Below are 110,276 nucleotides of genomic sequence, written 5' to 3'. Positions count from 1 at the left end.
AGCATCTCGAGCCCGATGAAGGGCACGAAGCCGGCCTCGACCGCCTGGCGTTCCTGGTCGTCGGTCAGCATCACCTCGGTCGGCGGGCGCAGCGTCCCGGCGCGCGGGTCGCCGGGCAGGCGCTCGGCGGGCAGGTTCTCGATCACGCCGCCCGAGGCCTCGTGCGAGATGGTGGCCCCGCGCACATCGGCGGGCCAGGCGGCGCGGGCGAAGGCGCGCACGGCTGCGGCGGCGAGCGCATAGGCGGGGCTCATCCAGACGCGGTCCTCGGGTCCCGGCGCGTATTCGCGGTAGCGAAAGCCGTCGGCGCGCGTCGCATCGTCGGGCCAGGGCACGCGGCCGAGCGTGCGCGGCAGCACCACGGCGAGGAAGCGGCTGTCCTCCCGCCCCTGCAGCGAGCGCCAGCGCGTGCGGTCGGCCGAGCGCAGCACGTCGGTCAGGTCGGAGGAGGCGTTCACCGCGCCCCAGGTGTCGAAGCCGAAGAGCGCGGGATGGGCCGCGATCACCGCCGGGGCGAAGGCCGCGGCCGCGACGCCGGCGAGGCCGTCGAGCCCGGCCACGTCATCCGTCGGGCTGCCCGGGCCGGGGGCGTGGCGCACCTCGTAGTCGGCGACCAGCATGCCGAAGGGCTCGCCGCCCGGCGTGCCGAACTCGCCCTCATAGACCTGCTTGAAGAGGGCGGACTGGTCGAACTCGATGGCGCGCTCGAAGTCGCGGCAGAGCTCGGCCCAGCGGGCGGTGAAGACCCGCGCCTTGATGCGCGCGCCGAAGGGGATGCGCTCGATCAGCCAGTGCAGGGCGCGCCAGCTTCCCTCGAGGCGGCGCAGCCTCTCATGGTGCAGGACGGCGTCGAGCTGCGCGCCGATCAACCGGTCGAGGGCGGCGATGTCGCGGTCCACCGCCTCCTCGAGCCGCGCCATCGCCTCCTTGCGGCCCGCGGGGGTGCCGTCATGGGCGATGATCCGGCCGAGCCCTTCGCCGAACCACTCGGCGAGAGCCGCGGCGGCCGAGGAGCCGGCGATGAAGGCGGCCAGCCGCTCCGCGCCCGCGGCATCGGCGCCGCGGCCGAGGAAGCGGCCGGAGAGCACCACGGCGCGCAACGCCGCGGGCGGGTCGGTGTCGTGCGGCCGTGGCGCCACGCCGCTCTCCCCTGCCCGCCCGCCGTCGCGTCAGGCCTTCTGCGGGATGCGCGCGACCATGCGCATCGAGGTCGAGAGTTCCTCCATCTGCAGCCACGGGCGCAGATAGGCGACCGCGTTGTAGACCCCGGGCTTGCCCGGGACTTCCTTGACCTCGACCTTGGCCTCGCGCAGCGGGTAGCGCGCCTTGGTCTCCTGGTCGGCCTGCTGGTTGGAGTTCACGTAGTTGCGGATCCAGCGGTTCAGCCAGGATTCGACGTCGGACGCCTCCATGAAGGAGCCGATCTTGTCGCGCGCCATCACCTTGAGGAAGTGCGCGAAGCGCGACGTCGCCATCAGGTAGGGCAGGCGCGCCGAGATGGCCGCGTTCGCGGTGGCTTCCGGCCGGTCGTACTTCTTCGGCTTCTGCACGGATTGCGCGCCGAAGAACACGGAGTAGTCGGTGTTCTTGTAATGGCAGAGCGGCAGGAAGCCGAGGCCCGAGAGTTCCGCCTCGCGCCGGTCGGTGATGCCGATCTCGGTCGGGCACTTGGTGTCGGTGTCGCCGTCGTCGGAGGTGAAGACATGCGTCGGCAGGTTGGAGACCTTGCCGCCGCCCTCCGCGCCGCGGATCGCGACGCAGAAGCCGTACTGCGCGAAGGCGTCGGTCAGGCGCGCGCCCATGACATAGGCGGCGTTCATCCAGCAGTAGTGCTCGTGCTCCATCGCCATCGGCTTGCCGTTGGCGTCATAGGGCGCTTCCTCGTAGGCGAACTCCTCGACCGGCACGGTGGCCGAGCCGTAAGGCAGGCGCGCGATGGTGCGCGGCATGACCAGGGCGAGGAAGCGGCTGTCCTCGGTCTCGCGCAGCGAGCGCCACTTCGTGTATTCCGCCGTCTCGAAGATCTTGGCGAGGTCGCGCGGCTTCGAGAGCTCGCGGAAGTCGTTCATGCCGAACATCTGGGCGGAGGCCGCCGAGATGAAGGGCGCGAAGGAGGCCGCGGCGACCGAGGACATCAGGCGCAGCGTCTCGACATCGTCCGGGTGGTTCGTCCACTCGTAGTCGCCGATCAGCGCGGCATAGGGCTCGCCGCCCGGGGTGCCGAACTCGTTCTCGTAGATCTTCTTGAAGAGCTGCGACTGGTCGAACTCGACCGCGCGCTGCAGGTCGCGCGAGAGCTCGCGCTTGCTGATCTGCAGGAGGCGCAGCTTCAGCGAGGCGCCGGTCTCGCTGTTCATCACCAGGTAGTGCAGGCCGCGCCAGGAGCCCTCGAGCTTGCTGAACCGCTCGTGGTGCATGATCTGGTTGAGCTGCTCGCTGACCTTGGCGTCGATCGCGGCGATGGCGCGGTCGAAGGTCTGCTGGAGGTTGCGGCTGAAGGTCACGGTGCCCTTCAGCGCCTCCTCGGTCAGCGCCTTGATCAGGTCCTGCGCCCGGTCCTTCTCGGTCTGCTTGGTGGCGCCGATGACCTGGTCGAGCAGGCCGAGCCCGCCTTCCGCCTCGGTCGTCGTCGTCGCGCCCGCGGGCTGCGACTGGGTCTGGCTCATGCCTCAGCCCTCCTTCTTGTCGAGGCCGAGCTCGGCCGACAGCTTGTCCAGCTTTTCCTTGTCCTGCAGGACCTGCTCGAGCAGCCCCTCGAGCTCGTCGGAACGGTCCACCTTGGACATCAGGTCGCGCAGCTTGGCGCGCGTCTCGAGCATCGCCTTCAGCGCCGGCACCTGCTCGGCCACCCGGGCGGGCTCGAAATCCTCGATGGAGCGGAACTTGAGGCTGACCGCCATCTCGCTGTCGTCGCCGGCGAGCGTGTTCTTCACCCGGATGTTCAGCCCGGGCTGGATGCGCGCCATGACGTCGTTGAAGTTGTCGCGGTCGATCTGGACGAACTTCCGCTCGGCGAGCGGCCGCAGCGGCTCGCTCGGGTCGCCGGCGAAGTCGCCCATGATGCCCATCACGAAGGGCAGTTCGCGCTCGATCTGCGCGCCTTCGGTCTCGACCTCGTAGGTGATGTGGACGCGCGGCTTGCGGACCCGCGCGAGCTTGTCGTGCACGCTGCTCATGAAGCTTCCTCCTGCGGGCGAGGTCCGTGCCCCAAGGGTTTCGGTTCGCACGAAGATTACGCACCCAGCCTGATCCGGGTCAACGCATCCGGATCACACCGGCGCCCGTGCTCGCGCCCGATCAGATTAGCGCGAACGGACCGATTCCGCTCCGAGAATCCGCGCCGGGCCGGGCGGGTCCGCCCAGCCCCCCTCGCCCGCGCGCCGCGCCGGCCGCCTATTCGCCTTCCGGGACGTGGATGCCGAGGGTCGTCAGCAACTGACGCCGCGTCGAGGGGTCGGGCAGCACCTCGGCGAGCAGATCGGTCAGCGGCATGCGCGCCCGCCGCGCCGCGTCCTGCAGGGTGAAGGCGAGCGGGGAGTGCGGCTCGGTCTTGCGGAAATACTCGGCGATCTCCTCGAGCTGGCGGATCACGTCCTCCCGCGTGCGGGCCGCGCGCGGCGCGGGCGCGGCGGCCCCGCCGCCACCCGCGGCCGCGGTGGCGGGCGCGTCGGTGCCGGCCTGCGCCTCCTCGGCGCCTGCGGACTCGGCCGGGGCCCCGGCGATGCGCGTGCTGATGTCGATGATGGCCTGCAAGGCCTCCGAGACGCGCCGGGTGGAGGGCGCATCGCCGCCGAAGCGCGCGGTGATGGCGGCATCCATCGCGGTCCAGGTCGCCAGCGCCTTGCTCGCCGCCGCCCCCGCGGCGCGCAGCGAGGGCACCGCGGCCCGGGCCTCGTTCTGCAGCGCGTCGAAATCCGGGATGCCCGATTGCAGGCGGGCGTTGCGGCGCTCGGCGTCGGCGATCGCGGCCGTCTCCTCGGCGCGCTGCCAGGTGAACAGGTCGCACTCCGTCCCGTCGGGGCGCAGGAACAGCGGATAGCGGCGGATCGGGCCCATGACCGTCCCGTCCGCCCCCTCCCCCGACAGGCCGCCGAGGGGCGCGCCGCGGCCATCGAGCCCGTCCTCGTCGTCAAGGCGCGGGAAGCCGGTCTCCCAGAAGCCGTTGCACAGGCCGGCGATCAGCTCGGCAGCATCGGCAAGGCCGGCGAGCCCGTCCACGCGGACCAGCGCCTCGGCCATCCAGGCGGCGATCTCGAAATCCTTGGATTTGCCCGAGAGCGCCTCGATGCCGAGCTTCTTCACCTCCCGCCAGGCGGTCGCGATCGCGGCGGGATTCGCCTCGGGGTCGCCGCCATCCATCGCGCGCTCGCCGGCGCGGGCGTCGTTCCGCTGGGTGCGGATGCGCTGGTAGAGCGAGGTCGGCGAATAGTCGGGCCGCAGGTCCTCGCCGCCGCCATCCCCGGTGGCCAGCGGCGCCAGCAAGGCCTCGAGATCGATCACGCCTTCACCCATGCTGAATCCCCCGTGTGACGCCGCTTACACCCCGCGGCGCGTGTCGCGGAGCGCCACGCTAGCATGCTGGACTTGGTTCGCGCGCCCCCTTACCGTTTGGCCCGCGGATCGGGTGGACCGCCCGCGCAAGGCGCATTTCATCATAAAGCACGAGGCACGTCCGGCATGGTGGCGATCGACCTGAAATCCCTCGTCGGGCGGATGAACGCGCTCACCCGCCGCCAGCTCGAGGCGGCGGCGGGGCTGACCCTCTCGCGCACGCACTACAATGTCGAGGTTGAGCACGTGCTGCTCAAGCTGGTCGAGACCAGCGGCTCGGACGTGGCGGCGGTGCTGCGCAAGGGCGGAGTGGATGCCGGGCGCGTGGCGAACGAGCTCACCCGCGCCCTCGACCGCTTCAAGACCGGCAATGCGCGCGCGCCATCCCTCTCGCCCGACATCGTCTCCTGGCTGCGCGAGGCCTGGCTGCTGACGAGCCTCGAGAGCGGCAGCAACCGGATCCGCTCCGGCCACCTGCTCGCGGTGCTGCTGAACGACGAGACGCTCGGCCGCACGGTGAAGGAGAGCGCGCCCTCCCTGCTCGCGCTGCCGGCCGATGCGGTGCGGCGCAACCTCGGCGAGCTGGCCGAGGGCAGCGAGGAGGCCGCGGAGGCCGCCGCCGAGCCCGCCGCAGGCACCCCCGGCGCCGCCCCGGCCGGCGAGGCGCCGCGCTCGGGCGGGCCGCTCGAGCAGTACTGCACCGAGCTCGTGGCGCAGGCGAAGGCCGGCAAGATCGACCCGATCCTCGGCCGCGACGGCGAGATCCGCCAGATGGTGGATATCCTGACCCGGCGCCGGCAGAACAACCCGATCCTCACCGGCGAGGCGGGCGTGGGCAAGACCGCGGTGGTCGAGGGCCTCGCGCTGCGCATCGCCGCGGGCGACGTGCCGGATGCGCTGAAGGGCGTGAAGCTCTATTCGCTCGACATGGGCCTGCTGCAGGCGGGCGCCGGCGTGAAGGGCGAGTTCGAAAACCGCCTCAAGGGCGTGATCGACGCGGTGAAGGCCTCGCCCACGCCCATCATCATGTTCATCGACGAGGCGCACACGCTGATCGGCGCGGGCGGCGCGGCCGGGCAGAACGATGCGGCCAACCTGTTGAAGCCGGCGCTGGCGCGCGGCGAGCTGCGTTGCATCGCGGCGACCACCTGGGCCGAATACAAGAAGTATTTCGAGAAGGACGCCGCGCTGACCCGCCGCTTCCAGGTGGTGAAGGTCGAGGAGCCGTCCGAGGCGCTGGCCGCGGCGATGCTGCGCGGCCTGGTCGGCACGCTCGAGAAGCATCACGGCGTGCGCATCCTCGACGAGGCGATCACCCAGGCCGTCAAGCTCTCGGCGCGCTACATCCCCGCCCGCCAGCTGCCCGACAAGGGCGTGAGCCTGCTCGACACGGCCTGCGCGCGCGTCGGCATGTCCCAGGCCGCGATCCCCGCCCCGGTCGAGGACCGCCAGCGGCGGCTCTCGCTGATCGACACCGAGCTCGCCGCCATCCGGCGCGAGGAGGCCACGGGCGCCGACCACACCGCGCGGCGCGTCGCGCTCGAGCAGGAGCACGCCAAGGTCTCCGCCGAGCTCGAGGAGGTGATGAACCGCTGGGAGGAGGAGAAGGCACTCGTCGCGAAGATGCGCGACCTCCGCCACCAGATCGAGGCCGCCGCGGTGCCGATGCCTGGCCCCGAAGGACAGCCCGCCGAGACGGTGGACACCGAGGCGCTGAAGAAGGAACTCGCCGAGGCGTCGGAGGCGCTGCACAAGCTGCAGGGCGAGGAGCCGCTGGTCTTCCCGGTGGTGGACGGCCAGGCGGTGGCCGATGTGGTCGGCACCTGGACCGGCATCCCGGTCGGGCGGATGGTCTCGGACGAGATCCATACCGTCCTCAAGCTCAAGGAGCATCTGATGGAGCGCGTGGTCGGCCAGGACCATGCGCTGGACGCGATCGCGCAGGCGATCCGCACCTCGCGCGCCGGGCTGACCGACCCGCGCAAGCCGATCGGCGTCTTCCTGATGGCCGGCACCTCCGGCGTGGGCAAGACCGAGACGGCGCTGGCGGTGGCCGACCTGCTCTATGGCGGCGAGCAGAACATGACCACCATCAACATGAGCGAGTTCAAGGAGGAGCATAAGGTCTCCCTGCTCATGGGCAGCCCGCCCGGCTATGTCGGCTATGGCGAGGGTGGCGTGCTGACCGAGGCGGTGCGCCGGCGCCCCTACAGCGTCATCCTGCTGGACGAGATGGAGAAGGCCCATCCCGGCGTGCAGGACGTGTTCTTCCAGGTCTTCGACAAGGGCCAGATGAAGGACGGCGAGGGGCGCGACATCGACTTCCGCAACACCGTCATCATCATGACCTCGAACGCCGGGACGGAGACGATCGACAAGCTCTGCGCCGACCCCGAGCTCGCGCCCGAGCCGAACGAGCTGCGCGAGGCGCTGATGCCGGACCTGCTGAAGGTCTTCAAGCCCGCCTTCCTCGGGCGCTGCAATGTCGTCATCTACTATCCGCTGCCGCCCGAGATCCTGAAGAAGATCACCGGGCTCAAGCTGCGCAGCATCGGGCGGCGGCTCAAGGAAGCCTACAACGTGCCGCTGCAGGTGGACGACGCGGTGGTGGATGCGATCGTCGAGCGCTGCAAGGAGGTTTCCTCCGGTGCGCGCAACATCGACAACATCCTCAGCCGCACCGTGCTGCCCGAGCTCTCGGCGCGCATCCTCGCGCGCCTCGCGGACGGGCATGAAATCCTTCAGGTGAAGGTGGGCATGAACGACGACGGGTCGTTCCGGTACGACGTCGCCTGAGGTATAGAAAAGGCACTGGGCCGCGGCATAGGGCCGGCGGCAGTGGGGCAGGACGAGAGAGGGACAACGCAGATGCCGATCATGTTCAAGTACCAGTCGATCGACGGCGAGAGCAAGGTCACCGGGTACGAGAAGTACATGGAGGTCAACTCCTTCGACTTCGGCCTCGGCCGCCGCATCACCGCCGGCACCCAGTCCACCCGCGAGGGCGGCACGGTCAGCCTCAGCGAGGTCGTGCTGCGCAAGAAGACCGACAACACGACGGTCAAGTTCTTCCAGGAAGCCTGCAGCGGCATGATGAACAAGAAGGCCGAGATCGCCTTCGTCCGCACCGGCGGCACCAAGAACGAGTACTACCTGAAGTTCGAGCTCGAGGACACCACCATCGCCGGGCTGAACTTCAAGGCGACCGGCGGCCAGGACTCCCGCCCCGAGGAGACGCTGCACCTGAACTTCAACAAGTGCACGATCCACTACAATCCGGTGGGCAACGACTTCACCGGCTCGCCCTCGAACGCCTACTGGAACATCGGCGAGTCGAAGGGCACCGGGCCGGTCACCTGATCGGCCGCGCCCCGGCTTTCGTGCACCACCAAGGCCCGGCCATGCCGTCCGGAACGCTCCGGGCGGCATGCGCTTAGCGGCCGAGCCATCCGAGGGCCGCACCCATGGCGCAAGGCAGCGACGCCGGCTCGGTGTTCATGTGCTTCGGCAGCCTGCCCGGCGACGCGCAGGCGCCCGGCCAGATCAGCAAATCCCCGGCGAGCGGTGGCTGGATCAGGCTCCTGTCCTGCCAATGGTCCGGCAGCATCAACTACGGGGCGCGCTCCGCCGACGGCGTGTCGGACGCGGCCGATGCCTCGCCCGTCGTCATCACCAAGGTCACCGACTCCTCCTCCACCGGCCTGTTGCGTCAGGCGATCCTCGGGGATTTCAGGAACAGCGCGGTGATCGTCTTCATCCGGACGGGCAGCGGCGGCAAGCCGGACGAGTATCTGCGCCTCGAGCTCGAGAATTGCGGCATCGTCGATTTCGGCATCGCCAACCACGACGGCGAGCGGAGCACCGAGACCTACACCATCCAGTACGGCGCGATGGATGTGCGCTCCTTCAGCTTCGAGGGGGCAAGCCAGCGCAACCAGGTCTCCTACACCATCGTGAACCAGGGCTGACGCGGGGGCACTCGGAGGAACCACCATGGCGCTCGTGATGTTCCTGCCGGGCATTCCCGGCGAATGCGACATCGACGGCTACAAGAAGTGGCACGTCACCGCCGGCTTCACCTGGGGCGGGTCGCGCACGCTGCGCTCGCAGGCCGCGCGCGGCACACGCGGGGAGACGAAGGTTTCCGCGCCGCAGTTGCGCAACATCGCGGTGCGGCGGCTGGCTGACGGGCACAGCGCCTCCCTCTGGCAGCAGATGTTCACAAGACGCGAATTCGACGAGGTGAAGTTCGAGTGGCTGCGCACCGGCGCGGGCAAGCCGGTGTCCTATTTCTCGGCCGCGTTCCGTCTCGCGCGCATCATCTCGATTAGCGCCGTCTCCGAGGGCGCCAAGCCGGTCGAGGAGATCGCCTTCCTCTACAAGGAGGTCACGATCGGCGTGACGAATGTGGGCAACAGGCTCACCGGCGCGCAGGACATCGTGACCTACAGCGTGCCGACGAACGTCCTGGCGTGAATGGCGCGCATCCCGCCCGGTCGGGGCGGGGCCGCGCAAGACGCCTGCGCTCCTGATGCCTGCGGGCGAAAGACCCGTGATCCTGCCCTCACGCCCTGCGCGGACGGCCGACCTGCCGCGCGAGACGTGGGCGGCGGATTCCTCACCTTGCATGCACGCGGCGCTCGCGGCCGCGTCACCCGCACACCGCATCGCCAACACGCCCGGCGCATGAAGGCCGGATGCGGCCGGGGCGCGTCAGGCGCGGCAATCCACGCCGATCGCGCTCACATTGTCCCGCGCGCCGCGCGCGACCGCGGCCATCACGATCGCCTCGGCATCGGCGCCGGCGCCGAGCATGGCGGCGATCTCCTCCTCGCTCATGGTCTTGAACAGGCCGTCGGTGCAGAGGAGGAAGCGGTCGCCCTCGACGATGCGGCCCGAGACCTTGTCGAGTTCGAGCTCGCCCTGGGCGCCGACCGCGCGGGTGATGACATTGGCCTGGGGGTGGCTCTCGGCCTCCTCCTCGCGCAACGCGCCCTGGTCCACGAGTTCCTGCACCAGGCTGTGGTCGCGCGTCACGCGCGTCAGCGTGCCGGCGCGCAGCAGATAGGCGCGCGAATCGCCCGCCCAGAGCATGGCGAAATGGTCCCCGCGCGCGAGCATGATCACGACGGTGGAGGCGAGGATGCGCCCCGGCCCGCGCTGCGCCGCCTCCTCCTGCAGTTCGCGGTGGACGGCGGCCAGGCGCAGCCGCACCTGCGCCAGCAGTTCCGCCGCAGAGAGGCCGGCCGGCACGGCGCGCATCGCATCCACGATGGCCGCCGAGGCCACATCCCCCGCGCCATGCCCCCCCGCCCCGTCGGCGACGACCCAGAGGCCGATATCCGCCCTGTCGAGCAGCGCATCCTCGTTGCGGGGCCGCACGGCGCCGGCATGGGTGGCGGCATGGGAGAGGAGGCGCCAGGTCATGCGTCGGCTTCCAGCAGGCTGACGAAGTCGGAGGCGGGCGGAAGGCGGGGGATGGCGCGCACGCAGGCCGGCACGCGCGCCGCGCCCCGCGTCCACCACCCGCCGCCCGGCGGCGCGGAAGGCGCCGGATCACCGCGCGGCATCAGCGGGGCGGAGGGCGCCGGCGCCGGCCCGGATGCGGCGGCGGATCCCTCGCCGGCCAGGAAGGGGAGCGTGCCGCCGGCCGCCGAAAGCGGATCCTGCATGGCCGCGACGGACGCCGATGAATCGGCGCCGTCGCCGGACAGCGCGAGCACGCCGCCGGGCGTGTTTGGCGGCGGATCGCCACCGGCCGCGAGGCGCGAGCCCGCATCCCGCGTCAGCAGCACGAGGACATCCGCGCCCCCGCCGTCCGCATCGCCTGGCACGGGCTGATCCCCGGCCATGGCACCGGGCAGCGCGGCCGGCGCCCAGGGATCGGGGGCGCCCCCCGATGCACGACCTGCGGCGTTGCCCGCGCTGTTGGGGGAATCCGCGTTCCCGCGCTCAGGCCCGGCGCGATCCCCGCCCCCCGCGAACAGCGCCAGCACATCCGCGCTGTCATGGCCGCCCGGCGCAGGAAAGGCGGCCGCCGATCCGCCGGGCAGACCTGCCGGATTCGCGGCATCGCCCGCCGGCGGGTCCGCCGCGCCGAGCAACGCCAGCACATCCGCGCTGTCCCCGCCGCCCGGCGCCGAGACCGACGGCTCCGATCCGCCAGGGAGGGGCGCAGGGTGGGCGGCATCACCCAAGGCGCGAGGGCCGCCACCGAGCAGCGCCAGCACGTCGCCCGGCTCATCCTGCGGCGTGGCTTCGGGGGCGTCTCCCACGGGCGCCGGCGCGACGGTCTCCCAGGCGGCGGCCCAGGCTGCCGGGTCCGGTGCGGCGGTCTCCGCCGCCCCTGCCGCGCCGTCATCCAGCGGCAGGGCCGCGACCACGGCATCGCCGGGGCGCGGAATGGCCGCGAGCAGCGCGTCGGCATCGGCACGGCCGCGCCGGCCGGCAATGGCAGCGGCCTCCAACGCCGCGAACCACGCCTCCTCCGGCGTCGGCGCGCCGGGCGGCAGCAGGGCGGCGAGGGTGATCGGGAAGCGGCGGCCGACCATGTCCTCGCTCGCGAGCATCACGCCCGCCACCGCATCCGGCCCGCAAGCGCCGGCCGGCAGGGCGAAGCGCCAGGCGGGCGCGCCGTCCCAGGCCTCGGCCCAGCGCGGCCCGAGCCGCTCCCGCGCCGCCGCCATGCCGTGCTGCAGCCACTCGTCCCAGGGGCCGACGAAGCTCGTGGGCAGGCCGCGGCGCACGAAATCGCCATGCGCCGGGACCTTGCCGTAGAGGCCCGTCAGGGGGCGAGGGTCGGGCATCGGAAGGCCCCAAGCTCCGCAAGGCCGAAGGGATGCTGCGTGCTGCCCGCGCGCAGTTCGAAGTCGATCACGCGGTCGCCCTGCTGCACGCGCAGGCGCAGCCGCTCCGGCGAGGGGCCGCGCGCGAGCGTGCTGCCGCGCCGCATCACGAGGCGCAGCGCCGACCACGCACCGTCATAGGCGAGCGGCCCGACCGTGGAGGGCGGGTCGAAGGTCAGCGTGGTGTTGCCGCGCGCAGGCCAGGCCAGGGCGATGGGCCGGAACGGCCCGCCGCGGGTGATCTCGGTGCGCGTGCCCTCGGCCTCGAGCGTGGCGGACATCGCACCCGGGTCCATGCCCTGCGGCACCAGCTCGAATCGCAGGCCGATCGAGGCGACGCCGGGGAAGAAGGCGTCGCGGATGGCGCGCGCACGCTGGAACTGCATCAGGTCCGCCGCGCTGATCGGCGGCGGCAGCCCGTCGGTCGCCACCGGCCGCCAGGGCAGGCTCGTCGTGTCCACATAGGGGCGCACATTCTGGGTGAAGAACTGGTCGAACACGCCGCCCGGCCCGAACAGGCGGATGAAGTCGTCCACCGGCATGTCCTGCGTGGCGTTCGGGTTGAAGGGGAAGCGCTGCTCGACGCCGCGGCAGAAAGGCGTGAGCTGCTGCGCCCCCGCCGCGGCGAGCGCGGCCTTCGCCCCGCCGCCCCGCGCCGCCGCGGTGGCGGTGACCATGCCGTTCAGCCAGCGCTGGAGCGGCTGGGGCTGGCGCGCGGCCTCGGCCTGAAGGCGCTGGCCGGGATCGAGCCCCGCGGCCGGCGGCGGCAGCGTGCCCGGCGGCGCGGTGGCGAGGCGCTGCACCTGCACGAAGAGGTCGTTGACGATTCGCAGCACGTCGTCGAGCGGCTGGCCAGCGGCGGTGCGCAGCGCCTCGAACATGGGCTCGACGATCTCGGCCACCGGCTCGGCGCCGGTCGGCTCGGGCGGCTGGGCCGGCTGGCCGGCCTGGGCGGCGGGCCGCGGCTGCGCCCCCGGCCGCGTCCAGCCCTGCGGCGGCGTGCCCACCGACACCTGCCGCGCAATGGCGCGCAGCAGGTCCTTGATGGGCGAGTTGGGCGCGCCGAGCAGGTTCAGCGCCTCGGCCTGCTGCGCGAGTTGCGGTGGCAGCGGGGTGAGGTTGAGGTCGTCGAGCAGCGCCTGCCACTGCCGCGCGTACTCCCGCGCGTAGAGGCGCAGCACCTGCTGTTCCAGCTGCACGGGGTCGTCCGTGCCCAGATTGGCGCCCTCCTGGCCCAGCACCCAGTACTCCGCCACGCCCTCGCGCACCGCCTGGCCGAGCACCGGCAGCAGCCCGCGATAGAGCCCGTCCAGCGTGTAGAAGCCGGGCACGCCCTCGGTCAGCGGCTGGCCGGAGGCGCGCACGAAGTAGCGCTGCCCCGCCTGGCCGAGCGCATCGGCCGGCCGCCAGGGCTGGATCCCCTGCCCCGCCGAGGCCGCCACGGTCTGCAGGCGGGAATAGACGCGCTCGGCGAGCGGCAGGCGCGAGAAGATGCGCCGCGCCGCGTCCACCAGCGCGCCATCCACCGGGTAGCGGTGGAAGTTGCGCGCGAGCGTCGCGTCGAGATGGGCCATCAGCGCATCGCGCGTCGGCTGGTTCACCGCGCCGGGGAAGGTCCGCAGCCAGTCCCGCGCGAACCAGGCCTTGATGACCTCGACATCCACCGGCCCTTCCTGGCCGAGCATCAGGTAGGCGCGCGTCGCGTCGTAGAGCTCGTCGGGCCGCTGGAAGGAGCCGCGGATGACGAACTCCAGCCGCGCGAGCAGCCGCGGCAGGAAGGAGCGGTCGAGCGCGCGGCGATAGGCCGCGTTCGCGCCGGCGACGAGCTTTTCCTCCTGGCTGAGGCCGAGCCCCGCGCCCTCCCCGCGCGCCGCGGGCGGCAGGTCGCGCGCGGCGGCGAGATAGGGCAGGACACGCTGGAACTCGGCCTCGGTGATGCGGTCGAAGGGAATGCCCTGGGCGGCCTGCTCGGCGCGGGCGATCTGCTCGGCGAGGCGCGCGGCGCGGGCCTGCTCGCGCGCATGGGCGAGGTAGCCGTAGGCGCCGCCGGCCGCGATGACGAGGCCGGCGAGCGACCAGGCCGCGATGGCGACGACGCGCCGGCGCTTGTCGGCCTTGCGGTCGTTGGAGGCGAGCCGCGCCTCGTTGAACACCACGTCCTTGAGCAGCCGGTGGATGAAGTAGGCGCGGCCCTTCTGCTGCATCACCGCCGCGGGGCGGCGCGGATCGAGTCCGAAGGAACGCGACAGCGCCCCGGCCAGCCGGTCGAGCGGGCTGCCCTCCTGCGTGCCCGAGGTGAAATAGACCCCGCGCAGCATCGGCGCGGGGTCGAGCCGTGTGCCGCCGAAGGCCGCGGCGATGAAGGCCGAGAGCGGCGCCTCGAGCGAGACGAACTGCGCCGGGAAGCCCTGCAGCGCCGCGCGCTGCTGCGGGCCGCGCTCGTTCTGCAGCCGCTCGATCACGCGGTCGTTCACCCGGCCGAGCAGGGCCTGGAACTCCTCGGGGAACCGCGCCGCGTGGCCGGCCTCGCCCGCGCCCTCGAGCGGGAAGGTGACGCCCCAGACCTGCTCGCGCCCCGTCTTGTCGAGGTCGTCGAAGAACTCCATGAAGCCCGAGATCAGGTCGGCCTTGCTGACCATGAAATAGACCGGCAGGCGCTGGCCGAGCTTCTCCTCCAGTTCCTTGATGCGGCGGCGCACGGCCCGCGCATGGCCCTCGCGCTCGGCCGGACCAAGGCGGGAGATCATGTCCACGCCGAAGGTCACCAGCACGCCGTTGAGCGGCAGGCGCGGGCGGTTCTTCTTGAGCAGGCCGAGGAAGCGCTCCCAGCCCGCCTTGTCGGCGGCCGCGTCGGAATCCTGGGTGGTGTAGCGCCCGGCCGTGTCGATCAGCACGGCGGTATCCGTCAGCCACCATTCGCACAGCCGCGTGCCGCCCACGCCCTGCAGCTTGCCGCCGTCGGAGAGCGGGAAGTCGAGGCCGGAATTGGCGAGCGCCGTCGTCTTGCCCGAGCCCGGCGGGCCGATGATGACATACCAGGGCTGCTCGTAGAGGAAGCCGCCCTTCCGGCCGGAGGCGGCCTTGAGGCGGTCGAGCGCGGCGGTCAGCCGCTCGCGCATCTCGGCCTCCTCCTCCGCGGCGCGGTCGGCGCCGGGGTCGGGGGCGGCGATGCCGGCCACCAGCAGCGCATCGCGCCTGGCGCGCCGCCGCCCCGTGATCCACAGCACGGCCAGCACCACCAGGAAGAGGATGACGCACACCGCCATGCGGTGCATCTCGGTCTCGAGCGGGCGGAAGCCGCCGATATCGATCATCGGCCCGAACAGCCAGACGATCGGCAGCAGCAGCATCACCGCCATGAGCGCGGCGAGCGCCCGCCCGGTCATGAAGGGACGGAAGACCTCCAGCACCTGCATGGTCAGCGCGTCCCCCTCAGCAGCACGACCTCGATGCGCCGGTTCTCCTCGCGGCCCTCGGCGGTGCGGTTGTCGGCGATGGGCTCGGCATCGGCGCGGCCCTCGACGGTGAAGCGGCCCAAATCCCCGGTGGCGGCGGCGATGATCGCGGCCGCCGCCTCGGCGCGGGCCGAGGAGAGATGGAAGTTCGACGGGAAGCGCACCGTGCGGATCGGCTGGTTGTCGGAATGGCCGATCACCATCACGCGGCCGGGCTCGGTGCGCAGCCCCTCCCCGATGCGCTGGAGCATCGGCACGAAGCGCGGCTCCACCGTGGCCGAGCCGGAGGCGAACATGCCGCGCCCCTTGATGCGCACGGTCACCGAGCGCCCGTCGCCGAACACGGTGAGCAGGCCCTGGTCGATCTCGGGCTTGAGGAACTCCCGCAGCGTGACGAGGAAGTCGGGCGGGGGCGGCGGCACGTAGGCGGGCGGCGGGGGCGGCGGCGCGGGCGGGCGGGGTGGCGCCTGGCGCTCGATCTCGGGGATGCGCCCCGGCGGCAGGGCCGCGAGGCGTTCATAGAGCCCGTCCGAGCCCTCGTTCATCGCATTCGCGAGCCAGGCATAGCCCATGCCGAGGGCGAAGACCGCGACGCAGGCCGCAACCCAGGCGGGGATGCCCCGCCGCGGCCCGCGATGCGGCGCGTCCACGCCGCGCCAGCGCGGCGAGAGTTCGCGCTCCCAGGGCGGGCGCACCTGCGTCAGGAGCTGGTAGAGCCCGGTGCGGATCTGGTCGAGCTCCGAGGCGCCGCGCGGCGAGAGCCGGTAGCGCCCCTGGAAGCCGAGGGCGAGGCAGAGATAGGTCACCTCCAGCGCGTCGCGCCAGCGCCCGGGGTCCTTCTGCATCCCGGCCAGCACGTCGAAGAAGCGGTCGCCCGACTTCACCTCCTGATGGAAGGTCGCGACCATGGACTGCACGGACCACACGCTGCCCTGCCCCCAGGCATAGGACAGCACCACGTCGTCGAGGCTCGCGCACAGGATGTAGTGCGCGGCGCGGATCTGCTCGGCGCTGATGCCGGCATCGCGCGCGTCGATCTCGAACTGGCGCAGCGCGCGCACCGCGCGTTCGCGCAACTCCCCGCCCTGCGGCGGGGCGGTCATGCCGGCATTGGCGAGCCGGCCGAGCAGGTCGAGCAGCGGCTGCGCGGCCGCGGCGAGCGGGCCGATGCCGACCTTGGGTATCGCCTCCGCCTCGCCGGCGAGGCGCGGGGCGGCCTCGGCGCCGCCCATCGCGGGGCCGGCGCCGGAGGGCAGCCCGCCCATGCCGCCGACCGGGCCGCCGGACGCGCCTGGCGGCGGGAAGCCCGGCGAGGGCTGCGGCCGGGGCGGCGGCGCCCCGCCCGGCCCACGCACGACCGTGCGGTCGCTGTCATTGGGTTCGGCGAAGGGGTTGTCGCTCATGGCGCGGCGTCCTTCGGGTCAGGGCGGGGCTCAGCCCCGGATCGCCCAGAGTTCCATCTTGAGGTTCGGGAACTCGCCGGAGACATGGATGGCGAAGGCCCCGGAATTCTGCATCTGCGCCCAGTGCGGGCTGCCGCGGTCGAGCTCGAAATAGACGGCCGAGGCGTGGAAGGGGATCTGCCGCGGCGCCACCGGCAGCGGGCGGACCTGGATGCCGGGCAGCGCGACATTGACCAGCTCGCGGATGTGCTCGACCGCGCCGATCTTGACCTGGTTGGGGAAGATCCGGCGGAGCTGCTCGGTCGGCATGTCCGCCTGCACCGAAAGCACGAACTGGCTCGCGCGCAGCAGGTTGCGGTCCACGATGGGCCCGACGCGCACGCCGAACTGGCGTTCCTGCAGCGGGATCGCGACCGCGTTCGTCTCGAGCACCATGGACAGGCTGCGCCGCAGGTCGGCGACCACGGGGGCGAAGGAGCGCTGCAGGTCCTCGTGCCGGTAGGCCGGGTAGGTCGCGGCCATCCGCCTGGGGTCGGTGAAGGTGGCGAGTTCCCCCGCGAGCTGCACCAGCGCGGCATAGAGCGATTCCGGGTGGACATTCCCGGCATCGGCCCAGTGGGCGAGCAGCGGCTGCCAGCGGTTGACGGCCTGCAGCAGCAGGAAATCCGCCACCTCGGCGACGCCGCGCGCGCCGGGCTGCGAAAGCCGCGCGCCCAGCGCCTCGGCCCGCTGGCCGAGCATGCCGACCAGCTCCCCCACCAGGTTGGCCAGCGGCGGCGTGGCCGAGACGCGCAGGCAGGGCGGGATGAAGCGCTCATCCACCACCACGCGGCGGTCCGCCTGCACCTCGACCACGCGCGTCAGGCCGATGGTGGTGAAGCCCGCGCGTTCCTCCGTCTCGAGCATGAAGCGCAGGCGCGGGCGGCCGACCTGCAGCTCGGCCGGCACGGTGGCGTCCGAATGGGTGTCGAAGGCCTCGAAGCCGCGCATGCCGTAGCGGGCGGCGGCGGTGTCAGGGCCTTCGGTGAAGGCGACCTCGGGGCTGCCCGGCTGGCGCACCGGCAGGGCGAGGAAGACCACGCAGTTGCGCGTGCCCTCGGGCAGGTCGAGCGGCGGCGGCTGGTCGGCATGGCCGGGCACCGAGAAAGGCGTCCCATCCTCAAAGATGCCGGTCGCCGAGGCGATGGCGAACTTGCCGGCGGCGAGCAGGTCGCGGTCGAGGGAGAGTTCGGTGATGCCCCAGGGGTGCGGGCGCAGCGGCGCGGCGCGCGCCTGCAGCATCCATTCGAAGTGCCGGTCCTGCTGCTGGAAGTGCTGGGCGCGGAGGAACATGCCCTCCTGCCAGACCACCTTGTCGTGCCACAGCATCCCTGCCCTGCCCCCCTGCCCCTCGGCCTTATCGGTCGCGCCGCGATGCCTGTTCGTAGGCGCGGGCGAACTCCTTGCCGAAGGCGCTGTCGAAATCGTCGTCGAACTGCTCGGTCACCTGCTGGTGGAGACGTTTGTAGGCCTCCCAGAGCCGCTTGTCCTTGCTGGCGAAGAGGCCGCCTCCGCCGCCGCCCTCCTGCGCCTCGATCCCCTCGGGGGCGAGGCGCGCGAGCAGGGCGCGCGCGGCGGCCTGGGTGGCGGCGAGTGTGGCGACCTGGTGCGCGGTCAGGTCCTCGACCGTCTCGCGCACGGCGCGCGGGCCGGTCTGCGGGCCGGCGGAGAGCAGGGCGGCGAGCGCCTGCTCGTCCGAGGCCGCGAACTTCACCGGGTTGTTGCCGGCCGAGCGGAGCATGGTCTGCTCGATGCGGAACTCGCGCTTCACGTCGGCGCGGGCGATCAGGAGCTGGCGCAGCCCGGAGATCGCCGCGTGGAAGGCCGCGCCGAGCGCGCGCAGGGCGGCGTCGGGGTCGGTGTTGGCGGCGAGGTGCGCCGGCAGCCCCGCGCCGGCGAGGAAGGCGGCGAGGCCGGACTCGCCCCCGCCATGGGCGGCGGCCGCGCGGGGAGCGGGCGGCGCCTCGGGCGCGGCCACGGGGGGTGGCGTGGCCACCGTGGGCGATGGCCGGTGCGGCTCGGCGAAGGGATCGGCGTCGCGGCCGTGCGGCACGCCGGCGGGCGGGTGGGGTGCGAAGGCCTCGGGCGCCGGGGCGCGGGGCGGAGCGGCCGGGGGCGGCCCGTGCGGCGGCGGGCCGGCCGGGCTTGCGAAGGGGTCCGGCCCCGGCGGCGGGGCGGCGGGGCCGGGCGGGAAGCGCGGCGGCTGCGCGAAGGGGTCGGCGGCCGGCGCAGGGGCCACGGGCGGCGGCGCGAAACCGGGCGGGCTGGCGTAGGGGCTGCCGCCTGGAGGCGCGGCCGGGGGCGGCGGGGCAAAGCCCGGTGGGCTGGAGAAGGGATCGGCAGCGGGCGGGGCGCCGTGCGGCGGGCCGTGGAGCGGTGGCGCGGCTGGCGGGTGCGGCGCGGCGAAAGGGTCGGCGCCGGGGCGCGGCGGCGGCGCGGCGAAGGGGTCGGCGCCGGGGCGCGTGGGCGGGGCGGGCGCCGGCGAGAGGTCGATGTTCCAGTCGTCCGGGATGCGCGTGGCCCCGCCGGATGGCGGGGGTGGCGCGGCCATGGGCGTGCTCGGCGTCGGGCCGACATCCCACTGGTCGGGGATGACCGGCACCTGCTGCATCGGCCTGGGCGGCAGGAAGGCGTCGGAGGTCGAGGGACGGTGGTCCGGCATCGCCGGCCCCTCGTTCAGCGGGTCGAAATCCGCCGGCAGGCCCGAGCCGCTGGGCAGGCCGGGCATGCCGGGCGCCGGCGGCTTCGCGCCGAGGAAGGGGTCGCCCGGCAGGCGCGGCTGCAGGGGCTCGTCGCGCGGCGGGGGCGCGCCCCAGGCCTGCTCGGGCGGCGGCCCCCAGCCGGCGGCGGGCGGCTGCGCCGGTGCTGCGGCCCAGCCCGGGGAGGCGGGCGGCGCGGCGTCCCAGCCGCCGCCGATGGCCCCGCCGCCCGCCACGCCGGGCAGCGCCCCGCCGGGCATCCCGCCCGCCCAGGCGGAACCGGCGGACTGGCCCCCGGCCATGGCGAGGCGGACCTCGATCTCGTAGGGGCCGAGGCGCAGGCGGTCGCCATCCTCGAGCATCTTCACCTGGTCGCGCCCGACCGGGGCGGTGGCGTGGTTGACGAAGGTGCCGTTGGTCGAGAGGTCGCGCACCTGCCAGCCGCCGCCGCGGAACTCCACGACGCAATGGTGCTTCGAGAGGAGCCGGTCGGGGTCCGGCAGCACCCAGTTCGCATCCGCCCCGCGGCCGATGACGTAGTCGCCCCCGGGCACGCGGCGCTGTTCGGGCACCACGCTGTCGGGGCAGCGGATCATCGTCAGGGTCAGTTCCATCGGCGCATTCCTGTGGCCGGGCGCGGCGCGGCGAGCCTCACCCCGGCCTCGGGACGGGCGCGGGGCGGGGGGCGGTGAGCGGCGGGGCGGCGGCCTGCGGGGCGGGCGGCGGCGGGGGCGGATCCTCGGGCTGCAGGCGCCCGGCGCCGCCGCCGGCGATGTCGCGCGCGCTGGCGAGGAACTTCTCGAGCCTTTCCTTCTGCCGGACGGGGGTATGGCGGACCGAGGCCAGCATCACCGCGCCCGCCACCGCCGTGCCGGTGAGGTGCTCGGGCGGCGGGACGATCGGTTGGCCCTCCCCGGCCATGGAGCCGCCGCTCCAGAAGGCGGCCTTCGCCACCCAGGCTTCGGGCGTGGAGAAGCCGGTCTTGTCGGCGGCGGCGGCGGCGGCGCGGCGGGATGCCTCGTCGGGGCGGCGGACCCAGGCCTCGGCGGCCTCGAGCGCGGCAGCATCGGCCGCCGGCAGGGCGGCGTCGGGCACCGCGCGGGCGCACATGCAGCCCCACCACACGGCCTCGCGCCGCGGCAGGGCATGGGCGCAGACCTTCATCGCATCCGGCAGGCGGCCGGCGGCGACGAGGCGCTCGACGGCCAGGGCCGCAGAATCGGCGCCGGCGATGGCGGCCAGGCCATCGCCGTCGAGTTCGAGCCGCGGGAGCAGGGGCTCCAGCGGCACCGCGAGCTTGGGCGGGATCTGGGTCATCAGTTGATGAGCACGAAGCCCCCCTTGATCGTCGTGATCGCGTTGCCCTCGACATTGGTGAAGGTGCCGCCGACCTTGGCGGACAGGCCGGCCTTCGCCTCGAACGACAGCGACGCGTCGATCTTGACCGACATGCCTTTGATCGTCACCCCGCTGTGGTCGATCTTCACGCTCGAGGCGCCGACCTTCAGCTCGATGCTCTGCCCGGCCGACATCTCGATCTTGCCCGCGCCGGCATTGATCGTGATGTTGCCCAGCGAGACGGTCTGAGTCGAATCGCCCTGGTCGACCTGCACGATGTGGTCGCCCTGCTCGACGATGACCTCGTTGTCGCCCTGGTTCACGACCAGGACATGGTCGCCCTTGCTGACGAAGGTCGAGTGATCGCCTTCCCCGATGGTGATCTGGCGATCGCCCTTCGCGATGTCCACGAAGTCGTCACCTTCCTGGACCATGCGGACATAGTCGCCCTTGGTGACGTTCGTGAAGAAATCGCCGCCGTCCTCGGCCGTGCCGACGGAGACGATCTTGTCGCCCTTGCGGAGCAGGTAGGTGTCGTCGCCGTCGAAATTGCCGACATTGATCGTCTCGGTCCTGGCGTTCTTGACCAGGACGTTCATGTTCTTCTCGGCCTGGAGATAGACCTCCTCCGAGCCCTTCTTGTCGTCGAAATAGAGGATGTTGGCGTTGTTCGCCCCGCCGCCCTTGGATGAACGGGTGTGGAAGCCGCTGCGCTCCTTCTTCGAGGGCATCGGGAAGGAGCCCGGCGGGGGCGCGTCGTCGCTGTAGAGCGAACCGACGATGATCGGCTTGTCGGGGTCGCCGTCCACGAAGCCGACCAGCACCTCGTCCCCGATGCGCGGCAGGAAGAAGGCGCCGCCCCACTTGCCCGCATAGGGCTGGGCGACCCGGACCCAGATCTCGCAGGCCGTCTCGTCCTTCGGCCAGTGGCGGTCCCACAGGAAGCGGATCTTCACCCGGCCGTACTTGTCGGTGAGGATCTCCTCGCCGCGCGGGCCCACCACCACAGCGGATTGCAGGCCGGGCACCACCGGCCGCGGCCGCGGCGCGGGCGGGCGGAAGGGGCGGTCGTCCGGCATCATGGTGATGGCGCAGGAATAGCCGGCCCCCGCGCCGTCGGTGATGTGCGTCTCGTCGAAGCCGCTGTGGACCACTCGCGTCAGGATGAAGGTCTTGGTCGCCGGATCGTTCGGGTCGAGCTGCACGTCGATCTTGCAGCCTGCGACCAGCGCCGGGTCGTGCCCGGTCGCGCGCGCGATGTCCGCCTCCGCCTCGAAGGTCTGCATGATGTAGAGGGAGGGATCGGCATCGGGCTTGGTGTGCTGCCCGCCGGGCCAGACGAACATCTCGTAGGAGGCGTCGTTCTGCACCTCGGTGAGGATGGTCGTGGTGGTCGAATCGGGCAGGTTGGACGGCTTGATCTGGTCGTAGTCCACCGTGCGCACCGCGCCCGGCTGCTGCCCGGTCCGCAGGCTGAATCCGGTCAGCGCGTCCCAGTGGCTGGTGCCCGACATCACCTTGTAGGGACCGGCCGAGATCGGCTGGAAATCGGCCGCGGAGGAGGCGACCAGCATGGTGTGGTCGTTCTCCCCGTGCAGGAAGTAGTAGCCGCAGCCGGTCTCGTCCATCAGCCGCTGGCAGAAGTCGAAATCCGTCTCGTTGTACTGCATGCAGTACTTGCGCGGCGTATCGGGCGCCGACATGAAGGAGGGCACGCCGGCCCCGCCTTCCGAGGCGAGCTTCTTCACGATCGCCGGCACCGACTGGTTCTGGAACACGCGGCAGTTGGACTTGCGCGTGAGGTGCCAGAAGGAGGGGACGATCTCGATCCCGTAGGCGCTCCAGCGCGTCCCGAACCGCCCGATCCGGCGGAAGGCGGAGATCACGCCGTTGAAGTAGCGCGGCTGCTCGCCGAGGCCGCGGGCGACGCTGACCGTCGCGGTATGGCCGATGACGTCGGCCGCCTTCACCCCATGGTCGAGGGAAAGGACTTCCGCCTGCACGAGGAAGAGGCGCGATATCGCCTCCACGGCCTCGAACCGGCGCAGCACGAAGGTCTTGTCGGTCGACGTGCTGATCGCCAGCAGGCGCGGCTCCTGACTGAGCTCGACGGACATGAACTGCTCCTCTGCCCCGGCGGCAGCATAGCCGCGCAACTTCGCCGGGTGGAACAGCCGCCCCCGGGGTCCGGTGCGGCCGGGTGAAGCGTTTCAGCCTTTGCCCGGCGCGGGAAGGGGGGCCAGACTTGCGCGAGCGCAAGGCGTGAGCCGGATCACAGGCCCAACCTGTTGCCATGCAGGATGCCGCCCCGCCCTCGCGCGACGCCCTCGCGCGGCTCGCCGCGATGCCGCTGCCGCGCTACACGAGCTACCCGACCGCGCCGCATTTCGGCCCGCTGGACGCGGAGACCCTCGCCGGCTGGCTGGCCGAGGCGGGGGAGCGGGACACGCTCTCGCTCTACGTCCATGTCCCCTTCTGCCATGCGCTCTGCTGGTATTGCGGCTGCCATACGGCGGTGACGCGCTCCGCCGCCCGCATCGGGCGCTACCGCGCGGCGCTGGAGCGGGAGGCGGCGCTGGCCGCCGGGCTGCTGCCCGGCCATGGCGGCGTGGCGGCGCTGCATCTGGGCGGCGGCACGCCGACGGCGCTCGGCGCGGAGGGGCTGCGCTCCCTGGTCCGCACCCTGCGCGGCCTCTTCGCCTTCCGCGAGGGGGCGGAGATCGCCGCCGAACTCGACCCGCGGACCCTGCCGCCGGGGATGATCGAGGCGCTCGCCGAGCTCGGCCTGACCCGGGCGAGCCTCGGCGTGCAGGATGTCACGCCCGCCGTGCAGGAGCGGATCGGCCGCGTGCAGCCCGCCGCGCAGGTCGAGGCGGCGGTGGCGGGCCTCCGCCGGGCCGGCATCGCGCACATCAACATGGACCTGATCTACGGCCTGCCGGGGCAGGAGGTGGCCGAGGTCGAGGCTTCGGCGCGCTTCGCCGCCGATTGCGGGGCCGACCGGGTCGCGGTGTTCGGCTATGCCCATGTGCCCTGGATGAAGCCGCACCAGAAGGCGATCCGCGCGGAGGACCTGCCCGGCGCCGCGCTCAGGATGCGCCAGGCCGAGGCGGCGGCGCGGGTGCTGACGGAGGCGGGCTATGTGGCGATCGGCCTCGACCATTTCGCGCGGCCGGGGGATGCGATGGCGCGCGCGGCGCGGGAAGGCCGCCTGCGGCGCAACTTCCAGGGCTATACGACGGACCAGGCGCCCTTCCTGCTGGGCTTCGGCGCCTCCGCCATCTCGCGCACGCCGCGGGGCTATGCGCAGAACGCGGCGGATGAGCGCGCCTGGCTCGCGGCGGTGGAGGCCGGGCGGCTGCCGGTCGCGCGCGGCCGTGCGCTGAGCGCGGAGGACATCCTGCGCGCCGCGGCGATCGAGCGCATCATGTGCGACGCCGCGCTCGACACCGCCGCGCTGCCGCGCGAGCTGCTGGCGAGCGCGGCCGGGCGGCTTGCGGAACTCGAACGCGACGGGCTCGTCCGGCGGGAGGCGGGCCGGGTGGCCGCGACGCCGGCCGGGCGGCCCTTCCTGCGGCATTTCGCGGCCTGCTTCGACGCCTATCTCGCGCCCGCCCCGGCGCGGCACAGCGCCGCGGTCTAAGGCAGGCCGCCGCCCTCACTTCATCGCGGCGCAGAACTTCTGGATGCGGGTGCAGGCCTCGCGCAGCGCCTCGTCCGAGGTGGCGTAGGAGATGCGGAAATGGCCGGGCGAGAGGAAGGCCGCGCCATGCACCGTGGCGACGCCGGCTTCCTCGAGCAGGGCGATGGTGAAGTCCTCGTCCGTCTCGATCTTCTTGCCGCCCGCGGTGGTCTTGCCGATGCAGCCGCGCATGTCGGGGAAGACGTAGAAGGCGCCCTCGGGCTTGTGGCAGCGGATGCCCGGCGCCTGGTTGAGCATGTCCACCACCATGTTGCGGCGGCGCTCGTAGACCTTGCGCATCTCCTCGATGCTGTCCTGCGGGCCGGTCAGCGCCTCGATCGCCGCGGCCTGGGAGATGGAACAGGTATTGGAGGTGGACTGCCCCTGCAGCTTGTCCATCGCCTTGATCAGATGCGCCGGCGCGCCGGCGAAGCCGATGCGCCAGCCCGTCATCGCATAGGCCTTGGAGCAGCCGTTCATCGTCACGGTGCGGTCGCGCAGCCGCGGCTCGACCTCGAGGATCGTCGCCGGCTTGAAGCCGTCATAGGCGAGCTTCTCGTAGATGTCGTCAGTGAAGACCCAGACATGGGGGTGCCGCATCAGCACGTCGGTGAGCTTCTTCAGCTCCTCGGCGTTGTAGGCCGCACCGGTCGGGTTGCAGGGGTTGTTCAGGATCAGCCACTTCGTCCTGGGCGTGATCGCGGCCTCGAGCTGCTCGGGGGTCATCTTGAAGCCGGCATTCTGGCCGCACTGCACGATCACCGGCGTGCCCTCGGCGAGCTGCACGATGTCCGGGTAGGAGACCCAGCAGGGGGCGGGGATGATCGCCTCGTCGCCCGGATTGATGGTGGCGACCAGCGCGTCGAAGATTACCTGCTTGCCACCGGTGGCGACGATGATCTCCTCGGGCGTGTAGTCGATGCCGTGGTCGCGCTTGAACTTCTCGCACACCGCCTTGCGCAGCGCGAGCGTGCCGGCGACGTCGGTGTACTTGGTCTCGCCGCGCTCGATCGCCGCGATGGCAGCGTCCTTGACGTTGCGGGGGGTGTCGAAGTCGGGCTCGCCGGAGGAGAGGCCGATCACGTCCTTGCCCGCGGCCTTCAGCGCGCGCGCCTTCGCCGTCATGGCGATGGTCAGCGAGGGGGAGATCCGGTTCAGGCGGTCGGCGATCAGGTTCATGGCGGGCCCGGTGGGTTGGAAGACGGGCCGGACCCTAATCCCGCCTCCTGCGGCCAGCAACCCGCGCCGTGCGGGCGCCCCCTCAGGCGCGGCGCGGCCGCAGCAGCAGCACCGCAAGCCCGAGCAGCGCGCCGACCGCGACCACCACCACCGCCCCCAGCGCATTGACCTCAGGCGTCAGCCCGAGCCGCAGCATGGAGAACAGCGCGATGGGCAGCGTGGTGCCGGCCGGCCCCGAGACGAAGGAGGCGATCACCAGATCGTCGAGCGAAAGGCTGAAGGCGAGCAGCCAGCCCGCCCCGAGGGCGGGTGCGATCAGCGGCAGCGTCACGGTGCGGAAGGCGACGAAGGGCGTGGCACCGAGGTCCATCGCCGCTTCCTCGAGGCCGCGCTCGGCCCCGGCGAGGCGCGCCTGCACCACCACCGCGACGAAGGCCGCCCCCAGCGTGGCATGGGCCAGCAGCACGGTCAGCGGCCCCCTGCCCTGCGGCCAGCCGGTCGCCGCCTCCAGGGCGACGAAGAGGAGCAGCAGCGAAAGGCCCGAGACGACCTCGGGCAGGACCAGCGGCGCGCCGATCAGCGCGCCGAACAACGCCCTGCCCCGGAACGGCCCGAACCGCGCCAGCGCCCAGCCGGCCACGCCGCCGATCAGCACCGCGAGGCTCGCCGCCGCCGCGGCGATGCGCAGCGAGAGCAGCGCCGCCTCGATCAGCCGCTCATTGGCAGCGAGTGCGGCGAACCAGCGCAGCGAGAAGCCGCCCCACTGGAACGGGATGCGATCGGCGCTGAAGGCATAGGCGACGAGCAGCAGGATCGGCAGCCACAGGAACAGCAGCCCCGCCACGAGCGCCACGCACAGCACGCGCCCGCGCCTCATCGCCGCGCCTCCATGCGCTGGAACAGGCGAATGGGCAGGATCAGCAGCACGAGCAGCGCGACCGCGAGCGCCGCGGCGACCGGCCAGTCGCGGCTCTGGAAGAACTCCTGCCACAGCACGCGGCCGACGAGCTGCGCCTCGGGCGGGCCCATCAGCTCGGGGATGACGAACTCCCCCGCCGCCGGAATGAAGACCAGCAGGAAGGCGGCCACGGCGGCGGGCAGCGTCGCCGGCAGCGTGACCGTGCGGAAGGCGGTGAAGGGCCGCGCGCCGAGATCCTCCGCCGCCTCGACGAGCGCGGGGTCGAGCCGCAGCAGCCCCGCGAAGAGCGGCAGCACGGCGAAGGGCAGATAGGCATGGACCATGCCGAGCAGCATCGCGCCCTCGGTGTAGAGCAGCGGCAGCGGCGCCTCGGTCAGACCGAGGCGGCGCAGCACGCCGTTGATCCAGCCCTCGTCGCGCAGCAGCCCGATCCAGGCGCCGACGCGCAGCAGGAAGCCGGTCCAGAAGGGCAGCATGACGAGCGCGAGCAGCACGAGCCGCCGCCGCGGCGCCGCGCGCGCGATGGCCATCGCCATGGGATAGGCGAGCAGCAGGCACAGCATGGCCGTCAGCGCCGCGACCCGGAGCGCCGAGAGCACGGCCTCGAGGTAGAAGGCATCGGCCGCGAGCGTCCCGAAGCCCTGCGCCGACCAGGCGAGGCGGAAGGGCGGCAGGCCGGCATCCGGCTCGGCGAGCGCGATGGCGACCAGGATCCCCGCCGGCGCGGCGACGAAGAGCAGCAGCCAGCCCCAGGCCGGGGCGAGGAGGAGCGCGCGCCTCACGAGGCGAGCGCCACCACCGATGCGGCATCCCAGGCGAGGCTCACCGCCGCCCCGCGCCCGGGCGGCGCGCCGTCCTCCTCGGCATGGGCGACGCGCAGCATCGCGCCGCCGGAAAGGCGCACCAGCAGCAGCGAATCGTCGCCGCGGAAGGCCACGTCCTCGACCACGCCGCGCGCCGTGTTGGGCCCTTCGGCGGCGGCGGCGATGCGGATGCGCTCCGGCCGCAGCGCCACCGCGACGGTGCCGGGGGGCAGATCGCCCGCGAAGGTCGCGCCGGCCTCCTCGCTCTCGAAGCCCGCGGCGGTCGCGCGGCCCTCCAGGACATTCGCCGCGCCGAGGAAGCGGGCGGCGAAGCGCGAGGCGGGCCGTTCGTAGATGGCGCGCGGCGGCCCCACCTGCGCCACCCGCCCGCCATCGAGCAGCGCAACGCGGTCGGCGAGCGCGAGCGCCTCCTCCTGGTCGTGCGTCACCATGACGAAGGCGGCGCCCGTCTCGCGCTGCAGGGCGCGCAGCTCGAAGCCGGTGCGCTCGCGCAGATTGGCGTCGAGCGCGCCGAGCGGCTCGTCGAGCAGCAGCAGACGCGGGCGCATGACCAGGCTGCGCGCCAGCGCGACGCGCTGCTTCTGCCCGCCCGAGAGCTCGTGCGGGCGGCGTCGCCCGAAGCCGCCAAGCCCGACCATCTCCAGCGCGGCGGCGATGCGCGCCTCGGCCTCGGCGCGCTTCACCCCGGCGCGGCGCAGCCCGTAGGCGACGTTGTCGGCCACCGACATGTGCGGGAACAGCGCGTAGGACTGGAACATCATGTTGACCGGCCGCGCCCAGGGCGGCGTCGCGCCGATGTCCCGCCCGTCGAGCAGCAGCCGCCCCGCATCCGGCGCCTCGAAGCCGGCGATGATGCGCAGCAGCGTGGACTTGCCCGAGCCCGAGCCGCCAAGCAGGGCGAAGAACTCGCCCTCCCCGATCGCGAGGTCGAGCGCATCGAGCGCGAGCGTGGCGCCGAAGCGCTTGGTGATCGCCTCGGCCTGCAGCAGCGGCGTCACCGCCCGCGCTTGAACCGCGCCCAGAGCCGCGTGCGCTCGCGCTCGGCCTCGCGCGGCGGCGTGCCGGCGACGAAGGTGCCGGCCAGCATCTCGGCCGAGGGGAAGACCGCCGGGTCGTTGCGCACCGCCTCCTCGACCAGCGGCCGGCTCGCCGGCACGGCGTTGGGGTAGCGGACATGGTTGGTGATGGCGGCCATCACCTCGGGGCGGAGAAGGAAGTCGATGAAGGCGTGCGCGGCCTCCGGGTTCGGCGCATCGGCCGGGATCGCGAGCATGTCGAACCACAGTTGCGCGCCCTCGCGCGGCATCACGTAGCGGACCTCGACGCCGCGCCCGGCCTCCTGCGCCCGCGCGGCGGCCTGGATGACGTCGCCCGAATAGGTCAGCGCCACGCAGGCCTCCCCGGTGGCGAGGGCATCGAGGATGGAGGAGGAGGCGATGATGGCGCGCACATGCCGCCGGATCGCCATCAGCGCGGCCTCGGCGGCGCGGTGGTCCTCGGCCGCATGGCCGTTCGGGTCGCGCCCGAGCCAGCGCAGCACGGAGGGCAGCACGTCGGTCGGGCTGTCCATCACCATGATGCCGCAGCGCGCGAGCCGCGCCGCGTTCTCGGGATTGAACAGCAGGCCGAGGCTGTCGAGCGGCGCATCCGCGCCGAGGGCCGCGCGCACGCGGTCCGGCCGGATGCCGAGGCCGACCGTGCCCCAGAGATAGATCGCCCCGTGCCGGTTCTCCGGGTCGATCGCCGCCACGCGCTGCATCAGCGTCGCATCGAGGTTGCGCCAGTTCGGGATCGCCGCGCGGTCGAGCGGCCGGAGCGCGCCCGCGCGCAGCAGCCGCGCGAAGGTCGGCTCGCTGGTCGGCACGATGATGTCGTAGCCCGAGCGCCCGGCCGAGAGCCTGCCTTCCAGCGATTCCAGGCTGTCGAACACGTCGTAGCGGACGCGGATGCCGGTCTCGCGCGTGAAGCGCTGGACCATGTAGGGGTCGATGTAGTCCGACCAGTTGAAGACGTTCAGCACGCGCTCCTGCGCCGCGGCCGGCAGGGCGGCGAGGAGCAGGGCGAGCAGGGGCAGCAGGCGTCGGAGCATCGGCGCGGGTTCCCTGGGGCGCGGAGAGGAAGGCGGCGGCCAGACTAGCCACAGGCGCGGGGGCGGGCATCCCCCCGCGACGGGCGGGCGGCTAGGATTATTTCCCTTGACGCTCTGTATTTGTTCCTGTAGGAGACGCGCCATCACGGGGCGAATTGCGTCCGCCGCCCGCCCCGCCCCTCCCGACAGCCCGACCCAGCAGCGCCCGCCCGGAGCGACGGCCCCGGCGCGGCCGAGGAGTCACGCATGGCCTTCGCCTCCAGCGGCCTCGCGGCCCTGACCACCGCCAACGGCTTCACGCTCTGGCACTACCGGACCGAGGACGACCGCGCGACGGTCCTCGCGCCGGGCTATTTCGCCCCCGCCGGGCATCTGCTGCAGCCGGGCGACATCGTGATCGTGCAGGCCGCGGATGCCACCGCGCTCGTGCCCATCCGCAGCGGCGCCGCGGCGGGCGAAGGCTTGACGGTGGACGGCAGCGGCAGCGCGCCGGCCTTGCTGCGCTCGGCCAGCCTGCCCTTCTCCATTGCCGTGGAGGCGACGGCGGTGCCCCGCGCCATCGCCCTCGACGCCCTGCCCTCGCCCATCGTGGCGGGCCAAGTCTTCCCGGTCGGCGCGAGCGTCACCGGGCCCATCGCGAGCCTCACCTTCTTCTTCCGCGATGCCGGCGGGGCCGAGGTCGGCCCGCCGCAGGCCGCCCCCGTCGCCGCCGGACGGGCCTCGGCCGCCTTCACCGCGCCGGGCGCGGGCGGGGGCTTCCGCATCCTCGCGGTCGAGACGGCGGATCCCTCGCTGCTCGCCCTCTCCCCGCCCTTCGCCGTCAGCCCGCCGCCGCGGCTGCTGACCGAGGCGGGCTTCCGCCTGCTCCTCGAGGACGGCGCCGCCATCCTCCTCTGATCCCGTCCCGATCCCTCAACGGAGACCCCGATGTCCGACACCAAGATCAGCGCCCTGCCGGCGATCGCGGCAGCGGCGGATGCCGACATGCTGCCCGTCGTGCAGGGCAGCGGCGCCGGCGCCACCACGCGCCGCGCGAGCCTCGCGCAGCTCCGCCAGGGCCTGCTCGCCGACCGCGCCTTGCATGTGCGCGAGTTCGGCGCGGTCGGCGACGGCATCGCGAACGACGCCCCGGCGATCCAGGCCGCGATCGACGCCATGGCGGCAAGCGGCGGCGGCGTGCTGGAGTTCGGCCCGCGCACCTACCGCCTCGCGAGCCCGGTGGTGATCAGCGGCGTCTCGGTCATCCTGCAGGGCGCGGGCTTCACCGAGGGGCCGACCGTCGCCTCGGGCACCTGGCTCACGATCGACGCCACCGGCTTCACGCCCTTCACCTTCACCGGGGTGGCCGCGCGCGGCTCGGTGGTGCGCGACCTCGCCATCCGCCAGACCCATGCGGCGGCGCAGGCGCCGGGCTGGGCGCCGACCGACTACGACTTCGTCTTCCGCATCCAGGACTGCCTCGGCGCGGTGGATTTCGACAACGTGTTCCTCTGCGCCGTCAATCGCGGCATCTGGTGCGACAATTCGGGGCGGCTGACCATCCAGCGGCTGCGCGGGCAGGTCTTCACCACCGGCATCGAGATGGACCGCGCCTACGACGTCTCGCGCATCGAGCACGTCCATTTCTGGCCCTTCGCCACCGCCAATGACGACGTGGTCCGCTGGCAGCAGCAGAACCAGGACACGCTGGTCTTCCGCCGCGTGGACGGGCTGTTCATGGACGATGTCTTCGTCCTCGGCGCGCGCGCGGCGGTGCGCTTCGCCGGCTCGGCCTTCGGCGCCACCACGAAGTTCTACATCGGCAGCCTCTACGCCGATTTCGCGCAGCTCGGCATCCTCGTGGACGGGGACGGGGTGGAGGGCCAGATCGCCAACGCCACCACCCAGGGCGAGCTGTGGAACGCGGCGGGCCAGCCGCTCGCGGGCAGCGCCGGCCTCAGGGTGGACGGCAACGGGGCGCGCATCCAGGTCGCCAACCTGCGCGTGGACGACGCCGAGAGCAACGCCATCCGCGTCAACGGCGCGAACAACCGCCTCGATGTCTTCGCCTTCCGCGCCGAGTACTACAACCGGCTGAACAACGGCTCGGCCGCGATCCACCTCGCCAATGTCGCGGCGGGCACGCCGAACAGCGTCTTCCTGGGCAGCCAGGCGGTGCTCGCCAACGGCTTCGGCGGGCCGCTGGTCAATGGCGGGACCAACGGCCATGTCGCGATGGGCGCGCCGGCGGGACGGCTCGACCGGCCGGGCCTCTCGGTCGGCTCGGACGGCAGCGGGCTCTTCGCGCCCTCGGGCACCGAGGTCGCGGCCGCGGCGGCGGGGGTGGAGGTGCTGCGCCTCTCCTCATCCGGCGCGGTGACGCTCGGCGGGGCCGGCGGGGGCGCAGGCTTCGCGGTCAGCACGCCGGCCAATGCGGCGAACCGGCTGGCGGCCGCCGCCACCGCCGCGGCGGGCGTGCCCTCCCTCTCCGCCCAGGGCAGCGACACCAACATCACGATGGCGGTCGCCGCCAAGGGCACCGGCGCGGTGCGGCTGCAGACGCGCGGGCAGACGGCGCTCGAGGTCAATGCCCTCGCCACGCCCGTCAACCACCTGCGCGTGGACGGCGTCGCCGCCGGCGGGCTGCCCCGCCTCTCGGCGCAGGGCAGCGACAGCAACATCAGCGTGCAGATCGCGCCCAAGGGCACCGGCTTCGTGGATGCGACGGGGCCGCTGCGGCTGCCGACCTATACGGTCGCCACGCTGCCTTCGGCCAGCACCTTCGCCCGCTGCATCATCTACGTCTCGGACGGGGCCTCGAACCGGCGCTTCGCCGTCAGCGACGGGACGAGCTGGCGCTGGCCGGACGGCGCGGTGGTGAGCTGAGGAAGGAAGGGGAGAAACCATCATGACCGCGCTCACCGACTACGCCAAGAACCTGCTGGGCCGCGCGCTGGTGGCGCGCCAGCCGGCGCTGCCCACCGGCGTCTGGGTCGGCCTCGGCACCGGCGGCAGCGACGCCGCGGGCCTGACCGGCGAGCCCGCGGCGGCGACCGGCTATGCCCGCCAGCCCGCCGCCTTCACCGGCAGCGGCATCCAGCGCAACACCGCGCCGCTGCGCTTCAGCTTCACCGCCGCGCCCGGCACGCTCACGCATGTCGGGCTGTTCGATGCGGTGGCGGGGGGCAATGCGCTGGCCTGGGCGCCGCTCGGCAGCCCGGCCACGCTCGGCGCGCCCGGCAGCATCACCATCCCGGCCGAGAGCCTCAGCGTGATCGGCGACTGATATCCTGCGCGCAGAGGACCGACCTCTGTCCGCAGGGCATCAGGCTCTGGTTCCGCGCGCGGGCGCCGATGCCGGCAGGGTGACGACGCGCGCGCAACCGGCGGGCGCGCGCGAAGGCCTCTAGTAGCCGCGGGGCGTCCGCCCGCGGATTCCCGCCCCGGCCGCGCGGCCTGCATCCAGCAGCGCCTGGGTGCGGTCGAGCGACCAGGTGGCGCCCATGTGCGGGCGCACATCCGCATCGCGCTCGTCGGTCACCGCATAGGTGACGAGGAAGCCGCGCCCGGCGCGGCCGGCGATCACCGCGAGCTCGATCACCATGAAGGCCGCGTGCAGGTCGGGCGTGCAGTTGTGGTTGCGCTCGATCGGCATGCGCGTCTCGCGCTGCAGCCCGGCCGAGAAGGCCACCACATCCTCGCGCGCCTCGGCATGGCCGACGACATGGATGCACGACGCCGCAGCCCCCGCGGCCGAGGCCGCGAGGCCGAGCATCCCGAGCAGTCCCGCGCGCAACGCCATCGCGCCCCCCTTTCCTCCCTCACCGATCCGTCCCGCAGCATGCCCCGCCGGCAGCGCCGCGGGCCAGCCCCACGAAGGAGCCCCAGGCATGGATCCGCGCCTCTCCCGCGGCTACCGCAACCGCAACCCCGGCAACATCGACCACCTGCCGCAGAACCGCTGGCAGGGGCTTGCCGACCCGCCGCTCGAACCGCCGCCGCCGGGCGGCGGGCGCGCCCGCTTCGCGCGGTTCGTCTCGCACGAATACGGCATCCGCGCGCTGGCGATGCTGCTGACCACCTACCAGGACCGGCACGGGCTCCGGACCATCCGCGGCATCGTCTCGCGCTGGGCGCCGGGCAACGAGAACGACACCGAGGCCTACATCGCCCATGTCGCGCGGCTGACGGGGCGGCATCCGCGCGCCGAGCTCGACCTGCACCGCTACGACGACCTCCGCCCGTTGGTCGAGGCGATCATCACCCACGAGCTCGGCGGCAACCCTTATGACCGCGCGACCATAGATGCCGGGCTGCGGCTGGCCGGCGTGCTGCCGCAGGGCCGCGCCGCGCTCGCGCGCAGCGGCACCGCCCGCGCGGCGGCCGGCACGGCGGCGGCGGGCCTGGGCGGCATCGCCACGGCAGAGACGCTCGCCGCCCTCGCGCCGCATCTGGGCAGCGCGGCCGAGCTCGCGCGCGCCCTCGGGCCGTGGCTCGCGGCGCTGCTGATCCTCGCCGCCGCGGCCTTCTTCATCCACCAGCGCATGCGGCGCGCGGCGTGAGCGCGATCGCCGGCCTGCTCGCCGCTGCCTGGGCGCGGGTGGCGGGCTGGCTCGCGGCCGCGGGCGCCGCGATCGCGGTTCTCGCCGCCGTCCATGCCGCCGGGCGGCGCGACGGCCGCGCCCGGGCCGAGACCGACATGCTGAGGCGCGCCGCGCGCGCGCGGGAGGTTCGCGATGCGGTGGAGCGCGATGTGGATCGCGCTGGCGATCCTGCTGGCGAGTTGCGCCGGGACTGGCGTCGGCCCTGAGGCCTGCGCCCCCTGGCGCCCCATCCTGGTGGGCGAGGAGGACAGGCTCGGCGAGGCCACGGCGCGCGCCATCCTGGCGCACAACCGCACGGGCCGCCGGCTCTGCGGCTGGTAGGGGCGGCCGCCGCATGGCCTTGCGCGCCGCTTTGGGCGAACATGGCGGCCGAAGAGGAGCCGCCATGACCGAAGACGACCGCCTGGACCCGCCGAGCCTCGAGATCGCCGGGCCGCGCGCGACCATCCGCCTGCACCGCTCGCGCCACCGCAACCGCATCGAGCCGGGCGACATCATCCGCCTGATGCAGCATTTCGACACGGTGGACGCGAATCCCGAGGTGCGGGTGCTGGTGCTCGCCGCGAGCGGGCCGGCCTTCAGCGCCGGCTTCCACCTCGGCGGCTTCGCCGAGGACCGCGAGGAGGCGGCGCGCGCGCCCGGCTTCGATGCGCTGGTGGACCGCTTCGAGGCGGTGCGCGTGCCGAGCATCTGCCGGCTGCAGGGCGGGGTCTATGGCGGCTCGACCGATCTCGCGCTCACCGCCGATTTCCGCGTCGGCGTGACCACGATGGAGATGTTCATGCCGGCCGCGCGCCTCGGCGTGCACTACTACCCGGGCGGGCTGCGCCGTTACGTCTCGCGCCTGGGGATGAACACCGCCAAGCGCCTGTTCCTCACCGCCGAGAAGCTCGGCGCGGAGGAGCTGCTGCGCATCGGCTACCTGACGCATCTCGTGCCGCCGGCCGAGCTCGACGCGGCGGTGGACCGGCTGGCCGCGACGCTCTGCGCCATGGCGCCGCTCGCCGTGCAGGGGATGAAGCGGGCGCTGAACGAGATCGGGCACGGCGCGCTCGACGAGGCAGGCTGCGAGGCGCGCGCGAAGATCTGCAAGGAGAGCGCGGACATCCAGGAGGGCCTCGCGGCCTTCCGCGAGAAGCGGGCGCCGGTGTTCCGCGGGGTGTGAGTGGTGCTGTTGGAGAGGATTGAACTCTCGACCTCTCCCTTACCAAGGGAGTGCTCTACCACTGAGCTACAACAGCGCCGGGGCACGCTCTCTAGGCAAAGCCGGCGCGCCGCGCAACCCCGGCGGCGGCCTGGCGCCCCGCCTGCCTAGCGCGGCAGGAGCCCCGCGGCCTCCAGCCGCGGAATCCGCTCCGCCGCCGCCCGGCGCATCGCCTCCCGCGCGGCGCCGGGGCCGAGCGGCGGCCAGCAGGGCGCCTCGCCCCGCCGCAGGCTGGCCACACGCAGCCCGTCGGCGATGACGAGGTCGTGCTCGCCGAGCTCGAGCTGGACATAGCGCATCACCCCGCGCGCCGGCGCCCGGCGGATGCTGCGCCCGTTCACCAGCGCCTCGGCCGGCACCAGGCGGCCGCGCAGGCCCACGAGGCTGCGTGGCGCGACGGCCGTCGGCCGCAGAGGCGCGTGGTCCTCGAGCGCCCATGCGGCGAAGAGCACCGGCGCCGCCTCCGGGTGGCGGGAGAGGTCCACCACGGTCTCCATCACCCGCTGAACGGGCGCATAGCCGCCCTGGGCCATGACCGCGACGATGTCCCCCGCCTCCAGCTCATCGGCGGGGCGTTCGCCGCGGATGGTCACGACCCGCACCGAGGGCAGCAGGCCGACCAGCGCCAGATCCTCCGTCCCGTCCGGCCGCTCCGCCTGCGGATCCCCCCGGCAGGGGGGCTGTTTCTCCTGGGGCATGCACCACTCCCGGCAAGATGGCGACGCTTCCTCAACCAATCGAGTATGGGGCGCGAGGCGCCGCGGGGCCATACCCGCGGCGGTTGAAACGTGACGAAGGTCAAGATCCGGCCCGCTTGCGCTGGCGGCCCGGCACACGGCAGAACACCGCCATGACAGACCGCCGAAGCCCCGCGCCGCCCGCCGGCCGCGCGCCGGACCGCGCCGAGCGGCTCGCCGCCGCGCTGCGGGAGAACCTCAAGCGCCGCAAAGCCCAGGCCCGCGCGCGGGAAGCCGCCGGGCAGGCGCCGGAGGGCGCGGCCGCGCCGGCCAAGGTTGCCCCTCCCCGGGGCTTGGGCTAATCGGGCCGCCCCGGCGACGCGGGGGCCCCCACCTCAGCCCAGGCCAGCACCATGCCCATCATGCCCGACACCTGGATCCGCCGCATGGCGGCCGAGCACGGCATGATCGAGCCCTTCGTCGAGGCCCAGCGGCGCGAGGGCGTGATCTCCTACGGCCTCTCCTCCTATGGCTACGACGCCCGCGCGGCCGACGAGTTCAAGATCTTCACCAACGTGGACAATGCCGTGGTGGACCCCAAGGCCTTCAGCGAGGCCGGCTTCGTCACGCGCAAGGGCCCCGTCTGCATCATCCCGCCCAACTCCTTCGTGCTGACGCACACGGTCGAGTATTTCCGCATCCCGCGCGACGTGCTCGTGGTCTGCCTCGGCAAGTCCACCTATGCCCGCTGCGGGCTGATCGTGAACGTCACGCCGCTCGAGCCCGAATGGGAAGGCCAGGTCACGATCGAGATCAGCAACACCACGCCCCTGCCGGCCAAGGTCTATGCCAATGAAGGGGTGTGCCAGTTCCTCTTCCTCAAGGGCGAGGCCCCGCCCGAGGTGAGTTACGCCGACCGCCAGGGCAAGTACATGCGCCAGCGCGGCGTCGCGCTGCCGAGGCTCTGATGGATCGCATCCGCATCCGCGGCGGCCGGGCGCTCGCGGGCACCATCCCGATCTCGGGCGCGAAGAACGCCGCGCTGCCGCTGATGGCCTCGGCGCTGCTGACCGACGGGCCGCTGACGCTGACCAATGCGCCCGACCTCGCGGACGTGACGACCATGGCCGGGCTGCTCGCGCAGCACGGGCTCAGCGTCACGCGCGACAAGGCCGCGCGGACCATCACGCTGTCCGGCACGGCGACGAATCTCGAGGCTCCCTACGATCTGGTGCGCAAGATGCGCGCCTCGGTGCTGGTCCTCGGCCCGCTGCTCGCGCGCCACGGCCGGGCGCGGGTCTCCCTGCCCGGCGGCTGCGCCATCGGCACGCGCCCGGTCGATCTGCACCTCAAGGCGCTCGAGCAGATGGGCGCGGCGATCGAGATCACGGGCGGCTACATCGAGGCCACCGCGCCGGGCCGGCTCAAGGCCGCGCGCATCATCTTCCCCCAGGTCTCGGTGGGCGCGACCGAGAACATCCTGATGGCCTCGGCGCTCGCCAAGGGGACGACGGAGATCGTCAACGCCGCGCGCGAGCCCGAGATCACCGACCTCGCCGCCTGCCTGATGCGCATGGGCGCGCGGATCGAGGGGCTGGGCACCGACCGGCTGCTGGTCGAGGGCGTGGAGAGCCTCGGCGCGGCCGTGCATCCCATCATCCCCGACCGCATCGAGGCCGGCACCTATGCCTGCGCGGCCGCCATCACCGGCGGCTCGGTGCTGCTGGCCGGCGCGCGGCTCGACCATCTCGGCGCGGTCACGCGCATCCTGCGCGATGCGGGGGTGGACGTGGCCGAGGCCGAGGGCGGGCTGAAGGTCGCGCGGCTGAACGGCCTGCGCGGCACCGATGTGATGACCGAGCCCTTCCCCGGCTTCGCCACCGACATGCAGGCGCAGTTCATGGCGCTGATGTGCGTGGCCGAGGGTGCTGCCATGATCACCGAGACGATCTTCGAGAACCGCTTCATGCACGTGCCCGAGCTGCTCCGCATGGGCGCGCGCATCAACTTCCACGGCGCCTCGGCCATCGTGCGCGGGGTGCCGCGGCTCTCCGGCGCACCGGTGATGGCGACCGACCTGCGCGCCTCGGTCTCGCTTATCCTCGCGGGCCTCGCGGCGCAGGGCGAGACCATCGTCAACCGCGTCTATCACCTCGACCGCGGCTACGAGCATGTCGAGGAGAAGCTCGCCGCGGTCGGCGCCGACATCGAACGTTTGCCGGGCTGAAACACGATGGCGATGGCAGCGCAGCGGGGCGGGATGGTGTAGGCTCCGCCATGGACCATCCGATTCCCACCCCCCTCTCCCCCGCGACACCCGAGGATGCCGGGCCGGTCGTGCTGGCCCTGCCGAAAGGGCGCATCCTGGCCGAGCTCGGCCCGGTTCTCGCGCGCGCGGGCATCGTCCCCGCCCCCGACTATGCCGACGAGAGCAGCCGCCGCCTGCGCTTCCCGACCGAGGACCCGGCGCTCGACGTGATCCGCGTCCGCTCCTTCGACGTCGCGACCTTCGTCGCCCATGGCGCGGCGCAGATCGGCATCTGCGGCGCCGACGTGCTGATGGAGTTCGACTACCCCGAGATCTACGCCCCACTCGACCTCGGCATCGGGCGCTGCCGTGTCAGCGTCGCCGAGCCCGTCGCGGCGCGGGCGGAGGATCCCTCGCGCTGGTCGCGCGTCACGGTGGCGACGAAGTATCCCAACATCGCCCGCCGCCATTTCGCCGCCCGCGGCGTGCAGGCCGAGGTGGTGCACCTGAACGGCGCGATGGAACTCGCCCCCTCCATGGGCCTTTCGCAACTCATCGTGGACCTGGTGCAGACCGGCTCCACGCTGAAGGCCAACGGCCTGCGCGAGAGCGAGGTCATCGCGCATGTCACCTCGCGCCTGATCGTGAACCGGACCGCGCTCAAGACGCGGCCGGAGACGATCGGGGCCTGGCTCGGGCGCTTCCGCGCCGCCCTGGCCGAGCGCGACGCGCGCTGAGACCCGGCGGACAAGGGGCGATCCTTTGTCCGCCGGGCATCAGGACTTGGTTCCGCACGGCCGCCCCGCATGCCGGCCCGCGCATGGCGCCCCCCCCCCCCCCGCAGGGCGCGGCGCCGCCCCGCTCAGGTGGGCAGGACGAAGGGCTTCGCGGCCGCCTCGTAGTCCGCATAGCCGAGGATCCGGCGGAACTCCGCCGGCGGCAACGCAGCCTCGGCCGCCGAGCCGCCCGCGGCGATCGCGGCGAGGCCCGCCTTCATCCCCGCCATCGCGGGCGAGAGCAGGCCGGTCGGGAAGGTGCCGATCTTGAGCCCGAGCTCGGCCGCGCGCGCCTGCGTCGGCGTCTCGCGGTCGGCCCCGGGGGAAAGCACGGCGAAATGCGGCCTGCCCTTCGAGGCGGCGACGGCGCGGCGGATCTCCTCCTCGTCCTTCGGGCTGTCGAGGAAGAGGATGTCGGCCCCTTCCTCGACATACATCTCGATGCGCGCCAGCGCCTCCTCGATGCCGGCGGTGGGGCGGCAGTCGGTGCGCGCCATGACCAGGATGCCGCTGTCCTTCGCGGCCTCGACGGCGGCGCGGATTTTCATGCGCATCTCCTCGCGCGGCAGGCTCGGCTTGCCGGCGGCGGTGAGGGCGCGCGGGGTGATCTTGTCCTCGATCAGCACGGCGGCGGCCCCGGCGCGGCCATAGGCGCGCACGGTGCGTTGCACGTTCATCGCATTGCCGTAGCCGTGGTCCCCGTCGGCGAGGATCAGCAGGTCCGGCGCGGCCCCGCGCGCCATCTCGAGGCTGTTCAGCATCTCGGCGAAGGAGATCAGGTCGAGGTCCGGCCCGCCGAGGCGGCTCGCGGCGACGCAGGAGCCGGAGAGGAAGGCGGTCTCGAATCCGGCCGCGCGCGTCATCTTCGCGCTCAGGCCGTCCCAGATCGCCGGCATGGCGACGAAGCCGGGCCTGGCCAGCAGGGCACGCATTCTCTCGGGCGGGGTCATGCGGAGGATCCTTCCGGTGGGTTGGTCGCGCCCGCTGCGCGCGTTCGCGAGGAGGCGGTCGCGCAGGTTTCACCCGGCTTCGCGCCGCCGCCAAGACCCGCAATGCCATCCCCGCCTCGAGGGGCCGGAGCGCGGCGACCGCCATCGCCTCCACACGGCATGCGTTCCGGGTGGGTGACGCGAGGCGCGATCATCGCGCCGCGTCCCGCAGCACCCGGCGCCTTCGTCCACCCCCGCTTGCCGGCGCGGCGGGTTGGGCGGTAGGGGGGCGCATGTCCCGGCCCGATCCCCGCACATGAAGCGCCTCAGCACCGCCGAGCCCGGCTTCGAAGCCGCCTTCGCCGCCCTGCTCGAGGAGGCGCGCGAGACCACCGCGCGCGTGGACGCCGCCGTGGCCGCCATCATCGCCGAGGTGCGCGCGCGCGGCGATGCGGCGCTGCTCGACCTCACCGCCCGCTTCGACCGCTGGGCGCCCGCCGATGTCGCGGCCCTGCGCGTGACCGAGGCCGAGATCGAGGCCGCCGACGCCGCCATCGCGCCCGGTCTGCGCGCCGCGCTGAACCTCGCCGCCGGGCGCATCGAGGCCTTCCACCGCGCGCAACTGCCCCGCGACCTCGAGCTGCGCGACGAGGCGGGGCTGACGCTCGGCATGCGCTGGGGCGCGCTCGATGCGGTCGGACTTTATGTGCCGGGCGGCAAGGCGGCCTACCCCTCCTCGGTGCTGATGAACGCGATCCCTGCGCGCGCGGCCGGCGTGCCGCGCATCGCGATGTGCGTGCCCGCGCCCGAGGGGGCGCTCGATCCGCTCGTGCTCGCCGCGGCGAAGCGCGCGGGTGTGACCGAGATCTTCCGCATCGGCGGCGCGCAGGCGATCGCGGCGCTGGCCTGGGGCACGGCGGCGATCGCGCCGGTGGACCGCATCGTCGGGCCCGGCAATGCCTATGTCGCGGAGGCCAAGCGCCAGGTCTTCGGCCGCGTAGGCATCGATTCCATCGCGGGGCCGTCGGAAGTCGTGGTCATCGCCGATGCGGCGAACGACCCGCGCCACGTCGCGGTGGACCTGCTGGCCCAGGCCGAGCACGACGAGAGCGCGCAATCCATCCTGATCACACCCGATGCCGCGCTGGCGGATGCGGTGGCCCGCGCGGTGGAGGCGGAGTTGCGGTCCCTGCCGCGCGCGGCCATCGCGGGCGAATCCTGGCGCCGCCACGGCGCCGTCATCCTGGTGCGGGACCTCGCGGAAGCCGCGGCGCTCACCAACCGCCTGGCACCCGAGCATCTGCAACTGATGGTCGAGGAGCCGCGCGGGCTTCTCGCGCGGATCCGCCATGCCGGGGCGGCCTTCCTCGGCCGCTTCTGCCCCGAGGCGGTGGGCGACTACGTGGCGGGGCCGAACCATGTGCTGCCGACCGGGCGCACGGCGCGCTTCGCCTCCGGCCTGTCGGTCTTCGATTTCCTCAAGCGCACCACCTGGGTGGAGGCGGATGCCGCCGCGCTCGCCGCCATCGGACCGGCGGCGGTGGCGCTGGGCGAGGCGGAGGGCCTGACCGCCCATGCGCGCAGCGTGGCCCTGCGCCTCGGCGGCTGAGCCCACGCCGCGCTTGACCCGCAGCCCCCCGGGGACCATTTTCCCGCCGATTTCACATGCATGCGCGGCGCGCCCCGCCCGGCTCGCCCCTCCAGATTCGAGGCCCGATGTCGAAGGAAGACATGATCGAGTTCAGCGGCCAGGTCGTTGAACTCCTCCCCAACGCCATGTTCCGCGTGAAGCTGGACAACGACCACATGGTCCTCGCGCACACTTCGGGGAAGATGCGCAAGAACCGCATCCGCGTGCTCGCCGGGGACCGGGTGAATGTCGAGATGACGCCCTACGACCTGACCAAGGGCCGCATCACCTTCCGCTTCAAGTAACGCCCCCGGTGCCCGACACGCGCCCGCCGCTGGTGCTGGCGAGCGCCAGCCCGCGGCGCCTCGACCTCCTGGCCCGCCTCGGCATCGTCCCCGACCGGACCATCGCCACCGCGATCGACGAGACGCCCTTCAAGGGCGAGATCCCGCGCCCGCATGCTGCGCGCCTCGCGCTGGCCAAGGCCGAGGCGGCGGCCGGGCAGGCCCCCGCCGCGCTGGTGCTCGCCGCCGACACGGTGGTCGGCGTCGGCCGCCGCATCCTGCCCAAGGCGGAGACCGAGCAGCAGGCGCGCGACTGCCTCGCCTTGCTCTCGGGCCGGCGGCACCGCGTGGTGACGGCTGTGGTGCTCGCCATGCCGGACGGGCGGCGCCTCCGGCGCATCGTCGAGAGCGCCGTCACCTTCCAGCGCCTGACGGAGCAGCAGATCGCGCACTACCTCGCTTGCGGCGAATGGCACGGCAAGGCCGGCGGCTATGCCATCCAGGGGCGCGCGGAAGCCTTCATCCGCTTCCTCTCGGGCAGCCATTCCAACGTGGTGGGCCTGCCGCTCTTCGAGACGGCGCAGCTCCTGCGCGGCGTCGGATGGCTGCGCCCCTGAGCCCTGCCGCGGGGCGCGGCGCGCGCATCCTCGTCAGCGAATCGCCCGGCGAGGTCCGCACCGCGCTGCTCGAGGACGGCGTGCTGACCGAGGCCTGGGTCGAGCGCGAGGCGCAGCCCAACGGCGTGGGCGACCTCCATCGCGGCCGCATCATCGCCCTCGCGCCCGCCATGGCCGGGGCCTTCGTCGCGCTCGCCGGCGGGCAGACCGGCTTCCTGCCGGAAGGCGAGGCGAGCGCGGACCGCCGCCCCATCGCCGCGGCGCTGAACGAGGGCATGATCCTGCCGCTGCGCGTCATCCGCGCCGCGCAGGGCGGCAAGGGGCCGCGCGTCAGCGCGAGGCTGACAGAGGGCGAGGCCGCGCGCGTCGCCGCCGCCCCGCCGGGCGCGCCGCTGCTGGTCGCCCGCGGGTCCGGGGCGGCGGAGCGGCTCGCCGCGCGGCACCCCCAGGCGCCGGTGCTGACCGACAGCGCGGCGCGCGCCGCGCGGCTGCGGCCCGCGCTCGGCGAACGGCTGCGGCTGCTGCCGCATCCGGCCTTCGACGACGCGCTGGAGGCGGAGTTCGACATCCTCGCCGGGGCGGAGGTGCCGCTCGAAGGCGGCGGGCGGCTCCTCATCCATCCGACCCCGGCGCTGACGGCGATCGACATGGATGCCGGCGCGGCGGCCGGCGCGCGCGGCGCCGATGCCCTCGCGGCGCTGAACCGCGCGGCGCTGAGGGAAATCGCGCGCCAGATCCGCCTGCGCAACCTCGCCGGCGCGATCCTCGTGGACTTCGCGGGGCTGTCAGCGCGGCGGCGCGCGCGGCTCGAGGAACCGCTGCGCGCGGCGCTCGCGCCCGACCGCCATGCGCGGCTGCTCGGCTTCACGCATCTGGGCCTCGCGGAGATCGTGCGCGAGCGCATCCACCCGCCGCTGCACGAGGTGCTGGGCTGGCCGCCATCGCCACTGACGCGCGGGCTCGCCGCGCTGCGCCGCGCGGCGCGGGAGGCGGCGGCGCGGCCCGGGCGGCGCCTCGCGCTGCGCGCGGCGCCTGCCGTCATAGCCGCGCTGGAAGGCGCATCCGGCGCGCTCGCCGCCTTCGCGGACCTGGCGGGCACCAGGCTCGCGCTGGTGCCGGACCCGGCGCTGTCCCTGCCCGTCATCGAGGATGCGCCGCATGGCGACTGAGCCGAAGCCCCGCCCCCTGCCCCGCTGCCCGGTCTGCGGCCGGCGCGCGAGCGCGGAGGCGCGCCCCTTCTGTTCGCCGCGCTGCGCGCAGGTGGATCTCGGGCGCTGGCTGAGCGGCGCCTACGCGATCCCGGCCACGGAGGAGGAGAAGGCGGAGGAGGACGAGGACCGCGGCTGAGGCGGCTGGACAGGCCGCGCGCGCTCCGCTATCTCCCGCCCCCTCTCCGGGTTCCCACGGGAACCGCATGGGCCCAGGTAGCTCAGTTGGTAGAGCATGCGACTGAAAATCGCAGTGTCGCTGGTTCGATTCCGGCCCTGGGCACCATCCTCTCCCCGCCTCTCTTTTCGCTTCTGACGAGCGCGGCGATTCCGCTTCCGGCCGCGCCGGGCCTGCCGTAGCGTCCCTGAACGGGGCGGGCCATCAAGGGCCGCGGGACAGGGGGGCGTTGCGTGGCCTATGCGCTGCAGCAGCTGATCAACGGAATCAGCCTCGGGATGATCTATGGGCTGATCGCCGTGGGCTACACCATGGTCTACGGCATCATCGGCATGATCAACTTCGCCCATGGCGACATCTTCATGATCGGCGCCTTCATCGCGCTGATCTCCATCGTGATGCTCGTCTCGGGCGGGATCATGGAGGGGCCGGCGGCCATTCTGATCGTGCTGCTGGTCTCGATGTGCGTGACCTCGCTCTACGGCTGGACCGTCGAGCGCATCGCCTATCGCCCCCTGCGCGGGTCCTTCCGGCTCGCGCCGCTGATCAGCGCCATCGGCATGTCCATCGTGCTGCAGAACTACGTGCAGGTCGCCCAGGGCGCGCGGGTGAAGCCGATCGAGCCCCTGGTCCCGGGCGGCGTCACGGTGATGCAGGCCGAGGCCTTCGTGGTGCAGTTCTCCTTCATGCAGATGATGATCATCGCGGTGACGCTCGCGGTGCTGGCGGTCTTCACCTGGCTGGTGACGCGAACGCCGCTCGGCCGCGCCATGCGCGCCTGCGAGCAGGACCGCAAGATGGCCGGGCTGCTCGGCATAGACACCGACCGCACCATCAGCCTGACCTTCGTCATCGGCGCGTCGCTCGCGGCCGTGGCGGGGACGATGTATCTGCTGCGCTACGGCGTGATCGACTTCTACATCGGCTTCCTCGCCGGCGTGAAAGCCTTCACCGCGGCCGTCCTCGGCGGCATCGGCTCGCTGCCGGGCGCGGTGCTCGGCGGCCTGCTGATCGGGCTGATCGAGACCTTCTGGTCGGCCTATTTCAGCGTGCAGTACAAGGATGTCGCGGCCTTCTCCATCCTCGCCATTGTGCTGATCTTCATGCCCACGGGCCTGCTCGGCCGCGCCGAGGTCGAGAAGGTATGAGCGGCGAGGTCGCCGCCATCACCATGGCGAACCGCCCCGCGGTCGCCGCCGCGGCGATGAAGGATGCGGCCATCACGGCCCTCGTCGCCGCCGGCCTGTTCATCCCGATCGTCGGGCTGCGCACCGATGTCGGCGCCGATGGCGCGCTGTTCGTGCGCCAGCGCTGGGACGATGTGGCGATCCTGGTGGTGCTCGCCTTCTTCGGCCGCCTCGGCCTCGTCACCTGGCGCGGACTGCGCGGGGAACGGCGGCCCGCATCCGCCGCGCGGGCAGAGGCGCTGCGCCGCGCCGGCACCTTCGTCGCGCCGCTGCTGCTCGGCCTTGCCGTGGCGCTGCCCTTCATCCCCGGCACCGGTCGCTACGAGCTCGACCTCGGCATCCTGGTCCTCACCTACGTGATGCTCGGCTGGGGGCTGAACATCGTGGTCGGGCTCGCGGGGCTGCTCGACCTCGGCTACGTCGCCTTCTACGCGGTCGGCGCCTATTCCTACGCGCTGCTCGCCACCACCTTCGGCCTGTCCTTCTGGATCTGCCTGCCGCTCGCGGGGATCATGGCGGCCTTCTGGGGCATCCTGCTCGGCTTCCCGGTGCTGCGGCTGCGCGGGGACTACCTCGCCATCGTGACGCTCGCCTTCGGGGAGATCATCCGCGTCGTGCTGATCAACTGGGTCAGCCTGACCGGCGGGCCGAACGGCATCACCGGCATCCCGCGCCCCACCTTCTTCGGCCTGCCCTTCTCGATGTCGGGCGAGCCCGGCACCTTCGCGGGTTTCTTCGGCATCGAGCCCTCGCCGGTGCATCGGGTGATCTTCCTCTACTACCTGATCCTCGCGCTCGCGCTGCTGACGAACTGGGTCAGCATCCGCATGCGGCGCCAGCCGCTCGGCCGCGCCTGGGAAGCGATGCGCGAGGACGAGATCGCCTGCCGCTCGCTCGGCATCAACATCCGCAACACCAAGCTGACCGCCTTCGCCATCGGGGCGATGTTCGGCGGCTTCGCCGGCGCCTTCTTCGCCACGCGCCAGGGCTTCATCAGCCCCGAATCCTTCACCTTCATCGAGAGCGCGATCATCCTCGCCATCGTCGTATTGGGGGGCATGGGCAGCCAGATCGGCATCGCCATCGCGGCCATGGTGATGATCGGCGGCTTCGAGGTGTTCCGCGACCTCGACGAATACCGCATGCTCGTCTTCGGCGGCGTGATGGTGCTGATCATGGTGGTGCGCCCGAGGGGGCTGGTCGGCAGCCGCACGCCCACAGTCGCCCTCGGCACGCGGCGCGCGATCGGGGCCGAGCATGTCGGGCAGGGCCGCGGCTAGGCCCATGGCGCAGCCCATCCTGGAGGCCGATGGCCTGACCATGCGCTTCGGCGGCCTGGTGGCGGTGGACGCCGTCTCCTTCACCGCCATGCGGGGGGACATCACCGCAATCATCGGCCCGAACGGCGCGGGCAAGACGACGATGTTCAACTGCATCACCGGCTTCTACCGCCCGACGGAAGGCGCGCTGCGGCTGTTCCGCGACGGCGCGGCGGTGGAACTGCAGCGCCTGCCCGGCCATCGCATCGCGCGCGCCGGTATCGCGCGCACCTTCCAGAACATCCGTCTGTTCCCGGGCATGACGGCGCTCGAGAACCTGCTCGTCGCGCAGCACAACACGCTGATGGCCGCGACCGGCTTCGGCGTGGGCGGGCTGCTCGGCCTGCCCGGATACCGCCGCGCCGAGCGCGCCGCGATCGAGAAGGCGGCGCATTGGCTCGACCTGACGGGCCTGACGGAGCGCGCCGACGACCCCGCCGGCGCCCTGCCCTACGGCCAGCAGCGGCGGCTCGAGATCGCGCGCGCGATGTGCACGGACCCGGTGCTGCTCTGCCTCGACGAGCCGGCCGCGGGCCTCAATCCCCGCGAGTCCGCCGACCTCGCCGCATTGTTGCGGCGCATACGGGATGGCGGCTGTTCGATCCTGCTCATCGAGCACGACATGGGCGTGGTGATGGGCATTTCGGACCGCGTGGTGGTGCTCGACCACGGCCGCAAGATCGCCGACGGCACGCCCGCGGAGGTGCGCGCCGACCCCAAGGTGATCGCCGCCTATCTCGGCGAAGGGGAGGAGGCGGAATGAGCGCGCCCATGCTCGCGATCGAGGCCGTCTCGGCTGCCTATGGCGCGGTGCAGGCGCTGCGCGAGGTCTCGCTCGAGGTCCGCGCGAAGGAGATCGTCACGCTGGTCGGCGCCAACGGCGCGGGCAAGTCCACCCTGCTGATGACGATCTGCGGCGACCCGCGCGCGCGCACCGGGCGCATCCTGTTCGAGGGGCGCGACATCACCCGGCTGCCGACGCACCAGATCATGCGCCTCGGCCTCGCGCAGGTGCCGGAGGGCCGGCGCGTCTTCCCGCGCATGAGCGTGATGGAGAACCTGCTGATGGGCGCGCAGGTGGCCGGGCATGACCCCGCCCCGCTGCTCGAGCAGGTCTTCGCGCTGTTCCCGCGCCTGAAGGAACGGCAGGCGCAGCGCGGCGGCACGCTCTCGGGCGGCGAGCAGCAGATGCTCGCCATCGGCCGCGCGCTGATGTCGAAGCCGCGGCTGCTTCTGCTCGACGAGCCCTCCCTCGGCCTCGCGCCGCTGATCGTGCGGCAGATCTTCGCCGCCATCCGCGACCTCAACGAGCGCGAGGGGCTGACCGTCCTGCTGGTCGAGCAGAACGCCTACCAGGCGCTGCGCCTCGCCCATCGCGGCTACGTGCTGGTGAACGGGCGCATCACCCTGGCGGGTGCGGGGCAGGACCTGCTGGCGATGCCCGAGGTGCGCGACGCCTATCTCGGCGGGGGTCATTGAGCGCCGCGGCCGTGCTATAGGCGCGCCCATGCTGCGCCTGACCGAACTGAAACTGCCGCTCGACCACGGCGAAGGGGCGATCGAGGCCGCCGTGCGCCAACGGCTCGGCCTGCGGGGCGACGCGCTGCGCCGGGCGCAGGTGGCGCGCCGCGCCTGGGATGCGCGCAAGAAGTCCGACATCCACCTCGTCTATTCGGTGGACATCGAGGTGGCGGACGAGGCGGCCCTGCTGCGGCGCGCCGCGCGCGACCGGACGCTGGCGCGCAACCTGTCGCCGACGCCGGATGCCACCTACCGCCATGTCGCGCGTGCGCCCGCATCGGGCTGGAAGCGCCCGGTGGTCATCGGCACCGGCCCCTGCGGCCTGATGGCGGCGCTGATCCTCGCCGAGATGGGCTTCCGCCCGCTCATTCTCGACCGCGGCAAGGTGGTGCGCGAACGCACCAAGGACACCTGGGCGCTGTGGCGCCGCTCCGTCCTCACGCCCGAGAGCAACGTGCAGTTCGGCGAGGGCGGCGCGGGCACCTTCTCCGACGGCAAGCTCTATTCCGGCATCAAGGCGCCCGAGGCCGTCAGCCGCAAGGTGCTGACCGAGTTCGTCACCGCCGGCGCGCCGGAGGAGATCCTCACCGTCGCCAAGCCGCATATCGGCACCTTCCGCCTGGTGACGATGGTGGAATCCCTGCGCGCCAAGATCGAATCCCTCGGCGGCGAATACCGCTTCCGCACCAAGGTGGTGGATTTCGCCATCGCCGTGGGCCGCGACGGCGCGCGCCGCATCCGCGGCGTCGTCACCGAGGCCGGCGAGACGATCGAGACCGATCATGTAGTCCTCGCCATCGGGCATTCTGCGCGCGACACCTTCCAGGTGCTGCATGACCGCGGCGTCTTCATCGAGGCGAAGCCGTTCTCCATCGGCGTGCGCATCGAGCACCCGCAATCCCTGATCGACCGCGCCCGCTTCGGGGATTTCGCGGGGAACAGGATCCTCGGCGCGGCGGACTACAAGCTCGTGCATCACTGCGGCAACGGGCGCTCGGTGTATTCCTTCTGCATGTGCCCCGGCGGCACGGTCGTGGCCGCGACGAGCGAGGAAGGCCGCGTGGTCACCAACGGCATGAGCCAGTATTCGCGCGCCGAGCGGAACGCCAATGCCGGCATCGTCGTCGGCATCACGCCGGAGCAGGACTATCCCGGCCATCCGCTCGCCGGCATCGCCTTCCAGCGGCACTGGGAGGAACGCGCCTATGCCGCGGGCGGCGGCGGCTACCGCGCGCCCGCGCAACGGGTGGAGGATTTCCTCGCCGGGCGGCCCTCGACGGCGCTCGGTTCGGTCATCCCCTCCTACAAGCCGGGCGTGACGCCCGCCGACCTCTCGCTCTGCCTGCCGGATTTCGCCGTGGCCGCGATCCGCGAGGCGCTGCCCGCCTTCGGCCGCCAGATCCCCGGCTTCGACATGGCCGATGCGGTGATGACGGGGGTGGAGACGCGCACCTCCTCGCCCATCCGCATCCGGCGCGGGGCGGACCTGCAATCGGTCAACACCGCCGGGCTCTATCCCGCCGGCGAAGGCGCGGGCTATGCCGGGGGCATCTACTCGGCGGCGGTGGACGGCATCCGCATCGCCGAGGCGGTGGGCCGCGCCATGGCCGGCCAGGACGCCGCGGCGGCGTGACGCATTTCGATGTCGTCGTCATCGGCGCCGGCGCGGCCGGGATGTTCGCAGCCATGCGCGCGGGCCAACGCGGACGGCGCGTGCTGCTGCTGGAGCACGGGGAGGAGCCGGGCCGGAAGATCCTGATCTCCGGCGGCGGGCGCTGCAACTTCACCAATCTCGGCTGCGTGCCCGAACGCTTCCTCTCGGCCAACCCGCATTTCGCGCGCTCGGCGCTGGCGCGCTACACGCAGCACGACTTCATCGCGCTGGTGCGCCGGCATCGCATCGCCTTCCACGAGAAGACCCTCGGGCAGCTGTTCTGCGACGGGCCGGCACGGCAGATCGTGCGGATGCTGCTCGCGGAATGCGAGGCTGCCGGCGTGGATCTGCGCCTCGCCCACCGCGTCACGGCGATCACGCGGGCCGACCGTTTCGCCATCGCCACCGACCACGGCGCCTTCACGGCGGAGAGCCTGGTGCTGGCCACCGGCGGCCTCTCCATCCCCAAGATGGGCGCGACCGGCTTCGCGCATGAGGTCGCGCGCCGCTTCGGCCTGCCGGTGGTGACGCCGCGCCCGGCCCTCGTGCCGCTCACCTTCGCGGGCGAGGATCTCGACGTCATGCGCCCGCTCGCCGGCGTCGCGCTGCCCGTCGTCGCGCGCTGCGGCCGCGCCGCCTTCCCCGAGGCGATGCTCTTCACCCATCGCGGCCTGTCTGGCCCGGCGATCCTGCAGGTCTCCTCCTACTGGCGGGAGGGCGAGGCGATCACCCTCGACCTCGCCCCCGGCCGCGATCCGGCCGCGGCACTGCTCGAGGCCAAGCGCGCGCGACCCAGGGCCGAGGCGCGCGGCGTTCTGGCGGAGATGCTGCCGCAGCGCCTCGCCCAGGCGCTCGCCGCGCGGCATCTGCCGCCGCGCATGCTCGGCGAGACCGGCGACGCGCCGCTTCGGGCGCTCGGCGCGCTGCTCGGCGGCTGGCGACTCCTTCCCGCCGGCACCGAGGGCTACGCCAAGGCCGAGGTCACGCTCGGCGGCGTGGACACCGCCGCGCTGTCGCAGAAGACCATGGCCGCGAAGGCCGTGCCGGGCCTCTTCGTCATCGGGGAGGCGGTGGACGTGACCGGCTGGCTCGGCGGCCACAATTTCCAATGGGCCTGGTCGAGCGGCTGGGCGGCAGGCGAGGCCGCCTAGATTCCGCCGCTTGCCCTCCCCATCATCCTGGCGATGCGCGTCCTTCCGCTCCTCGGCGCCCTGGCGCTCGCCGCCTGCGCCACCACGGCCGGCTTCGATGCCCGGATGCAACGCCTGGTCGGCCTGAGCGAAGGCGACCTAGTGCAGGCCCTCGGCGTGCCGGAGGCCGACTTCACCACCGCCGAGGGCCGGCGCTTCCTGCAATACGAGCGCCTCGGCATCCGCAGCCCGCAGCCCGTGCCGACCGTGGGTTTCGGCGTCGGCGGCTGGCGCGGCGGGTATGGCACGGGGATCGGCTTCGGCACCGTGGTGCCGCTCTATGCGCCGCCGCCCGAATGCCGCGTCACCTTCGAGATCCGGGGCGGCCGCGTCGCCGCCTTCACGCGCGCCGGCACGGGCTGCGTCGCCACGCCGCCGGGCTGAGGCCCGCGCGGGTTCCGCAGCCGGCGTCCGGCGGGGCCGGGCGGATCCGATCCGCGCCGGGCACGCGCCCCCGGCGCCTCATCCCCCGCCCGCAAGGCGGTGCAGCCAGTCGCGCAGCCCGCCGGACTGCAGGCTCGTCTCCGCCGCCTCGCCCGCATCGAGCGATTGCGGCCTGCGGCCCATCATCACCACCAGCATGTTCGGGCCCATCTCGATCACGCCGCCCTCGGCGAGTTCGATCGTCGCGGAGGCCCCCTCCAGCGTGCCGACGCGATCCCCGCGCATCAGCGCCTGCCCGGCATGGGCCGGGCTGCCGTCCACCAGCACGTCGCCGCTGAAGCGGCGCAGCACGCCGAGCCTTTCCGGCGGGCCCGCCCCGCGCGGGCGCGACCAGCCCGGCGCGCGCGCCGCCTCCTGCACCCGTTCGCGCGCCGGCGGCGGGGCGGCGGCGGGGTGGTCGCCCAGCAGCTTCGCGGTGCCCATGCCGCGGTCCACGCGGAAATCCGTCCAGCCGAAATGCCGCATCTGGAACCGCGCGATCGCCGCGATGGTGCGCGGCCCGCAGGCGCCATCCACGGCGAGGCGTTCCACAGGCCCGCCATCTGCCGGCGGCACCTGGTTCAGCGCGGCCTGGACCGCGCGCACATCCGCCGCGTGGTTGGGCGCCTCGGCCCCCACGGCGGCCGTCAGGATCAGCATCCCCAGCCTCCACGACTCCGCCCCGGCAGCCAGGGAATCTAGGCAGGCCGCGCGAGTCGGCCCATGAAACGTTTCGTGTTCGCTACCGCTGCACCACGGCCACGGGGAAGGAGCGCAGGTCCCGCTGCGCGGCGCGGAACACGGCGTTCTGCTGGTGCCCCTTCTCCCGCGCGAGCTGCGGCACCCGCCGCATCACCCATTCCCCGAGGGCGAGGGCGGTGACCCGCCCTTCCGCATCCACCGCCGCCCGCCCGTTGAGCCCTTCCATCAGCGCATAGGCGAAGACGCCGTTGCGGTCGTCGTAGGAATCGAGCGCCTCCTGCACCGAGGAGGAGGCCGCGAGCAGGAAGCGCCCGGTGTCGTTGCCGATGGCGGCGAGCTGGTCGATGTCGATCTGCCCCGCATAGCAGGTGTCGATCATGATGAAGGCGTCGCGCGCCCGGATGCGCGCCAGCGCGGCGACCAGCGTCGCATCGTCGAGCCCCTGCTGGCGCAGCACCGCCATGCTGGAGGTGTCGCGCACGTCGGATGGCAGGAACAGGAAGCGGTTGCCCGGCTGCGCCACGATGCCGTGCCCGGCGATGTAGAGGATGAAGGTGTCCGCCGGCGCCGTGTCCCGCGCCGCGGCGGCGAGCGCATCGAGGATGCCGCGCCGCGTCGCGCGCCCGTCCGGCACCACGCGCACCTCGACGTCGCGGAAAAGCCCGGCCCCGCTGCGGCGCAGCGCATCGCCGACCGATCGCGCGTCCGGCACTGCGAAGCGCAGGTTTAGGTCGCGCAGCGCGTATTCATTCACGCCGATCGCGAGCACCAGCAGCCGCCCCGCGCCCGCCGGCGCCTCCGGCTCGCCCGGCCGGGTGAGGGAGAGCGCCGGCCCCTCCGCGAAGAGCGTCCCGTCCCCCGCATAGAGCCTGGTGACGATGCGGTTCGCCCCGGCATCGAGCGGCACCTCGACGCTCGCCTCCCCCACCGCGGGCTCGGCGCGCGCGGCGATGCGGTCGTTCACCAGCACGTCGAGCGGGCCGAAGCCCAGGCCCCGGTCGGTGGCGGTGAAGGTCATGCGCAGGGCGCGCGTGCCTTCGGGGATGCTGCGGGTCTCCCAGGTGATGGGCCGGCATTCCTCCGCGACCAGGGCGCAGATCGAGCCGGGCGCGAGCGTCGGCAGCCGGCCGATGCGCTGGCGCACCTCGCCGAGCTGGGCGAGGCGCTCCTGCGCCGGCGCGAAATCCCCCGCGATGCGCCCGCGCACAGCGCGCGGCGCGTAGAGCGCGCGATAGGCCTGCTGGAAGGAGGCCCATTCGGGCGTCTGGTTGCGCCCGCCATTGAGGTGCACGCCCACCAGCTCCTGCCCGCCATTCGGGGCATGGTCGAACAGGCCCTCAGGCGTCCAGAGCACCCAGCGCAGCGTCTCGGCATGGACGAAGAGCGCGGCGATCTCGCGCAGCGCGCCGGCCTCGAAGCGGTACCAGCGGATCGTCCCGTCGCCGAGGGCTGCGACCCCCATCTCGCCCGCGACCGTGACCCCCCAGACCGCGCCGGGCGTGGGCACGGAATCCACCAGCCGCCCCTGCGCGTCGAACAGTCGCAGGTGGTTGTCGGTGCCGAGCAGGAACCCGTCCTCGCGCAGCAGGATGGCGAGGCTGCGGGCGAACTCCCCCTCCCCCAGCCGCAGCGCCACATTGCCGAGGCGCGGGCGGTTGGAGTTGCGCCAGTCCTGCACGCGGATGCGCGCCGTCTCGGTGCGCGCCGGGGCGAAGCCGGCCTCCCCCTGCCAGGCCGCGAGGTTGCCGGTCAGCGGGTCGAAGACCAGCGGCTGCCCGCCGGCGCGCAGCGTGAACAGCACCTGCGTGCCGTCCGCGGACAGCGCCAGCGTCACTCCGGTGTTGCGGAAATCCCCGCCCGGCGGCCGCGGGGCGGCGGCGAGCGTCCCGTCGGGCGCGATGCGCCCCCAGCCCGGATCGGCCGCGGCATAGGCGAGCCCGCCCTGCGGCAGCGCGAGCAGGTGCAGGATGGCGTCGCGCGCGGCCGGGATGTCCGTGAAGCCGCCATGGCCGAAATCCGCCCAGCGGCGGATGACGAACTCGCGCGGCTGCTCGGGCGGCGCGGCGGCGGCGGGCTGCGGGGCGGGCGCCGGCGCGGGCTGCTGCTCGCGCACCACCAGCCCGCGCGAGCCCGCGCTGCTCGAGGATGCGCCCGTGGCCGCGCCGGGGCCGCTCGCCGGCCGCCCCTGCGGCGCGGCGCCCTGTCGCGCCGGCCCCGGGACCGCCGGGGCCCGCGCATGGCGCGCATAGCCCGCCGCATGGAGCTGCACGCCGCCGCGCGCGTCATGCGCCCAGGTGACGGCGGGCAGGCCCTCGCCGGCGAGGCCCGCGACATCGGGCAGCATCACCGTCCTGAGGTCGGCCGCGGAGAGCACCTCCACCCGCAGACGGTCCTCGAAGCCCACCGCGATCAGCGCGCCCTCGGGGGAGAAGGCGATGCCATAGGGCCGCCCGCCCTGCACCGGCACGCGCTGGGCGAGCTTCCTGCCATCGGCGCCGTAGAGGCGGACGGAGCCATCCGTCGAACTGGCCGCGAGCCGGCCGGCGGGGTCGAAGGCGACCATGCGCGCCGGGCCGCTGAAGGCGGCATCCTCGAACAGCAGCCTGCCGTTGCGCGCATCCCACACCTTGATGCCCGCCCGCCCGCCGAGGGCCGCGGCAAGGCGCGCGCCGTCCGCCGAGAAGGCGAGGTGCTGCACGGGCGCGGCGAGGCCGGGCAGGCGCGCGAGCAGCCGCCCCGTGCGGGCGTCGAAGATGTAGAGCGCGAAGGCGTTGTCCCAGGACCGCGCCGTGTAGCCGGCCGCGGCCACCCGCGCCCCGTCGGGCGTCAGCGCCACGGCATAGAGCTCGCCCTCCGCCTCGGGGCCGAGCGGGGGACGGATCACGAGGCGCTGCGTGCCCTCGGGCAGGTTCCACAGCCGCAGCGTCTTGTCGTCGGACACCGAGGCGAGGACCGAGCCCGCCGCATCGGTGGCGAGCCGCCCCACCGGCGCGATATGCGCCTCGGCCTCGACGCGCAGGAAGGGGTGCTGCGGCGGCTCCGCCGGCGCCTGGGTCTGCGCCGCGGCGGGCCCCGCCAGCAGCAGGGCCGCCGCGAGCGCCAGCCCATGCAGCAGGCGGCGGCCCGTCATGGGCTCAGCCGGCCAGCTCGAAGCCCTGGCCCTGCGCCAGCCGGTCGGCGTTCTGCACGCTCTCGGCGAAGCTGTCGCGGCGGGCGATGTTGGTCGCGGCGAGCTGGCGGAACTCGCCCTCCGCCCCGCGCCCGCCGCCCACGGCCGCCGTCGGGCTGCCGAGGCCGCGCACGCCGACCGCCGAGGCCGGGACATAGCCGCGCACGCCGGAGGAGGTCTCGACCAGCGCGAAATTGCCCTCGGCCGGGCGCACCGTGACCTGCTCGTTCGAGGAGAGCTGGCCGATCTGCGGCGCATTGGCCTCGGGGCGGATGCGGATGGGTGCCGAGACGCGCGCGGTGGTCGGCGTCGCCGCCACGGCGCGGCGCGCCTGGACCGCCTGCTTGGTGCCCGGCGCCAGCGTCTCGATCGCGGTGTCGAACTCGCCGCCGCGGGTGCCGATCTTCTCGTTGATGGACTGCGCGAGCGCGACGTCGCGCCGCATCAGGTCGCGCTGGTAGGCCAGCATGGCCATGCCCTGCTCGCGCGAGAGGCGGCCGGCGCGCACATCGGCGCGGACGCGGTTGGCCACGTTCACGCGGCAGTCCACGAGCTGGTTGAAGGCGAGCTGGGTCGCGGCGAGCTGGCGGTTCTCGTTCTGCAGGTCGCCGGCCACGGCCTGGACAAGGGCGCCCTGGCTCTGGGCTTGCCGCTGGCGGGCCTGCAGGTAGCCCGCCGTGCCGCCGATCACGCCGCCCGCGATCGCCCCGATCGCCGCGCCGACCAGGATGTCGGAGCCGCGCCGGCCGCTCGCCGCCGCGATCGCCCCGCCCGCCAGCGCGCCGGTGCCCGCGCCGATGGCCGCGCCGCGCAGGATGTCCTCGGCGAAGAAGTTGCCGGTGGAATCGAGCTGGACCACGAAGGCCCGGCAGGCGTCGCGCCCGTCATCCACCCCGATGCGGCTCGCCTGGGTGGAGACGCAGCCCGCCAGCATGGCCGCGGCCGTGATGCTGGCGACGGAACGGCGGAAGGGACTCTGCATCCAAGGCGTCTCCCAGGGCATTGGTGATGCGGCAGCGTATCAGCCGTCCCGCAAGCATGCCAGAGAAGGGGTTCACAGGCCGTGAGCCTTCTCACCCCGCCCCCGGGGGCCCGGTCCACGTCCTGCTGGGCAAGCGCGCCGCCGCTGCCCTAACCTCCCCGCCACCTGCCGCACCCCCGCCGATCCGGCAGGGCGGGCGGAGAACGGGATCCTGGGGGACCTCCATGAAGACCACACGCAGGCTCATCCTCGGCGCCGGCCTCGGCAGCCTCGCCCTCGGCCGCGGCGCGCTGGCGCAGGGCGCGGCGGGGCCCATCCGCATCGCCACCGCCGGGCCCATGACCGGCCAGTACGCCGCCTTCGGCACCCAGATGCGCGAGGGCGCGAACCAGGCCGTGACCGACATCAACGCCGCGGGCGGCGTGCTCGGGCGCCAGCTCGCGCTCGAGATCGGCGACGACGCCTGCGACCCGCGCCAGGCGGTCTCGGTCGCGAACCAGCTCGCCGGGCGGCGCGTGGCCTTCGTGGCGGGGCATTTCTGCTCCGGCTCCTCGATCCCGGCGCGCGACGTGTATGCGGAAGAGGGCGTGCTGCAGATCAGCCCCGCCTCCACCAACCCGCGCTTCACCGACGAGGGCAAGTGGAACACCTTCCGCGTCTGCGGCCGCGACGACCAGCAGGGCCAGGTGGCGGGCCGCCACATCCTGCAGAACTTCCGCAACCGCCGCGTCGCGATCCTCCACGACAACTCCGCCTACGGCAAGGGCCTCGCGGACGAGACCAAGAAGGCGATGAACGCGGGCGGCATGCAGGAGGTGATGTATGCCGCCTACACGCCGGGCGAGCGCGACTACAACGCGCTCGTCTCCCGCATGAAGGCGGCGAACATCGACGTGATCTACCTCGGCGGCTACCACACCGAGGGCGGGCTCATCATCCGCCAGGCGCGCGAGCAGGGCATGAACGTCACGCTGATCGGCGGCGACGCGCTCGTGACCAACGAGTTCTGGCAGATCGCGGGCCCGGCCGGCGAAGGCACGCTGATGACCTTCAGCAGCGATCCGCGCCGCCGCCCCTCCGCGGCCGAGGTGGTGGCCCGCTTCCGCGCCCGCAACGTGGATCCTGAGGGCTACGTCCTCTACACCTACGCCGCCATCCAGATCTTCGCCGAGGCGGCGCGGCGGACCAACACGGTGGATGCGCGACGCCTCGCCGCCGCGCTCAAGGCGCAGGGGCCGTGGCAGACGGTGCTCGGGCCGATCTCCTTCGACCAGAAGGGCGATGTCACCGTGCCCGACTACGTCTTCTACATCTGGCGCAACGGCTCCTACGCCGAGATCTCCTGACGAATACCTTGCGGCGCGGGGCTGCGGCGGTGCAGCATCCCCGCATCGTCAACGAACGAAAGGAGGTGATCCGGTGTCTCATCGCATCAATCGGGCTGCAGCACCCGAGGCCCGGATCACCGCCGCCGGCTGAGGCGGCGGGTCACCGAGGCTCCGCGGGCCGCAACCGGCCGCGCGATGGGAAGGCCCCGGCGGGCGACCGCCGGGGCCTTCTGCGTTCGGGGCGGGACGCCTAGTCTGCGCGCGCCACGGCCAGGAACGCGCGCATGGGCATCCGCAACGTCCTCTACATCATGTGCGACCAGCTCCGCTGGGACCACCTCGGCTGCAACGGCCATCCCTTCCTGCGCACGCCGAACATCGACGCGCTGGCCGCGCGCGGGGTGAACTTCACCCGGGCCTTCGTGCAGTCTGGCATCTGCGGGCCCTCGCGCATGTCGGCCTATACGGGGCGTTACGTCTCCTCGCACGGGGCGACGCACAACCGCGTGCCGCTTTCCATCGGCGAGGTCACGCTCGGCTGGCACCTGCGGCAGAGCGGGCGGACCCTCGCGCTGGCCGGCAAGACGCACATGCTGCCCGATGCGCACGGCATGAAGCGCCTGCTGCTCGATGGCCAGGACGAGCTCGCGGTGCTGCTGCGCGAGGGCTGGTTCACCCTGGTGGATCGCCATGACGGCCACCACGCCGAGACCGACAGCGCCTATGCCGACTGGCTGCGCGCGCAGGGCTACGACAGCAAGGATCCCTGGACCGACTACGTGATCGCCGTGACCGATGAGGCCGGCAACACCCTCAATGGCTGGAAGATGCGCAACGCCCGCCTGCCCGCCCGGGTGCGCGAGGAGCACAGCGAGACCGCCTACACCACCGACCGCGCGATCGGCTTCATCGAGGCGCAGGGCGAAACCCCCTGGGTGCTGCACCTCTCCTACGTGAAGCCGCACTGGCCCTACATCGCGCCCGCACCCTGGCACGCGATGTTCTCGCCGGAGCAATGCCTGCCCGTGGCGCGCCACCCGGCGGAGCGCGGCAATGCCGCCCACCCGATCCTGCGCGAGTTCCAGAACGAGGAGGTGGCGCAGGCCTTCCAGAACGACGCGTGCATCGCCACGGTGCGCCCGGCCTATCAGGGGCTGATCGCGCAGCTCGACCACCACCTGGGGCGGGTCTGGGCCACGCTGGAGCGGCTCGGGCGGTGGCAGGACACGCTGGTCGTCTTCACCTCCGACCATGGCGACTATCTCGGCGACCACTGGCTGGGCGAGAAGGAGCTGTTCCACGACTGCATCCAGCGCGTGCCGATGATCGTCTCCGATCCCTCGCCCGAGGCCGATGCGACGCGCGGCCGCGTGGAGGAGCGCTTCGTCGAGGCGATCGACGTGGTGCCGACCATCCTCGATGCCCTGGGCCTCGATGCGGCGGAGCATCTGGTCGAGGGGCGGTCCCTGCTGCCGCTCACGCGCGGGGCCGCGCCGGCCTGGCGCGACGCCGTGTTCAGCGAGCTGGACTGGACCTTCCGGGGCGCGCGGCGGCGGCTCGGCCTGCCGACCGGCCAGCATCACGCCTGGATGGTGCGCACCGACCGCTGGAAATACGTGCACTGGACGGACGGCTTCCGGCCGATGCTGTTCGACCTCGCGGCGGATCCGCAGGAGTTCCATGACCTCGGCGCCGATCCGGCGCTCGAGGGCGTGCGCGAGGCGATGCGCGAGCGGCTGCTCGCCTGGTTCACAGGCCTCAAGCGCCGCACCACGCTGACCTGGGCCGAGGCCGAGTTCCGCACCGACCGCCACAAGGCGGCGGGCGTCTTCTACGGGGAGTGGTGAGCGCGCCCGCTCAGCGGGCGATGAAGTCGTCCGGCCCCTCGCCGGTGTCCTCCGGCAGGTCGGCGGCGAGGTCCTGCACCACGGCGGAGACCCATTCCTCAGGCGTCGTGCCCAGGGCGGCGGCGCGGCGGGCGATCTCCGCGGCCAGTTCATCGGGCAGTTCGACCTTCACTTCCGTCATCAAAGCGCTCCTCGGCTGCGACTTGTTGAAGGATAAGGTGCAACCCGTTTACGGCGCCTTTGCGACCTCTGCATGGTCGCCATGCAGCCCGGGGCTGTCCGCGCCGATCGGATGATAGTTCCGGCTGAACCAGATCAGCCCGCGCGAGGCCGCGCCCTGGCGCACCGCCTGAACCTCGGCGAAAAGCACGCTGTGCGTGCCGCGCTCCACCACATCCACGATGCGGCAGTCGAAGGAGACGGTGCAGCCGTCGAGCGCCGGGGCCCCGGTCGCGAGCAGGCCCCAGGTGGCGTGGCTGAACCGCTCGGCCATGTCGGCGCCTGCGCTGCGCCCCGCGAAGCGCGCCGACAGCCCCTCCTGCCCGGGGGCGAGGCTGTTCACGCACAGCACGCCATTGTCCTTGAACAGCCGGTTCTGCGGGCTGCCGCGGTTGAGGCAGACGAGCAGCGTCGGCGGGTCGTCGGTGACGCTGCACACCGCGCTCACCGTCATGCCGCCGAGGCCCGCAGGGCCGTCGGTGGTGACGATGTTCACCGCCGCCCCGAGGCGCGCCATGGCATCGCGGAATTCCTGGCGCGTCACGGACATCGAAGGCGGCTCCTGCTGGCCGGCACCGGGCACCGGCCGCTCAAGAGGTGCGCGGGCAGGGCCCGAAGCGCAACCCCTCGATCCGCGCCTCGATCCGCGAACCGGTGTCGTCCACGTCGGAGCTGATGGCGATCTTCTCGATCGGCGGCGCCTCGCCGCCGAAGGCCTGCCGCCACAGCGCGGCGAGGTCCACCCGTTCCTCGAACCAGGTGCCGCGCGGGGCGTCGGCGCGGCGCAGCACCCACACGCGGCCGAGGCCCGCCATGTAGGGGCTCGAGAAGCCCTGCCGCTCCTCCCCCGTGCCGCCCCAGACCAGCACGATCGCCGCGCGCGGCAGGTGCCGCCCGCCGGCCTGGGATTGCGCCATGGCGTGCTGGACGCGCTGCCAGCCGGTGGTCGTCTCGGGCCAGCCCGCGAAGCCGATGGTGATGGACAGCGCCCGGTCGTCCCCGCCGCGGCGGTCGAGGCGCGTCGGCGGCGGGCCGTCATCCACCCGCCAGCGCCACGTCAGGCAGCCCGCGGGCCGCCTTTCGTAGCGCCAGATGAAACTGCCGCCGGAACGGCCCGAGACGGCGATCGTGCCGTCGGCCTGGCGGGAGAAGTGCAGCGGCGCGATGCCGGCCCAGCGGCCTTCCTGCCAGGGCTCTTCCGGCGCGCGGGCAAGCGCCGCGGTGCCGCCGGCAAGCGCCAGGACGGCGAGGAGGCCGAGGATCCGAATCGGTCCGAGCCCGCGCATGGGAGGGGAGATTGTCGCCCCTCCCCCCACGCGCAAGGGGCGTCAGCGCTTCACCGGCCCGCCGCCGAAGCCGCCCGGCACCTGGCCGAAGCCGCCACCGCCGCCACCGAGCGTGCCGCCGCCGCCACTGCCGAAGGTGCCGCCCCCGCCGAGATTGCCGCCCGTCGGCGGCGCCGCCCCGCGCCGCAGCGCCTGCGTGACCGCCTCGACGAGCTGGCTGCTGTCGTTCGACTGGTCGCTGACCCAGGAGAACACCACCGCCACGCCGTGGCCCGAGATGCAGCGCACGGTCAGCGCCTCCTCGCCGCGCCAGCCGAACACCGTCTGGCGGTCCTGGGAGATGCTGGCCCGGAAGCCGACGCCCTCGACGGCGCGGGAGGCGGTGGCGAGGCAATCCTCCTGGTTGTTCGAAGGCAGCCGCGCCCAGGCCGTGGAGACCGTCGCGGCCGCCGCGGGCAGCGACAGGAGCGCGAGGCCCATGGCGATGGCGGGGATCAAGATGCGGGGCACGGGCTCCTCCTGCCGGCTCGGGGGTTGTCGTGTGCGTGGAGCATAGCGCGATCGGCGGGCGGTTGCAGGGGCGGTACGACGAAATCCGCGCAGCCTCATCCCGGCGCCGAGATGCGGTAGAGCAGGTGGCGCCGCAGCGCGTGGCCTTCCGGCAGCCGCGGGTGGTCGAAGGTTCCCGCCCGCCGCATGCCGAGCCGCTCCATCAGCCGCCAGGAGGCGACATTGCCCGGCACCGTGAAGGCGACGATCTCGGGCAGCGCGGCCGCGCCGAAGCCGAAATCGAGGGCCATGCGCGCCGCTTCCGTGGCGAAGCCGCGGCCGCGGAAGCCGGGCGAGATGCGCCAGCCGATCTCCACCGCGGGGGTGAAGGGCGCCTCCCAGGGGATGTGCATCAGCCCGACCACGCCGACGAAGGGCGCGCCGCCGCGCTGCTCCACCACCCAGAAGCCCCAGCCATGGGCCTCGAAATGGGTCTGCAGGCGCTCGGCCCAGGCGTCGCTTTCGGCGCGCGTCATGGCGGCGGGGAAGTGGCGCATGCTGTCCGGGTCACCATTGATGTCGAACAGCGGATCGAGGTCGGAAGGCCGCCAGGGGCGCAGGGTCAGCCGGGGGCCGTGAAGGGTGATCGGGTCCATGGAACCGCGCAACCTAGTCGCCCCCGCCCCGCGCGCGTAGAAACCTGGATCACGGAGGACACGCCGATGATGCTGCAGAGCCCCGACGCGCTCGCCGCCTTGATCCCGGACGGGGCGCTGGTGGCGATCCCGCCCGACAACTCCCTGCCCTCGGTGGCCATCGCCAAGGCGCTGATCCGGCGCGGGGCGCGGGGGCTGCGCCTGCTCGGCGTGCCGGTCTCGGGCTTCGCCACCGACATCCTGATCGGCGCGGGCTGCGTGGCGGAGGTCGAGACCTCCGCCGTCTCGCTCGGCGAGGCCGGCTTCGCGCCGCGCTTCTCGGCGGCGTTGAAGGAAGGGCGGATCACGGTGCGGGATGCGACCTGCCCGGCCATCCACACCATGCTGCAGGCGGCCGAGAAGGGCGTGCCCTTCATGCCGCTGCGCGGGCTGATCGGCAGCGACATCCTCGCCAACCGGCCGGACTGGAAGGTGGTGCCCAACCCCTTCGCGCCGGCGGGCGAGGACCCGATCGTGCTGCTGCCGGCGAAGCAGCCCGACTTCGCCATCTTCCACGCCGCCATGGCGGATGCGGAGGGCAATGTCTGGCTCGGCCGGCGGCGCGAATGCGCGACCATCGCCCATGCCTCCAAGGCCGCGCTCGTGACCGTGGAGCGCATCGTCGAGGGCAGTTTCCTCGAGGACGAGCGCCTCGCGCCCGGGGCAATCAGCGCGACCTACGTCACCGCGACCGCGATCGCCGAACGCGGCGCGCATCCGGTGGCGCTGCTCGACGCCTACGGCTTCGACCAGGACTACGTCTCGGCCTATGCCCGCGCCGCGCGGACCGAGGAGGGCTTCCGCGCCTGGCTCGAAGCCGAGGTGTTCGCGCCCGCGCAGAAGGTTGCCGCCGAATGATCGCCCCGGAAGAACGCCTCGCCGCAACCCTGGCGCGCCTGATCCTCGACCCCGCCGCGCCGCCCGCGCGGCACATCGCAGTCGGCGCCGCCTCCCCCATCCCGGCCGCCGCCTGCTGGCTCGTCAAGCTGATGGGCCATCCGGTGCGTCTCTCGCTGCTGCACCGGCGCAGCGGCAACCCCTTCACCGAAGGCACGCGCGAACTCTTCGACCTCACCGGCCAGGGGCGGATCGACCTGTTCTTCCTCGGCGGCGGGCAGATCGACGGGCAGGCCAACCTGAACCTGGTCGGCACCGGAGAATGGCCCGGCATGGGCGTGCGTTTCCCGGGCAGTTTCGGCAGCGCCTTCATGTATTTCATGACGCCGCGCACCATCCTGTTCCGCGAGGAACATTCGCCCCGCGTGCTGGTGGAGAAGGTGGACAACATCTCCGCCCCCGGGGTCTCGCCGCCCGGCGTCTTCCGCCGCGGCACGGCGCAGGCGCTGGTCACGGGCCGCTGCGTGTTCCGCTTCCACCCCGAGCGCGCGCGCTTCTCGCTCGCCAGCCTGCACCCGGGCGAGACGGTCGAGAGCGTGCGCGAAGCGACCGGCTTCGCCTTCGACGTGCCGGAGACGGTGCCGCAGACCCCCGACCCGACCGAAGCCGAACTGGCCCTGCTGCGCGGGCGCGTCTGCGACGAGATGATCGAGACCTATCCCGAGTTCTGCCGCCGCGTCTGGGGCCGTTCGCGCGCGGCATGAGCGGCGGCCTCGCCGACCCGGAACTCTCGGCGCTGATCCTGTGGCTGGTTCTGCCGGCGGCGCTGCTCGCGGCCGGCACCTGCCTCGTGCTCTGGCACGGGCGGCGGGACTGGGTGGTGGTGCATGCGGTGGTGCGGACCCGCCCCGAGCCCGGCGACGCCGGCACGCCGTCCGAGATCGCCTGGCGGGACGAGGCCGGCGAGGTCCATGTCGGTCACGTCCATCTGGCCGGGCCGAAGGGCCACCCGCCGGTGGGCAGCCTGATCGCCCTCTCCCACCCGCCCGGCCGGCCGGAGGCGCTGCAACCGGGCACGCCGGGCCCGCTGCTCGCGGGTGCGGTCGCGGCGCTCCTCGTCGTGCTGCTGTGCCTTGCCATGCTGCTCGGCTTCTGATCCCGCGGGCGGTGCGCCGGATCATCGACAGGGGGGGGGCCTGCATGCCGCAGGCTGTCGTTGCGATGGCGGGAGGACCGGGGCATGGCGCATGACGCGAAGGGCGAGGATCGGGTTGCGGCGCGCCGCGCCGGAGACGGCTGAGGCGGCGCCATGGGCCTGGTCGAATCCCTCGGTCTCGTCGCGCTGCTCGGCATCCTGTTCTGGTTCGGCCACCCGATCTGGACCGGCTGGGGATGGCCCTCGGTCACGGTGCAGGTGCGCGAGGTGTCGCACCCGCATCTCGCGCGCCTGCACGTCCTCCTGGTTCCCGTCACGGTCGAGATCCGCGAGGCCGATGGGCGGGTCGAGGCGCATGAGGCGCGCGTCTTCGGCGGCCCGGAGGCGAAGGTCTCGCGCGGCGTGACGCTGACGCTGCGGCGCAACCCGCACGACCCGGCCGAATTCGCCGATGTCGCGGGCGCCTGGCGGCTGCTCGGCGAAGTCGGCTTCGCCGCGCTGTGCGTCGTGATCTTCATCATCCACCTCCTGGCCGAGGCGTGAGGGGCGCGCGGGGCTGGGTCGCACCCTTTCCCGATGCGCTCGCCCCGCTCGCGGCGAGTGGCCTCGCCGAACGCTCCGGCCGCGCGCGCAGCCTGGGCAGGCGGGGCGCAAACCGGGATGAGGCGGATGGATCCAGGCCTCGCGGACACCGCGGCGCGCGCCGCACCGCGCCCGCACAGCGGCCCGCACGCCGCTTCCGCCCTCGACACTGCGGCGCGCGCGACGCATCTTCCGCCGCGTCTCAGGAGAGGGAAAGCAGCCATGGACGGCACAGCGGCCACAGCCAAGGGACTCGCCGCCTCCCCCGGCGCGCTCGCGGGCCTGCGCGTCGTGGACCTCACGCGCGTGCTCGGTGGCCCCTACTGCACCATGGTGCTGTCCGACCATGGCGCCGAGGTCATCAAGCTCGAACCGCCGCAGGGCGACGAGGTGCGCGACTGGGGCCCGCCCTTCAACGCGGATGGCGACGCCTCCTACTTCGTCGGCGTGAACCGCAACAAGCGTTCGGTCGGGCTCGACCTGTCGAAGCAGGCGGGCCGCGAAGTGCTGCTGCGCCTGCTCGAAGGCGCGGACGTGCTGGTGGAGAACTTCAAGCCCGGCTCGATGGAGAAATGGGGCCTCGGCTACGAGGAGGTGCTGTCGAAGCGCTTCCCGCGCCTGATCCATTGCCGCGTCTCGGGCTTCGGGGGCGAGGGGCCGCTCGGCGGCTTCCCCGGCTACGACGCGGTGCTGCAGGCCATGACCGGGCTGATGTCCATCAACGGCACCGAGGATTCCGGCCCGACCCGCCTCGGCAACCCGATCGTGGACATCGCCACGGGGCTGTTCAGCACCATCGCCATCCTGATGGCGCTGCACGAGCGCGAGCGGTCGGGCCGCGGGCAGTATTGCGACATGACGCTGCATGATTGCGGCATGGCGCTGCTGCACCCGCATGCGGCCAACTACTTCCTGTCCGGCAAGCGGCCGAAGGCCACGGGCAACCCGCACCCGAACCTCGCGCCCTACTCCAAGTTCAAGACCAGGACCTGCGAGATCTTCGTCGCCGCCGGCAACGACCCCGCCTTCCGCAAGTTCTGCGAGTTCCTCGGCATCCCCGAGGTCGCGAAGGATCCGCGCTTCGCCACCAACGGGCAGCGCGTGGTCAACCGCGACGCGCTGACCGAAGTGCTGAACGCGCGCTTCGCGGAGGAGGACGGGCACGAGCTGACGCGGCGAATGCTCGCCGCCGGCCTGCCGGCTGGCCCGGTGCTGCATGTGGACGAGGCGATGGCCGCCGAGCACACCGCCTTCCGCAACATGGTGGCCGAGATCGGCGAGTTCCGCGCGCTGAACACGCCGATCAAGCTGTCCCGCACCCCGGGCGGCGCGCGCTCCGCCCCGCCGCGCTTCAACCAGCACGGGCGGGAGGTGCTGCTCGCGCGCGGCTTCACGGAGGCCGAGATCGCCGCGCTGGAGAACGAGGGCGTGATCGTCGGCGAGCGGCGGAAATAGGCGTGGCGTCAGCGGCGGCGCGCGGCCATCTCGCGCGCCATCGCCCGGGCTGCGGCGGGGCCGATGTCGCGCCGCGCGAGGGGGAACAGGGTGCGTTCCTCCTCCGCCATCCGGCGGCGATAGGCGGAGGCGAAGGCGGCGGAACTTTCCGCGAGATCCGGCGCGGGTGGCTGCCCCTCCGCGATGCGCGCGAGGTTCATCCTCAGCGCCTCGCGCGCGGCATCGAAGCGGGCTTCCTCGGCGTCGAGCGCAGCCACCGCCGGGGCGGCATCGGCGCCGAGGCGCGGGCGCAGGGACAGGCGCTCATCCGCGAGATGGAGCGGCAGTTCGCGCTCCAGCCAAGTGAGGAGCAGGCGCGCGATCGCCGTCTTGGCCGCGCCGCGCGGCTGCCGCGCGAGACGCTCGACATGGCCAAGCAGCGCGCGCTGGCGGGCATGCTCGGCGAGCAGGAAATCGAGCGGCTCGGCGAGCAGCGCCTCCGGGAGGGCCTCGATGCGCGCCTTGCGCCCACCCATGGCCCATTGCCTCAGTTGACGAGCGGCCCGTCGGCCCGCGCGCCGGCGATGCCCCCGAGGTCGAAGCCCTCGATCCTGGCGCGGGAGGCCAGGACCGCGATGTAGTGCCGCACGCCCTCCCGCCAGGACAGGGCGCGAAGATCCGCGATCACGCGCCCGGCGACCGCCTCGAAGGGCATGCGCGTCGCCGGCGCATGGGCGTGCAGCCGCACGACGTGCATGCCGTAGCGGCTGGCGACGACCGTCGGGCAGACCTCCCCGGGCGAGAGCGAGGCGAGCGCGGCCTCGAACTCGGGCACCGTGGTGCCGCGCGCGACCTGGCCGAGATGCCCGCCCTGCTCGCGCGAGGGGCAGTCAGAATGCGCCCGCGCCAGCGCCGCGAGGCATTCGGGATCCGCCTGCACCTGCGCCAGGAGATCCCGCGCCCGGGCCTCCGCGATTACGCGGGCCTCACCGTCCTCGGGGTCGGCGGCGATGAGGATGTGGCTCGCCTCCCACAGATCCGGCGCGCCGAAGCGTTCGGGGTGTGCCGCGTGCCAGCGGCGCGCCGCATCTTCGTCGGGTTCGGGGACCCTCACCTCGGCGGCGAGCAGGGCGTCGAGGGAATCGTCATCCTCCGGGTCGAGGCCGTGCGCGGCCGCCGCATCGCGCAGCAGGCGACGCACCACCAGTGCCTGGGCGGCGAGGTTCCAGGCCGCCTCGGCGCTCTCGGCCGGGTGGTGCTGCATCTCGGCGGCGATCTCGCGCGCGGTGATGGTGGCCCCGTTCACGACGATGTCGTGCTCGGGCAGCGCGGGGGCGGGCGGAGCGGCCGGTGGCGGCCGCTCGGGCGGAGGATGGAAGCGGACGGCCATGGCATTCACTCCGCCGGTCGGGCATGCGGCGCGGCCACCGGGCCGGGCCGGGCCGTCGCGCCGCCGCGCCGGCGCACGATCTGCCAGTTGCGGAACAGGAACCACACCGGCGCGGAGAAGATGTGCACCAGCCGCGAGAAGGGCGTGAGCAGGAACAGCGTCATGCCCATCACCATGTGGAGCTGGAAGACGAAATCCGTGCCGCGCACGAAGTCCGCCGCGCCGCCGCGGAAGGTGACGATGTGCTGCGCCCAGGCGGAGAACTGCAGCATCATCGAGCCGTCGCGGTGCCCGATCGAGAAGGGCAGCGTGATGAGCCCGAGGCTGAGCTGCACCCACAGCAGCGCGAGGATCGCGATGTCGATGGTGGTGCTGGTGCGGCGGATGCGCTCGTCGAAGAGCCGCCGGTGCAGCAGAAGCGAGAGGCCGACGAAGCAGATCAGCCCCGCGATGCCGCCGGCCACGATGGCGAGCATCTGCTTCTGCTCGACCGTGATGAAGAGCGTGTAGAGCCAGTGCGGGGTGAGCAGCCCGACGAAGTGGCCGACGAAGATGAACAGAATGCCGATGTGGAAGAGATTGGAGCCCCAGCGGAGCTGCTTCGCGCGCAGCAGCTGCGAGGAGCCGGAGCGCCAGGTGTACTGGTCGCGGTCGAACCGGATCAGGCTGCCGACGAAGAACACGCCGGCGCAGATGTAGGGGTAAATGCCGAAGAGGAAGTCGTGCAGGTAGTCGGTGAAGCCGTTCCAGAGGGCATACATCGCGGCTCTCCTTCAGGTCCGGGCGGCGGCCTGGCGCGCGGCGCGCAGGCGCTGGATCATGGCGGCGACCTTGGCGCGGGCGCCTTGCTGGTCGGGGTCGGATTCAGGGCCGAAGACCACGGGCTGGTCCTCGTAGGCGGCGTCGATGGCGGCGAGGTCGTCCTCGTCCGCCTGGTCGTTCGCCTCGGTGGGCAGCGTGGCCGGTGCGAGCCTCGCCTCCGACAGCACCGCCGCGAGCACCGCCGCGTAGCCGCGCGAGGAGGGCAGGCCGCGCGCCATCAGCCTGGCGTGGATCTGCTGCAGCAGCGGGCCGGCCTGGGCGAGCAGGTTCGCCGCCGTCTCCGGCGGCGCCACGGCGCAGAACTCGAGCACGAGCGGCAGGTAGTCCGGCAGTTCGCGGCCCGTCATGGCGAAGCCGTTCGCCTCGTACACCGCGGCGAGTTCCACCATGGCGGGGCCGCGGTTCCGCGTGTCCCCGTGCACATGCTCGAACAGGTGCAGGCTGGTCGAGCGGCCGCGGTCGAAGAGGCGCACGAACTCCTCCTGCCGGTCGAGCGGATCGCCGCTGCCTAGGCGGCGGACGAGGCGTTCCAGCGCGCGGCGGTCGCGCTCGGAGAAGCCCGCTTCCGCGATCGCTGCCATCACGTCCGGCAGGTCGGCGCGCAGCGCCTCGTCCGGGTAGCGCAGGAGGGTCGAGAGGATGGCCAGACGCTTGTTCACTTCGCGGCCTCCTTCCTCGCTTCGTCGGCCTCGCGGATGCGGGTCGGTGCCATGCGTCCGGCCGAGGGGCCGGAGGCGCTGAACAGGTTGCCCACCGTGCGGCCGTCGTAGCAGCCCTGGCCGAAGGAGAAGCCGCAGGCCGACTTCAGGTCGAAGGCGTTCTCGGCGTATTCGCGGTGGGTGGTCGGGATGACGTAGCGGTCCTCGTAGTTCGCGATCGCGAGCGTCCGGTACATGTCGTCCACTTGGTCCCTGGTCAGGCCGACCTTGGCCAGGATCTCGGCGTCGTCGCGGTTCTCCACCGTGCGCGCGCGCATGTGCATGCGCATCGCCATCATGCGCTGGAGCGCGAGCACCACAGGCGTCTCCGCCCCCGCCGTCAGCAGGTTGGCGAGGTACTTCACCGGGATGCGGAGCGAGGAGATGTCCGGCAGCCCGTCCTTCCAGCCGACATGGCCGGCTTCCACCGCGGACTGCACGGGGGAGAGCGGCGGCACGTACCAGACCATCGGCAGGGTGCGGTACTCGGGGTGCAGCGGGAAGGCGATCTGCCAGTCGATGCACATCTTGTAGGTCGGGCTGTTGCGCGCGGCCTCCAGCCAGGCCTCGGGCACGCCGTCCTTCCGCGCCTGCTCGATCACGGCCGGGTCGTGCGGGTCGCAGAAGATGTCGAGCTGCTTGCGGTAGAGCTGCTGCTCGTTCTCGACGGCGGCCGCTTCCTCGATGCGGTCGGCATCATAGAGCAGCACGCCGAGATAGCGGATGCGGCCGACGCAGGTCTCGGAGCACACCGTCGGCTCGCCCGCCTCGATGCGCGGGTAGCAGAAGATGCACTTCTCGGCCTTACCGGACTGCCAGTTGTAGTAGATCTTCTTGTAGGGGCAGGCGGAGACGCACATGCGCCAGCCGCGGCACTTCTCCTGGTCGATGAGGACGATGCCGTCCTCCTCCCGCTTGTAGATCGAGCCCGAGGGGCAGGAGGCGACGCAGGCCGGGTTGAGGCAGTGCTCGCAGAGGCGGGGCAGGTAGAACATGAAGGTGTTCTCGAACTGCCCGTAGATCTGCTTCTGGATGCCCTCGAAGTTGCGGTCGGCGGAGCGCTTGCGGAACTCCGTGCCCAGGATCTCCTCCCAGTTCGGGCCCCACTTGATCTCCATCCGCTCGCCGGTGATCAGCGAGACGGGGCGCGCGACCGGCATCGCCTCGGATTCAGGCGCCGTCTGCAGGTGCGTGTAGTCGAAGGTGAAGGGCTCGTAGTAGTCGTCGATCTCGGGCAGGTTCGGATTGGCGAAGATGTTCGCCAGGATCCGCCACTTGCCGCCGATGCGCGGCTGGATCTTGCCGTTGCGCTTGCGCGTCCAGCCGCCCTTCCACTTGTCCTGGTTCTCCCAGTCCTTCGGGTAGCCGATGCCGGGCTTGGTCTCGACGTTGTTGAACCAGGCGTATTCGACGCCCTCGCGGCTGGTCCAGACCTGCTTGCAGGTGACGGAGCAGGTGTGGCACCCGATGCACTTGTCGAGGTTGAGCACCATCGCGATCTGTGCGCGGATCTTCATGGCCGTCACTCCGCCGCCTTGAGGTCTGCCGCCTGGGGTGTCACGCGCGGCCCGTCCAGCCACTCGACATTCGCCATCTTCCGCACGACCACGAACTCGTCGCGGTTGGTGCCGATGGTGCCGTAGTAGTTGAAGCCGTAGGCCTGCTGCGCGTAGCCGCCGATCATGTGCGTCGGCTTGATGGTCGCGCGCGTGACCGAGTTGTGGATGCCGCCGCGGGCATGCGTGATCTCGCTGCCCGGAACGTTCACGATCTTCTCCTGCGCGTGGTACATCATGATCATGCCCTTGGGCACGCGCTGGGAGACGACGGCGCGGGCGCAGAGCGCGCCGTTGGCGTTGAAGGCCTCGATCCAGTCGTTGTCCTCGATGCCGGCTTCCGCCGCGTCCACCTCGGACAGCCACACGATCGGCCCGCCGCGCGAGAGCGTGAGCATCAGCAGGTTGTCGGTGTAGACGCTGTGGATACCCCATTTCTGGTGCGGCGTGATGAAGTTGAGCGCGATCTCCTTGTTGCCGTTCGGCTTCGCGCCCATCAGCGCCTGGTGCGCGCGCAGGTCCACCGGCGGGCGGTAGAGGCAGAGCGCCTCCCCGAAGGCGAGCATCCAGGGGTGGTCCTGGTAGAGCTGCTGCCGGCCGGACAGGGTCCGCCAGGGGATCAGCTCATGGACGTTGGTGTAGCCGGCGTTGTAGCAGACCTCCTCGCTTTCCAGCCCGGACCAGATGGGCGAGGAGATGATCTTGCGCGGCTGCGCCTGCACGTCGCGGAAGCGGATTGCCTCGTGCTCCTTGGGCTTCGCGAGGTGCGTGTGGTCGCGGCCGGTGGCCTTGCCCAGCGCCTCCCAGGCCTTCACGGCCACATGGCCGTTGGTCTCGGGGGCGAGGTGCATCAGCGTCTCGCAGGCGTCGATGTCGGATTCCATCTTCGCCAGCTTGCCCTCCACGCCGGGGACCTCGACCTCGCCGTTCAGGTGGCGGAGGAACTCCACCTCATGCTCGGTCTTCCAGGCCATACCCTTGCCGTTGTTGCCGAGCTTCTCCATCAGCGGGCCGAGCGCGGTGAAGCGGGCATGGGTGTTCGGGTAGTCGCGCTCGACCACCGTCACGGCGGGCATGGTCTTGCCGGGGATCGGCTCGACCTCGCCCTTCTTCCAGTCGCGGATCACATGCGTCTGGCCGAGCTCGGCCGGGCTGTCATGCATCAGCGGGGTGAGGACGGTGTCCTTCTCCTTGCCGAGATGACCCTTGCACAGCGCGGAGAAGCGCTTCGCGATGCCGCGGAAGATCGCCCAGTCGGTCCTGCTCTCCCAGGCAGGGTCCACCGCCGCGGAGAGCGGGTGGATGAAGGGATGCATGTCCGAGGTGTTGAGGTCGTGCTTCTCGTACCAGGTGGCCGTGGGCAGCACGACGTCGGAATACATGCAGGTGGTGCTCATGCGGAAATCGAGCGTCACCAGCAGGTCGAGCTTGCCGCGCGGCGCCTCGTCGTGCCAGGCGGCCTCCTCGGGTTTCGCCATGCCCTGCTCGCCGAGGTCCTTGCCCTGCACGCCGTGCTGCGTGCCGAGCAGGTGCTTGAGGAAATACTCGTGCCCCTTGCCCGAGGAGCCGAGCAGGTTCGACCGCCACACGAACAGGTTGCGCGGCCAATTCGCCGGATGGTCCGGATCCTGGCAGGACATCTCGAGCGTGCCGGCCTTCAGCGACTGCGCCACATATTGCGGCACAGGCATGCCGGCGGCTTCCGCCTCCGCGGCGATGGTCAGCGGATTGCGCGCGAGCTGCGGCGCGGAGGGCAGCCAGCCCATGCGCTCGGCGCGGATGTTGAAGTCGATCAGCGTGCCCGTGAGCTGCTGCGGCGCGGTGGGCGAGAGGATGTCCTTCACCTGCACCGTCTCGTAGCGCCACTGGTCGGTGTGCGCGTACCAGAAGGAGGTGGAGTTCTGCTGCCGCGGCGGGCGCGCCCAGTCGGTGGCGAAGGCCACGGGTATCCAGCCGGATTGCGGGCGCAGCTTCTCCTGCCCCACGTAATGCGCCCAGCCGCCGCCCGACTGGCCGATGCAGCCGCACATCACCAGCAGGTTGATGATGCCGCGGTAGTTCATGTCCGAGTGGTACCAGTGGTTCAGCGCCGCCCCGAGGATGACCATGGACTTGCCATGGGTCTTCTCGGCGTTGTCGGCGAATTCCCGCGCCACGGTGATGATCTGCTGGCGCGGCACGCCGCAGACGGCTTCCGCCCAGGCCGGCGTGTAGGGCGCCATGGCGTCGTAGTTCGCGCTGCCGTCCCGCGCCACGCCGTAGTTGGCGAGGAACAGGTCATAGACCGTCGCGACCTTGGCCGTGCTGCCGTCCGCCAGCGTGACCGACTTCACCGGCACGTCATGGGTCACGGTGTCGCCGAGGCGCGTCGGATTGAAGAAGGCCGTCGCGCCGTCGCCGAAATAGGGGAAGGTGACGGCCTCGGACGGCCCGCCGAGCAGCGAGAGCCGCGGGGTCACGGCCTCGAGCGTCCGCGCGTCGCGGCCCTCGAGGTTCCACTTGCCCTGCTCGCCCCAGCGGAAGCCGATCGAGCCGGTGGGGACGTAGAGGTTGCCGGTGGCGTCGTCGATCGCGACCGTCTTCCAGTCGGGATTGTTCGTCTCGCCGGCATTGCCCGGCAGGTCCGAGGCCCGGAGCTGCCGGTCGGGCACCAGGCGCCCGTCCTTCTCCGTCAGCAAGACCAGCATCGGCATGTCGGAGTAGCGGCGGCAGTAGTCGAGGAAATAGTCGCCCCTGCCCTTCGCATGCCACTCGGACAGGATCACGTGACCCATCGCGAGCGCGAGCGCCGCGTCCGTGCCCTGCTTCGGATGCAGCCAGAGGTCGGCGAATTTCGACGCCTCGGAATAGTCGGGCGTGACCGTCACCACCTTGGTGCCGCGGTAGCGGGCCTCGGCCATGAAGTGCGCATCCGGCGTGCGCGTCTGCGGCACGTTGGAGCCCCACATCATGATGAAGCCGGCATTGTACCAGTCGGCGGATTCCGGGACGTCGGTCTGCTCGCCCCAGGTCTGCGGGGAGGATGGGGGCAGGTCGCAGTACCAGTCGTAGAAGGACATGCAGACGCCGCCGATCAGCGAGAGATAGCGGCTGCCCGCGGCGTAGGAGACCATGGACATCGCCGGGATGGGCGAGAAGCCGATGACGCGGTCCGGCCCGTGCTGCTTCACGGTGTGGACATTGGCGGCGGCGATCAGTTCCTCCGCCTCCTCCCACGTCACGCGGACGAAGCCGCCCATGCCGCGCACAGACTGGTATTCGCGCCGCTTCGCCGGATCGTCCTGGATGGACTTCCAGGCGAGCACCGGGTCGCCATACTGAGCCTTCGCCGCGCGCCACAGCGCCACGAGGCGCTTGCGCATCATCGGGTATTTCAGGCGGTTCGCGCTGTAGAGATACCAGGAGTAGGAGGCGCCGCGGGAACAGCCGCGCGGCTCGTGGTTCGGCAGGCCGGGCCGCGTGCGCGGGTAATCGGTCTGCTGCGTCTCCCACGTCACGATCCCGCCCTTGACGTAAATCTTCCAGGAGCAGGAGCCGGTGCAGTTCGCCCCGTGCGTCGAGCGCACGATCTTGTCGCTCGCCCAGCGGGAACGGTAGGCGTCCTCCCAGGCGCGGCTCTCGGTTGTCACGTCGCCATGGCCGTTGGAGAAGGTGCCGGCATACTTGCGGAAGTAGGTCAGCCGATCGAGGAAATGCGACATATCCCGGTCTCCCTCAGCAGGGGGTCTTGGCGCCGCGGCGGGCGTAGAGCCACCAGTTCAGCGCCACATTGAAGGCGAAGAAGACGGCAAGGCCGTAGAGCACCGGATCGGGGCTGCCGAAGGTGCCGAAGGACCAGCCGAAGAGCAGGCCGAAGATGAAGGGGCCATAGGCGGCGATCGCGCCGGTGAAGCCGATCACGCCGCCGGCCTGGCGCGGCGGGAAGATCATCGGCATCTGCTTGAAGGTCGAGGCGTTGCCGACACCGGCGAAGAAGAACAGGCCGAGCATCGCCGCGACGAAGTAGGGGAAGGTCGCCATGCTGGTCGGATGCGTCGTCATCGGCAGCACGGCAGCGCAGACCACCATGCCGATGCCTGCGAACTGCGTGATCTTCGCCCCGCCGAGGCGGTCGCAGACCGGGCCGGCCAGGACGCGGGCCACGCTGCCCACCAGCGGGCCGTAGAAGGCGTAGGTCAGCGCGTCCGGCGCGCCGGGCAGCCCGCCATAGATCTGCCGGATCAGCAGCGGGAAGGTCGCCGACAGCCCGCTGAAGGCGCCGAAGGTCATGATGTAGAGGCTGGTCTGCGCCCAGGTGTGGCCGTTGCGGAAGATGTCGAACTGCTCGCGGAAGTTCGCAGTGATCGGCACCGATTTCAGCGAGATCCAGGACCACAGCGCGAAGGTCGCGACGAGCGGCACGTAGATCATGGTCGCGTTCTGCAGCCAGACGCTCGACTGCTGGCCGCCCCGCGTCATGGTCTGCGGCTCGCCGAGACTGCCCACGAGCACGAAGCCGATGACCCAGGGGGTGATGAACTGCACCACGCTCACGCCGAAGTTGCCGACGCCGGCCTGGATCGCGAGCGCCGTGCCCTGCAGCCGCCGCGGGAAGAACAGCGAGGTGCTCGGCATGAAGGAGGAGAAATTGCCGCCGCCGAGGCCGGCGAGGAAGGCGAGGACCATAAGCACCCAGTAGGGCGTGGATGTATCCTGCACCGCGAAGGTCCAGCCGATCAGCGGCAGCAGCAGGGAGGCGGTGGAGATCGCGACGACGTGCCGCGTGCCGTACATCGGCGTGAGGAACATGTGCACGAGGCGCAGCGTGCCGCCTGCGAGGCCCGGCATCGCCGCCAGCCAGAAGAGCTGGCCGGTTGTCAGCCGGAACCCGATCTGCGGCAGCCGCACGACCAGCGCCGACACCACGAACCAGGTGATGAAGGCCATGGTCAGGCTGGCGGTGGTGATGATCAGCGTCTTCCAGGCGCGGGCCTTGCCCTCCGCCTCCCAGAAGGCCTCGTTCTCCGGTTCCCAGCGCGCGAGCCAGGATGCGCCGCGTGCGGGCGCTGTGGTGGTGGACATGGCGAGCGGGTCCTTCGCTGTCGTGGCCATGGCGGTCACTGCGCCGCGGGGCTGGTGACGGCGCCGCGCGTCGCCGCGCGGGCCTGGCTGTTTGCGGCGCTCTGCAGCGCCTCCATCTCCGGCAGGTCCTTCGGGCCACGGAGCTCGGGATGCTGCGCCTTCTCCATCCGGCGGATGGCGGCATGCATCCAGGCGAGGCTGACGACCGAGATCAGGAACAGCAGCATGAAGCAGCTGGTCCAGACGCCGACGATGTCGTTCAGCGCGCCGAAGGCGATCGGCAGCAGGAAGCCGCCGAGCCCGCCGATCAGCCCCACCACGCCGCCCACGCTGCCGACGCGGCCCGGGTAGTAGACCGGGATGTGCTTGTAGACCGCCGCCTTGCCCAGGCTCATGAAGAAGCCGAGCACCATGGTCAGCACGGTGAAGGGGATGAAGCCGATCGCGATGGTGAACTCGATCGGGCCGCGGATGCCGTTCACCACGTAATGCGTGGCGGGGTAGGAGAGCAGGAAGGTGCAGATCACCGAACCCCAGAAGGTCCAGTACATCACCTTCCGCGCGCCGTACTTGTCCGACAGCGTGCCGCCCAGCACCCGGAAGATCGAGCCCGGGATCGAATAGGCCGCGCCCAGCAGGCCCGCGCTGACGATGTCGAGGCCGTAGACCCCGACATAGTAGCGCGGCAGCCAGAGCGCGAGTGCCACGAAGCCGCCGAAGACGAAGAAGTAGTAGAGGCTGAAGCGCCAGACCTGCTGGTTGGCCAGCGGCTTCATCATCTCGGCGAAGCTTTCGGCCTTCACGCCGCGCCGGCGCCGTTCGGCGAGGTCGGGGTCATCCTTCGTCATGGCGAAGAAGACCACCGCCATCACCACGAGGCCGAGCGCCCAGATCTGCGCCACCGCCTGCCAGCCGAGCGCCACCATCACCATCGGCGCGAGGAACTTCGTCACCGCCGCGCCGACATTGCCGGCACCGAAGATGCCGAGCGCGGTGCCCTGCTTCTCCTTGGGATACCACTTCGAGACATAGGCGATGCCGACGGCGAAGGACCCGCCCGCGATGCCGACGCCGAGCGCGGCCAGCAGGAAGGTCATGTAGTCGTAGGCGTAGGAGAGCATCCACGTCGCCGCGGCGGCCGTCAGCATCACCAGCGTGTAGACGATCCGCCCGCCATACTGGTCGGTCCAGACGCCGAGCATCAGCCGCACGAGGCTGCCGGTCAGGATCGGCGTGCCGACCAGCAGGCCGAACTGCGAGTCCGAAAGGTCGAGGTCCTTCTTGATCTGCACGCCGATGATGGAAAAGATCGTCCACACCGCGAAGCAGACCGTGAACGCGATCGTCGAGAGCCAGAGCGCGCGGGACTGGTCGCCCGGATCCGGGGTCGCTGTCGCCTGCTGCATCATTCTTCTCCCCTGCTCCTTCGAGGCATGGGCAGGGATGGCGGGCGGCCAGGACGATCTGCTTGAGGCAGATCAACACTCCGAGGCTGGCGGCGGCGATTTCTGCTGCGCCGCGAATCAGCGCAAGGCGCGGCGTGACGCAGGCCGGGATCGGCCTTGATCAGGATCAAGACGACGAGTGCCGCTCGCCTTTACGAAGGGATCGAAGCCGGGAGGGATCGCGCCATGCCCCAGACCTCGCGTTCGGCCGCGCTGATCGAGCGGTCACCCTTCTTCCAGGCGGCCGGCGCCGCCGCCATGGCCGAGTTGCTGCGCGCGAGCTTCACGCAGATCCTGCCGCGCGGCGCCGTGCTGTTCGAGCAGGAGGACGAGCCCGAGTTCCTCCACATGCTCCTCGAAGGCCGCGTCGGCCTGCAGGCGAGCGTCGGCCCGCACGCGAAGACGATGGTCGAGCTGTTCGGCCCGGGCGAGCTGTTCCTCGCGCCGGCGGTGGTGCTGCGCCTGCCCTATCTCGCCTCGGCCGTCGCGCTGACCGAGATCCGCGTGATGATGATCCCCGCCGAGACCTTCCGCGACGGCATCGCGCGCCGCCACGAGCTGTGCCGCGCGACCACCGAACTGCTCGCCCGCCACTGGCGGCTGATGGTGGACCAGGTGGTGGACATCAAGCTGCGCAGCGCGGAGGAGCGCGTCGCGCGCTTCCTCGCCCGGCGCGTGCCCGAGGAACCCGGCAGCGGCCATGCCGACCTGCCCGAGACGCGCATCGCCATCGCCGCGCGGCTCGGCATGACGCCGGAGACCCTCTCCCGCGCGCTCACGGTCCTCGAGAAGAAGGGCAAGCTGCGCCGCTCCGGCGAAGGCGCGCTGGTGCCGGACCGTTCGGCGCTGCGCTGAACGCTGCCGTCGCGGGCGCCTCAGGCGCCGCCGGTGAAGCGCGCCACCATCGCTTCCTGTTCCGGCGTCTCGACGGCGCCGGGGTCGTAGTGCGCGCGCACCCAGGCGACCGGCTCCGCGACACCGGCCATGGCGGCGAGGCAGGCCAGCGCCATGCCGGTGCGCCCGAGCCCCGCACGGCAGCCGACATGGAAGGCATCTCCGGGGCTCGCGCGCATCGCCGCCATCATCGCCGCCAGCACCGCGCGCAGCGCGGCGGCGTCGGGCACGCCGAAATCCTCCACGTCAAGCCGCCATTCAGCCTCGGCGAGGCGCGCCGAGCGCGGCTCGAGGCAGAGGCCGCGCGCGCCCGCCGGCAGGGAATCGAAGGGACCGCCGGTGATCCTGACCGCGCGCCCGTCGAGGTGGAGCGTGATCGCGCCCCGTGGCAGCGGGTCAGGCGCTGCCGGCACCCGCGTTCTCCGCCACCACCACCGGCTCCAGCAGGCTTTCGGCCTCCCGCTTCAGCCGCAGATAGGAGCGCACGGAGAAAGGCAGCATCCCGAGATAGAGGATACCCGCCATGGCGAGCGCCGCCCAGGGCTCGGCCAGCAGCAGCGCGACATAGAGCCCGGTGCCGAGCAGCAGCGGCAGCACGAAGTGGCGCGGGATCTTGAAGTTCTTGAAGGACCAGGTCGGCAGGGTGCTGATGCACAGCCCCGCCACCAGCACGAGAACGAGCCCGACGAAGACCGGATGCCGGCTCGCATGCGCGAGCGTCTCCCACCCCGCCTGCTGGAACCACAGGCCGAGGAAGAGCGGGAAGAGCACGCAGCCCGCCCCGGCCGGCGCCGGCACGCCGGTGAAGAAGTTGTAGGCATAGGCCGGCTTCACGCTCGGCCCGACATCGAGCGCGGCGTTGAACCGCGCGAGCCTCAGCGCCATGCACACCGCGAACAGCAGGCAGGGCGCGAAGCCGAGCGCGCGGTAGTCCTGCATGGTCCAGAAGAACAGGATGAAGGCGGGCGCGACGCCGAAGCAGAGGAAGTCCGAAAGGCTGTCGAACTCCGCCCCGAAGCGCGAGGTCGCCTTGAGCAGCCGCGCGAGCCGCCCGTCCAGCCCGTCGATCACGCCCGCCACCACGATCAGCACCGCGGCCTGCTCGAAGCGCCCTTCGAAGGCGAAGCGGATCGCCACCAGCCCGCAGCACAGGCCGAGCATGGTCAGGATGTTGGGGATCAGCCGGTTGAAGGACTGCCCCTCGAAGCGCGGGCGGGTGCGCGGGCGGAAGCGGCGGCGCAGGCGCCGCACGCGCGCCTCGACGCCGGGGCCGTTCATCGGCTCCCGAGCTCCGCGATCACCGTCTCGCCGCCGATCATGGTCTGGCCCTCGCTCACGAGCGGCAGCACGCCCTCGGGCAGATAGACGTCGGTGCGGCTGCCGAAGCGGATGATACCGAAGCGCTCGCCCGCCTGCACCACGTCGCCCACCTTGGCGTCGCAGAGGATGCGCCGCGCCACCAGCCCCGCGATCTGCACCACCGCGAGGTCCCGCCCGTCCGGCAGGGCGATGGCGAGGGCATTGCGTTCGTTCTCCTCGCTCGCCTTGTCGAGGTTGGCGCTGAGGAACTTGCCGTGATGGTAGGCGATGCGCGTCACCGTCCCGTCCGCCGGCATGCGGTTCACATGCACGTCGAGCACGGAGAGGAAGATCGCCACGCGCCAGCGCGGGGCCTCGCCCATGCCGAGTTCGCGCGGCGGCACCGCCGGCGCGACGCTGACCACATGCCCGTCCGCCGGCGCGAGCACGAGGCCCGGCCGCGGCGGCGGCACCCGTTCGGGGTCGCGGAAGAAGTAGAGGCAGAAGCCGACGAAGAGGATTCCCAGCCAGAACAGCCAGGAACCGAGGAGGATCAGGCCGAGCAGCGCCGCGACGCCCCCGCCGATGAGGAAGGGCCGCGCGGCCGGATGCGGCGGCGCGAGCACCATGCTGAGGCTGTGTCCGAGGGCCATGTCGGCGGCGGTTATGGGATCTTCACCCTTGCCGGACAACCCTGCGCGGCATGGAGACCATCCCGCTCGGCCGATTTGCCGTCTCGCCGGACGGCGCCCTTCTCCCGCGGCCCGAACCCGACAGGCCCGCGCTGCGCTTCGCCTGGCGCGGCCGGCGCTGCGAGGCCCGGGTGGATCCCGGCGCCATCGCGCTCGCCGCCGATGCCGCGCGCATCCCCTCCACCGCCGACCCGGCCGCCGACCGGCCGCGCGCCTTCGCCGCGCTGGCCAGGCTGCCGCCGCGGCTGCCGCGGGGCTGGTCGCTGCGGCTGATGCCCGACCACCGCATCAGGCTGGAGGCGGAAACGCCGCTCGAAAGCCCGCCCAACGCCACCGCGCTGGTGGCGGCGATGGTGCGCTTCGCCCTCGCGCTCGACCCCTATCTCGACGCGCTGGAGGCCGAAGGCGCCGAGGTCCCTTCCGGCAGCGCGAAGATCTGACCGGGGAAGATGCGGTTCGGGTCGCGGATCTGCTCCCGGTTCGCCTGGTAGATGACCGCGTAGTGCACGCCCTGGCCATAGGTGCTGCGCGCGATGCGCCAGAGGTTCGCGCCGGGCTGCACCACCACCGCGCGGTTGCCGAAGGCCTCGGGCGGCATCTCGTCGCGCTGGAAGGGCACTTCCACACGCGCGGCGACCGATCCGCCGGCGGCGAGCTGATCGACGCGCAGCGCGTGCCGCCCGACCGGGGGCTGGCGGCCGGGCGCGAGCATCCAGCGCCCCGCCGCATCCGCCACGGCATCGCCCGCATGCTCCTCCCCGACATAGACGCGCACCGCCGCCCCCGGCGGGGCGGTGCCGGCGAAGCGGATGCCGCCGCCATCCTGGTAGTCCACCGAATCCATGCCCAGCCGGACGGGCGGGCCGCCACGTCCGGCCGCGCCGGTCGCGGGCGGCGTCTGCGGGCCCTGCAGGATGCGCGGCGGCGCCCCCTGAGAGGCGGAGGGGATCAGCACCGCGATCGGCGCGCCCTCGGTGCCCGTGGCGGCGGCCGGTGCAGGCGGCGAGGCCTCGGCGGGCGGCGGGGCATGGCCCGGGGCGGCGCCGCGCGCGGCGAGGACCGCACCCGGTTCCGGCACCACCACGACCACCGTGTCCGGTCCCGCGGTCTCCTCGCCCGCGAGGCGGGCGCGCAGCGAGAGGTCCCAGGCGCCGGGCGGCAGCGTCTCGGCGGGCAGGATGACCCATTCGCCCCGCGCATCGGCGCGCGCCCGGCCCAGTTCGCGGGTGCCGTCGAGCAGCAGCACCACCTCGGCCCCGGGTGAGGCGCGCCCGGCGACCACGGCGCCGCCCCGGGCGCCGACGCGCACCACGTCGAAGCGCGGCGGCCCGGCCGGGCCGGGGCGCGCGCCCTCCTCGCGTGCCTCGGGCGCGGGGCGCGCCTGCGGGGCCTGGGCCGCCGGCGCCGGGCCGGGCGCGGCCGGCTCCGGCGCCTCCGCGCCCGGCCAGAAGAGGAGGGCCACCAGCAGCAGCAGGATCGCGCCGCCGAGGCCGGTGAGCGCCATGCGCCGCATCGCCGAATCCATCACGTCGGGCGGAAGCTAGTGCAACTCGGATGCGGCGGATATCGGCCCCTCGCGCTGCGCCATCGACCCCGCCTCACCGGGCGAGCAGATGGGCCGCCAGCACCGCCGGCGCCGCGGCGAGCGCCGGGCCGGTCCAGGCCGCGATCCCCGCCGGCAGCCAGCGCGCCAGCCGGCGCGCCAGGGGCGGCCCGGCGAGCAGCGCGAGGCCCGGCGCGGCCGCCGCCGCGACATCGGCCGGCGCCGCCCGCGCCACCAGCGGCACCGCCGCCACGCCCACGAGGCCGATCGCGACCGGCACCCGCGCCGCCGGGCCCATCCCGCCGCGCAGCACCGCCGCGCCCAGCACCGCGCCAAGCCCCGCCAGCGCGAAGGCCGGCTGCGGCCCGCGCGCGGCGGCGAGCATCAGCGCCGCCGCGAGTCCTGCCCAGGCCATCGCCGCGCCAGGCACCTCCCCGCTCCGCCACACCACGACGCCCATGGCCAGCAGCAGCGCGAGCGCGACCGGCGCGGCGCGCAGCGCATCGGCCGGATGCAGCGGCGCGCCCGCCATCCACCAGGCGCCGAGCGCCACGCCGAGGGCGAGCCCCGCGCCGCGGAAGCCCTGCCGCGGCACCGCCGCGACCAGCCCCGCCGCCAGGGCGAGGATCACCAGCGCCGGCAGCCGCTCCGCCAATTGCCGGGGCGAGGCGCTGATCACGCCCGACACCGCGGCGAAGCCCGCCGCGAGCCCGATCCCCGCCGCCGCCGCCGTGAGGCGCGGGCGCTTGAGGACCCGCCCGGCCGCGGCAACCAGCAGCGCGACCGCCGCCGCGATCACGAATCCGCGCCACTCCGCCGGCAGTTGGAATCCCATGCCCATCATCCTGCCCGAGCCGTCGCGCGCCGGCGATGCCCGTGGCAGGCTGGAGCGAGGCTGAGGAGATCACGGATGGCCGAGAAGACGGTGCCTGTGAAGGTCTGGGACGGCTGGGTGCGGCTGTTCCACTGGGGCACGGCGGGCTGCGTGCTCGTCTCCTATTTCAGCGCGAAGTCCGGGGCGTGGAACCTGCACTACCTCTCGGGCTATGCGCTGCTGACGCTGGTCTCCTTCCGCATCCTCTGGGGTTTCGTGGGCTCGGAGAATGCGCGCTTCCGGGCCTTCCTGCGCGGGCCGGGGGCGGCGATCCGCCAGCTCGCGAAGTTCCGCCGCCCGGAACCCGATACCGAAACCACCCACAACGCGGCCGGCGCCTGGATGGTGGTGGTGCTGCTGGGGCTGCTGCTCGCGCAGGCGGTCAGCGGGCTCTTCGCCAACCACGATGTCGGCTTCACCTATTCGCAGCACGGCCCGCTCGCCAATGCGGTGAGCGAGGCGACCTCCGAGCGCATGACCACGCTGCACCTCACGCTCGTCAACTGGCTGCTGGCCGCGGTGGCGGTGCATGTGCTCGCGGTGGTGTCATACCGGATCGTGAAGGGGCAGGACCTCGTGGTGCCGATGATCACCGGCACCAAGGACCTGCCCGAATCCCACGCGCGCGCGCCGCGGCATCACCACCCGCTGGTCGGGGCGGTGCTGCTCGCGGCGGTGGCGGGCGGGGTCTGGTACGTCACCCGGCTCGGCGGCTGAACGACCGATCGGGAATGCCGAAACCGCGCGCGGGCGTCGAGGGGCAGCGGTTGCGGCCCGGGCCGGTGCGGCTCATCGGGCAGGGCCGCGATAGGGGCGGTGGCAGGCGCCGCAGGTGGCACCCGTCTGGTTGAAGGCGGCCGTCAGGGCGGCATTGTCGCCCGAAGCCGCCGCCGTGCGCAGCGCCTCGAGCTGCGTCACCATGTTGGCGTTGGCCCGCTCGAAGCCGGCGCGGTCGGACCAGATGGCGGGCAGGGCACGGGTGTCGCCGGTGCCGCTGCCGGCCGGGAACAGCGCGGGCAGGCCGCGATAGAAGGTGATCATCTCCTCCACCCGCGCCACCAGCGGCCGCGTGTCGCCGCGCGCGTCGGAGACGGCCTTGATGGCCTCCATGTGCCGGCCCATGGCGCGCAGGCCGTCGCGCCGCTGCGCGATCACGTCCTGGGCGAAGGCGGCGCTGGCGGTGCCGAAGGCGGCGATGGCGATGCCCGCGAGGATCCAAGGTTTCATGCAGGTCCGTCTCCCTCTGCTTCGGGCCGCGCGCGCGGCCCGTTCCACCCTGATGCTGCCCCGCCGCGCGCGCAATGGCCCGTGACATTGTCGCGCGCCGGCCCGGCTTGCGGGGCGCGGATGGGGCCGCTATACCGCCGCCTCCGCGGCGATCCGGCGACGGAGTGTAGCTCAGCCTGGTAGAGCACTGTGTTCGGGACGCAGGGGCCGGAGGTTCGAATCCTCTCACTCCGACCAGCACCCGGTCGCGCAGCGGCGTCAAAGGCCCCCGGGATCCTCGGGGGCCTTTCGCGTTCCGGGTGTCAGCGCAGCGCCCAGGCGATCAGCCATTTCGCCGGCCAGACCCAGGCGATGCCCGCCACGGCGAAGAAGAGGAACTCCAGCGTCCAGTGCAGCCCGAGCACATGGTCGGCGAGCAGGAGCACGAGCACGACATAGGCGAGGAAGCCCCCGGTTCCGGCGAGAAGGGCGATGGAGCGGCGCGACATGGGCCTGCACTTGCCGCTTCCGGCCCCGCTCGCCAAGGGCTGTCAGCAGCGGTGGACAGCGCCTCTGTCAGGGTTCTACTGTCGCGGCAGGAAGGCTAGCAAAGCGCCGGCCCGCCGCCGGGCCCGACCCGGCGGCGTCCCCTTCAACGGACCGGCAGAAACGACGTGACCACCACCGACACCTTCGACCTCAAGGCCCATATCCGCGGCATCCCGGATTTCCCGAAGCCGGGCATCCTGTTCTACGACATCTCCACCCTGCTCCGGCACGGGCCGGCCTGGCGGGCCGCGATGGCGAAGCTGGCGGCGGCGATCCGCCCGCACCGGCCGGACCTGCTCGCCGGGATCGAGAGCCGCGGCTTCCTCGTCGCCGCCCCCCTCGCGCTCGAGCTCGGCCTCGGCTTCATCATGCTGCGCAAGCCGCGCAAGCTGCCGGGGCTGACCATCGGGCTGAACTACGCGCTGGAATACGGCACGGACCGCATCGAGATGCAGGCGGATTCCGTGCAGAACGGCCAGAGGGTGGTGATCCTCGACGACCTGCTCGCCACGGGCGGGACCATGGCCGCGGGCATCAGCCTGCTGCGCCAGGCGGGGGCCGAGGTGCCGTGCGCGGCCGCGCTGATCGAGCTGACCTTCCTCGGCGGCAGGAGCAGGCTCGATGTCCCCTTCGAATCCCTCGTCGCCTACGACGAATAGCGCGAACAGCGCGGGGCTCCCCTCCCCCGCCCCGTTCCGCGACGCGCTGGCGGCCGCCGTCGCGGCGGCGCCGACCGGCGTCGTCATCTCGGACCCCAACCAGCCCGACTGCCCGATCGTCTTCGCCAATGCGGCCTTCTTCCGCATCACCGGCTACGGGCCGGAGGAGGTGATCGGGCGCAACTGCCGCTTCCTGCAGGGCCCGGGGACCGACCCGCGGCACGTCCATGCCATCCGCCGCGCCATCGCCGAGCGCCGGGCGATCGACATCGAGATCGTCAACCACCGCAAGGACGGGGCGCGCTTCGTCAACGAGCTGCACATCTCCCCGGTCTTCGGGCCGGACGGGACGCTGCTGCACTTCCTCGGCATCCAGCACGACGTGACGGCGCGCGAGCGCCTCGCCCGCGCCAAGGAGCGCGCCCGCCGCGCCGCCGAGCGCGCGAGCGCGGAGAAGTCCGACTTCCTCGCCTTCATCAGCCACGAGATCCGCACGCCGATGAACGGCGTGATGGGCACCGTCTCCCTGCTGCTCGACACCAGCCTCGACGCCGAGCAGCGCGCCTATGCCGAGACCGCGCGCCGCTGCGGTGAGACGCTGCTCGCCACCGTCAACGAGATCCTCGACCTCAGCCGCATCGAGGCCGGGCGCCTCGTGCTCGAGCACATCCCCTTCGACCTCGCCCAACCGGTGACCGAGGTGCTCGACCTGCTCGGGCCGGCGGCGGCGGAGAAGGGCTTGCGGCTGTCGGCCTCCATCGCGCCGACGCTGCCCGCGCGCGTCGTGGGCGACCCGCAGCGGCTGCGCCAGGTGCTGCTGAACCTCGCCGACAATGCGGTGAAGTTCACCTCCTCGGGCGGCGTCGGCATCCGCGTCGAGCCGGACGAGGACGCATCGCGCCTGCGCTTCGCGGTGGCCGACACGGGCATCGGCATCGCGCCCGAGGTGCAGCGGCGGCTGTTCCGCTCCTTCACGCAAGGCGCGGCGGACACCGCCCGGCGCTTCGGCGGCTCGGGCCTCGGGCTGATGATCTGCAAGCGCCTGGTCGGGCTGATGGGCGGGCGCATCACGCTCGAGAGCACGCCGGGCAAGGGCACGGTCTTCACCTTCACCATCCCGCTCGCGCCCGTCGCGGAATCGGGGCGGCCGCCGGCGACGCTGCTGCCGACGCCGGCCGTCGCCGAGGCACGGCGGGCGGGCGGCGGCGCGCTCGGGCGCATCCTTCTCGCCGAGGATGGCGAGGCGAACCAGCTCGTCGCCGCGGCCATCCTGCGCAAGGCGGGCTATGCCGTGGACCTCGCCCGCGACGGCGAGGAGGCGGTCGGCGCGGCGCGCACCAATGCCTACGACCTGATCCTGATGGATGTGCGCATGCCGCGCATGGACGGCTTCGCCGCGACAGCCGCGATCCGCGCCATGCCCGGCGCCGCGGGGCGGGTGCCGATCATCGCCATGACGGCGGCCGCCATGCAGGGGGACCGGGAGCGCTGCCTCGCCGCGGGGATGGACGGGCACCTCGCCAAGCCGATGGACGGGGCGCGGCTGCTCGCCACCGTGGCGGAGGCGATGCAGGCCCGCCCCCGCCGCCCGCGCGCCGCCGCGCCGGCCGGGGAACCGCACGAGACGCCGGCGCTGCTCGACCTCGCGACGCTCGAGGAACTGCGCAGCGCCGTCGGGCCCGGCCGGCTGCCGCGCCTGATCGAGGTGTTCGCGGAGGAGACGCGCGCGCGGCTGGCGCGCCTCTCCGGCACGGAGGATCTGCGCGCGATCGAGGACGAGGCGCATGGGCTGAAATCCGCCGCCGGCACCTTCGGCGCGGCGGCGCTGCGCGAGGCCGCGGCGGCGATCGAGGCGGCCTGCCTCGCCGGCGACGCGGCGCGCGCGCTGGCGCTCAAGGCCGCGCTGCCGGCGCTCGCCGAACGCAGCCTCGCGGCCTATCCGGTGCGGCTCGCGCGCGGGCGGTAGGACGGGGCGGGCATCGCGGAACCCGCCTGTCCGCGGCCCGGGGCCATCATTTCGCGAGGCCGAGCGCCACGACCGCGCGCCAGAGCGCGCCGACGAGCAGGTTGCACATCACCGTGCGCACCAGGTGGAAGCCCAGCACCAGCGGCACGGCGAGGTCGAGCGCCTTCGCCGTCACCGCCATCTCGGGCATGCCGCCCGGCGCCATGCCGAGCATCACCGCAACCGGCGGCAGGCTGCTCAGCGCCCCGAGCGCGACTCCGAGCAGCCCCGTCAGCACCACCAGCGCGCCGGAGGCGGCGACCGAGGCCAGCGCCAGCCGCCGCGGCCCGCCGCCCAGCCCCTCCTGGCCGAGCCGCGCGCCGAGGCTCGCGCCCATCGCGACCTGCGCGGCGTCAATCATCCAGCGCGGCACGGAGGAGGGCAGCAGCCCCGTGCCGGAGAGCGCCATCGCCAGCAGGCAGGGCGCGAGCATGGCGGCATTGGCGAGGCCGAGCCGCTCGCCCGCCGCGGCCACCAGCGCGCCCGCGGCGAGCAGCGCGAGCAGCCCGCCCCAGGCGAGCGGCGGCAGCACGGCCGCGAAGGCCTCGTCCCGCGCGGCGCCAGCGGCGGCGAGGGCGATCAGCGGCGGATAGACCAGCACCACCACGCCCATGCGCAGCGACTGCGCGACCGTGACCTGCGACACCGAGGCCCCGGCGCGCGCGGCAAGCACGGCCATGGTCATGATCCCGCCCGGGATGGCGGCGAAGAAGGCGGTGCGCGCATCCGAGCGCGCGATGCGCCGCCACAGCGGGGCGGTGAGGATTCCCGCGACGATGGAGAGCATCCCGCCCGCCAGGATGGCCGGCAGCGCGGCGAGCACGGCGCCGAGCACCGGCGCGGTGAAGGTCTGCCCAAGGCCCAGGCCCAGAACCACGAGTGCGACGGGCCGCGCCGGCCCCGGCACCGCCGCCGCGCCGCGGATGGCGAGCCAGCCCGCGGCGATGAAGGCGCCGATCATCCAGCCGAGCGGCACGCCGACGAGCGTGAACAGCCCGCCCGCGAGGGTGCAGAGCAGGACGGTGCGCAGATAGGCGTCGGGTGGCGGGCGGGCGGGCACGCGCGGCAGCCTCCGCGCCCGGCGCGCCGCGTCAAGGGGCGCGCCGTTCACCATGCCTTAACCCTGCGTCTCGCAGTATGTGAAAGGAGCTACGGCCATGACCCCCGATCTTGCGCTGCGCAGCCTTCCCCTTGTCGAGCCGGTCCGGGCCGCACCGCGCGCGGCCGGCATGGAGCGCGCGGAGGGCGCGATGCCGCCGCCCGCCGCTCCGGCCACGCCGAATCCGCGGCTGCGGCTCGACAGCAGCCTCGGCATGGTGGTGATCGAGTTCCGCGACACGGTGGGCGACGTCTCGAACACAATCCCGAGCGAGCGCGCCATCGCGGCCTATCGCGCCGCCGCCGTCTGGGACGCCCCGGTGCCGGTCGGCGTGCGCCCACCCCCGGGCGCGCGCGTGGAAACGGCGCCGCAGCCAGCGCCCTCCCTTCCCGCCACGCAGGACTGAGCCCCGCCCGTCAGCCCTGCCCGGTGAGGCCGGCGGCCACCTGCTCGTTCACCTCGATGAGGAAGGCGAGGTCGGGTTCCGGCCCGTCCATCTCGCGCTGCACCGCGCGGCCGAGGGAGATGAGCCCCGCCCGCATCGCCGGCGGCAACTGGTTGGCCGGATGCACCAGCGCCGATTCCATGGCGAGCCAGAGGCGCCTGTTGTCCGCCACCGCCCGCATCCGCGCCGGCCCGTCATCGCCCTGCACCGCGCGCAGCGAGCCGGTGACGCGACGGATGATGTCCGCCTCCTGCTCGCGCGGATCGAGGGCGGCGCGCGTCGCGCCATAGGCGCGCACCAGATCGGCCAGCGACATGCGGGTCATTCCTCCACGGCAGGCAGGGCGGGGGCGGCGATGCCGAGCACGACCTCCTCATGCCGCATCACCCGGCGGACCAGTTTCAGCGCCTGGTAGCATTCATCGGCCTCGGCCGCGGCGAGCGCGCGGTCGAGCAGGTCGCGTGCGAGTGGCGAGGTGGTGGCGGCCTGGAACTCGGCGATCAGGCGGCGGGCGACGGCGAGGCCCGCCTCGCGCTCGTCCTCGTCGCCGATATAGGCCGTCTGCAGGGCGAAATAGATGCGGCGCGCGGGCGTGTTCGCCATCTCCGGCGTCATGAGCTGCTTGCCGAAGAGGAACCGCGCCTTGGCGGTGAGCTCGATGCGCGCGCGGTTGCGGAACCTGATCGGCGCGCCGTTGACGACCATCAGGTCGCCCTGTCGGAGTTCGAGAACCAGCGTGGACATCCTGTCCTCCCGGGGAGCGTTGGGGGTGGACCGGCGCCGGCCGAGAGGGCCGGCGCCGCCCGGGGGATCAGCGGAACAGGCTCAGCAGCGTCTGCGGCGCCTGGTTCGCGATGGACAGCGCCTGGGTGCCGAGCTGCTGGCGGATCTGCAGCGACTGCAGCCGCGCCGACTCCTTGGCGAGATCGGCGTCGATCAGCGCGCCGAGGCCCGCCTCCAGCGCATCGGCCTTGTCCTTGTTGTAGGCGATCTGCGCGTCCACGTAGCGCGCATCCGAGCCGAAGGTGTTCAGCGCGTTGCTGATCGCGGTCTGCACCGTCTCGAAATTGCCGCCGCTGCCGAGGGCGGCCTGCGCCGCCGCCGCATCCGCCGGCGCGGCGGCCACGATCAGCGTGCCCGCACCATTCACCGCGGTGATGGTGTAGGTCGTGCCGTTCTCGTTGCGGGTGGTGGTAATGTTGCCGCCGACCGGCGCCGCGGTCGAGAGCAGCGAGCGGCCGTTGTAGGTCGCGTCGGCGATGAAGTTCTGGATCTGCGTGCGCAGCGCCGTGTACTGCGCCTCGTACTGATCGCGCTGCTCGGCGTTCAGCGTGTCGTCGGCGAGGCGCACCAGCGTCTCGCGCACCTTCACCATGGTCTCGGAGACCTTGTTCAGCCCCGAGAGCGCGGTGTCGAGGATGCCCTTCACGCCGCCGAGCTGCTCGTTGGCGGCGGTCAGGCCCGCCACGTCGGCGCGCACCGCCTGCGCCACGGCGAAGGCCGCGCCGTCGTCCTTCGCGTCGTTGACGCGCAGGCCGGTGGAGATGCGCTTCTGCGTGGCGTTGAGCTGCTCGTTGGTGCGGTTGAGCGACTGCAGCGCCACCATGGCGCCGATGTTGGTGTTGACGGAATTGAGCGACATCGGGGTCTTCCCCTGGGTCCGATGGCCCACGCGGTCGTGACCGTGGCGGGGGCCGGGTTGCGCGCCGCGTCTTGCGGTGTCCGGGACAGAATGGCGCACCCCCCGTTAACCGAGGCTGAATCGCGCCGCCGCGCCGTCACAGGAATCGCGTCAGCGTCAGTCCCGAGACCAGCGAGATCGCACGGTAGGACGCCTCGAGCTGCGTCTGCGTCGCCTGCAGCCGGCTGATCGTCGCCGCCATGTCCACCTCCTCGATCCCCGCGAGCTGGCCCGCCAGCGCCACCGAGACCTCAGCATGGCGCCGCGCCGTGGCCTCGAGCCGCTGCTCTGTGGCGCCGAGCGCCCCCCGCTCGGCCCCGATCGCCTCCACCGCGCTGCGCAGCCCGTCGCGCACCACGGCCATCAGATCCGTGAAGCCGGGCGAGAGCGAGGCCTGGGCCGGGTCCAGCGCCGCCAGGGTCGCGAGGCCGCGCAGCACGTCCCGCGCCCAGGAGCCGGTGGTCTCCCCGCTGCTCGTCGCCGCCGCGTTGCGGTTGGCAAAAAGGCCATAGGCCACGCGCTCGCCCTCGGCCGCCGGCACCGAGCGGCGCGGCTCGCCGAGCCCCCGCGCCGGGTCCGAGAGGAAGGCCGAGAAGGGCGTGACCCCCGGCGCGTCGGACTGCGCGGCGGCGAGCGTCGCCGCCGCCACCGCTGCGGCATTGCCGGCCGTCAGCCCGGCCACCGCCGCGGCGATGCCGCTCGCCATCCCGCTGCCGAGGATGCCCTGCGGGTCAGGGATGGGCGGATTGGCGCTGTCGCTGCCGCCGAACAGGTATTCGCCGGCATGGCGCTCGTTGAGGAGCGAGGCGACCTCGACCATCGCCGCGCGCGCGGCCGTCGCGACCGCCGTGATGCGCGCGCCCGAGGTGCCGTCGAGGCGGATCGCCTCCTGGTAGAACTGCGTCGCGATGTCGGCGATGCGCCCGAGCGTTCCCTGCGCCACCGCCGTGCGCGCGAGCGCGCGGGAGATCGTGCCCTGCCAGACCTCGCGCCGGTCGAGCTCGGCGCGCAGGTCCACCGCGCGGCGGGCCTCGGGCGCGATGTCGCCATAGCCCGGCCCCTGCCGCCCGTCCGAGACCTGGCGCGTCAGCACCTCGAGCCGCGCGCGCAGCATCGCCGCCCCGGTGTCGAGCCGCCCGATCATGCCGATGGTCATGGCCTCACCTCACCGCGCCGAGCAGCGCGTCCCACATCGCCTGCACCGTCGAGAGCACGCGCGCATTGGCGGCATAGGCATTCTGCAGCGCCACCATCGCAGCCATCTCCTGGTCCACGTCCACGCCCGAACGCTGCGCGAAGCGCGCCTCGAGGCCGCCGACCAGCGCCTGCGCCCCGCTCAGCGCCGCGCTCGCCGCCGCGCGGTCGGCGGTGTGCACCGCGGTCAGCAGCCCGGCATAGGCCTCGAGCGTCGGCGGCGCGCCGAAGGGGGAGGCGAGCGTGCCATCCGGCCCCAGACCGGCCGTGGCGATGGGCGGCCAGCCGACGCCCGCCTGCGCATCGCGCCCGAAGGTGAAGTCGAGCACGCGGTCGAGCAGCGTGGTGAAGCCCGCCGGCCCGCCCGGCGGGTTCGGCGTGAAGGCGGAAGGCCCGCTCAGGCTGCCCGCCACCGCATGGGTGCCGTCGCGCAGCAGCGCGGGGTTGGCCGCCACCGCCGGATTGACGCGGATGGTCCCGGCGAAGCCGACCATCGCGCCGCCCGCATAGGCAAGCGTGGGGTCCGGCACCGACCCGGCCGCATCGGTGAAGAGCCGCAGCCCCTGCCCCTCGAAGCGCGCGGCGAGGTTCGCCGCGGCGAGATCGAGCTCGGCCTGGTAGCGCGGCAGCGTCGCGTCGCGCAGCGCGACGTATTCGGCGAGCCGCCCGCCGAGGAGGCTGCGCGTCACATCCACCCCGCCCAGGGTGATGTCCGGGATGGTGCCGCCCGAACCGTGGAAGGCGCTGGGGCCCAGCGAGGCATCGGCGGTGGCGAAGGCGTCGGCGCGCTCATCCAGCGGCAGCACCATGCCGCCGCGCGCGACGAGCACGAGGCTGCCGTCCTCCCGCTTCAGCGCACGGACCTCGAGCGATTCGGAAAGCCGCGCGATCGCCGCGTCGCGCCGGTCCTCGAGCGCCGCGGCATGGCCGGTCAGCGCGATCTGGTCGCGGATCTCGCGCGTCAGCCCCGCGATCTCGCGCAGCGCCTCGTTGATGCGCGCGACCTCGGCCACGATGCCGTCCTGCGCCTGCTGGCGCGCCTGCTGCACGGCGGCGGAGGTCTCGTTCAGCCGCGCGGCGAGCGCCACGGCATCCAGCAGCAGCGCCGCCTGGCGGCCGGGCTCGGCGGGGTCGGCGCGCAGATCCTCGAAGCCGACGCGCAGCGCGGCCATCAGGTCGCCCAGGCCGTCGCCGGCCTCGGTGCGGCCATGGGCGGCCTCGATGCCCTGCAGCAGCCGCAGGCGGACCTCCGCCCCGGCGGCGGCGGCGCGCCGCGCGTTGAGTTCGGTCACCAGCGCCTCGTCCACGTCGCGCGAGGGCGCGAGGCTGCGCACGCCGATGCCCACGCCGTCCGCCTGCACCGCGCGCGAGGCGACCGTCTTCTTCGTGTGGCCGGCGGTGTCCGCATTGGCGATGTCGTTCGCCGCGGCGGCCAGCGCGCGCTGGGTGTGCAGGATGCCCGAACGCGCCGTCAGCAATGCGGCATCGAGGCTCATGGCCCGCCGTCCTCAGCCGCTCAGCGGCGCATGTTGATGGTGTCCTGGAGCATCTCGTCCGAGGCGGTGACGATGCGCGTGTTCGCCGTGTAGGCGCGCTGCGCCACGATCAGCTTCGAGAACTCGGAGGCAATGTCCACGTTCGAGCGCTCGATCGAGCCGACGGCAAGCCGCCCCGCGCCGTTCGAGGCGGGGTCGGAGGTCCGCGCCTCCCCGCTTTCCAGCGTGCGCATGAAGGCCTGGCCGTCCAGGCGCTGGAGCATGTCGGGCGCGTTGAAGGTGGTGATGGGCACGCGCGCGATCACGCGCGACTGGCCGTTATCGTAGTTGATGGCGACATCGCCGTTCTCGCGCACCGAGACTGAGGAGTAGGCGCCGAGCGGCACGCCGTCCTGGGCGAGGTTGCGCACCACGTATTCGTCGCCGGCGTATTGCGTCACGCCGCGCGCCGCGGCGAAGGCGCCGAGATTGAGCGTGATAGCCTGCGGCCCCTGGCCGAAATTCGCGGTGAAGGAGACGAGCGCCGGGTCGCCGGGCACCGAGGCGGCGCCGGCGAGGGTGCCGGTCGGGTTGGCGAAGCCGCCGATGGTGCCGTCGGCCACCGGCGGGCTCGCCGCCTGGCCGAACTGCAGGTCGATCGTGCCGAGCGAGCCGCCCGCGCCGGGGGCCGAAATGTCGAGCGTCCAGGTATTCGCCCCGGCCGGCGTCCAGGTCAGCGTCATCGGCTGCAGCGCGCCGAGGCTGTCATAGACGTTGAGCTGGGTGGAGACCGGCGCCGTGCCGCCCGCCGGCAGGTTGGCCGAGAGCTCGATGGTCGAGGTCGCGATCGGGTTGAAGACCAGCTCGCTGATGCGGATGGGCTGGATGCGCGTGCGGTCCGGCTCGCCGGCCGCGTTGGCTAGCCAGCCCTGCAGGAAATACCCCGCGCCGTTCACCATGTAGCCGTTGCGGTCCATCTGGAAGTCGCCGGCGCGGGTGAAGAACTGACGCTCGTCGAAGGTGACCTGGCCGTTGGCCGTGCCGGTCGGCAGCGCCACCGAGAAGAAGCCCTGACCGGCGATGGCGAGCGCGATGGGGTTCTCGGTCTGCTCGATCGTGCCCTGGACGGTGTTGGTATAGTCGGGCCGCGCGACCACCGAGCCCGGCCGGTGCACCGAGAGCGTGCTGTCGGTCAGGTAGGAGACGAAGTTGGTGTCGGTGCGCTTGAAGCCCACCGTCTGGCTGTTGGCGACATTGTCCGAGACATGGCCGAGCGCGCGGGCCTGGGCGTTGAGGCCGCTGATGGCGGTGGTCATGGATCCGAACAGGGACATCGGCGTCTCCGCGAGGCTGAACGGCCGGGTGTTTCGCAAGCGCCATGCCATCGCAGGCCGCACGCGCCGCGCCAGCGCAGGCGCGCCAGCGACCCTGCGCGGCCTGCCGCGAGGCGGCAGTTTCGGCCGGGCGGGCGGCAGGGCCTGCCGCCTTGTCGCACGGCGCGGGCTGGCCCGCCGCTTGCTGATCCGCCCACGATCCCGCCCTGCGGCGGGGGCAACAGCGCGAAGGCCCGAGGGCGATGGATTGCGTGCCCGTGATGACGTTGCAGGTGCCGGCGACCGCCTCGGCGGCGGCAACCGCCGCTCCGGCCGAGGGCGCCTTCGCGGCGCTGCTCGCGGGCATCCGGGCCGCGACGAATGCGGGCGCGGAGCAGGATCCGCCGGGGATGGAGCAGCCCGCCGCCGCGACGCCGGCACCGGCCGAGGCGCCTGGCGCGGAGGCACCTGCCACGCCGCAGCTCGCGCCGCCCTCGCCGGCCATCGCCGCCGCGGCGCAGCCTTCGCCGCCCGCGCGGCAGGAGGCGGCGCCCGACGCGTCCGGCATGGCAGCGGGCTTGCCCGCACCGTCGCAGGCCGCGCCTGCCGCGGTGCCCGCACCCTCTCCGCCACAGGGCGGCGACCCGGCGGCCCGGCCGCCGGCCGCCGCTGCCGCGCCGCCCCAGCCCGCCCCGGACGCGGCGGCACCGGCCGCGCCGGGCATCGAGCGCGGGCCAGCCACCACGCGCGAGGCGCCTCGCCCGCAGCCGCAGCCGCCGCCGCTGGCCGCGCAGGCATCGGGGCTGCCGTCATCGCCAGAGGCGGAATCCGTCCCGGGGACGCCGAACGGCGCGCCCGCCGCCCATGGCGCCGCGCTCGCCGACCAGCCGCAGGCATCGCCCGCGGACATGCCCAGACCCGCAGCGTCTTCGGATGCCACACAGGCCGCTTTCGCACCGGAAGCGCCCACCCCCGCGCCGCCCGAACGGCCAGTGGCAAGCGCACCAACGCCCCCGCCCTCCGCGGCGATTCCGCCGCCGCAGGCCGGCCATGCGGCCACGCCGCCGCCAGCCGCGGCACCCCCACGCGACGCCCCGATCCCGCCGCCGGTGCGCCAGCTCGCCCCGGTGGTCGTCGCGGTCGCCATTCCCGGTGGCACGGCGCGCCTTGCCGTCACGCTCGAACCCGCCGAGCTCGGCCGCGTCGAGATCAGCGTCGAGCGCGCCGACGGCGCGGCGGAGGTCCGCATCCTCGCCGAACGGCCGGAGACGCTCGCGCTGCTGCAACGCGACCAGCGCGAGCTGGACCGCGCGCTCGGCCAGGCGGGGATAGCGCCGGAGGAGCGCCGGCTGAGCTTCGCGCTCGCCGAACGCGGCGCCGGCGATGGCGGCGCCGGCCAGCCCGGCCACCGCCACGGGGAGGGCCGTCGCGGACCGCTCGCGGCCGCCCCGCCCGAGGCGCCCGCGGCCGCCGGCCCGGCACGCCGCCCGCTCTCGCTGATCGACCTCGCCATCTGACGCCCGGAGGATCCGCCATGTCCGGAAGCATCGCCGCCGCCGGCGCCAACGCCGCCACCGCCGCCACGGGGAACGGCACGCGCCTCGCGAGCGACTTCAACACCTTCCTCACGCTGCTGACGACGCAGCTGCGCAACCAGAGCCCGACTGATCCGCTCGACACCAACCAGATGACGAACCAGCTCGTGCAATTCGCCTCGGTCGAGCAGCAGATCGCGATGAACCGCAACCTGAACCAGCTCATCGCGCTGCAGCAGGCCGCGCAGCTCACCGCCGCCGCGCCGCTGATCGGGCGGCGCGTGGAGGTGGACGCCGACCGCGTCGCGCTGCAGGAAGGCCGCGCCGAGATCCGCCTGCCGCCGGCCGGCAGCGCGCGCTTCGCCGAGGTCGCGGTGCTCGACGCCGGCGGCCGCGTGCTGCGGCAGGAGGTCGTCGCCCTCGGCGCCGAGGCGCGCGGCTGGAACTGGGACGGGCGCGACCTCGCCGGGCGCAGCCTCGCCGACGGCACCTACCGCGTGCAGGTGACGGGGCGCGGCGCCAATGGCGAGGCGGTCTCCATCCCCTTCGCCGTGCGCGGCACCCTGACCGGGGCGGAGCGCGTGAACGGGCAGCTCTCGCTGCGCATGGGCAGCCTCTCCCTCGGCTTCGAGAGCCTGCGCAGCATCCTGCCCGGCGGCTGACGGGGCCGTTAACCTCCGCGCAATCCGGGGCCGGCAAAGTCTGCCGCAGGCCGCAGGAGGCGGCCTTCGCATGAGGCAGCGGCAGCACCAGCGCGGATACCCCGGTGCCGGGATGAGGCGGGCATGAACCCTGCCGCGCTTCTCGCGCAGTTGCGCGCGCTCGGCACGCTGCGGCTGGCGGCGCTGGCCGGCGCGGGGATCGGCGTGCTCGGGCTGCTAGCCTGGCTCGTGCTGCGCGCCGGCGCGCCGCCGATGGCGCTTCTCTATGCCGACCTCGACCCGCGCGACGCGGCGCAGGTGGTGGCTTCGCTCGAGCGCGCGCGCGTTCCGCACCGCATCGAGGCCGGCGGCAGCCGCATCCTGGCGCCGGAGGCCGAGGTGCCGCGGCTGCGCCTCTCCCTCGCGCGCGAGGGCCTGCCGCGCGGCGGCTCGGTCGGCTACGAAATCTTCGACCGCGGCGAGAGCCTGACCACCACCCCCTTCCAGCAGGAGGTGAATCGCCTGCGCGCGCTGGAAGGCGAGCTCGCGCGCTCCATCACCGGGCTTGCGGGCGTCCGCTCGGCCCGGGTGCATCTGGTGCTGCCGCGGCGCGAGGCCTTCTCGCGCGAGCGGGGCGAGGCGCAGGCCTCGGTGGTGCTGACCATGCAGGGCGCGCAGCGGCTCGACCGCGACGGCGTGCAGGCGGTGCTGCATCTGGTCGCGACCGCGGTGCCGGGCCTCAGGCCGCAGAACGTCTCCATCGTGGACAGCCGCGGCGCGCTGCTCGCGCGCGGCGGGCAGCCGCTGGCCGGGCCGGCGGCGGCGCTGTCGCAGGAGGAGATCCGCCGCGGCCAGGAGCTGCGCATCGCCCGCGCGGTCGAGGACATGCTGGAGCGCATCCTCGGCCCGGGCCGCGTGCGCGCCGAGGCGACGGTCGAGATGGACTTCGACCGCGTGCAGACCACCGAGGAACGCTTCGACCCCGACAACCAGGTGCCGCGCAGCCAGCAGAGCGTGCAGGAATCGAGCCGCGGCACCGAGGGCGGCCCGACTACCGTGCAGAACAACATCCCCGGCGGCGATCCGGGCGGCGGCAACGTCACCCAGGAGAACCGCCAGGAGGAGACGACCAACTACGAGATCGGCCGCACCACCCGCAACACGGTGCGCGAGCATCCGGTGGTCCGTCGCCAGTCCGTCGCGGTGCTCGTGGACGGCGTGTGGGAAACGCCCGCGGGCGGCGGCGCCCCCGCCTTCCGCGAGCGAACGGCCGAGGAGATGCAGCGCATCGCCGCCCTGGTGCGGGGGGCGATCGGCTTCGACGAGCGGCGCGGCGATACGGTCGAGGTGGTCTCCCTCCGCTTCGCCGAACCGCCACCCGGGGAGGCGCCGCCGGCCGGGCTGCTCGACCTCTCCTTCAGCAGCACGACCATCGCCCGGCTGATCGAGAGCGCGATCTTCGCCCTGGTCGCGCTGGTGGCGATCCTGCTGGTCGGCCGGCCGGCGGTCTCCCGCCTGGTGGCGGCCGTGAACACGCCCTCGCTCGCGATCGCGGGGGCGGGCGGCGCGGCGGGCGCGATCGCGGGGGGGGCGCAGGCGCATCAGGCGATCGGGGCGGACGGCACGCCGGCCGCGCTTCCGCCGGGCGCGGAGGGCGATGCCATGGTCTCGATCGCCATGGTCGAGGGGCAGATGCGCGCCTCCTCCATCGCCCGGCTGCAGGAACTGGTGGACCGCCATCCCGACGAGGCGCTGAGCGTCGTGCGCCGCTGGATGACGCCGGAGGGAGCCTGAGACCGTGCTGACGACCCTGAACGGAGCGCAGAAGGCCGCGACCTTCATGCTGGCAATCGGCGAGGAGCACGCCGCCCGCCTCTTCGCCAAGATGCACGAGGACGAGATCCGCGACATCTCCTCCGCCATGGCGAGCCTCGGCACAGTCGCCGCGACCACGGTCGAGGAACTGTGCCGCGAATTCGCGGAGAACCTCGGCCAGACCGGCAACCTGATCGGTTCCTGGGAGACCACCGAGCGGATGCTGCTCAAGACGCTCCCGCGCGAGCGGGTGGCGCAGATCATGGAGGAGATCCGCGGCCCCGCGGGCCGCACCATGTGGGACAAGCTCGGCAACGTGAACGAGGCGGTGCTCGCGAACTACCTCAAGAACGAGTACCCGCAGACGGTCGCCGTGGTGCTCACCAAGGTGAAGCCCGACCACGCCGCGCGCGTGCTCTCCCTGCTGCCCGAGGGTTTCGCCATGGAGGTGGTGATGCGCATGCTGCGCATGGAGACGGTGCAGAAGGAGGCGCTGGACGGCGTCGAGAAGACGCTCAAGGCCGAGTTCATGTCGAACCTCGCGCGCGCGCAGCGGCGCGACGCGCACGAGATGATGGCCGAGATCTTCAACAACCTCGACCGCCAGTCCGAGGCGCGCATCCTCGCCGCCCTCGAGGAACGCAACCGCGACGCGGCCGAGCGCATCCGCGGCCTGATGTTCACCTTCGACGACCTCGGCCGCCTCGACGGCGCAGGGGTGCAGGTGCTGATGCGCAGCGTGCCGAAGGAGCAGCTCGTGCTCGCGCTCAAGGGCGCGTCGGAAGCGCTGCGCGACCTGTTCATCAAGAACATGAGCGAGCGCGCCGCGAAGATGCTGAAGGAGGACCTCGCCAATCTCGGCCCCGTGAAGCTGCGCGACGTGGACGAGGCGCAGGCCGCGATCGTGCTGATGGCCAAGGACCTCGCCGCCCAGGGGCAGATCCAGCTCCAGGACGGGCGCGAGGACGAGATGGTGTACTGACATGGCCGACGGTTTCACCGCCGCCGCACCCGCCGCCGAGCGCGGCTCCTTCACGCCGACGCTGCTTATCGCCGCCCTCGACGCCGCCCGGCGCGAGGCGCAGGAGGCCGCGCGCGAGGAGGCCGCCCTGCCCGCGGACACCATGGACGCGCTGATCGCGGAAGCCCGCGCCGCCGGCCATGCGGAGGGCTATGCCGCGGGCATCGCCGCCTCCGAAGCCGCCAGGGACGCCGCCGCCGCGCAGGCTGCGGAACATGCGCTGGCCGCCCTGCGCGAGGGCGCCGCCGCCGCCCGTGCCGCCGCGCGGGAGGCCGCGGCCGATCTCGCGCGCCTCGTCGTCGCCATGCTCGATGCCGCGCTGCCGGGCCTCGCGGCCGGCCGGGCGCCGGAGCTCGCCGCCGCCTTCGCCGCCCGCATCGCGCCCGCGCTGGAATGCCAGCCGGAGGCGCGGCTGCTGGTGCCCCCGGGCCTCGCGGAAGCAACGCGCGCGCGTCTCGGCCTGATGGCGATCGCCATCGAGGAGGATCCCGACCTTCCACCCGGCGACGCGCGCGCGGAATGGCGTGCGGGCGGCGCGAGGCTCGACCTCGCGGCGCGGCGCGCCGAGATCCGCCGCGTCCTCGAATCAGCCGGCCTCGCGCCGCAGGAGTAGCGCATGTCCGCAAGCCAGGGCTTCGAGCCCGTCTCCGCCGCCTCCGAGGAAGCCCGCCAGGCCCAGTCCGGGCCGGTGAAGGAGCTCGAGGCCGTCTACGACATCCCCGTTCAGATCAGCGCCGTGCTCGGCCGCGCCACCATGCAGGTGTCGCAGCTTCTGAAGCTCGGCCGCGGCGCGGTGGTCGAGCTCGACCGCAAGCTCGGCGAGGCGGTGGACATCTACGTGAACAACCGCCTCGTCGCGCGCGGGGAGGTGGTGATGGTGGACGACAACCGCCTCGGCGTGACCATGACCGAGATCGTGAAATCGGACCGGGCGGGCTGAGATGGCGCGCGTCCTGATCATCGGCTCGCTGGAGGCGGAACTGGGCGCGGCCGCGCGCATCGCCGCGGCGCGCGGGGCGCGGCTTGCGGTCGCCGAGGGCGCGGCGGCGGGCCTTGCACGCCTGCGCGGCGAGGGTGCGGACCTCGTGCTGTGCGACGTGGTCCATGATGTCGCCTGGCTGATCGGCCAGCTCGCCAACGAGCGCATCGCCTGCCCGGTCGTCGCCTGCGGGCGGCCCGATGACGCCGAGGGCGCGGTGCGCGCCATCCGCGCCGGCGCCAAGGAGTTCCTGCCCCTGCCGCCGGATGCCGACCTGATCGCGGCGATGCTGCAGGCGGTGGCCGGCGAGCCCGACCGGCCGGTGGTGCGCGATCCCGCCATGGCCGCGCTGCTCGGCCGCGCCGAGCAGGTCGCGCGCGCCGAGGCCTCGGTGCTGATCACCGGCGAATCCGGCACGGGCAAGGAGGTGCTCGCACGGCACATCCATGCCGCCTCGCGCCGCGCGCGCGGGCCTTTCGTTGCGCTCAACTGCGCAGCGCTTCCCGAGACGCTGCTGGAATCCGAGCTCTTCGGCCACGAGAAGGGCGCCTTCTCGGGCGCGGTCGCGGCGCGCAAGGGCAAGTTCGAGCAGGCCGAGGGCGGCACGCTGCTGCTCGACGAGATCGGCGAGATGGACCCGCGCCTGCAGGCCAAGATCCTGCGCGCCATCCAGGAGCGCGAGATCGACCGCCTCGGCGGCGCCGCGCCGGTGAAGGTGGATGTGCGCATCCTCGCCGCGACCCATCGCGACCTCGCCGCCGAGGTCGCGGCCGGGCGCTTCCGGGAGGATCTCTACTTCCGCCTCGCCGTGGTGCGTCTGCGCATCCCGCCCCTGCGCGAACGGCGGGAGGACATCCTGCCGCTCGCGCGCCACTTCGCCGAACGCTACGCGCGCGCCAACGGCCTGCCGCCGCGCGGCCTCTCGCCCGCGGCCGAGGCGCTGCTGCTCCGCCACGCCTGGCCCGGCAATGTGCGGGAACTCGAGAACACGCTGCACCGGGCGGTGCTGCTGGCCGAGGGGCCGGCGATCGGGCCCGAGGCGATCGACCTGCTCGACCCCCTGCCCGCCGCCCGCGTTCCCGCGCCGGCCGGGCAGCCCGCCGGCCCGCCGCAGCAGGCAGCGCAGCCGGTCTCGGCCCTGGTCGGCCGCCGTGTCGAGGAGGTCGAGCGCGACCTGATCATCGAGACGCTCTCGCACTGCCTCGGCAACCGCACGCGGGCGGCGGAGATGCTCGGCATCTCGATCCGCACGCTGCGCAACAAGCTGCACGAATACCGCGCCGCCGGCATCGCCGTTCCGCCGGTGCCCGGGCAGCCGCCCTGCGCGCTGCCGGCCGGCTGATCCGTGGCGGCGATCGCCCTGCCCGACTGGCTGCGCCGGGCGCAACCGGGCAACGATGTCAGCCTCGCGCTCGGCGTCGTGGCGCTGCTCGTGGTGCTGGTGGTGCCGCTGCCGGTGGTGCTGCTCGATGCGGGTCTCGCCATTTCCATCACCGTCTCGGTGCTGGTGCTGATGGTGGCGCTGTTCCTGCGCCGACCGCTCGACTTCACTTCCTTCCCGACGCTGCTGCTGCTGACCACGCTGCTGCGGCTCGCGCTGAACGTCGCGACCACGCGCACCATCCTCAGCCACGGGCATGAGGGGCCGCAGGCCGCGGGCCATGTCGTCTCGGCCTTCGGCGGCTTCCTGATGGCGGGCGACGTGGTGGTGGGTCTGATCGTCTTCGCCATCCTGATGGTCGTGAACTTCATGGTCATCACCAAGGGCTCGGGCCGCATCGCGGAGGTCGCGGCGCGCTTCAGCCTCGATGCGCTGCCGGGCAAGCAGATGGCGATCGACGCCGATCTCTCGGCGGGGCTGATCGACGAGAACGAGGCCCGCCGCCGCCGCAAGGAACTCGAGGAGGAGACGGGCTTCTACGGCGCGATGGACGGCGCCGCGAAATTCGTGCGCGGGGACGCGATCGCGGGGCTGATCATCACCGCCATCAACCTGCTCGGCGGCATGGCGATCGGCGTGGCGCGGCACGGGCTCGGCTTCGGCGACGCGGCGCAGGCCTTCGCGCTGCTCACCGTAGGCGACGGCCTCGTGAGTCAGATCCCCTCGCTGCTCGTCTCGGTGGCGGCGGGCATCGTCGTCACCAAGGGCAACACCGAGGGCACGACGGACGAGGTGATGCTCGGCCAGCTCGGCGGCGGGGCCAAGCCGCTGGCCATCGCCGCGGGCGTGGCGGCCTTCATGGGCTTCCTGCCGGGCATGCCGCTGCTGCCCTTCCTCGCGCTCTCTGGGGCGGCGGGGGCAGCAGCCTGGGCGCGGCACCGCCGGGGGCAGACGCCGGCGGCGGCACCCGAGGCCCCGGCGCCCGCGGCCGATCCGCCGATCGCCGAGACGCTGCGGATGGACCTGCTGCGGCTCGAACTCGGCTACGGGCTGCTCTCGCTCGCCGCCGGGGAGGCGCCGCGCCTGACCGAGCAGATCAAGGGCCTGCGCCGCAGCATCGCGCAGGAGATGGGCTTCGTGCTGCCCTCCGTCCGCATCCAGGACAACCTCGCGCTGCCGCCCGACACCTACGCCATCCGCGTCAAGGAGATCGAGGCCGGGCGCGGCCAGCTCCGCCCGCCGCTGCTGCTCGCGATCGATCCCGCGGGCGGCGTGCCCAACCTGCCCGGCGAACGCTGCCAGGAGCCGAGCTTCGGCCTGCCCGCGATCTGGATCGAGGAATCCCAGCGCGAGGAGGCGCTGGCGCGCGGCTGCACCGTGGTGGACGCCGCCGGCGTGCTCGCGACCCACCTGACCGAGCTGGTGCGCGAGAACATGGCCGAGCTGCTCTCCTTCGCCGAGACGCAGAAGCTGCTCGACGAGTTGCCCGCCGAGCACCGCAAGCTCGTCGCCGACCTCGTGCCCGCCCAGATCGGCGTGGGCGGCATCCAGCGCGTGCTGCAGGCGCTGCTCGCCGAGCGCGTCTCGATCCGCGACCTGCCGACCATCCTGGAAGGCATCCAGGAGGCCATCGCCGCCAATGCGCGCTCGGTGCCGGCCATCCTCGCCATCGTCCGCGTGCGGTTGGCCCGCCAGCTTTCGGACGCGGCGCGCGGGCCGCAAGGCCATGTGCCGATGATCACCCTCTCCGCCGACTGGGAAGTGGCCTTCACCGAGGCGCTGGTGGGCCCGCCCGAGGAGCGCCAGCTCGCCATCGCCCCCTCGAAGCTCGGCGAGTTCATGGAGCGCCTGCGCGTCGCCTTCGATGCCGCGAATGCGGCGGGGGAGCAGCCGGCGCTGGTCTGCTCGGCCCCCGTGCGCCCGCATCTGCGCGCCATCGTCGAGAGGCTCAGGCCGGCGACGATGGTGCTCGCGCATACCGAGATCCACCCGCGCGCGAGGATCAGGACCGTTGGAACGATCTGACCGGCCCGCCCCATGCGCCTGAGGGTCTTCACCGCGCCGCGCATGGCCGAGGCCATGGCGCAGCTCCGCGCCGAGCTCGGCGCCGAGGCCGTGATCCTCTCCACGCGCCGCGTCGCCGGCGGCGTCGAGGTCACCGCCGCGCTGGAAGCCGAGGAGCCGGTGCTGATCCCGCCCTGCACGGCCGCGCCGGCCCCCGCCAGGGCGCCGGGGCCGCTCGGTTTCCACAACCTCCCGCCCGGGCTCGCGAGCCGCCTCGGCGCCGGGCGGCTCGAGGATGCGCTGGCCGGTGCGCTCGGCTTCGCCCCGCTGCCCGGCGGCTGCGAGCGCCCCGTCATGCTGGTCGGCCCGCCCGGGGCGGGCAAGACGCTCACCTGCGCCAAGATCGCGACGCGGCTCGTGCTCGGCGGGGCGGCGCCGGTCGTCGTCACCACCGACGACCAGCGCGCGGGCGCCGCCGCCCAGCTCGCGGCCTTCACGGGCGTGCTGGGGCTGACGCTCGCCGTCGCGCCCTCGCCCGCCGCACTCGGCAAGGCGGTGGCGCGGCGCGCGCCGGGCCAGCCGGCCATCCTCGACAGCGCGGGCTGCGATCCCTTCGACGCGCGGCAGGCGATGGCGCTGCACGCGCTGGCCACCGCCGCGCAGGCCGAGCTCGTGCTCGTGCTGCCGGCCGGCCTCGACGCGGCCGAGGCGGCCGACCTCGCCCGCGCCTTCGCCGCCCTCGGCGCGCGCCACATGATCCCGACGCGCCTCGACGCGGCGCGGCGCCTCGGCGCCGTGCTCGCCGCGGCCGAGGCCGGCCCGCTGCTGCTGACCGAGGCCGGCACCGGCCCCTCGGTGGCGGGCGGGCTCGAACCGCTCTCGCCCGCGCGCCTCGCTGCGCGCCTGTCCGCCACGCCCGCGCGCGGGGCCGCAACCACACCGCAGGAGGCCGCGTGATGCGTCCCGCCCTCGCCGCACCGCACCCCGGCCGCACGGGGCGCGTCATCGCCATCGCCTCGGGCAAGGGGGGCGTGGGCAAGACCTGGTTCGCGATCACCCTCGCCCATGCCATGGCCCGGCTCGGCCGGCGCGTGCTGCTGGTGGATGCGGATCTGGGGCTCGCCAATGTGGATGTGCAGCTCGGCTTCCAGCCCGCGCGCGACCTCTCGGCCGTGATCGCCGGCACCGCCACCGAGGAAGCGGCCGCCATCCGCCATCCGGCGGGCTTCGACATCATCGCGGGCCGGTCGGGCTCCGGCGCGCTCGCCGCCCTGGCGGGGCCGGCGCTGGAGGCGGTGCTCGCCATGCTGCCGCGCGCCGCGGCGCGGTGGGATCGCGTGGTGGTGGACCTCGGCGCCGGGCTCGAGGCGCCGCAGCGGCGGATCGCGGCGGCGGCCGACACGCTGCTGGTGCTCGCCACCGAGGAGCCGACCAGCCTGACCGACGCCTATGCGGTGCTGAAGCTGCACGCCCAGGACCATCCGGAGGGGGATGCGCGGGTGGTGGTGAACCTCGCCGCCGATGCCGCGGCGGGTGCCCGCACGCACCAGGCGCTGGCGCGCGCCGCCGCGACCTTCCTGCGGCGGGACGTGCCGCTCGCGGGCGTGGTGCGGCGCGATGCGAAGGTGCGCGACGCCATCCGCCACCAAGCCCCGCTGCTGACGCGCCACCCGGCATGCGCCGCGGCGGCGGATGTGGAGGCGATCGCGCGCAGCCTCGGCTGATGCCATGCGCTGGGAACATCGAAACCCGGCGGCCCGCCCGACGATGCCGATGCGCCACCGGCCTGCGGGCGGTGCCGGCAAGCCGGAGGTCGAATCCGTCCTCCCCCTGGCGAGGGCCCGTCGCCCGCGGTGCGCGCCGCGCCGCGCCGTCAGGGCGCGCGGGGCACGCCGCCTTCCCGGGGCCGGCAGGCGCCCCGCGCAGGGCTTGATCCGGCCCGCCGGCGGGCCAGATACCGGCGCGCATGTCGTCGCTGATCCGCCTCGACCGCGACCTTCGCGTTGACCTGGTGCGCGGATTCGCGCTCTGGGCGATCTTCGTCAACCACACGCCCGGGAACTGGCTCGGCCTCGTCACGCCGCGCAACTACACCCTCTCCGACGCGACAGAGGCCTTCGTGCTGCTCGCGGGCTACGCGGCGGGGCTTGCCTACGGCATCGTCATGGACCGCCAGGGGTGGTTCTTCGCGGCCTCGCGCGTCATGGGCCGGGTCTTCACCCTCTATGTCGCGCACATCTTCCTGCTGGTGGTCTTCACCGCCCAGGTGGGGCTCTCCGCCGCGCGGCTCGATGCGGCCTTCTACCTGGACGAGCTGCACCTAGACCCCTTCGCCTCCGACCCCTATCGCGCGCTGCTCGAGGCGCTGCTGCTGCGCTACCAGCCCTCCTTCCTCAACATCCTGCCGCTCTACATCGTGGTGCTGGCGCTCTTCGCCCTGGCGATGCCACTGATGCGCCGGCCCTGGCTGATGCTGCTGCTCTCGGCCGCGCTGTGGGCGGCGGCGCGCTGGTTCGGCCTGACGCTGCCCTCCTGGCGGGGGGATGACTGGTTCTTCAACCCGCTCGCCTGGCAGCTCCTGTTCTTCATCGGCTGCGCGCTGGGCTACCGGCCGCCGGGCGGCACGCCGCTCTCGGTGCCCTGGCGCCGCTGGGCCGGGCTCGCCTGCGTGCCGCTGCTCATCGCCGGCGCGGCGATGACGGTGCTGATCTTCTTCCAGTGGGACTTCGCCGAGGCCCACCTGCCGGCCTTCGCCCCCTTCCTCGCGGCGATCGACAAGACCTCGCTGCATCCGCTGCGGCTCGCGACCATGCTGGCGCTGACCTACCTGATCGCCCACCTGATCCCGCGCGAGGCCGCCTGGCTGCGCTCGCGCCCGGCGCTGGTCCTGGTGCTGCTCGGTCAGCAGGCGCTGCCGGTCTTCTGCGCCGGGATCGCGCTCTCCTTCCTCGCCCGCGTCGCGCTCGAGACCTCCGAGGGCGCCTGGATGCAGGCCGCGGTGAACATCGGCGGCGTTGCCGCGCTGGTCGCGCTCGCGCTGCTGACCGCCTGGTACGGGGCGGAGAAGCGCGTGCCGCGGCGCCAGCCGGCGGCCGCCATGCCGGCGCCGGGCGGCGGCTGAGGCGACCGCCGATGCCCGGGACGCCACGCCTTCCTTGCCTGGGCCGAGCCCTCCGCCCGCGGATGGCTCGCGCCATGCGCACCCAGTTCCGGGGAACCCGTCCGATGCGACACCTCCTCGCTCTGCTCTGCGGCCTGCTGCTCGCCGCGCCGGCCCATGCCTCGCTCGGCCCCGGATGCGGCGCGCCGGCGGAATACCTGCAGGCCCCGCCGCTGCGGGCGACCGCGACCGGCATCGCGACCGGGCGGCTCCGGGTGCTCGCGGTCGGCTCCGCCTCGGTGCTCGGGGCGGGGGTGAGCGGGCCGGAAGCCGCCTGGCCGGCACGGCTCGAGGCGCTGCTGCGCGAACGGCGCCCCGACCTGCAGTTCGACTTCGCGGTGCGCGGCGGCCGGGGCTCCACCGCGGCCGACCAGTGGCGGGCGATCGAGGCGGCGCTGCGCGAGAACCAGCTCGACCTCGTGATCTGGCAGGCCGGCATGACCGAGGCGATCCGCGGCATGTCCATGGAGGAGATGACGACCACCATAGCCCACGGCCTCGAACGCCTCGCGGCGCGCGGCGTGGATGTCATCATCATGGGTGTGCAGTTCAGCCGCTTCCTGCGGTCCAACGCCGATGTGGACCCCTACCGCGACGCGCTGCGGGTTCTCGCGATGCGGAGCGACGCCGCCTTCTTCTCGCGCTACGACATCATGCGCGCCTGGGCCGAGGCCGGGATCGTGGATGTCGAGCGCGCCCCGCGCGCAAGCCGCACGGCCGAGATCGACAAGCTGAACGACTGCCTGGCCCGCGCGCTCGGGGCCTATATCCGCGACGGCGTGCAGGAGGCGCGGCGCTAGGCCGGGCGCGGGCGGATCAGAACAGCCCCTCGATCCGCCCCCCGGCATCGAGGCGGATGCCTTCGGCCGCCGGCACCCGCGGCAGGCCGGGCATGGTCATGATGTCCCCGCAGACCGCCACCACGAAGCCCGCCCCGGCCGAGAGGCGCACCTCGCGCACCGGCAGCACGTGGCCTTCCGGCGCGCCGAGCTTCGTCGGGTCCGCGCTGAAGGAATACTGCGTCTTGGCGATGCACACCGGCAGGTCGCGGAAGCCCTGCTCCTCGAAGCGCTTCAGCCGCGCCGCCACGGAGGCGGGAATGGAGACGGAGGCCGCGCGGTAGATCTCGCGCGCGATGGTCTCGATCTTGCCCGCGAGCGAGACGTGGTCGGTGTAGAGCGGCGCGAAATCCGCCTTGCCCGCCTCGATCATCGCGCGGACGGCATGGGCGAGGTCCACCGCGCCCCGCGCGCCGTCGCCCCAATGGGTGCAGAGGATGGCTTCCGTCCCGAGCGCGCGCATCGCCGCCCGCACCGCCTCGATCTCGGCCGGCGTGTCGGTGGTGAAGCGGTTCAGCCCGACCACCACGGGAATGCCGAACTTGCCGATGTTCTCGACATGGCGGGCGAGGTTGACCACGCCGCGCTTCACCGCCGCCACGTCCTCGCGCGCGAGGTCCGCCTTGGCGACGCCGCCGTTCATCTTGAGCGCGCGCACGGTGGCGACCACGACGCAGGCGGCGGGCTTCAGCCCGGCCTGGCGGCACTTGATGTCGAGGAACTTCTCCGCGCCGAGATCCGCGCCGAAGCCCGCTTCCGTCACCACCACGTCGGAGAGCTTCAGCGCGAGCCGCGTCGCCATCACCGAGTTGCAGCCATGGGCGATGTTGGCGAAGGGCCCGCCATGGACCAGCGCGGGCGAGCCCTCGATGGTCTGCACGAGGTTGGGCGCGAAGGCGTCGCGCAGCAGCACCGCCATCGCGCCATCGGCCTTGAGGTCGGCGGCGGTGACGTTGCGCCCCTCCCGCGTCTGCCCGACGATCATGCGCCCGAGCCGCGCCTGCAGGTCCGCGAGGTCGCGCGCGAGGCAGAACACCGCCATGACTTCCGAGGCCACGGTGATGTCGAAGCCGTCCTCGCGCGGGAAGCCGTTCGCCACCCCGCCGAGGGAGGAGACGACGGACCGCAGCGCGCGGTCGTTCATGTCGAGCGCGCGCCGCCAGGAGATGCGCCGCGCATCGAGGCCGAGCGCGTTGCCCCAGTAGACGTGGTTGTCCAGCATCGCCGCGAGCAGGTTGTTCGCAGACGTGATGGCGTGGAAGTCGCCGGTGAAATGGAGGTTGATGTCCTCCATCGGCAGCACCTGCGCATAGCCGCCGCCCGTCGCGCCGCCCTTCACCCCGAAGCAGGGCCCGAGGGAGGGCTCGCGCAGCGCGATCATCGCCTTCATGCCGATGGCGTTCAGCGCGTCGCCGAGGCCGACGGTGGTGGTCGTCTTGCCCTCCCCGGCCGGGGTCGGGTTGATGCCGGTCACCAGCACCAGCGCGCCATCGGGGCGGCCCTCGAGGGAGGCGATGAAGTCGAGCCCGACCTTCGCCTTGTACTTGCCGTAGGGCTCCAGCGCCTCCTCCGGAATGCCGGCCTTCGCCGCGATGTCGCGGATCGGCTTCAGCGTCGCGGCGCGGGCGATCTCGAGGTCGGTCGGCATGGCGCGGCGTCTCCCTTCTCGGTCCCGTGCGCCCGATGCGCTTATCGGGGCCGCCGCGAATCGTAAAGCGGGCCGTCCGGACCGGCCGCATGCGGGGCGATGTTGCCGGGCGTCAAGGAACGGCTTGCGCGAGGTCAAGGACACCGCACCCGCCACGCGCTAGGGATGCCGCGTTGGCAAGGACCAGGGGAAATCCGCCTCGATGATCCGCAAGACTCTCCTCGCAGGGGCCGCCGTGCTCGGCCTCGCCGCCGGGCCCGCGCTCGCGCAGTCCACGGGCGCCGTGCGCGGCAAGCAGGCCGGCGATGTCGTGCTCGGCCTCAGCCTGATCGGCGTGCTGCCCATGGAGCGCGGCAGCGTGGACGTGATCGGCGGCACGCCGTCGGCCTCCTTCGCGGCGGCACCGCAGCTCGACCTGACCTACTTCTTCACCCCGAACCTCTCGCTGAACCTGATCGCCGCGACCACGCGCCACGATGTCGAGGTGACGGGCAGCGCGCTCGGCACGGTCGATCTCGGCCGCGTCTGGGCGCTGCCGCCGACGCTGACCCTGCAATACCACCCGCTGCCGGCCGAACGCTTCAGCCCCTATGTCGGCGTCGGGGTGAACTGGACGATGTTCTACGGCGAGGGCGGCAGCCGCTCTCCGGGCGTGCTGGATGTGGATGTCCGCAACGCCTTCGGCTTCGCGCTGAATGCGGGCCTGGACATCGAGGTCGCGCCGAACTGGGTGGTGAACCTTGACGTGAAGAAGCTGTTCCTGCGGCCCGATGTCCGGGTGGACACCGCGCTCGGCCGCATCAACGCGAATGCCGACCTCGATCCCTGGATCTTCGGCATCGGCGTCCGCTACCGGTTCTGACGCGCGGCGGCGGAGGGCCCAACCCCCCCTCGCCTTCCGCCGGCCACTACGACGTCTTCCCCGCGCGTCGGACGAGGCCCGCCCTCCCCAGGGGCGGGCCTCACTCTTTTCCGGGGATGGCGCGGGCGCTCACGCGGCCCTCGGCAGCACCTCGTCAAGCGCCGCGCCGATCGCGCCGACCGCGCGACGCATGTCGTCGGGCGTGATGGCGCCGATGGTGCCGATGCGCATCGTCGGCGCCGCGGTGTTGTAGAAATTGCTGATCAGCACGCCGCGGCGCTTCAGCGCCTCGACGAAGGCCATGAGGTCGAAGCGCGGATCGGCGGGCTGGTGGACCGTGACGATCACCGGCCCCTGCTCCTCGCGCGCGAGATAGGGCCGCAGCCCCAGCGCCAGGATGCCGTCATAGAGCACGTCCCGGTTCGCGGCGTAGCGCGCGAGCCGCGCCCGCTGCCCGCCTTCGGCCTCGTAGAGGTCGAGCGCCGCGTCGAAGGCGGCGATCGCCTGCACCGGCGGGGTGAAGCGGATCGAGCCCCATCCCGACCGCCGCGCATGGGCGAGCACGTCCGAGAGGTCGAGCGACCACGACCCGGCCTGGCCCGCGCAGGCCTCGGCCCGGTCCATGCGCGCCACCGCGAAGCCCATCCCCGGCATCCCTTCGAGGCACTTGCCCGAGGTGAAGACCAGCACATCGCATTCCGGGTGCTCGGCCAGCGGGAAGGGCAGCACGCCGAAGGCGGAGACGGCGTCCAGCACCAGCCGCACGCCCCGCCCGCGCAGCGCATCGCCGATTCCCGCCGCGTCGTTGACGATGCCGCTGCCGGTCTCGTTGAACACCATCGCGACGGTGCCGATCGAGGGGTCGGCATCGAGCGCGGGCAGGATGTCCGCCGCCACCGCGCCGCGCGTGTCGGGCAGGGGGAGTTCGACGACGATGCGCCCGGCCTCGCGCGCCAGCCGCGCCATGCGGCTCGCATAGGCGCCGTTCATCGGCACCAGCACCTTCGCGCCGGGGGCGACGAAACTGCGCAGCGCGGCCTCGGTGACGAAATGCCCCGCGCCCTGGATGGGCAGGGTCGCATGCACGCCGGGGATGCCGCCGGCCACGGCGAGG

General features: G+C 73.0%; 105 protein-coding genes and 3 tRNA genes (2 of these 108 cut by a window edge). 55 read left to right on the top strand and 53 right to left on the bottom strand.

Annotation, left to right across the window (positions count from 1 at the left end; all coding sequences use genetic code 11):
* The 4 genes from tssC (FHS88_RS13750) to tssA form a co-directional block, all read right to left on the bottom strand.
* A protein-coding gene (gene tssC, locus FHS88_RS13750; RefSeq protein WP_184485607.1) for a type VI secretion system contractile sheath large subunit crosses the window boundary here: on the bottom strand, positions 1-1,139 show its 5' portion. It extends 427 nt beyond the left edge of the window; 1,139 of the gene's 1,566 nt are visible here — the first part of the coding sequence; the start codon lies at positions 1,137-1,139; the stop codon falls past the left edge of the window.
* Positions 1,140-1,169: 30 nt separating this feature from the next.
* A complete protein-coding gene (gene tssC, locus FHS88_RS13745; RefSeq protein WP_184485605.1) occupies positions 1,170-2,666 on the bottom strand; it encodes a type VI secretion system contractile sheath large subunit in 1,497 nt (498 codons plus the stop codon).
* A 3-nt stretch (positions 2,667-2,669) separates the two neighbouring features.
* Positions 2,670-3,176, bottom strand: coding sequence for a type VI secretion system contractile sheath small subunit (gene tssB, locus FHS88_RS13740; RefSeq protein ID WP_184485603.1), 507 nt, complete (start codon positions 3,174-3,176; stop codon positions 2,670-2,672).
* Positions 3,177-3,393: 217 nt separating this feature from the next.
* Positions 3,394-4,512, bottom strand: a complete 1,119-nt coding sequence (gene tssA, locus FHS88_RS13735; RefSeq protein ID WP_184485601.1) for a type VI secretion system protein TssA — start codon at positions 4,510-4,512, stop codon at positions 3,394-3,396.
* Between the two features lie 165 nt (positions 4,513-4,677).
* Here tssA and tssH point away from each other — a divergent pair, with 165 nt between their 5' ends.
* The 4 genes from tssH to FHS88_RS13715 all read left to right on the top strand — a co-directional run bounded on the left by tssH (position 4,678) and on the right by FHS88_RS13715 (position 9,027).
* On the top strand, positions 4,678-7,347 hold the full coding sequence (tssH, locus tag FHS88_RS13730) for a type VI secretion system ATPase TssH (protein ID WP_184485599.1): 2,670 nt from the start codon (positions 4,678-4,680) through the stop codon (positions 7,345-7,347).
* A gap of 72 nt (positions 7,348-7,419) precedes the next feature.
* Positions 7,420-7,911: an Hcp family type VI secretion system effector gene (locus FHS88_RS13725; protein ID WP_184485597.1), complete on the top strand. Its 492-nt coding sequence runs from the start codon at positions 7,420-7,422 to the stop codon at positions 7,909-7,911.
* A 104-nt stretch (positions 7,912-8,015) separates the two neighbouring features.
* Complete coding sequence (locus FHS88_RS13720) at positions 8,016-8,519, top strand: type VI secretion system tube protein Hcp (RefSeq protein WP_184485595.1); 504 nt, start codon at positions 8,016-8,018, stop codon at positions 8,517-8,519.
* Positions 8,520-8,544: 25 nt separating this feature from the next.
* Positions 8,545-9,027 (top strand): type VI secretion system tube protein Hcp, encoded by a 483-nt coding sequence (locus tag FHS88_RS13715; RefSeq protein ID WP_184485593.1) that lies wholly within the window; start codon positions 8,545-8,547, stop codon positions 9,025-9,027.
* A 237-nt stretch (positions 9,028-9,264) separates the two neighbouring features.
* Here FHS88_RS13715 and FHS88_RS13710 read toward each other — a convergent pair whose 3' ends face one another.
* From FHS88_RS13710 to FHS88_RS13675, 8 genes are read right to left on the bottom strand one after another with little or no spacing between them, the layout of a single operon-like run.
* On the bottom strand, positions 9,265-9,978 hold the full coding sequence (locus FHS88_RS13710) for a PP2C family protein-serine/threonine phosphatase (protein WP_184485591.1): 714 nt from the start codon (positions 9,976-9,978) through the stop codon (positions 9,265-9,267).
* Positions 9,975-11,357, bottom strand: a complete 1,383-nt coding sequence (gene tagF / locus FHS88_RS13705; RefSeq protein ID WP_184485589.1) for a type VI secretion system-associated protein TagF — start codon at positions 11,355-11,357, stop codon at positions 9,975-9,977. Before tagF ends, FHS88_RS13710 begins: the two co-directional genes overlap by 4 nt.
* Positions 11,336-14,812 carry a type VI secretion system membrane subunit TssM gene (gene tssM, locus FHS88_RS13700; RefSeq protein WP_184485587.1) on the bottom strand — a complete coding sequence of 1,159 codons (3,477 nt, stop codon included), beginning with the start codon at positions 14,810-14,812 and terminating at the stop codon, positions 11,336-11,338. The genes tagF and tssM overlap by 22 nt, the downstream gene beginning before the upstream one ends.
* 2 nt (positions 14,813-14,814) lie before the next feature.
* Positions 14,815-16,254, bottom strand: coding sequence for a type VI secretion system protein TssL, long form (gene tssL, locus FHS88_RS13695; protein ID WP_184485585.1), 1,440 nt, complete (start codon positions 16,252-16,254; stop codon positions 14,815-14,817).
* Positions 16,255-16,284: 30 nt separating this feature from the next.
* On the bottom strand, positions 16,285-17,622 hold the full coding sequence (gene tssK, locus FHS88_RS13690) for a type VI secretion system baseplate subunit TssK (RefSeq protein WP_184485582.1): 1,338 nt from the start codon (positions 17,620-17,622) through the stop codon (positions 16,285-16,287).
* 28 nt (positions 17,623-17,650) lie between these two features.
* Positions 17,651-19,606, bottom strand: a complete 1,956-nt coding sequence (gene tagH, locus FHS88_RS21105; RefSeq protein WP_184485580.1) for a type VI secretion system-associated FHA domain protein TagH — start codon at positions 19,604-19,606, stop codon at positions 17,651-17,653.
* 37 nt (positions 19,607-19,643) lie between these two features.
* Complete coding sequence (locus FHS88_RS13680; RefSeq protein ID WP_184485578.1) at positions 19,644-20,309, bottom strand: DUF6931 family protein; 666 nt, start codon at positions 20,307-20,309, stop codon at positions 19,644-19,646.
* Entirely contained in the window at positions 20,309-22,447 is a 2,139-nt protein-coding gene (locus FHS88_RS13675) for a type VI secretion system Vgr family protein (protein WP_184485576.1), read from the bottom strand. Before FHS88_RS13675 ends, FHS88_RS13680 begins: the two co-directional genes overlap by 1 nt.
* A gap of 176 nt (positions 22,448-22,623) precedes the next feature.
* Between FHS88_RS13675 and hemN the strand changes: the two genes are divergently transcribed.
* Positions 22,624-23,973 carry an oxygen-independent coproporphyrinogen III oxidase gene (gene hemN, locus FHS88_RS13670; protein ID WP_184485574.1) on the top strand — a complete coding sequence of 450 codons (1,350 nt, stop codon included), beginning with the start codon at positions 22,624-22,626 and terminating at the stop codon, positions 23,971-23,973.
* 15 nt (positions 23,974-23,988) lie between these two features.
* Here hemN and FHS88_RS13665 read toward each other — a convergent pair whose 3' ends face one another.
* From FHS88_RS13665 to FHS88_RS13645, 5 genes are all read right to left on the bottom strand, one after another.
* On the bottom strand, positions 23,989-25,191 hold the full coding sequence (locus FHS88_RS13665; RefSeq protein ID WP_184485571.1) for a pyridoxal phosphate-dependent aminotransferase: 1,203 nt from the start codon (positions 25,189-25,191) through the stop codon (positions 23,989-23,991).
* 82 nt (positions 25,192-25,273) lie between these two features.
* Positions 25,274-26,068, bottom strand: a complete 795-nt coding sequence (locus tag FHS88_RS13660; RefSeq protein ID WP_184485569.1) for an ABC transporter permease subunit — start codon at positions 26,066-26,068, stop codon at positions 25,274-25,276.
* Entirely contained in the window at positions 26,065-26,892 is an 828-nt protein-coding gene (locus tag FHS88_RS13655) for an ABC transporter permease subunit (RefSeq protein WP_184485567.1), read from the bottom strand. Before FHS88_RS13655 ends, FHS88_RS13660 begins: the two co-directional genes overlap by 4 nt.
* Entirely contained in the window at positions 26,889-27,932 is a 1,044-nt protein-coding gene (locus FHS88_RS13650; protein WP_184485565.1) for an ATP-binding cassette domain-containing protein, read from the bottom strand. Before FHS88_RS13650 ends, FHS88_RS13655 begins: the two co-directional genes overlap by 4 nt.
* Positions 27,929-29,023 (bottom strand): polyamine ABC transporter substrate-binding protein, encoded by a 1,095-nt coding sequence (locus tag FHS88_RS13645; RefSeq protein WP_184485563.1) that lies wholly within the window; start codon positions 29,021-29,023, stop codon positions 27,929-27,931. The genes FHS88_RS13650 and FHS88_RS13645 overlap by 4 nt, the downstream gene beginning before the upstream one ends.
* A 246-nt stretch (positions 29,024-29,269) precedes the next feature.
* Between FHS88_RS13645 and FHS88_RS13640 the strand changes: the two genes are divergently transcribed.
* Genes FHS88_RS13640 through FHS88_RS13630 form a run of 3 tightly spaced genes read left to right on the top strand, consistent with a single transcriptional unit; the run spans position 29,270 to position 32,288 of the window.
* Positions 29,270-29,920, top strand: a complete 651-nt coding sequence (locus FHS88_RS13640; RefSeq protein ID WP_184485561.1) for a hypothetical protein — start codon at positions 29,270-29,272, stop codon at positions 29,918-29,920.
* A gap of 30 nt (positions 29,921-29,950) precedes the next feature.
* Positions 29,951-31,888 (top strand): glycosyl hydrolase family 28-related protein, encoded by a 1,938-nt coding sequence (locus tag FHS88_RS20580; RefSeq protein WP_211842526.1) that lies wholly within the window; start codon positions 29,951-29,953, stop codon positions 31,886-31,888.
* Positions 31,889-31,910: 22 nt separating this feature from the next.
* Positions 31,911-32,288, top strand: coding sequence for a phage tail fiber protein (locus tag FHS88_RS13630; protein ID WP_184485559.1), 378 nt, complete (start codon positions 31,911-31,913; stop codon positions 32,286-32,288).
* Between the two features lie 120 nt (positions 32,289-32,408).
* Here the strand turns inward: FHS88_RS13630 and FHS88_RS13625 are convergent, their stop codons facing one another.
* Positions 32,409-32,804 (bottom strand): hypothetical protein, encoded by a 396-nt coding sequence (locus FHS88_RS13625; RefSeq protein WP_184485557.1) that lies wholly within the window; start codon positions 32,802-32,804, stop codon positions 32,409-32,411.
* 88 nt (positions 32,805-32,892) lie between these two features.
* Here FHS88_RS13625 and FHS88_RS13620 point away from each other — a divergent pair, with 88 nt between their 5' ends.
* The 3 genes from FHS88_RS13620 (at position 32,893) to FHS88_RS13610 (ending at position 34,771) form a co-directional block, all read left to right on the top strand.
* Positions 32,893-33,564, top strand: coding sequence for a structural protein (locus FHS88_RS13620; RefSeq protein ID WP_184485555.1), 672 nt, complete (start codon positions 32,893-32,895; stop codon positions 33,562-33,564).
* Positions 33,561-33,812 carry a hypothetical protein gene (locus FHS88_RS13615; RefSeq protein WP_184485553.1) on the top strand — a complete coding sequence of 84 codons (252 nt, stop codon included), beginning with the start codon at positions 33,561-33,563 and terminating at the stop codon, positions 33,810-33,812. The genes FHS88_RS13620 and FHS88_RS13615 overlap by 4 nt, the downstream gene beginning before the upstream one ends.
* Positions 33,813-33,991: 179 nt before the next feature.
* On the top strand, positions 33,992-34,771 hold the full coding sequence (locus FHS88_RS13610) for an enoyl-CoA hydratase/isomerase family protein (protein WP_184485551.1): 780 nt from the start codon (positions 33,992-33,994) through the stop codon (positions 34,769-34,771).
* A gap of 1 nt (position 34,772) precedes the next feature.
* Here the strand turns inward: FHS88_RS13610 and FHS88_RS13605 are convergent.
* Together FHS88_RS13605 and FHS88_RS13600 are read right to left on the bottom strand one after the other, a co-directional pair.
* Positions 34,773-34,847: transfer RNA gene (locus tag FHS88_RS13605), tRNA-Thr, on the bottom strand.
* 70 nt (positions 34,848-34,917) lie between these two features.
* Positions 34,918-35,508, bottom strand: coding sequence for a Hint domain-containing protein (locus FHS88_RS13600; RefSeq protein ID WP_184485549.1), 591 nt, complete (start codon positions 35,506-35,508; stop codon positions 34,918-34,920).
* A gap of 152 nt (positions 35,509-35,660) precedes the next feature.
* Here FHS88_RS13600 and FHS88_RS13595 point away from each other — a divergent pair, with 152 nt between their 5' ends.
* The 4 genes from FHS88_RS13595 to hisG are packed head-to-tail and all read left to right on the top strand — an operon-like array spanning position 35,661 to position 38,472.
* The gene (locus tag FHS88_RS13595; RefSeq protein WP_184485547.1) at positions 35,661-35,849 is read left to right on the top strand and encodes a hypothetical protein; all 189 of its coding nucleotides are present in this window, start codon (positions 35,661-35,663) and stop codon (positions 35,847-35,849) included.
* A gap of 51 nt (positions 35,850-35,900) precedes the next feature.
* Entirely contained in the window at positions 35,901-36,455 is a 555-nt protein-coding gene (gene dcd, locus FHS88_RS13590; RefSeq protein WP_184485544.1) for a dCTP deaminase, read from the top strand.
* Positions 36,455-37,714: a UDP-N-acetylglucosamine 1-carboxyvinyltransferase gene (murA, locus tag FHS88_RS13585; protein WP_184485542.1), complete on the top strand. Its 1,260-nt coding sequence runs from the start codon at positions 36,455-36,457 to the stop codon at positions 37,712-37,714. The genes dcd and murA overlap by 1 nt, the downstream gene beginning before the upstream one ends.
* 50 nt (positions 37,715-37,764) lie before the next feature.
* Complete coding sequence (hisG, locus tag FHS88_RS13580) at positions 37,765-38,472, top strand: ATP phosphoribosyltransferase (RefSeq protein ID WP_184485540.1); 708 nt, start codon at positions 37,765-37,767, stop codon at positions 38,470-38,472.
* 125 nt (positions 38,473-38,597) lie between these two features.
* On the opposite strand, the gene FHS88_RS13575 is transcribed toward hisG, so the two are convergent.
* Positions 38,598-39,443 carry an isocitrate lyase/PEP mutase family protein gene (locus FHS88_RS13575; RefSeq protein ID WP_246419923.1) on the bottom strand — a complete coding sequence of 282 codons (846 nt, stop codon included), beginning with the start codon at positions 39,441-39,443 and terminating at the stop codon, positions 38,598-38,600.
* Positions 39,444-39,756: 313 nt separating this feature from the next.
* Here FHS88_RS13575 and hisD point away from each other — a divergent pair, with 313 nt between their 5' ends.
* From hisD to FHS88_RS13510, 13 genes are all read left to right on the top strand, one after another.
* Entirely contained in the window at positions 39,757-41,049 is a 1,293-nt protein-coding gene (gene hisD, locus FHS88_RS13570) for a histidinol dehydrogenase (RefSeq protein WP_184485536.1), read from the top strand.
* 107 nt (positions 41,050-41,156) lie between these two features.
* Complete coding sequence (infA, locus tag FHS88_RS13565; protein WP_026033499.1) at positions 41,157-41,375, top strand: translation initiation factor IF-1; 219 nt, start codon at positions 41,157-41,159, stop codon at positions 41,373-41,375.
* Positions 41,376-41,383: 8 nt separating this feature from the next.
* Positions 41,384-41,971, top strand: a complete 588-nt coding sequence (locus FHS88_RS13560) for a Maf family nucleotide pyrophosphatase (RefSeq protein WP_184485534.1) — start codon at positions 41,384-41,386, stop codon at positions 41,969-41,971.
* Positions 41,956-43,140: a ribonuclease E/G gene (locus tag FHS88_RS13555; RefSeq protein WP_184485532.1), complete on the top strand. Its 1,185-nt coding sequence runs from the start codon at positions 41,956-41,958 to the stop codon at positions 43,138-43,140. The genes FHS88_RS13560 and FHS88_RS13555 overlap by 16 nt, the downstream gene beginning before the upstream one ends.
* Entirely contained in the window at positions 43,130-43,318 is a 189-nt protein-coding gene (gene yacG / locus FHS88_RS13550) for a DNA gyrase inhibitor YacG (protein ID WP_184485530.1), read from the top strand. The genes FHS88_RS13555 and yacG overlap by 11 nt, the downstream gene beginning before the upstream one ends.
* Positions 43,319-43,389: 71 nt before the next feature.
* Positions 43,390-43,465, top strand: a tRNA-Phe gene (locus FHS88_RS13545).
* Positions 43,466-43,590: 125 nt separating this feature from the next.
* A complete protein-coding gene (locus tag FHS88_RS13540; protein ID WP_184485529.1) occupies positions 43,591-44,505 on the top strand; it encodes an ABC transporter permease subunit in 915 nt (304 codons plus the stop codon).
* Complete coding sequence (gene livM / locus FHS88_RS13535; RefSeq protein WP_246419914.1) at positions 44,502-45,824, top strand: high-affinity branched-chain amino acid ABC transporter permease LivM; 1,323 nt, start codon at positions 44,502-44,504, stop codon at positions 45,822-45,824. The genes FHS88_RS13540 and livM overlap by 4 nt, the downstream gene beginning before the upstream one ends.
* Positions 45,825-45,828: 4 nt before the next feature.
* Positions 45,829-46,626 (top strand): ABC transporter ATP-binding protein, encoded by a 798-nt coding sequence (locus FHS88_RS13530; RefSeq protein WP_184485527.1) that lies wholly within the window; start codon positions 45,829-45,831, stop codon positions 46,624-46,626.
* A complete protein-coding gene (locus FHS88_RS13525) occupies positions 46,623-47,342 on the top strand; it encodes an ABC transporter ATP-binding protein (RefSeq protein ID WP_184485525.1) in 720 nt (239 codons plus the stop codon). Before FHS88_RS13530 ends, FHS88_RS13525 begins: the two co-directional genes overlap by 4 nt.
* Before the next feature lie 28 nt (positions 47,343-47,370).
* Positions 47,371-49,017 (top strand): NAD(P)/FAD-dependent oxidoreductase, encoded by a 1,647-nt coding sequence (locus FHS88_RS13520; protein WP_184485523.1) that lies wholly within the window; start codon positions 47,371-47,373, stop codon positions 49,015-49,017.
* The gene (locus FHS88_RS13515) at positions 49,014-50,189 is read left to right on the top strand and encodes an aminoacetone oxidase family FAD-binding enzyme (RefSeq protein WP_184485521.1); all 1,176 of its coding nucleotides are present in this window, start codon (positions 49,014-49,016) and stop codon (positions 50,187-50,189) included. The genes FHS88_RS13520 and FHS88_RS13515 overlap by 4 nt, the downstream gene beginning before the upstream one ends.
* 33 nt (positions 50,190-50,222) lie before the next feature.
* Positions 50,223-50,612: a hypothetical protein gene (locus FHS88_RS13510; protein ID WP_184485519.1), complete on the top strand. Its 390-nt coding sequence runs from the start codon at positions 50,223-50,225 to the stop codon at positions 50,610-50,612.
* 78 nt (positions 50,613-50,690) lie between these two features.
* Here FHS88_RS13510 and FHS88_RS13505 read toward each other — a convergent pair whose 3' ends face one another.
* The 3 genes from FHS88_RS13505 to FHS88_RS13495 all read right to left on the bottom strand — a co-directional run bounded on the left by FHS88_RS13505 (position 50,691) and on the right by FHS88_RS13495 (position 55,504).
* On the bottom strand, positions 50,691-51,311 hold the full coding sequence (locus FHS88_RS13505; protein ID WP_184485517.1) for a hypothetical protein: 621 nt from the start codon (positions 51,309-51,311) through the stop codon (positions 50,691-50,693).
* Positions 51,312-51,393: 82 nt separating this feature from the next.
* Positions 51,394-54,483 carry a caspase family protein gene (locus tag FHS88_RS13500; RefSeq protein ID WP_184485515.1) on the bottom strand — a complete coding sequence of 1,030 codons (3,090 nt, stop codon included), beginning with the start codon at positions 54,481-54,483 and terminating at the stop codon, positions 51,394-51,396.
* A 4-nt stretch (positions 54,484-54,487) separates the two neighbouring features.
* Positions 54,488-55,504, bottom strand: a complete 1,017-nt coding sequence (locus tag FHS88_RS13495; protein ID WP_184485513.1) for an SH3 domain-containing protein — start codon at positions 55,502-55,504, stop codon at positions 54,488-54,490.
* A 224-nt stretch (positions 55,505-55,728) separates the two neighbouring features.
* On the opposite strand from FHS88_RS13495, the gene FHS88_RS13490 reads away from it, so the two are divergent.
* Positions 55,729-56,850, top strand: coding sequence for a branched-chain amino acid ABC transporter substrate-binding protein (locus tag FHS88_RS13490; RefSeq protein WP_184485511.1), 1,122 nt, complete (start codon positions 55,729-55,731; stop codon positions 56,848-56,850).
* A 266-nt stretch (positions 56,851-57,116) separates the two neighbouring features.
* Positions 57,117-58,679, top strand: coding sequence for a sulfatase-like hydrolase/transferase (locus FHS88_RS13485; protein ID WP_184485509.1), 1,563 nt, complete (start codon positions 57,117-57,119; stop codon positions 58,677-58,679).
* A gap of 10 nt (positions 58,680-58,689) precedes the next feature.
* On the opposite strand, the gene FHS88_RS13480 is transcribed toward FHS88_RS13485, so the two are convergent.
* The 5 genes from FHS88_RS13480 to FHS88_RS13460 form a co-directional block, all read right to left on the bottom strand.
* Positions 58,690-58,860, bottom strand: a complete 171-nt coding sequence (locus tag FHS88_RS13480) for a hypothetical protein (RefSeq protein ID WP_184485507.1) — start codon at positions 58,858-58,860, stop codon at positions 58,690-58,692.
* Positions 58,861-58,908: 48 nt separating this feature from the next.
* Positions 58,909-59,448, bottom strand: a complete 540-nt coding sequence (locus FHS88_RS13475) for a flavin reductase (protein ID WP_184485505.1) — start codon at positions 59,446-59,448, stop codon at positions 58,909-58,911.
* Between the two features lie 40 nt (positions 59,449-59,488).
* Positions 59,489-60,184 (bottom strand): DUF3047 domain-containing protein, encoded by a 696-nt coding sequence (locus tag FHS88_RS13470; RefSeq protein ID WP_184485503.1) that lies wholly within the window; start codon positions 60,182-60,184, stop codon positions 59,489-59,491.
* Positions 60,185-60,226: 42 nt separating this feature from the next.
* On the bottom strand, positions 60,227-60,694 hold the full coding sequence (locus tag FHS88_RS13465; RefSeq protein ID WP_184485501.1) for a hypothetical protein: 468 nt from the start codon (positions 60,692-60,694) through the stop codon (positions 60,227-60,229).
* A 95-nt stretch (positions 60,695-60,789) separates the two neighbouring features.
* Positions 60,790-61,329, bottom strand: coding sequence for a GNAT family N-acetyltransferase (locus FHS88_RS13460; protein ID WP_184485499.1), 540 nt, complete (start codon positions 61,327-61,329; stop codon positions 60,790-60,792).
* A 66-nt stretch (positions 61,330-61,395) separates the two neighbouring features.
* Between FHS88_RS13460 and FHS88_RS13455 the strand changes: the two genes are divergently transcribed.
* From FHS88_RS13455 to FHS88_RS13435, 5 genes are all read left to right on the top strand, one after another.
* Positions 61,396-62,226 carry a CoA transferase subunit A gene (locus FHS88_RS13455; protein ID WP_184485497.1) on the top strand — a complete coding sequence of 277 codons (831 nt, stop codon included), beginning with the start codon at positions 61,396-61,398 and terminating at the stop codon, positions 62,224-62,226.
* Complete coding sequence (locus FHS88_RS13450; protein WP_184485495.1) at positions 62,223-62,969, top strand: CoA-transferase; 747 nt, start codon at positions 62,223-62,225, stop codon at positions 62,967-62,969. The genes FHS88_RS13455 and FHS88_RS13450 overlap by 4 nt, the downstream gene beginning before the upstream one ends.
* A complete protein-coding gene (locus FHS88_RS13445) occupies positions 62,966-63,361 on the top strand; it encodes a hypothetical protein (protein ID WP_184485493.1) in 396 nt (131 codons plus the stop codon). Before FHS88_RS13450 ends, FHS88_RS13445 begins: the two co-directional genes overlap by 4 nt.
* A gap of 153 nt (positions 63,362-63,514) precedes the next feature.
* Positions 63,515-63,904 (top strand): hypothetical protein, encoded by a 390-nt coding sequence (locus tag FHS88_RS13440; protein ID WP_184485491.1) that lies wholly within the window; start codon positions 63,515-63,517, stop codon positions 63,902-63,904.
* Between the two features lie 261 nt (positions 63,905-64,165).
* Positions 64,166-65,398, top strand: a complete 1,233-nt coding sequence (locus FHS88_RS13435) for a CaiB/BaiF CoA transferase family protein (RefSeq protein WP_184485489.1) — start codon at positions 64,166-64,168, stop codon at positions 65,396-65,398.
* A gap of 8 nt (positions 65,399-65,406) precedes the next feature.
* Here the strand turns inward: FHS88_RS13435 and FHS88_RS13430 are convergent, their stop codons facing one another.
* The 8 genes from FHS88_RS13430 to FHS88_RS13395 are packed head-to-tail and all read right to left on the bottom strand — an operon-like array spanning position 65,407 to position 76,310.
* Complete coding sequence (locus FHS88_RS13430) at positions 65,407-65,913, bottom strand: hemerythrin domain-containing protein (protein ID WP_184485487.1); 507 nt, start codon at positions 65,911-65,913, stop codon at positions 65,407-65,409.
* A gap of 11 nt (positions 65,914-65,924) precedes the next feature.
* Positions 65,925-66,767, bottom strand: coding sequence for a peptidylprolyl isomerase (locus FHS88_RS13425; protein ID WP_184485485.1), 843 nt, complete (start codon positions 66,765-66,767; stop codon positions 65,925-65,927).
* Between the two features lie 5 nt (positions 66,768-66,772).
* The gene (gene narI, locus FHS88_RS13420) at positions 66,773-67,528 is read right to left on the bottom strand and encodes a respiratory nitrate reductase subunit gamma (protein WP_184485483.1); all 756 of its coding nucleotides are present in this window, start codon (positions 67,526-67,528) and stop codon (positions 66,773-66,775) included.
* A 12-nt stretch (positions 67,529-67,540) separates the two neighbouring features.
* A complete protein-coding gene (gene narJ / locus FHS88_RS13415; RefSeq protein WP_184485481.1) occupies positions 67,541-68,248 on the bottom strand; it encodes a nitrate reductase molybdenum cofactor assembly chaperone in 708 nt (235 codons plus the stop codon).
* Positions 68,245-69,804: a nitrate reductase subunit beta gene (gene narH / locus FHS88_RS13410; RefSeq protein WP_184485479.1), complete on the bottom strand. Its 1,560-nt coding sequence runs from the start codon at positions 69,802-69,804 to the stop codon at positions 68,245-68,247. The genes narJ and narH overlap by 4 nt, the downstream gene beginning before the upstream one ends.
* 5 nt (positions 69,805-69,809) lie before the next feature.
* Complete coding sequence (locus FHS88_RS13405) at positions 69,810-73,544, bottom strand: nitrate reductase subunit alpha (protein WP_184485477.1); 3,735 nt, start codon at positions 73,542-73,544, stop codon at positions 69,810-69,812.
* 13 nt (positions 73,545-73,557) lie between these two features.
* On the bottom strand, positions 73,558-74,934 hold the full coding sequence (locus tag FHS88_RS13400) for an MFS transporter (RefSeq protein ID WP_246419912.1): 1,377 nt from the start codon (positions 74,932-74,934) through the stop codon (positions 73,558-73,560).
* A 5-nt stretch (positions 74,935-74,939) separates the two neighbouring features.
* Positions 74,940-76,310 carry an MFS transporter gene (locus FHS88_RS13395; protein WP_184485475.1) on the bottom strand — a complete coding sequence of 457 codons (1,371 nt, stop codon included), beginning with the start codon at positions 76,308-76,310 and terminating at the stop codon, positions 74,940-74,942.
* 225 nt (positions 76,311-76,535) lie between these two features.
* Here FHS88_RS13395 and FHS88_RS13390 point away from each other — a divergent pair, with 225 nt between their 5' ends.
* On the top strand, positions 76,536-77,204 hold the full coding sequence (locus FHS88_RS13390) for a cyclic nucleotide-binding domain-containing protein (RefSeq protein ID WP_184485473.1): 669 nt from the start codon (positions 76,536-76,538) through the stop codon (positions 77,202-77,204).
* Positions 77,205-77,224: 20 nt separating this feature from the next.
* Here FHS88_RS13390 and FHS88_RS13385 read toward each other — a convergent pair whose 3' ends face one another.
* Genes FHS88_RS13385 through FHS88_RS13375 form a run of 3 tightly spaced genes read right to left on the bottom strand, consistent with a single transcriptional unit; the run spans position 77,225 to position 79,195 of the window.
* On the bottom strand, positions 77,225-77,656 hold the full coding sequence (locus FHS88_RS13385) for a phosphatase domain-containing protein (RefSeq protein ID WP_184485471.1): 432 nt from the start codon (positions 77,654-77,656) through the stop codon (positions 77,225-77,227).
* Positions 77,640-78,521, bottom strand: coding sequence for a CDP-alcohol phosphatidyltransferase family protein (locus FHS88_RS13380; protein WP_184485469.1), 882 nt, complete (start codon positions 78,519-78,521; stop codon positions 77,640-77,642). The genes FHS88_RS13385 and FHS88_RS13380 overlap by 17 nt, the downstream gene beginning before the upstream one ends.
* Positions 78,518-79,195, bottom strand: a complete 678-nt coding sequence (locus FHS88_RS13375; protein WP_184485467.1) for a phosphatidylserine decarboxylase — start codon at positions 79,193-79,195, stop codon at positions 78,518-78,520. Before FHS88_RS13375 ends, FHS88_RS13380 begins: the two co-directional genes overlap by 4 nt.
* Positions 79,196-79,245: 50 nt before the next feature.
* On the opposite strand from FHS88_RS13375, the gene FHS88_RS13370 reads away from it, so the two are divergent.
* Positions 79,246-79,674: a hypothetical protein gene (locus FHS88_RS13370; RefSeq protein WP_184485465.1), complete on the top strand. Its 429-nt coding sequence runs from the start codon at positions 79,246-79,248 to the stop codon at positions 79,672-79,674.
* Here the strand turns inward: FHS88_RS13370 and FHS88_RS21100 are convergent.
* Both FHS88_RS21100 and FHS88_RS13360 read right to left on the bottom strand, forming a co-directional pair.
* Positions 79,614-80,759, bottom strand: a complete 1,146-nt coding sequence (locus FHS88_RS21100) for a LysM peptidoglycan-binding domain-containing protein (protein WP_184485463.1) — start codon at positions 80,757-80,759, stop codon at positions 79,614-79,616. The two genes, FHS88_RS13370 and FHS88_RS21100, sit on opposite strands and share 61 nt — an antisense overlap.
* A 73-nt stretch (positions 80,760-80,832) precedes the next feature.
* A complete protein-coding gene (locus FHS88_RS13360; protein WP_184485461.1) occupies positions 80,833-81,612 on the bottom strand; it encodes a hypothetical protein in 780 nt (259 codons plus the stop codon).
* Positions 81,613-81,687: 75 nt separating this feature from the next.
* Between FHS88_RS13360 and FHS88_RS13355 the strand changes: the two genes are divergently transcribed.
* Positions 81,688-82,368 carry a cytochrome b/b6 domain-containing protein gene (locus FHS88_RS13355; RefSeq protein WP_184485459.1) on the top strand — a complete coding sequence of 227 codons (681 nt, stop codon included), beginning with the start codon at positions 81,688-81,690 and terminating at the stop codon, positions 82,366-82,368.
* A gap of 72 nt (positions 82,369-82,440) precedes the next feature.
* Here the strand turns inward: FHS88_RS13355 and FHS88_RS13350 are convergent, their stop codons facing one another.
* Positions 82,441-82,878, bottom strand: coding sequence for a c-type cytochrome (locus FHS88_RS13350; protein ID WP_184485457.1), 438 nt, complete (start codon positions 82,876-82,878; stop codon positions 82,441-82,443).
* A 160-nt stretch (positions 82,879-83,038) separates the two neighbouring features.
* Here FHS88_RS13350 and FHS88_RS13345 point away from each other — a divergent pair.
* Positions 83,039-83,115 (top strand) — tRNA-Pro (locus FHS88_RS13345).
* Positions 83,116-83,180: 65 nt separating this feature from the next.
* Here the strand turns inward: FHS88_RS13345 and FHS88_RS13340 are convergent.
* Positions 83,181-83,366, bottom strand: a complete 186-nt coding sequence (locus tag FHS88_RS13340; RefSeq protein WP_184485455.1) for a DUF2842 domain-containing protein — start codon at positions 83,364-83,366, stop codon at positions 83,181-83,183.
* Positions 83,367-83,531: 165 nt separating this feature from the next.
* Between FHS88_RS13340 and FHS88_RS13335 the strand changes: the two genes are divergently transcribed.
* Both FHS88_RS13335 and FHS88_RS13330 read left to right on the top strand, forming a co-directional pair.
* Positions 83,532-84,065: an adenine phosphoribosyltransferase gene (locus FHS88_RS13335; protein ID WP_184485453.1), complete on the top strand. Its 534-nt coding sequence runs from the start codon at positions 83,532-83,534 to the stop codon at positions 84,063-84,065.
* Positions 84,028-86,031 (top strand): ATP-binding protein, encoded by a 2,004-nt coding sequence (locus tag FHS88_RS13330; protein ID WP_184485451.1) that lies wholly within the window; start codon positions 84,028-84,030, stop codon positions 86,029-86,031. The genes FHS88_RS13335 and FHS88_RS13330 overlap by 38 nt, the downstream gene beginning before the upstream one ends.
* Before the next feature lie 46 nt (positions 86,032-86,077).
* On the opposite strand, the gene FHS88_RS13325 is transcribed toward FHS88_RS13330, so the two are convergent.
* On the bottom strand, positions 86,078-87,130 hold the full coding sequence (locus FHS88_RS13325; protein ID WP_184485449.1) for an AbrB family transcriptional regulator: 1,053 nt from the start codon (positions 87,128-87,130) through the stop codon (positions 86,078-86,080).
* Between the two features lie 97 nt (positions 87,131-87,227).
* Between FHS88_RS13325 and FHS88_RS13320 the strand changes: the two genes are divergently transcribed.
* Positions 87,228-87,575: a hypothetical protein gene (locus FHS88_RS13320; RefSeq protein WP_184485447.1), complete on the top strand. Its 348-nt coding sequence runs from the start codon at positions 87,228-87,230 to the stop codon at positions 87,573-87,575.
* A 10-nt stretch (positions 87,576-87,585) separates the two neighbouring features.
* Here the strand turns inward: FHS88_RS13320 and FHS88_RS13315 are convergent, their stop codons facing one another.
* The 6 genes from FHS88_RS13315 to flgE all read right to left on the bottom strand — a co-directional run bounded on the left by FHS88_RS13315 (position 87,586) and on the right by flgE (position 93,298).
* Positions 87,586-87,930 carry a flagellar biosynthesis regulator FlaF gene (locus FHS88_RS13315; protein ID WP_184485445.1) on the bottom strand — a complete coding sequence of 115 codons (345 nt, stop codon included), beginning with the start codon at positions 87,928-87,930 and terminating at the stop codon, positions 87,586-87,588.
* A gap of 5 nt (positions 87,931-87,935) precedes the next feature.
* Positions 87,936-88,358 (bottom strand): flagellar biosynthesis repressor FlbT, encoded by a 423-nt coding sequence (locus FHS88_RS13310; protein WP_184485443.1) that lies wholly within the window; start codon positions 88,356-88,358, stop codon positions 87,936-87,938.
* 67 nt (positions 88,359-88,425) lie between these two features.
* Positions 88,426-89,256 (bottom strand): flagellin, encoded by an 831-nt coding sequence (locus FHS88_RS13305; RefSeq protein ID WP_184485441.1) that lies wholly within the window; start codon positions 89,254-89,256, stop codon positions 88,426-88,428.
* 136 nt (positions 89,257-89,392) lie between these two features.
* Positions 89,393-90,451, bottom strand: a complete 1,059-nt coding sequence (locus FHS88_RS13300) for a flagellin (protein ID WP_184485439.1) — start codon at positions 90,449-90,451, stop codon at positions 89,393-89,395.
* A gap of 4 nt (positions 90,452-90,455) precedes the next feature.
* On the bottom strand, positions 90,456-91,985 hold the full coding sequence (locus FHS88_RS13295) for a FlgK family flagellar hook-associated protein (protein WP_184485437.1): 1,530 nt from the start codon (positions 91,983-91,985) through the stop codon (positions 90,456-90,458).
* Between the two features lie 20 nt (positions 91,986-92,005).
* On the bottom strand, positions 92,006-93,298 hold the full coding sequence (flgE, locus tag FHS88_RS13290) for a flagellar hook protein FlgE (RefSeq protein ID WP_211842719.1): 1,293 nt from the start codon (positions 93,296-93,298) through the stop codon (positions 92,006-92,008).
* 1,088 nt (positions 93,299-94,386) lie between these two features.
* Here flgE and FHS88_RS13285 point away from each other — a divergent pair.
* The 12 genes from FHS88_RS13285 (at position 94,387) to FHS88_RS13230 (ending at position 106,613) form a co-directional block, all read left to right on the top strand.
* On the top strand, positions 94,387-94,794 hold the full coding sequence (locus tag FHS88_RS13285; protein WP_184485433.1) for a flagellar hook-length control protein FliK: 408 nt from the start codon (positions 94,387-94,389) through the stop codon (positions 94,792-94,794).
* Positions 94,795-94,811: 17 nt separating this feature from the next.
* Positions 94,812-95,474 carry a flagellar hook assembly protein FlgD gene (locus FHS88_RS13280; RefSeq protein ID WP_184485431.1) on the top strand — a complete coding sequence of 221 codons (663 nt, stop codon included), beginning with the start codon at positions 94,812-94,814 and terminating at the stop codon, positions 95,472-95,474.
* 123 nt (positions 95,475-95,597) lie between these two features.
* Complete coding sequence (gene fliF / locus FHS88_RS13275) at positions 95,598-97,247, top strand: flagellar basal-body MS-ring/collar protein FliF (protein ID WP_184485429.1); 1,650 nt, start codon at positions 95,598-95,600, stop codon at positions 97,245-97,247.
* Positions 97,248-97,251: 4 nt separating this feature from the next.
* Complete coding sequence (gene fliG, locus FHS88_RS13270; RefSeq protein ID WP_184485427.1) at positions 97,252-98,250, top strand: flagellar motor switch protein FliG; 999 nt, start codon at positions 97,252-97,254, stop codon at positions 98,248-98,250.
* Between the two features lies 1 nt (position 98,251).
* Complete coding sequence (locus FHS88_RS13265) at positions 98,252-98,902, top strand: hypothetical protein (protein WP_184485425.1); 651 nt, start codon at positions 98,252-98,254, stop codon at positions 98,900-98,902.
* 3 nt (positions 98,903-98,905) lie between these two features.
* The gene (gene fliN, locus FHS88_RS13260; RefSeq protein ID WP_246419910.1) at positions 98,906-99,229 is read left to right on the top strand and encodes a flagellar motor switch protein FliN; all 324 of its coding nucleotides are present in this window, start codon (positions 98,906-98,908) and stop codon (positions 99,227-99,229) included.
* 1 nt (position 99,230) lies between these two features.
* Entirely contained in the window at positions 99,231-100,610 is a 1,380-nt protein-coding gene (locus tag FHS88_RS13255; RefSeq protein ID WP_184485423.1) for a sigma-54 dependent transcriptional regulator, read from the top strand.
* Between the two features lie 3 nt (positions 100,611-100,613).
* The gene (gene flhA / locus FHS88_RS13250) at positions 100,614-102,674 is read left to right on the top strand and encodes a flagellar biosynthesis protein FlhA (protein WP_184485421.1); all 2,061 of its coding nucleotides are present in this window, start codon (positions 100,614-100,616) and stop codon (positions 102,672-102,674) included.
* A gap of 12 nt (positions 102,675-102,686) precedes the next feature.
* Entirely contained in the window at positions 102,687-103,610 is a 924-nt protein-coding gene (locus tag FHS88_RS13245) for a flagellar biosynthesis protein FlhF (protein ID WP_184485420.1), read from the top strand.
* Positions 103,610-104,377 (top strand): nucleotide-binding protein, encoded by a 768-nt coding sequence (locus tag FHS88_RS13240; RefSeq protein ID WP_184485418.1) that lies wholly within the window; start codon positions 103,610-103,612, stop codon positions 104,375-104,377. The genes FHS88_RS13245 and FHS88_RS13240 overlap by 1 nt, the downstream gene beginning before the upstream one ends.
* A 242-nt stretch (positions 104,378-104,619) precedes the next feature.
* Positions 104,620-105,774 carry an OpgC family protein gene (locus FHS88_RS13235; protein WP_184485416.1) on the top strand — a complete coding sequence of 385 codons (1,155 nt, stop codon included), beginning with the start codon at positions 104,620-104,622 and terminating at the stop codon, positions 105,772-105,774.
* A 104-nt stretch (positions 105,775-105,878) separates the two neighbouring features.
* Positions 105,879-106,613 carry an SGNH/GDSL hydrolase family protein gene (locus FHS88_RS13230; protein ID WP_184485414.1) on the top strand — a complete coding sequence of 245 codons (735 nt, stop codon included), beginning with the start codon at positions 105,879-105,881 and terminating at the stop codon, positions 106,611-106,613.
* Between the two features lie 16 nt (positions 106,614-106,629).
* Here FHS88_RS13230 and FHS88_RS13225 read toward each other — a convergent pair whose 3' ends face one another.
* A complete protein-coding gene (locus tag FHS88_RS13225; protein WP_184485412.1) occupies positions 106,630-108,300 on the bottom strand; it encodes a formate--tetrahydrofolate ligase in 1,671 nt (556 codons plus the stop codon).
* A 202-nt stretch (positions 108,301-108,502) separates the two neighbouring features.
* Here FHS88_RS13225 and FHS88_RS13220 point away from each other — a divergent pair, with 202 nt between their 5' ends.
* Positions 108,503-109,162 carry an OmpW/AlkL family protein gene (locus tag FHS88_RS13220; protein ID WP_184485410.1) on the top strand — a complete coding sequence of 220 codons (660 nt, stop codon included), beginning with the start codon at positions 108,503-108,505 and terminating at the stop codon, positions 109,160-109,162.
* Positions 109,163-109,291: 129 nt separating this feature from the next.
* Here the strand turns inward: FHS88_RS13220 and FHS88_RS13215 are convergent, their stop codons facing one another.
* Positions 109,292-110,276 carry the 3' portion of a 2-aminoethylphosphonate--pyruvate transaminase gene (locus tag FHS88_RS13215; RefSeq protein ID WP_184485408.1) on the bottom strand. The gene runs 122 nt beyond the window's last position, so 985 of the gene's 1,107 nt are visible here — the last part of the coding sequence; its start codon lies beyond the right edge, outside the window; it ends in the stop codon at positions 109,292-109,294.

Source organism: Neoroseomonas alkaliterrae (assembly GCF_014199195.1).
Lineage (GTDB): Bacteria > Pseudomonadota > Alphaproteobacteria > Acetobacterales > Acetobacteraceae > Neoroseomonas > Neoroseomonas alkaliterrae.
Note: the sequence above shows the minus strand (reverse complement) of the source record. Positions and strands in the feature narration are given on the sequence as shown.

Excerpts from the sequence above, each read along its gene's own strand:
- tssC (WP_184485605.1), bottom strand. The coding sequence starts at position 2,666 with ATGAGCCAGACCCAGTCGCAGCCCGCGGGCGCGACGACGACGACCGAG.
- tssB (WP_184485603.1), bottom strand. The coding sequence starts at position 3,176 with ATGAGCAGCGTGCACGACAAGCTCGCGCGGGTCCGCAAGCCGCGCGTC.
- tssA (WP_184485601.1), bottom strand. The coding sequence starts at position 4,512 with ATGGGTGAAGGCGTGATCGATCTCGAGGCCTTGCTGGCGCCGCTGGCC.
- tssH (WP_184485599.1), top strand. The coding sequence starts at position 4,678 with ATGGTGGCGATCGACCTGAAATCCCTCGTCGGGCGGATGAACGCGCTC.
- FHS88_RS13725 (WP_184485597.1), top strand. The coding sequence starts at position 7,420 with ATGCCGATCATGTTCAAGTACCAGTCGATCGACGGCGAGAGCAAGGTC.
- FHS88_RS13720 (WP_184485595.1), top strand. The coding sequence starts at position 8,016 with ATGGCGCAAGGCAGCGACGCCGGCTCGGTGTTCATGTGCTTCGGCAGC.
- FHS88_RS13715 (WP_184485593.1), top strand. The coding sequence starts at position 8,545 with ATGGCGCTCGTGATGTTCCTGCCGGGCATTCCCGGCGAATGCGACATC.
- FHS88_RS13710 (WP_184485591.1), bottom strand. The coding sequence starts at position 9,978 with ATGACCTGGCGCCTCCTCTCCCATGCCGCCACCCATGCCGGCGCCGTG.
- tagF (WP_184485589.1), bottom strand. The coding sequence starts at position 11,357 with ATGCCCGACCCTCGCCCCCTGACGGGCCTCTACGGCAAGGTCCCGGCG.
- tssM (WP_184485587.1), bottom strand. The coding sequence starts at position 14,812 with ATGCAGGTGCTGGAGGTCTTCCGTCCCTTCATGACCGGGCGGGCGCTC.
- tssL (WP_184485585.1), bottom strand. The coding sequence starts at position 16,254 with ATGAGCGACAACCCCTTCGCCGAACCCAATGACAGCGACCGCACGGTC.
- tssK (WP_184485582.1), bottom strand. The coding sequence starts at position 17,622 with ATGCTGTGGCACGACAAGGTGGTCTGGCAGGAGGGCATGTTCCTCCGC.
- tagH (WP_184485580.1), bottom strand. The coding sequence starts at position 19,606 with ATGGAACTGACCCTGACGATGATCCGCTGCCCCGACAGCGTGGTGCCC.
- FHS88_RS13680 (WP_184485578.1), bottom strand. The coding sequence starts at position 20,309 with ATGACCCAGATCCCGCCCAAGCTCGCGGTGCCGCTGGAGCCCCTGCTC.
- FHS88_RS13675 (WP_184485576.1), bottom strand. The coding sequence starts at position 22,447 with ATGTCCGTCGAGCTCAGTCAGGAGCCGCGCCTGCTGGCGATCAGCACG.
- hemN (WP_184485574.1), top strand. The coding sequence starts at position 22,624 with ATGCAGGATGCCGCCCCGCCCTCGCGCGACGCCCTCGCGCGGCTCGCC.
- FHS88_RS13665 (WP_184485571.1), bottom strand. The coding sequence starts at position 25,191 with ATGAACCTGATCGCCGACCGCCTGAACCGGATCTCCCCCTCGCTGACC.
- FHS88_RS13660 (WP_184485569.1), bottom strand. The coding sequence starts at position 26,068 with ATGAGGCGCGGGCGCGTGCTGTGCGTGGCGCTCGTGGCGGGGCTGCTG.
- FHS88_RS13645 (WP_184485563.1), bottom strand. The coding sequence starts at position 29,023 with ATGCTCCGACGCCTGCTGCCCCTGCTCGCCCTGCTCCTCGCCGCCCTG.
- FHS88_RS13640 (WP_184485561.1), top strand. The coding sequence starts at position 29,270 with ATGGCCTTCGCCTCCAGCGGCCTCGCGGCCCTGACCACCGCCAACGGC.
- FHS88_RS20580 (WP_211842526.1), top strand. The coding sequence starts at position 29,951 with ATGTCCGACACCAAGATCAGCGCCCTGCCGGCGATCGCGGCAGCGGCG.
- FHS88_RS13630 (WP_184485559.1), top strand. The coding sequence starts at position 31,911 with ATGACCGCGCTCACCGACTACGCCAAGAACCTGCTGGGCCGCGCGCTG.
- FHS88_RS13625 (WP_184485557.1), bottom strand. The coding sequence starts at position 32,804 with ATGGCGTTGCGCGCGGGACTGCTCGGGATGCTCGGCCTCGCGGCCTCG.
- FHS88_RS13620 (WP_184485555.1), top strand. The coding sequence starts at position 32,893 with ATGGATCCGCGCCTCTCCCGCGGCTACCGCAACCGCAACCCCGGCAAC.
- FHS88_RS13610 (WP_184485551.1), top strand. The coding sequence starts at position 33,992 with ATGACCGAAGACGACCGCCTGGACCCGCCGAGCCTCGAGATCGCCGGG.
- FHS88_RS13600 (WP_184485549.1), bottom strand. The coding sequence starts at position 35,508 with ATGCCCCAGGAGAAACAGCCCCCCTGCCGGGGGGATCCGCAGGCGGAG.
- FHS88_RS13595 (WP_184485547.1), top strand. The coding sequence starts at position 35,661 with ATGACAGACCGCCGAAGCCCCGCGCCGCCCGCCGGCCGCGCGCCGGAC.
- dcd (WP_184485544.1), top strand. The coding sequence starts at position 35,901 with ATGCCCATCATGCCCGACACCTGGATCCGCCGCATGGCGGCCGAGCAC.
- murA (WP_184485542.1), top strand. The coding sequence starts at position 36,455 with ATGGATCGCATCCGCATCCGCGGCGGCCGGGCGCTCGCGGGCACCATC.
- hisG (WP_184485540.1), top strand. The coding sequence starts at position 37,765 with ATGGACCATCCGATTCCCACCCCCCTCTCCCCCGCGACACCCGAGGAT.
- FHS88_RS13575 (WP_246419923.1), bottom strand. The coding sequence starts at position 39,443 with ATGCGTGCCCTGCTGGCCAGGCCCGGCTTCGTCGCCATGCCGGCGATC.
- hisD (WP_184485536.1), top strand. The coding sequence starts at position 39,757 with ATGAAGCGCCTCAGCACCGCCGAGCCCGGCTTCGAAGCCGCCTTCGCC.
- infA (WP_026033499.1), top strand. The coding sequence starts at position 41,157 with ATGTCGAAGGAAGACATGATCGAGTTCAGCGGCCAGGTCGTTGAACTC.
- FHS88_RS13555 (WP_184485532.1), top strand. The coding sequence starts at position 41,956 with ATGGCTGCGCCCCTGAGCCCTGCCGCGGGGCGCGGCGCGCGCATCCTC.
- yacG (WP_184485530.1), top strand. The coding sequence starts at position 43,130 with ATGGCGACTGAGCCGAAGCCCCGCCCCCTGCCCCGCTGCCCGGTCTGC.
- livM (WP_246419914.1), top strand. The coding sequence starts at position 44,502 with ATGAGCGGCGAGGTCGCCGCCATCACCATGGCGAACCGCCCCGCGGTC.
- FHS88_RS13530 (WP_184485527.1), top strand. The coding sequence starts at position 45,829 with ATGGCGCAGCCCATCCTGGAGGCCGATGGCCTGACCATGCGCTTCGGC.
- FHS88_RS13525 (WP_184485525.1), top strand. The coding sequence starts at position 46,623 with ATGAGCGCGCCCATGCTCGCGATCGAGGCCGTCTCGGCTGCCTATGGC.
- FHS88_RS13520 (WP_184485523.1), top strand. The coding sequence starts at position 47,371 with ATGCTGCGCCTGACCGAACTGAAACTGCCGCTCGACCACGGCGAAGGG.
- FHS88_RS13510 (WP_184485519.1), top strand. The coding sequence starts at position 50,223 with ATGCGCGTCCTTCCGCTCCTCGGCGCCCTGGCGCTCGCCGCCTGCGCC.
- FHS88_RS13505 (WP_184485517.1), bottom strand. The coding sequence starts at position 51,311 with ATGCTGATCCTGACGGCCGCCGTGGGGGCCGAGGCGCCCAACCACGCG.
- FHS88_RS13500 (WP_184485515.1), bottom strand. The coding sequence starts at position 54,483 with ATGACGGGCCGCCGCCTGCTGCATGGGCTGGCGCTCGCGGCGGCCCTG.
- FHS88_RS13495 (WP_184485513.1), bottom strand. The coding sequence starts at position 55,504 with ATGCAGAGTCCCTTCCGCCGTTCCGTCGCCAGCATCACGGCCGCGGCC.
- FHS88_RS13490 (WP_184485511.1), top strand. The coding sequence starts at position 55,729 with ATGAAGACCACACGCAGGCTCATCCTCGGCGCCGGCCTCGGCAGCCTC.
- FHS88_RS13485 (WP_184485509.1), top strand. The coding sequence starts at position 57,117 with ATGGGCATCCGCAACGTCCTCTACATCATGTGCGACCAGCTCCGCTGG.
- FHS88_RS13480 (WP_184485507.1), bottom strand. The coding sequence starts at position 58,860 with ATGACGGAAGTGAAGGTCGAACTGCCCGATGAACTGGCCGCGGAGATC.
- FHS88_RS13475 (WP_184485505.1), bottom strand. The coding sequence starts at position 59,448 with ATGTCCGTGACGCGCCAGGAATTCCGCGATGCCATGGCGCGCCTCGGG.
- FHS88_RS13470 (WP_184485503.1), bottom strand. The coding sequence starts at position 60,184 with ATGCGCGGGCTCGGACCGATTCGGATCCTCGGCCTCCTCGCCGTCCTG.
- FHS88_RS13460 (WP_184485499.1), bottom strand. The coding sequence starts at position 61,329 with ATGGACCCGATCACCCTTCACGGCCCCCGGCTGACCCTGCGCCCCTGG.
- FHS88_RS13455 (WP_184485497.1), top strand. The coding sequence starts at position 61,396 with ATGATGCTGCAGAGCCCCGACGCGCTCGCCGCCTTGATCCCGGACGGG.
- FHS88_RS13450 (WP_184485495.1), top strand. The coding sequence starts at position 62,223 with ATGATCGCCCCGGAAGAACGCCTCGCCGCAACCCTGGCGCGCCTGATC.
- FHS88_RS13445 (WP_184485493.1), top strand. The coding sequence starts at position 62,966 with ATGAGCGGCGGCCTCGCCGACCCGGAACTCTCGGCGCTGATCCTGTGG.
- FHS88_RS13440 (WP_184485491.1), top strand. The coding sequence starts at position 63,515 with ATGGGCCTGGTCGAATCCCTCGGTCTCGTCGCGCTGCTCGGCATCCTG.
- FHS88_RS13435 (WP_184485489.1), top strand. The coding sequence starts at position 64,166 with ATGGACGGCACAGCGGCCACAGCCAAGGGACTCGCCGCCTCCCCCGGC.
- FHS88_RS13430 (WP_184485487.1), bottom strand. The coding sequence starts at position 65,913 with ATGGGTGGGCGCAAGGCGCGCATCGAGGCCCTCCCGGAGGCGCTGCTC.
- FHS88_RS13425 (WP_184485485.1), bottom strand. The coding sequence starts at position 66,767 with ATGGCCGTCCGCTTCCATCCTCCGCCCGAGCGGCCGCCACCGGCCGCT.
- narI (WP_184485483.1), bottom strand. The coding sequence starts at position 67,528 with ATGTATGCCCTCTGGAACGGCTTCACCGACTACCTGCACGACTTCCTC.
- narH (WP_184485479.1), bottom strand. The coding sequence starts at position 69,804 with ATGAAGATCCGCGCACAGATCGCGATGGTGCTCAACCTCGACAAGTGC.
- FHS88_RS13405 (WP_184485477.1), bottom strand. The coding sequence starts at position 73,544 with ATGTCGCATTTCCTCGATCGGCTGACCTACTTCCGCAAGTATGCCGGC.
- FHS88_RS13400 (WP_246419912.1), bottom strand. The coding sequence starts at position 74,934 with ATGGCCACGACAGCGAAGGACCCGCTCGCCATGTCCACCACCACAGCG.
- FHS88_RS13395 (WP_184485475.1), bottom strand. The coding sequence starts at position 76,310 with ATGCAGCAGGCGACAGCGACCCCGGATCCGGGCGACCAGTCCCGCGCG.
- FHS88_RS13390 (WP_184485473.1), top strand. The coding sequence starts at position 76,536 with ATGCCCCAGACCTCGCGTTCGGCCGCGCTGATCGAGCGGTCACCCTTC.
- FHS88_RS13380 (WP_184485469.1), bottom strand. The coding sequence starts at position 78,521 with ATGAACGGCCCCGGCGTCGAGGCGCGCGTGCGGCGCCTGCGCCGCCGC.
- FHS88_RS13375 (WP_184485467.1), bottom strand. The coding sequence starts at position 79,195 with ATGGCCCTCGGACACAGCCTCAGCATGGTGCTCGCGCCGCCGCATCCG.
- FHS88_RS13370 (WP_184485465.1), top strand. The coding sequence starts at position 79,246 with ATGGAGACCATCCCGCTCGGCCGATTTGCCGTCTCGCCGGACGGCGCC.
- FHS88_RS21100 (WP_184485463.1), bottom strand. The coding sequence starts at position 80,759 with ATGGATTCGGCGATGCGGCGCATGGCGCTCACCGGCCTCGGCGGCGCG.
- FHS88_RS13360 (WP_184485461.1), bottom strand. The coding sequence starts at position 81,612 with ATGGGATTCCAACTGCCGGCGGAGTGGCGCGGATTCGTGATCGCGGCG.
- FHS88_RS13355 (WP_184485459.1), top strand. The coding sequence starts at position 81,688 with ATGGCCGAGAAGACGGTGCCTGTGAAGGTCTGGGACGGCTGGGTGCGG.
- FHS88_RS13350 (WP_184485457.1), bottom strand. The coding sequence starts at position 82,878 with ATGAAACCTTGGATCCTCGCGGGCATCGCCATCGCCGCCTTCGGCACC.
- FHS88_RS13340 (WP_184485455.1), bottom strand. The coding sequence starts at position 83,366 with ATGTCGCGCCGCTCCATCGCCCTTCTCGCCGGAACCGGGGGCTTCCTC.
- FHS88_RS13330 (WP_184485451.1), top strand. The coding sequence starts at position 84,028 with ATGTCCCCTTCGAATCCCTCGTCGCCTACGACGAATAGCGCGAACAGC.
- FHS88_RS13320 (WP_184485447.1), top strand. The coding sequence starts at position 87,228 with ATGACCCCCGATCTTGCGCTGCGCAGCCTTCCCCTTGTCGAGCCGGTC.
- FHS88_RS13315 (WP_184485445.1), bottom strand. The coding sequence starts at position 87,930 with ATGTCGCTGGCCGATCTGGTGCGCGCCTATGGCGCGACGCGCGCCGCC.
- FHS88_RS13310 (WP_184485443.1), bottom strand. The coding sequence starts at position 88,358 with ATGTCCACGCTGGTTCTCGAACTCCGACAGGGCGACCTGATGGTCGTC.
- FHS88_RS13305 (WP_184485441.1), bottom strand. The coding sequence starts at position 89,256 with ATGTCGCTCAATTCCGTCAACACCAACATCGGCGCCATGGTGGCGCTG.
- FHS88_RS13300 (WP_184485439.1), bottom strand. The coding sequence starts at position 90,451 with ATGACCATCGGCATGATCGGGCGGCTCGACACCGGGGCGGCGATGCTG.
- FHS88_RS13295 (WP_184485437.1), bottom strand. The coding sequence starts at position 91,985 with ATGAGCCTCGATGCCGCATTGCTGACGGCGCGTTCGGGCATCCTGCAC.
- flgE (WP_211842719.1), bottom strand. The coding sequence starts at position 93,298 with ATGTCCCTGTTCGGATCCATGACCACCGCCATCAGCGGCCTCAACGCC.
- FHS88_RS13280 (WP_184485431.1), top strand. The coding sequence starts at position 94,812 with ATGTCCGGAAGCATCGCCGCCGCCGGCGCCAACGCCGCCACCGCCGCC.
- fliF (WP_184485429.1), top strand. The coding sequence starts at position 95,598 with ATGAACCCTGCCGCGCTTCTCGCGCAGTTGCGCGCGCTCGGCACGCTG.
- FHS88_RS13265 (WP_184485425.1), top strand. The coding sequence starts at position 98,252 with ATGGCCGACGGTTTCACCGCCGCCGCACCCGCCGCCGAGCGCGGCTCC.
- fliN (WP_246419910.1), top strand. The coding sequence starts at position 98,906 with ATGTCCGCAAGCCAGGGCTTCGAGCCCGTCTCCGCCGCCTCCGAGGAA.
- FHS88_RS13255 (WP_184485423.1), top strand. The coding sequence starts at position 99,231 with ATGGCGCGCGTCCTGATCATCGGCTCGCTGGAGGCGGAACTGGGCGCG.
- FHS88_RS13245 (WP_184485420.1), top strand. The coding sequence starts at position 102,687 with ATGCGCCTGAGGGTCTTCACCGCGCCGCGCATGGCCGAGGCCATGGCG.
- FHS88_RS13240 (WP_184485418.1), top strand. The coding sequence starts at position 103,610 with ATGCGTCCCGCCCTCGCCGCACCGCACCCCGGCCGCACGGGGCGCGTC.
- FHS88_RS13235 (WP_184485416.1), top strand. The coding sequence starts at position 104,620 with ATGTCGTCGCTGATCCGCCTCGACCGCGACCTTCGCGTTGACCTGGTG.
- FHS88_RS13230 (WP_184485414.1), top strand. The coding sequence starts at position 105,879 with ATGCGACACCTCCTCGCTCTGCTCTGCGGCCTGCTGCTCGCCGCGCCG.
- FHS88_RS13225 (WP_184485412.1), bottom strand. The coding sequence starts at position 108,300 with ATGCCGACCGACCTCGAGATCGCCCGCGCCGCGACGCTGAAGCCGATC.
- FHS88_RS13220 (WP_184485410.1), top strand. The coding sequence starts at position 108,503 with ATGATCCGCAAGACTCTCCTCGCAGGGGCCGCCGTGCTCGGCCTCGCC.